We start from the raw sequence: 115,343 nt of genomic DNA on the forward strand, positions 1-115,343 counted from the left end.
TACTACATTCTCTGGTGTTTTTTGTGACGGTTGTGTAAGTTCACCTGAACGGAATGAGTCCTCCTGAATTTGAACTTGAAGTTGATCTGTTTCCTCTGCATGACCTATTCCGTATGGTGCCACAGCTGTTAAAGCTAATCCTGTTGTTAATGCTACTTTAGTTAATGTCTTTGTGTTTTTCATTTTTTCACCTCGTATAATTTTTGAAATAGAAAGCTTGTACAAAGTATACTGTCTATTTATGTCGAAAAAAAGAGAAAATACAAAATTTATGTAATATTATGCAAAATTACATATATGTGGTCGATAAAAAAATGAGCCCTTTTAGGTGCTCATCCAATTGGTTAGTTGTTAATTATCTATATTTATTCTAATCAAAGTACACTTATATCTTATTAACAACATAAAAAACCACTCTTTACTATTTTAAGAATTGTAGTTAAATACTTTAGTGAGGCAACGCATATACAAGTAAGATTTTTCAATATAATTTTGTTATTTATGTCTATAGCTGCATGGATTGTAACGTTTTGAGTCTGCTGAAGTCTTATATGAGTTTCAGGCTTTTTTATCTTGTCAAAAATATCTTTCAAAGATAAATTTGTCTCCCCATTTAAATATAGAAAAGGACATATCTATTGCATGTTATTAACTTAAGGTATGTTCTTTTAAAGCATATTATAAATATACATAGTGAGAAATGAAACAATAATTATTCAAATGAAAAATCCCCTGAATTTTTAAAGCGATTTAGGGGATTTTTTACCGATGATTCTCTATATTTCCATACCGATCACAAACTTTTTTAGGATAATGGTATGTCCAAGTTTAATAGTTTTTTGCACGAGAGCCATCTTTTTTATATTTATTTAATTATCCTACTAAGTTTTTTGTAAAATTCACCTTTTCTTTTTACATGATTAAACTGATTTGGATTAATATTAGCTTTTTGTGAGAGTGCTACAATCTCTTCTTTTGTAATTGAATCTTTAGTATTTATAGATGCTATATTTGTATATTTTCCATCTTCTGTTTTTGGGATTTCTAAAATCCCTTTATTTACAAGATCAACTACAGCCTTATGCTCTGAAGAATGTGTATCTACACCAGTAATTTTCCAATTATGCATAACTTTTGGCGTGTATACACCGTTCTTTACCTCTTTTAAATATGTAATAGCAAGGTTACGAATGGTTCCACCTGTTTCTCCGAATGCATTCTCTTGTTTAGATGACCAAGTTTGTTCAAATTTACGTCCCTCTAAAGCTCCCCCTTTTGCCTGAAGAGCCTCCATTCTATACGCATTCATTCCTAGCGTCATAACATCGCTCATTTTGATTGGTTTATTTGTACGAATAGAGCGTAAATTTGTAATTCTACTACCATATGGTTTTGTTAAGTCAATTTCGTATTTTACGCCTCCAAAGAAATCGTTCGTACTGTATTTAGACGCACGACGGTTTTTATCAAAGCTAACTGTTACATCTCCGGCACGAGATGAGTTAAAATATCCTGCTGCCCATTCCATATAGTCTTTTAAATCTTTTCCAGTTATCTTATATACTGTAATTTCTCCCAAAGCATATTGATAATTATAAGCAATATCTTTCTTCTTTATAGGACCTATATCCAAACGGGCATAATCATTATCAATTTGATGGGCTACTACATCCGCCTTACTGTAATGGAGCATGACTTCATGAAAGAAATCTGATAAAGGTGTCTCTTGAATCTGCACACTTGAAATACCCTTTATTTCATTTTCAGGAACAAGGTTTCTACCCTTTAATTGGGCGACTACAACATTTGCATCTCCTCTCGCATACTCATGAAAAGGTGTTAGTGTTTCTTCAAGTGTAGAATCAGATAATACTGTAGTTCCATCAGCATTTTTTACAGGTATAGCGGTAGCTGTTTTATCTTTTAAAACAAGCTTCCCATCTTGCTTTGTAAAAGTAAGGTCAATACGTGAAATATGCGTTCCGTATTTATCTGGTTCTGTAATAATTACGCCATTTACAACTTCTTTTTTTACAAGTTTATGCATATGAGCCGCAAAAATAGCGCTTAGTTCCGGACAAGCATTCGCGATATCTTGAACACCAGTACCTGGGATTCCATTCTCATTTTCTAGTCCCATATGCATAACCCCTACCATTACATCTACTTTACCTTCTAATTCTTTAATTGCCTTTTTTGTCTCTTCTACTGGATTTTTCACTACTAAACCATCCAAATGATCTGTCCCTTTTTCAAAATCACTAATCATTGGTGTATTCATGCCAATAATCCCGACTTTAATTCCACCTTTTTCAACAATCGTATATGCAGGAAGAAAACGCTCTCCATTTTCCTTATAAATATTTCCTGCTAACGTCTTTCCCTTATATTGCTCACTAACTTTTTTCAATGTATCTAATCCAAAGTTGAATTCATGATTTCCAAATGCCCAGGCGTCATATCCCATTGTATTCATTGCTACCATCATTGGCGATTGTGGCTTATCGTTGAATAATTCTACTGAGTTTCCTTGAATTGTATCCCCGGCATCTACTAATATGGTGTTTGGATTTTCTTGACGTACCTTCTTTATAACCGTATAAAGCTGCGTCAAACTTCCACTCATATTTGCTCCATCAAGCGCATAATCCCAAGGCATAAATCTACCATGAATATCTGCAGTACCTAACAATGTAATATTAACTTTAGATTCCTCAGCCTTAGAAATAGCTGGTTTGACTGTTACTGCTGTTACAAGAAGCATAAGAATAATAAAATTGCATACATAGTTCTTCCATTTCATTTTTTGCATAATATCAATATTTCTCCCCTTTTTGTACTGTCATAAAGTTGCTTGAACTTTAAAAATATAACTTGTTATTCAGAAAACTTCAACTGCAAAAATAAAGAGAATAAAATGCATATATCCCTTAATAGAATTATATTTTATCGTTTTCTGACAAAATACTTATTCCTCAAACGCGTGAAAGGTGCTTACCCAATGGTAGGTGTAAGAGTACTTTCAAAAATTTGGACATATAGCTCATTTCCGAAAATCATTATAACTTAAAGATATAGTGTGTAATGCTGATTACATTTTCGGATTTCATTGCCAATTTATTTCCTTCTAAATGAAAATGCTGAGATCACTTCCAAAAATAATAACCCCGCTCTTCATTTAAGACGGGGTTACACTTATACAGCAAATCGGATTCAGATTTTTTTCAAATGTTCGTTTCCTCTTCAGGAGTAAAATCTGCTAGTTTCGTATTTTTTCTGCTTATTGGTTGCTTTCAACTAAATTCATCATAATTTTAATCAGGACTTGTATTTTATCACTCGAATCCTTGATGCTATCCCAAATCGCTCAATAAATAGATAATGATTTTTACTTTTCAACTCCACAAAGCAATTTTATCTCTTTAATTTGTTCTATATGACGCTGTTCATGCAAATAGATCAGTTCTATCCACTGATCAAGAAGTAATTCTCCAAGAGCTGGATGCGTCACTGATTTTTTCGCTAATATAGATTCATCTTCTATTGTACTCAGGAAACGCATCAATTCTTTTCTAGAGTCGTTTAACAAATCAACCATTTGCTGCACTTCAAATGGTTCTATACTTGGTTCAATCATTTCTGGGGCTATAAATTTTATCGATCTATCTAATAAAATAGTGTGAATTTCTTTACGCTCATTTAAGATACTATCCATCTTTTTTAATCCCGATGAAATAACTGTTATAACTCTCTCATCTAATAAAACTAAGTGATGACAAACTTGTGCTATACTCCATTTATCCTTATCTGGTTTCCTATTAAATTGAGCATCACTTAACAAAGTAATTTCCTCAAATAATTGATTTCTAGTTTCATAAAACTTGTCATTTACAAATGTATTCATGTGAATTCTCCTTTCGCTAGAACCTACATACTTAAATTCCTACGCTAGAAATATTCTCTATGGAAAAAAGATTTTCCTTCACTATTATTCCAATCCAATCTTTTCTTTCTTTAGTAGGTTCTCTAATTCATGCTGAAATGTATGAGTTCTCTCAACATCCTTGAAGATTTCCTTGAGGTTATTATGCGCTACAGCTACATCATAATACTTTCAACGGAATCCTTTCAATATAACTACATAAAACGTTCCTAATTATCAATCTAGCATTAAATATATGTAAAAAATCACTCTATTCATTCATTTTTAATGCTTATGTATGTACATTTGTTAATTTATTAGTTATATTATGGGTATTGAATGATTACGAAAAGTTAATAAACCGCTTGTATAACACCTTATATTTTTATATCCGTGAAAACTACAAAATGTATAAAATTCCATTTGTCAAATGAATTTAATGCGGAAGGAGGTTTGTGGTTACTTCATCGGGATATAATAATCAGTTTTGAACTGATAAAAATATAGGAGGCGACATAATGTTTCGTACGATTTCAAATTTCATGAGAGTAGCTGAGATAAGAAACAAAATTCTTTTTACACTAGCGATGCTAATTGTTTTTCGAATTGGCACGTTTATTCCAGTTCCTCATACTAACGCAGAGGTATTAAAAGTACAAGATCAAGCCAACGTTTTAGGTATGCTAAACGTATTTGGCGGAGGAGCACTGCAACACTTCTCAATCTTTGCTGTAGGTATCACACCATATATTACAGCTTCTATCATTGTACAATTACTACAAATGGACGTTGTACCTAAATTTACAGAATGGGCAAAGCAAGGAGAAATGGGCCGTAAGAAATCAGCTCAATTTACTCGCTACTTTACAATCATTCTCGCATTCATACAATCCATTGGGATGTCTTATGGTTTTAATAATATAGCAGGTGGACAATTAATTACAGATCAAAGCTGGACTACATACTTATTTATTGCGACAGTTTTAACTGCTGGTACTGCATTTTTACTTTGGTTAGGTGAACAAATTACCGCTAATGGCGTTGGTAATGGAATCTCAATGATTATCTTCGCAGGACTTGTTGCGGCGATTCCGAATGTCGCTAATCAAATTTATTTGCAACAATTCCAAAACGCAGGCGATCAGTTATTTATGCACATAATAAAAATGGTTTTAATTGGACTCGTAATTTTAGCGATAGTTGTTGGTGTTATTTACATTCAACAAGCTGTTCGAAAAATACCGATTCAATATGCAAAAGCTGTTTCAGGAAACAATCAATATCAAGGAGCAAAAAATACTCATTTACCTCTTAAAGTAAATAGTGCAGGTGTAATTCCTGTTATCTTTGCTTCAGCCTTTTTAATGACGCCGCGTACAATTGCGCAGCTCTTCCCTGATTCAAGCGTATCTAAATGGATAATTGCGAATCTTGATTTTGCACATCCATTTGGAATGACACTTTATGTAGGTCTTATCGTTGCCTTCACATATTTCTACGCGTTTATTCAAGTGAATCCTGAACAAATGGCTGAGAATTTGAAAAAGCAAAACGGATATGTCCCGGGTATTCGCCCAGGTAAATCTACAGAACAGTATGTAACAAAAATTTTATACCGTTTAACATTTATCGGTGCGATTTTCTTAGGAGCAATTTCAATATTACCACTTGTATTTACAAAAATCGCTACATTACCACCATCTGCTCAAATCGGTGGTACAAGTTTACTAATCATCGTAGGTGTTGCATTAGAAACGATGAAGACGTTAGAAAGTCAACTTGTGAAGCGTCATTATAAAGGTTTTATAAAGAAAGTGAACTAATAAAAAAACACTAGATTTTAAAGATCTAGTGTTTTTTATTCTATCTGTATCTTTACTACCAAAAAAGCAGTTCCTTATTCTCACCTTCAATACATCTCTTAGCTGTTATAAAGAGTCTCATCATGATTTTATCAATAGTTAGATAATCTGGTACAAAGTCTTTTAATATAATTAATTTGTGACTAACAACTCTATTACCATCTTTTATCCCAAAGATTTTCACTTCTAAGTATTCTATTTTACCTAAAAGTAAATCTATACCTTGATATATTAGCACTTCAACCAATTCTTTAACCTCTTTGTTATCAGGGTTATATTGTGTAAGTTGTCTATTACTATCGTATAAAAAGAGATGTTGAAATTCATTAGCAATGTAGTTTGCAGACACAGATATCATATTTTTCTTTCAAAAAAACAGAGTGTCGCTCATTTAGCTCTCTATTTTAAACTAATTATATTATTGCGCATGTAAAATACCTTGCAAAACAACTTCTAATCCCCAACGGAATCGTTCTTCTCCACCAGATAACATATCTTCTTTTAGACTTACAATCATTGGATACCTTGCTGTATCTAAAGCCTCATACGAAGTACGAATTGGGTCAAGAGTGGTCCCTTTTTCTTTGCGAGCTGTTTGCTCATATGCGACCGAAGCAGCATATAACAGTAAAATATCTACTCCCCACGCCGATCCTCTTGCATTAACCCCACCTTCATGTAATTGACGCAAAATCTGTTCAGTAAGGGCTAAAGAATTTGGTCCAATTGGAATTGTCATTAAAGCTAATTCTGCCATTCCAGAAGAGTCGAATAAAATTCGAAAATATGAATGTACAAGTGCAAATAGCTCTTTTTTCCATGGTTCATTTTTCTCATCTGTTATTTCAATTTTCCCTAGACCATAATCTAATACATACGCTCTTAATTCATCAGCATTTTTTACGTATACATATAAAGAAGACGGCCCGGTATCTAATACTTTTGCAATTTTACGCATACTAAGGCCAGAAATACCTTCAGACTCTAATAGGTCATAAGCAGTCTTCACAATGATTTCCTTACTTAACGGTTCTTTTGCTGGTCGTGAACGACGACTAGTAATTGTATTCGTTTGTTCTTCCATAGTTCTCCTTTAGTAAATATATTTTTATTGTTGCTCATGAAGTTGATTCATAAGATTATACATTTTCATAGCAGCATCCTCTGAGAAACAAATCTCCAGATTATCATTTGACACTTCAGCGGATTGAGAAGAATAATCGTACATTTTTTCTTCATAACTTTCAATCGCTTTGTTCCAATCATCGTGTTTTATAAGAGACAATGCAAGCTCTGCCGCATCACGCATCGCAAGGTTCACACCTTCACCCGCAAATGGAGACATTAAATGAGCTGCATCACCAATTAAAGTAACACCAGGCGTACTTTTCCAAGTTAGTCCAACAGGTAACATATAAATTCGTCTAGGAAAAATCGCACCATCTGCACATCGAATATAATTTTTAAGTGTTTCATCCCAGTCTTCGAAATACTGTAGAAGTTGATGTTTTGCTTCTTCTAAATTTCCAAATGGAATTCCACAATTATCAAGCCATTTTTTATCTGTTCTAAAGCTTAAATATACGCGAATACTGTCATCTCCATTTAATTGCGCAAGAATTCCTTTATGCTCCGCAAGTGCAAATACTTTACCACGTCGATTGAATTTCGCCATCTGAGGATGATTTTTCGTTACATTTTTCAAATTCAATTCTACCATGCTAATTCCAGTATATTGTGGTATAGAATTTGTGACAAGTGGACGAATTCGAGAGAAGGCACCATCTGCTGCTACCACTAAATCAACAGTGTCTACGTGTCCATTTTCAAAATGCAGTTCATGTATACCATTTTCTACAGAAATGGCTTTTGTTAAGTTATAGCCCCAATGTATACATTCCGGATCAACAGAATTTAAAAGTAATTCACGTAAAGTGCCTCGATCAATTTCTGGACGATCCCCGCCATTAGGATCCGCTACTTCATCTAAATATATTTTTCCGTTCTTATCAAATAAACGAAAATCTTCTCCCTCATATCTAGCAAGTTCATTAAATTGTTCTAACAATCCTGCTTCTTTAAGCGTCTCTTGTCCGGAATCATGATGAATATCTAATGAACCTCCTTGTTGCCGAATCCATGGCGATGTTTCTCTTTCATATACGACACATTTTAAACCATGTTTCTGTAATATACGAGCTAATGTTAAACCTCCTGGTCCAGCACCTATAATTGCAATACGTTTTTCTCCTTTATTTTTTCTTTCCATCATTTATCACACCTTATATTTTATTGAATTACTTGTTTTATTTATAACATAACGTACACTGTTCGTAAAGTACATCGTTCGTTAATTACTAAGCAAATTATGTTAAACTTAATGTGTAAAAATAAAAAGCATGTTACAGGTCAGTAGTAACATGCTTTTTAAGTTAATAAAGTAATAATACTTTATTAACTTAATAGTCCAATGATTTCTTTTATATTATTTAAATTTCTTTCTTCAATAACTTCCCTTGCTTAAAATAGACGCCCAGCGTAGAACGATTTGCTAAAAATACACCAATCAAGATTAAACAAGCACCAATTCCCATTGTAGGATTTAATGGTTCTCCTAATACAAAATAACCTACAATAACAGCAATTAACGGAGATACATACAACCAAGTCGATGGAAATACTGGATTTGTTTTTGATAAAAGCCAGTAATATAAACCGTGTCCACCGATAGATCCTACAAATATAAGATATAAAATTGGCCATTGTACATTCCAAGATGTTAATACAGCTAAATTCGGCTGTTCCATTACAACAGATACAATTAATAGCAAAACTCCCCCATAAAACATTTGAATACCATTAATGAGAAATGGTGATACGTCTGGTAAATCTGAAAGTATTTCTTTTGAATGAATAGAACCAATTCCATAAAACAACTCTCCTACTAATATAACTAGGCAAGCGATACTCCATATGAATGTAAGCTCTTGATGCATTCCAGGTAACGAAATACAAAAAACGCCTATAAGTGCTATAACTAAAGCAACAAGTTGTTCTTTTTGCAATTTTGTTTTGTTTCGCCTTGATTGTAATAGCAAGATCATCATTGGGCCTGTAGCAGATAGAACTGCAGCTAATCCAGAAGAAATATATTGTTCTGCCCAGTAAAGGGTCGCGAATGTCATAAATGTTAAACAAAAACCAGCATATATAATACGTTTTGATAATAAGTAAGGCATAATATCCTTTCTCTTTAATTTAAAAATAATAATGAGAATAAGGCCCGCCAAAAAGAAACGAATTCCAGCTGAAAATAATGGTGGCGCGCCCGCTTCTATTCCAATTTTTATCGTTAAAAATGTCGTTCCAAAAATAATACATACTAAAATATAATTTAAAATGACCATTTTTCTTCCTCCTTTTTACTCTTGAAATGAGTATAGAGGATATAGTGTATAACAGTGTATCAACGTATATAACAGTTAAACAAATATGTAGTTGATTCCCTCCATGTTTTTCGCTTTAATTGAATTAAAAAGAAAAATAGGTGATTCTATGAAGATAGTACTGCGTAAAGAATCCAACATACCATATTACCAACAAATATATATGCAGATTTTTGAGAGAATTCAAAGCGGGATGCTTTCACATGGCGATTACCTCCCTTCTTTACGTTCTATGGCCGATGATTTGCAAATTAGTTTATTAACTGTTCGTAAAGCTTATAAACAGTTAGAAACGAAAGGTTATATACGAATTGAACAAGGAAAAGGTGCCTATATACATAAACGTGTGAATAAAGATTTCAAACCAATTCCGTATCAATGGCAACAAACGAAATCCATTAATGTTATGCGTTCTCAATATGTAATGAACCAACACCGTAAATATTTCGATTTTTCACAGGCGGTCCTTTATCCACGTTTATTACCAAATCCGTTTCTTTCAGATGAAATGCACAAACTACTTAATAAAGATCAAATGATACTAGCAACTTACGGACCTGTTCAAGGTGATAAAGAACTTAGAGTGGAAATAACAAACTACTTAAAAGAACACCAACAAGTAGTTACAGATCCATCTCAATTATTAATTACAAGTGGTGCCCAGCAAGGAATCGATTTAATCGCCCAAACATTATTAAAGCCTGGAGACATAGTGTTAGTAGAAAGTCCGTGTTATGGAGCGGCGCTTGATGTATTTGTTAATAAAGGAGTTCAAATTATCCCTGTTAGTCTTGATAACAACGGCATTCGCTCAGATTTAATCGATGATATTTGTCAAAGAAAGAATCCTGTTTTGTTATATGTGAATCCTACTTTTCAGAATCCAACGGGCACAGTAATGAGTAAAGAAAGAAGAATGGAACTTGTAGAACTAGCAGAGCTATATAACTTCTTCATTATTGAGGATGATTCTTTCGGAGAAATTTATTTTGAGGATTTTAAAATTCCCCCTCCAATAAAAAGCTTTGATACAAATGGTCATGTTATATATTTAAAAGGATTTAGTAAAACGTTAGCACCAGGTCTTCGCATCGCGGCACTTGCAGCTGAAGGACATATCTTTGAATGGTTATACGCTGTGAAGGCTTCTATGGATATTGGTAGCCCTTTATTAACGCAGAAAGCACTACTTCCTTTTTTACGAGCGGAACGAATGAAAAATCATTTAGAAAAATTACGTACAGCTTTACAAATTAGACGAGATTTAACAATTGGTATATTATCTCCATTAAAAGAATTAGAATTTGAAATACCTAATGGTGGATTTAACTTATGGGTTACACTCCCACAGTCAATCGATCCTTTTACATTATTACAAAAAACAAATGAAGTAGATGTTTCTTTTTTACCTGGAACAGCTTGTCTATTAAACCATGAAACTCAATATAATCATTTACGAATTAGTTATTCAATGTTAAATGATAAAGATATGTTGATTGGATTAGAAAGGTTACATGATACCATTGCTAAGTTTAAATCAATGATTTAAACTCCAAAACAACAACTAACCTATTATTCACACAATAAAAAACCAACACTTTAAAATTTTATTAAAAGTCAAGATATAAGCTGAACCTATTATTAATAGTGAATTCTTATCTAATGTCATACATTAGATTTATAAAAATTAAAAGGATAGAAGAGCTTGAATAAATTCGCCCTATCTATCCTCTTTTTAAACACAAATGACTAATCATAGCGGACTTCGCTGTCACCAGAACCCGTATTGCTCTATTGCTATGCTCAAACTTCTTTTTATTACTACTTGTTCAATAAGAGGTGTTTTCTTCCTGCATAAAATTTATTTTATAGGGGATTCATTATACTTATTAAAACAACAACATGATATAGACAAAGCCAAAGAATAAACATAATGGACTATAGAACCAAGTGTCGTATCTAGCAAACTGAGAATGTTTAATTTTTTTGAAAAATCCAACAAACTTAAAATCACCAATTGCCCTAACAATGAAAACTAAAGCACAGACAATACTTCCGATTTTAGATAAACTATTTGCTTCGAACCCCTGTAAATAACCTACTTGAACAACAATAATGACACTAGCTAATAGAATAAGAATGGCTACGAATAATGTTCCCCATATTCTCGGAGTAAAAGCAGGCTTATGTTCTCCCTCTTTTACTGGGATAACGGCAGCAGAACCCCATCGACCTCCAAAAGCCCAATAAATATGCAAAAAACTGATAAACCACAGAAGCCCCACAGCTACTACTATTAATAGTAATTTCATTTATTCGCCCCCAATTTCGTAACTTCAAAGATAACATACACTACCGTATGTTATAGTGAAAATTTTGTCCCTTCAGGTTTTATAACCATACTAGGGACATTTATTATCGAATAATCAATTATGCCTCAGCATAATTGCGTCCGGAGGCTTTACTTTTTTCAATGGATGTTTGGACACCCGCTGAAAGAAGTTAAAAGCTCAACCATTTTATCAATATCAAAATTAGGATTTGCTTCAAACCTTGTCATCCATCCTACATACGTTAAATAGGCAAGTCTCGCTCGATCAATTGATTCAGTTTCGTCTACGCCCATTTTTTGATACAATTTTGCAACACAAGAAATTCTTTGTTCTTCTATATCTACTAAACGTGTTGCCACAACAGGATCGTATTTAGCCCAAGCATAAATACCATTCTCAATTTTTTTATCTCGATTAAAACTAATCTGTAATAGCTGTTCTAAAGAGGCATCCTGTTGCTCCATACTTTGAACAATCAGCTTTGTTGCATGCACTTCCCAAAAGTCGAGCATAGAATCTAAAAGCTCTTGATGGTCACGAAAATAGTGATAGAAGCTTCCTTTGCTTATTTTTAGCAATCGAGCAAGTGCTTCAATGCGAACTTTATGTATACCTTCATTAGCTAATTGTTGTAATCCTACTTTTATCCAGTCTTCCCTCGTTAATTGCATATTATCTCTCCAATAAAATACGGTAGCGTATGTTTTACGTTAGATTACTACTATTCTCATTTTTTGTCAATTATTCATTCTGTTTAACTTTAATGTTGTTAATCGTAATATTGATCGTCATCACCCTTGATAAAATACAAGCACATACTAAATCAAATAGATTTTCTGTTTTGCCCAGTAAAATATCTTACTCTGCAAATTTCAAGAAAATTTGGATGGTCCACAGCCTAAAACCCTTGAATAAGCAGTTAGACCACTAAATTTTCCTGTATATTATTTTAAGTCATATTAGATTCACATGTATAAGGGATATATCAATGATTTTGTTGGTCAAGTATACAAACAATATAACATTCATGTAATAGAATATACTATATTACACGAAAGGAGATAGCGATATTTGGAATTAAAAAAATTTATTGATCCCCTTCCGATTCCCTCTGCAATAAAACCTATAGGAACATATAAAGGTAAGCCGTTTTATGATGTACGTATGATTGAAACGCTACACAAGTTTCATAGTGATTTACCAAAGACGAAAGTATGGGGTTATAATGGAATGGTACCTGGTCCAACGTTTGAGGTAAAAAAAGATCATCCTGTATATGTGAGATGGTCAAACGATTTACCTAAAAAACACTTCTTACCTGTTGATACAACTGTTCACGGGGCGCATGATAACCCAGAAGTACGAACTGTTGTACATTTACATGGAAGCCCAAGTGAACCAGATAGCGATGGTCATCCTGAAGCATGGTTTACGAAAAACTTTCAACAAACAGGACCTAGTTTCGTAAAAGAGATTTATCATTATACGAATCGAGAACGAGCAACCACCCTTTGGTATCATGATCATGCACTTGGGATTACTCGTTTAAATGTATATGCGGGTCTTGCAGGACTTTACTTGATTCGTGATAAAGAAGAAAAATCACTACCTCTTCCTAAGGGGAAATACGAAATACCTCTTATCGTTCAAGATAAATCCTTTAATCCGGATGGTTCCCTATTTTATCCTGCTCAACCAGAAGACCCACCACCAGGTTTACCATACCCTTCTATTGTTCCTCTATTTTTAGGAAATACAATTACAGTTAACGAGAAAGTATGGCCATTTTTAAAAGTTGAGCCCCGCAAATATAGATTTCGTTTATTAAACGCTTCTAATACTCGCACATACAAGTTCCAATTAAGTGACCTTAGCTCATTCTTTTTAATAGGAACTGATGGAGGCCTTCTTAAACGGCCGATTAAAGTACAAAGTTTAGATGTTTCACCAGCAGAGCGTATTGACATTATTATTGATTTTTCAAGGTTTGAAGGAAAAAAAGTAGTTTTACAAAATGGAATTGATTTAGATAATCCAACTGGTGAGATAATGGAGTTCCAAGTAACGAAACCATTATCCTGCCCAGATAAAAGTAAAATCCCATGCAAATTAAGTAACATTGACTTTATTCCCGTAGAAAAAGTAAAGAAAGTAAGACGATTAACATTAAATGACTCAGAGGATGAATTTGGACGTCTCATGCTTTTATTAGATAATAAAGAATGGGACGATCCAGTGACAGAAACACCTTTATTAAATTCTGTTGAAATATGGGAGTTAGTAAATTTGACCGTTGGGATTCATCCTATTCATATACATCTAGTTAATTTTCAAGTTCTTGATCGTCATGATTTGAATGGAAACTTATTAAATCCTCTCCCAGCTGATTTCGGATTAAAAGATACCGTTCTAGTAGCAGGTGAACAAACCGTCCGAATCATAATGAAGTTTGAGCCCTATTCTGGAGATTATGTATGGCACTGTCATCGTTTAGAGCATGAAGACCATGATATGATGAGACCGTTAAAAATCATACCTTCCAATCTTAATAGACACAAATTAAATTAATAGATACAGTAGCTAACACGAAAGTCCCTTCAGAATTACTGAAGGGACTTTTACATATTTGCGAAAAATACCTTTATGTACAGGAGGCGTTTTTCAGTCTACAACTATTTTTTAAGATTGCATTGCTCTAATAGCTTTTCAAACATCTCTAAAGTAACTGGCTGTGCCGTGGTAGTTAGTTGATACCCAATACGTCCGTTCGTTTCTACAGTTGCTTGTTGTAAATTCTTGATTTCATGTATACCTTTTTCTCTCAGATGCATAAATAATTGTTGTTCTGACATTTTCGCGCGTAATAAATTCTTTTTTAAAATTTCTCCGTTTTCTATAACAATAATGCTATTTCCATTTAGAAACTTTTCTACTTTTCGTGATTTCAATTCAAAAAAATGAATAATAAGTAAAATACCCGCAAAAATAAACGCAGCAAAAATAGATGGGCCTACGTTCCTACTTAATATAGGTTCTACAATAATACGTCCTATAGAAACCACAATAATAATTTCAGCTCTCGTCATTTGGCTAACAGATTTACTACCTGTCAATTTTAAAACAACAATTCCAGTGAGGATTAAAATAATGCTTTCAAAAAGTATATTCATTACAGCCCAATCCTTTAATAGTGAATGTTACTAGTATTCCCATTAAAGGATTTTTATGATATTTTAAAGTATCCATTCTCTTTACGTGCCTTATTCTTTGAGGCACCTCTCTCCCAGCTAGTAATGGTAAAGCATCAACTTACTTCATTGCTTCTACTTGTGATTCGTTACGAATCATTGCATACACAGTATGACCTTCTGAAAACATTCCAAAGTCATTACAAGAAGACATTAAGAGCGATGTCGTCATTGACTTAGATACGGACTATATTTATATCCCTAATAGATAACAATAACCTAATAAACTAAAATGGTTTAATGTAACTTACGATTCAGACAAGAATTTAATAAAATAAGTAATTGCCCAAATAGAAGTCGCGAATTGAGTGACAAAATATATTGTCCATTCGAAAGAAGTCAGTTTTCTCTCTCGTTTAATCTTCTTTAAGTATCTGTAAAATATTAATGTACTCAAAAACATAAGTAATAAAGAGAATTGTTGTAAATCATCGACTATACGTACCGCCATAGACTCCATCACCCTCCTATACAAAATATAGACTATACTTTAAGGATATCATTTTTTTGGTAATGATTCCCTATATATTTAATGAAGTTAAAAAATGTTTTATGCGATATAAGTGTAAAGATAATAAAGTTGTTTCTGTAGTGCTTAAGGAAATGACTGCACCATTTTAATGGATTACATGCTACTGAATTAAGTCTATAATTTATAGTTATAAGATGAATAATAATGAATAAGGAGAATAATTAATATATAATTTAAGAAGAACCAATGTACCTTTGAATTAAACGTGAGTTCTCTTATAGAAACTTTGAAAGTTGTTTGGGGACATTGGTTTATTAATTTTACTAGATGCGATATTATAAAATTGTGCAGTGACCTTTAGGTGATTCCGACCATTGACTGGACTGGGGCTATTGTTCATAGACCTCTAATATTGATGTGAGGCACTCCATTCAATTAGAAAGATGGCACTGCACATTAAATTAAATATAAAACAACGGATTACCTGTCAATTTCGACAGGTTTTTTTATTATTTCAAAAGGAATATTATGGATAACGTCGAATACTCCTGTTTAATAGACTATATAGAGAGAGTTTAAAATAAATATAGTGAATAGTGTGCAGTTGAAACTCTAAAAGTGTATGGAGCTAGTGAGTCTAGACTCTTTTGTTAAATCTGAGATTAAATATCTGGCGATATAATCCTAACATGCTACATTGGGCCTAAGCTCTAACAGAAACTTGGATGGTCAGATATAGTCATACTGCTTACTGTTCGGAGAGGAAATCATGGAAAATACGATTACTCCCTTTAGTTATGGGAATCATTCGGATGATAAAGGTCAAGATATTCGTAAGTTTTATCAGTTTTATGTTGGTATAGATATTGGAGCTAGCTTTCATGTAGCTTCGTGTATTAAATTTGATGCTTTTTTAGACCCTAAAGGAATTGCCTGGAAACGAACAAAAACGATGAAATTTAATTCTGATAGCGCAGGAATCGCAGAATTTTTAAAGGCTTTAAAACAAATAGAAGAACAATTTAATATCACCAGGGATGATTTCCTAATCCTTCTAGAACCTACTGGTGGACATTATTCCTATTTAGTTCAGCAAGTGTTATTGAATGAAGAATATCAACTCTTTCAAGTAGAGAATAAAGCAGTTGGTGAATTTCGTAAGAATAATTTAGGTATCTCAGAGAAATCCGATTCAATGGATGCCAAAGTAATGTCCTATATGGGATGGCATAAACAGCTCCATCCCCATATGCAGGGAGTTACTTTAATAAAACCTCAAACTGTCTTACAATCCCTATTTCGAACGGTCATGCGAGATCGATGGTATTTAAACGTTCAGTTAACTCGAAGAAAAAATCAAGTTCAACAATTATTAAAAGTAACACATCCAGACTTAAATAAAGCATTTAAAAAATTGGGTACTTCTTCGGTAATGAAATTAGTATTAGAATATCCTACGGGTCTTCACATGAAAAAATCATCGGAAGATGAACTGTATAAGGCAATTTCTAAAGCTGGAGCTAAGAATGTAGCGAAAAAGGCTGCTAAAACACTATCTGAAATTATGCCCCATACAGTAGCTGTACCTGTGGAGCATTTAGTTGGAAGGCAAAGATGGGTTATAGAAGAAGCCTTACGGCTTGAGGAAAGTATTAAACTTATTGATATGGAAATTCATAATCTCCTTTGGGGGAATTCTGAAAAAGGGATTGATTCACATCCATATACAGATTTACTCCTTTCATTCCCTTTTGTAAGTGAAAATATAGCTTGTACGTTAATCGGTGTAATAGGTGATGTAGATCGATTTAATACATATAAAGAGTTTAAGAAATACCTTGGTGTTTCAGCTGAAAATTCGCAATCTGGGACTTCTGTACGCTCGACAAAACAGACATATAGTGGTGTTCGTGATGCACGTCGAGTACTTTATCAGATGTCCATGATGATGTTAGCAAATGGAAAACGAAAACCTACGGTTTTTAAAGCATATTATGATCGTAAAGTGGAAGAAGGAATGATAAAGAAAAAGGCAATCGGTCACCTTTGTGGTAAAATTGCAAATTTAATCTATACGGTATTAAAAAGTAGCCAGAAATATGATCCTAAAATACATGCGGCGGCTTGTGGGATTGATTGGGATGAAGTATATGAATTAGAAGAAAAGCAAGGTCCTGTATTATTGAATTAATGCAGCAGACTAATTTAAGAAGACTTAAATTAGTTTTAAGGGTGGTTAATGTTATGGAACAATATTCTCTCGTTTTGTATGGAAAAGAAGAACTTAAATGGACACGACATATTCTACCTCCTCTAAAAAAAGATGAAGTCTTAATAAAAACTATTGCAGGAGCGATTAGTATTGGAGCAGAATTGCCACAGTATATGGAAAGTGATTTTACTGAAAAATCACCAAATTACCCTAAAGAAACGGGATACGAAAGCTACGGTGAAATCATAGGGATAGGAAATGAAGTGAAGTCTTTTAAAAATGGGGACAGAGTAGTAGCATTTTATGGGCATAAGGATTATGGAGTAATTAAAGCGCATAAAGCTATACCTGTTCCAAAAGGTATAAACCATTCTGATGCCTTACTAACCATTCTGTCCTGCGACTCAGCAAAAGGTGTTCTAAAACTCAGTCCAAAAGAAACTGATAAAGTATTGGTTACAGGTATGGGAACTATGGGACTTTTAACTTTTTATTTTTTAAAGGAATATATGAAAGTTCATCATATTGATGTATTAGAACCAAATGCATCAAGGGGTGAATTAGCTAAACTTTTAGGAGCAAACAATGTTTTTAATGATGAGTCTGAATGTCCAAGAAATTTCTATAAATATGGTTTAGAGTGTTCAGCACGCAATGATGCTTTTAAATTACTTCAGAAATCACTGTTGGTAAACGGTGAAATTTGTATACTATCGGACGGAAATAAAGAACAGTTTGAATTACAATCAGAGTTTTATGAGAAAGAATTAAAAATCGTAGGTTCAAGTGACGGTTGGGATTACAAAAAACACTCGGAATGGTATTTTGAGAACATAAAACGGAAAGGTTCCCAATTACATAAAATATTTGAGTTGAAAATATCGAAACAAGAACTGATTCAATGCTTTGAAGATTTAAGCAAAAGGAAAATTAACCCATTAAAAATCTTAGTAAAGTATTAGATAGAAATATCAACATGATCTTCTTCTTTAAGTAATGGGTGCTTTTCTCGAATAAGCAACATTAGTTTATTCATTTCCCCTAAGTCCATTAAAATGCCCAAAATCCCTGTTTTTGATCGAAATCAGGGATTTTGTCTATGTTTGGTGATTATAGTTTATTTCCAAAGCACTACACTACATTTAATTTTGTTCTTAGAAATACATTAATCGCCTACTCATAAATTTGATGGGCGATTATTATTTTTGTTTAATAATTGCTTTATTTCAATCACGACATTAATAATAGGTTTTGGTCTAAATGATTCTTGCAAGGAATCTCCTAATCTTGGACTTACTGATTTGGAAAAATAAAATTATTATGATCATCTCAATTACCATTATTTTGGAGAACAATGTGCTATTATATATTCGTAATCAATGAAATAATAAGAAAGAAGGGGCTGTTGTGGAAACAAAGATTATAGAAACAGAGAAGAAAATTGATTCAAAATCCCTTTTGGCTTTGGGATTATTAATTATTTCCGGGATTGTATATCAACTTTTCGCAGTGTTAGGAGATAATATACCTGAAGTATTGGGAATGATTCTTGAAGCTTTATGGAATCTTGTATTATGTGGAATTATAGGATACTATTTTTTAGGAAAAATATCATTAGAGCAATTTAAACATTTTAATATTAAGACATTACTTTGGGGTTTGCCTTTAACAATTATCGTCGGTATGGCTTCCAACTTAATATTCAGTTACATTTTTGAACCTGCAACTAAAAATTCCGTTGCTGAAGTAATAAGTATTTCTATGATTTTATTCCGTGTACCCTTTATGTTAATGGGTGAAGAGTTGATTTGCACTAATATAATTATCGCATTACAAAAATTAGGATTAAAATTTGGCACGGCATCATTAATATGTAGTTTGTTGTTCGCTTTGTGGCATATTCCAGCTTATGGTTTTGTGCCAATGCAGTTATTAATAACTATAATCCCAATTAGATTAGCACTAAATTATATATGGAAAAATTCAAAAAGTATTTGGGTAAGTTGGATTTGTCACTTTATTTTTGACTGTATTTCATTTGTACCAATGCTTTTTAAATAACCATTTTATTTTTAAAAGGACTTTATTATTTGCGTATTGTATAAAGAACAAGAGCACTCAGCTATTGAGTGCTCTAAAAACATTAATTTTGATTCAAAACATTCTCCTCAAAATATCCCCCCCAATCTGGGCGTCTTCCATCCATATCTGTAAATCCATACTCTCTTCCTAATTCCCATGAACTTAACGCTCGTCCCGTTTTTTCATGAACATTTGGATCACTTGCTAAAGCTGCTACTGCTCTTCCAACAAAGAAAGGAGTTTCTGATGCGATAAAATGAGGGTCTTGTTTAGCTCCTTCTCGCCAATTCTCCTCTGTTACACCAAATATATCTAACATCGCTTCTGAACGAAGGAATCCTGGACTAACTGCGACAGCTGTAATATTGTGTTGTTCTAAATCTTTCGCCATAGCTTCTGCTAAATGAATTGTTGAGACTTTTGCTAAACTATAGTACAAATTACCTCGATATTGATAATCGACTCCATCTGTAATTTCAATTACAAGTCCCTTTTTATTTTTCACCATTAATGGTACACCGTAATGACTTGTCATTATATGAGAATATACAGCTCATTGTTGCATAAGTAGTCCGTTATGTAAGTTGTGTTCCCAGAAAGGTTTCTCCCATTCCGTTAAAGGATCGCCGCCCCAAACATCGTTTACTAAAATATCAAGCTGTCCATTTTGTTCGTCTTGAATCTTTGTAAATAATGCTTTAATATCTCCTTCTACCGTATGATCAACACGAACTGCGATTCCTTTTCCGCCTTGCTTTGTAACAAGCTCTGCCGTTTCTTCAATCGTTTCAGTTCTTCCCATACAGGATAAATTCCCTTTTGTACTTCTTCCTGTTACATATACAGTTGCACCGGCTTCACCAAGCATCATCGCAATACCTCTTCCGGCGCCTCGTGTTGCTCCGGCCACAACCGCAACTTTACCCTGTAATGGTTTCATATCATTCTCCTTCATTTTTATCACTAAGTTTAATTATTTTTGGTATATGCTCACTATCATATTCTTTCGTATAGATTTCTCCATCAGGAGTAACAAATTGTAACGTAATTTTACCACACACGCCATTAATAATTTCAAATTCACCTTGTAGATTTGAAATAGCACGCTCTTTACTTTTAATGGAATCTTCATAAATTTTCACATTAGATATAGGTTCGTTGTTATGATCCACTATAACACCTCTCGAATACATAGCAACTGCTATACATTTGTCACTTTCTTTACTATTGATAATAATTACAAGTGATCCAATAACTATAGTAATACATACAAACAAGGCTATTATTTTTCGTTTCATAACAAACCTCCTTATACGTATTATTCTTTTTTAAATTGAAAATCTAGACGTCCCAATTGTTTTACTTCCTCAATTACTTTGCGAATACCTTCTTCAATCTTATCTTCCTTTACATTCGATACGTTTAACTTCAACAACCTTTCTTTATGAAAATCATTTAAATAATTTCTATCAATAGAATCAATACTTATTTGATTTTCACTTAATTTTTTTATAAGTATTTCCGTCACTATGTTTTTCTGCATTTCTAAACAAGTGTGTATTCCCAATGTATTTTGCTTATTATATGTAAACAAAGATGGGTTTTCATTTTGCACTTTTTCTAATGTTTCTGCTAGTTTTATTGATCTATTGTAGTACGAAGCTTTAATTTTATGTTTATGCCGATCAAACATTCCGCTCTTTATATAAATTTCTAAAGCAGCTTGAGAAATCATCGGACTATCAATATCTAATATCTTTTTATATTTATGGAAATCATTTGCGATGGATGGCGGAATGACTGCAACTCCAACTCGTAAACCTGGAAAAATAATCTTTGAGTAACTTTTCAAATATATAACATGGTTACAATTATCTTGACTGTAAAAAGGATCTACTTTTGAATCAGTCTCTAAATCTGCTAAATAGTCATCTTCCACTATAAATACATTATATTTCTTCGCAAGTTTAATAATCTTTTCTCTCTCTTTTTTAGAATACGACGTTCCAAGTGGATGGTGAAACCTTGGAGTTGTATAAAAAAATTTAATTTTTTCTGTTTTGAATACCCTCTCTAGTTCATTTAAATCTATCCCTTCATGCGTACGCTTAATTCCGATTACAGGAATGTTATTTATTTCTACATATTCAATATATAAATGGTAACTTGGTTGTTCAATTAGTATTGTGCTATGTCCATTTGGAAATGGTATAGAAGTTAATATAGCAAGTGCTTGCTGGACACCTGACGTTATAAATATGTTTTCTTCATTAGTGAAAACTTGATAGTTTGCTAATTGTTTTTGCACAACCGAAATTAAAGATGGTAACCCTTTCGGTGTTCCGTATATAAACAAATCATTCTTATATGTATCAATCGCTTTATTAATGCAATGCTGAAAATCTAAGTATGGAAAAACATCGGGATCTGGTGCTGAAGAAGCAAAATCAATCATCTCGTTATTTTCTATGTAACTCCCAGATTTCTTAACAACATAGTATCCACTTTGAGGTACAGAATAAATAATATGACGCTTTTCCAATTCATGCAGCGCTCGTATTACAGTCGCCTTATTACATTCATATTGTGTAACAAGCGACCGTATAGACGGTAATTTCTTTCCTTCTTTTATCTCACCATTTTGAATCATACTTTCTAAGTCGGTCAAAACATGTAAATATTTATACATCATTACACCTCCTATTTTTTTGTACCGGTACAGTTTGTATTTGTTCACATTGTAGCACTAGATCAGAAGGATTACTATGTACGTATACTGGCCAGTAAGAAATCAACTACTATGAGGTGGAATTATGACAAATACAACAAAAGCATATATATCAGCATTACTCTATTCATTTATTATTGGGTTTTCATTTATGTTTGTGAAACTAGCACTAACCATTACGAGTCCTCTTGATACTCTGGCTCACCGTTTTACAGTTGCCTTCATAGCAGCAACCATTCCGGTTATTTTCGGTTTTGTAAAGTTAAATATATCATTTAAAAACATACTTACACTTTTACCACTCGCAATATTTTATCCAGCATTGTTCTTTGCTTTCCAAGCATTTAGCTTAGTATATACAAGTTCATCTGAAGCTGGAATTATACAAGCAACGATCCCTATATTTACGATGATACTAGCTTCCTATTTTTTAAAAGAATATACGAATACATGGCAAAAAACATCAGTATGTATTTCTGTCATAGGTGTCATTTATATATTTGTTATGAATGGTATAGGGGCTCATGAAACGAGCTTTATCGGTGTTATTCTCATTTTATTATCGGCATTATCATCTGCTTGCTACAATGTATTAACTCGAAAAATGACAAAGAAATTCAAGCTGATGGATTTAACATACACAATGACAGCAATCGGTTTTATTAGTTTTAATTTCATCGCAATCATTGACCATATGAACAAAGGTACAATAACTGTATACTTTAAGCCATTTACGAATGGAACATTCCTTATCTCCATTTTATATTTAGGATTACTATCTTCCTTACTGACAGCATTATTATTAAACTATTCATTATCTTATATTGAAGCAGCCAAAATAAGTGTTTTTAGCAACTTATCTACACTTATTACCATTATCACAGGCGTTGTATTCTTACACGAGCAAATTGCCTACTATCATATTGTCGGTACACTTATGATTGTTCTTGGAGTAATAGGCACAAATTTTCTAGAAAAAAAAGGAATCATAGCGAAAAAGAAGAATACCTCCTTGAGTAAATAAAAAGTGAGGGGTAAATAATGCAGAACTCTAATACGATCGATATCCGTAATATACATGAGCTAGAGAACGAATTATCTACTTTATTAAGTAAACCCATTTCTTCAGGAGAAAATTTAGAAAATTGGCTGAAAATACAGTCGAAATTAATATGGGAAATCGAAGAACAATTGAGATCACACTATATTGACTTTCAATGTAATACAGATAACAAAGAAATAAAAGATACGTTTGAATATGATCAACAATATGTAAGGCCTCTTTTGAAACGTTATCAAAATTCCTTTGATAATAAATATTTAGAGTCACCATTTCGAATGCAACTTGATCCAAAAACTTATAGCTTACTAGATAAAAAAATAAAAAATGCGCAAACATTATTTTGTGAAAAGAACATTGATTTAGAAATAAAAGAAGACAAATTAGTAACCGAGTACTTCGAAATTACAGGCAGTTTGACTGCACTATGGGATGGCGAAGAAAAAACAATTACTGAACTACAGTCTTACTTACAAAATCCGAATCGTGATATACGAAAAAAAGCAAAAACGCTCATTTCTGAAAAATTTTTATCTGTTGAAAATAATTTACAACATATTTTAAATGAATTAATTGCAATCCGTCACCAAAAGGCAAAAAACATTCAATTAGATAATTATCGTGATTATATGTTTAAAAAACATGAACGTTTTGATTATACGGCTGATGATTGCTATGAACTTGCAGAATCCGTTCGTAAATACGTTGTGCCACTTATTGATAATATATTTAATGAGAAAAAAGCTGAACTTCAAGTAGATACACTTCGTCCGTGGGATCTAAAAGCAGCCGCACCAAATCAAAAAGTATTAAAACCCATTGAAGACGAGAGTGATTTAATCGAAAAAAGTTCTCATATTTTACAAAAACTAGACCCAGAATTTTCTGCATTATTGAGCCGTATGCATAAAAATGATTGCTTAGATTTAGAAAGTCGTAAAGGAAAAGCACCTGGAGGATTTTGCGAACACTTACCTGCTTCTCAATTATCTTTTATTTTTATGAATCTCAATCATACACATTATGATGTTACTACTTTCCTCCATGAAATGGGCCATAGTATTCATAATGAATGTATGAAGCAGCTAAAGCTACAAAAATATTTAGAAATCCCTTCAGAATCAGCTGAGCTAGCCAGCATGACAATGGAATTGTTTTCGATGGAGTATTGGGATACATTTTATGAGAATACAGAAGAATTTATAAAAGCAAAATTAGATTTCTTTAAAGATATTGTTAAGTATTTACCACAAATGCTTATCGTTGATCAATTCCAACATTGGATGTATGAAAATCCAAATCATACTGCTAAAGAAAGAAATGAAAAATATTTAGAATTACATAACACTTACCAATCGAATGTGGTAAATATTGAAGGTTATGAAAACTGGATAGCAACTGGCTGGTTACCTGTACTACACATATTCGAAATACCATTCTATTATATCGAATATGCAATCGCGCAACTTGGTGCATTGCAAATGTATAAACAATATAAAGAGAATCCTAAACAAACACTACAAAATTACAAAAAAGCATTATCTCTAGGTAGCTCTGAATCATTACCAGAGGTATATGAAGCAGCTGGAATTCGTTTTGATTTTTCTAGTGAGACAATAAAAGAATTAATGGCATTTGTAGAAGAGGAATTAAATTTACTTGAACAAATATAAGTAAAAAAGATGCACCTATACTTTTAGGTGCATCTTTTTTACTGTATTCTCTTCTAATTAGTTTCAATTTTCATCTCGCTTTATTAATAAGCTCTATATATTGTAGGTCCCCATATCCTATTGTTGGAAAAAGATTAAACAACCTTTTTAGTAACTCTTGTGTTGGTAAATCTTTATTTTTGGAGATATACTTTACTACTACATTATTTTCTTTTAGCATCTCTAAATATAAATCTATCGCCTGATATATTACAGGTAGTATCTCATGAGATGGCTTTTTATGATTTACTAGAACTTCATTGTAAACAGAAAAATAGTTCCCTAATTCAAGTTCAATTTGACTTACTTTAAATTCATCCTCTCTGAAGCTATTTAAGTATACTTTTCCCTTATAATCAGACTGTTCAAGGTAAGAAAGTACGGTAAGTAGATTCATTTGGCAAAACATATCCTCACCAAACCATAAAACGATACATTTATACTCTTTTTTAAAAAGATTCTCTAAAGGATGAATAACCTTTTTCATATAATTTTCTACAGTACCTTGATGTCCTTCTGCCCTTGTTTTAATAAACTCATCATCAAAAATCTGTGCAGTAGTCGCATTTACACACATAGCTTCATTAAATGGAGCGTAATCAGACTCTCCCATTAGTCTTTCACTTTTAAATTCTTCATACATAAATTGACCATTTAATATGTTTAGTACATCTTTATCAAACAGCTCACTCTTCGCATTTCGTAACTGATTAACTTCAATTTTTCTAGAAAAATTCATTCTATCCCACTCCTTTCCATCATTGATTGAGAGTTTAATAAATGATTGAACCGGTATTTTGTTAAGTTGGAATTTTCCTGGGGTTATACCAAAAACAGTTTTAAATGCTCTACTATAAGCCTCTTGCGAAGAGTAATCGTAATCAAATGCGATATCAATTATCTTTCTATCATTCGTCAAATCTTCCGTTGATAAATACAATCTTCTAAGAAGAATATATCGTCTAATACTTATCCCTGTTATTTGATGAAATTTAAACGAACAGAAGTAAGGAGAATACCCCATATAATCAGATAATTCATCTAATGAAAACTCCTTTTTTAAATTGCCCTCAATCCATTCAATCATTAGCTGTATATGTTCATTCATTTATATCCCTCCTCACTAAATATTATAAGAAGTATCCACTTCTTTCTTTTGATATTTCTTGTGGTTTATAACATTAACCACCCTCTAGAACCTTTAAATATCATATGTAATTACTCATTTCATATTTTTTCAGCTATCTTATTTTGTCATACATTTACTTAACTTTCCAATAAAGTGAAACTTTAATCAGTGGGGAGTTTGATCCTCCCCACTGATTATTATCCCATACTAATCGGACTTTTACGGGATAAATCTTTTTTAAAGGATTCTACCAAATAAAACACGAAATTTGTAAGTTAAGGAACTAGTAGTTTTGTGAGTGGAAAATTTATGTTTGGAAAGAAAGTTAAAATGAATAATATAGAAAAAGAGATACTTAAACTAATTAATAAACTATATCCATTGGATTTTATTGAAATGAAACCAATAACAAATGAAATGTATCAATGTCTCACAGCACAAGGTACTTACTTCTTTAGAATTACAAACTATAAAACATATGAAGAGCAATTAGAAGAAGTTACATATACGAACTTTTTATATCAAAAGGGCTTAGGAGTCCCTCCCATAATACCTTCTTTAAAGGGGAATTTAGTAGAGAAAATAACATTAGACAAAGAAGTTTTTGCTGTATTATATAAAGCTGCTCCTGGTATACATTTACCAAGAAACGAATGGAATTCTAATGTATTTAAAAAGCTTGGTCAACAAATTGGTAAATTACATCGTGCATCTAAAAATTTTGAAAGTATTGAACCAGTAAAACATATAAACGACTGGTATGAAAATGAAGAGTATAATTTTCTTAACTATATCCCAAAAGAAGAGACTACTATAAGAGAAATTGCATCTGACGTTTTAACTTCTATAAAGGATCTGCCAAAGTCCACTTCAAATTACGGCTTAATTCATGGGGATTTATGGTTAGAAAACATATTAGTGGACAATGATTTAAATTTAACAATGATTGATTTTCAAGACTGTGAAAAACATTTTTACATATTCGATTTAGCTGTTCCAGTCTATAGCGCGATAGAATATTCTTTCGTTGGGAATGGCAACATAGTCGACTATGAGAATTCTATTACAAAAGCAATAATCGACGGATACCAGGAGGAAAATGATCTACCTAAAGAAATGATAGAGCAGCTTCCATTGTTTATTAAATTAAAGGAGATATTCGAATATAGTTTAATGCATATGTATTGGAATAAAGAAGAGTTAACTGAGGAACAAGTACGGATAATGAACCTTTATAGAATAAAGATTGAAAAAAGCCATTCTTTAAACACAGTTGGTTTCCTATGAAGTACACCCAATTGTTACATTCAGTTTAACAATTGGGTGTACTTTTCTATAGATAAGTTTTCTTCAAAAGACAACATACAAGGAGCGAAACGATATTTAATCGTACAGTGGCACCTATTTTTCAATCCATTCAACGGATTTATCTAGCTTAATACCATCCTCGATATTACTTTCTTCCAAAGTATTTGCCCTAGCTTGAATACAAATAAAATAGAGAGGTTCACTTGAATTGTTACGCCAAATTCTTTCCCCCTTTTGTGCCACCCTTATGACAGTACCCTCTTTGATTTCAAGGATTTCATCATCAATCTTGAATTCCCCTTGTCCTTTGACGAAGATATACAGCTCTTCATTTTCTCTATGCTTATGATAAAAGGGCATCGAAATGCCTGGAGGGAAAACATTTAGTGAAACTTCCATCCCTGTACATTGTAGGTCATCTTTAAGAAATACCTTTCCAGGAGCTTTAAATGGATTTCCATTTTTATATTGAAGCAGATTCTCCCACTTTCCTACTTGAACAGCACTAAAATTTTTACCTTCCATTGTTGAATTAACAAATTGACTCATTTATATTCTCCTCTCATATTTATTTTCCATAATTTCACTTTTTATTCTCTAATAAATGAATAAATCCTCTCACAAGAAGAAACCGAATAGTCTCTTTTTTACGGTAAAAAAACGGCTCAATTAGCCATAATATTTTATTAAGAAGTTTATTAGTAAAGATTGTTTTTTTACATATTTATTTATCTCTACATTTATTTTATTTAGAATTTCTAAAAAACGAAGCAATCCAATTTTTATTAATTAATATTTATTTAAAATTGTAAATTAAGGCCTCAGCAGCTTCCATCACAATCTCACTTAAAGTTAGTTGAGCATGTGGTGTTAATGCAATATCTTCAACTGTCATGCCTGATTCGATTGCTAAACCCACTTCGGCAATTACTTCTGATGCACCATTGCCCACGATTTGAGCACCTACTATTACGCCATCTTCTCTACGCACCAAAAGCCTCAAGAACCCTTTACCTTCATTTGATACAAGTGCACGACCGTTTGCTGAAAATGGCGATTGAACCACTTTTACTTCCATGCCTTCTGCCTTTGCTCGCTCTTCTGTATAACCGACCGTTGCTAATTCAGGGTTTGTGAAGCAAACTGCTGGAATTGCCAAGTAATCAACAGATGATAGTTCACCAGAGATAGCTTCGGCAGCTACTTTTCCTTCGTAAAATGCTTTATGTGCAAGCTGTGGACCAGCAATGGTATCTCCTATAGCAAAAATATTCGGAAGGTTAGTACGGCATTGTTGATCAACTTTTAATAAACCGCGGTCAGAAAACTCAATACCGATTTTTTCAAAACCCATATTTTCAGTATTAGGACGACGGCCAACCGTTACTAATACGTAATCAGCGCCAACTTTCTTTTCTTCACCATCAATTTCGTAGGTAACAATTACACCATTTTCAACTTCTTCAACACCTTTAGCGGATGCATCTACTATTACTGTAACACCTTTGTTTATAAGGTCTTCTTTCACAATTTGAGTCATTTGTTTATCGAAGCCAGTTAAAATATCTTTACCTCCTTCAATAATTGTTACTATAGAACCGAGGGAAGCGTAAGCAGAGCCCAATTCAGTACCAATGTAACCACCACCGATTACAACCAATTTACTTGGAACTTCAGTTAAACTAAGTACACCTGTAGAGTTAATCACACGTTTTGTAAATTTAAATGTTGGAATTTCAACTGGGCGTGATCCAGTAGCTATAATTGCATTTTTAAATGTATATGTTTGAGCTGCATCTTTATTGGTTACTCGTATAGTGTTAGCATCCATGAAATAAGCTTCACCTTTTATCACTTCTACTTTATTGCTTTTTAATAACCCTTCTACACCACCTACTAATTTCTTTACAACGTTGTTTTTAAATTCTTGTACTTTTGCAAAATCAACATTTACACCAGAAGAAAAAATACCCATATCTTCTGAATGCTTTGTTTCCTCAAAGCGATGACCTACAGAAATAAGTGCCTTAGATGGAATACAGCCAACGTTAGCACATACGCCACCAAGATTCTCTCTTTCTATAATTGCCACTTGTTGCCCTAATTGTGAAGCTCTTATTGCAGCAACATATCCTCCAGGGCCAGATCCAATTACGATTGTTTCAAATTCTCTCATATCCCTTTTCACACTCCTCCAAAAATTAGAAACAGGTAGGCCGAAATCGTTCATATTCTACACATTTTTCAATTTACTATTTTGTATTAGTACCATTCTTCTCTCATCCGTTTTTTCATAGTTCCATTATGGAATTTCTATTAAGTGATCACCCCCTCAAAAAAGAAACCGAACAGTCTCTTTTTAGCAGTAAAAATTACGGCTTAGTTGGCCGTAATTTGTTTTTCCAATTCATCTAAAAGTCGTGACGATACTGTATCAATATAAACTGTATCTTGGTATAAGCGTGACAAGGCAAGTGCTCCTTCAAGAGAAGAAATCCAGATGATAGCAATCTGCTTTGCTTGAGTATCTGGTTTTAACTCTCCTTGCTCAATTCCATACGTAATAATCTTTTCAATTATTCCAAGTAATTGATTCATCGCTATCTGTGCTTGTAATGCCATGAGAGGATGGGAATCATCAGCTTCTAACGTTACGTTCATGATTGGACACCCTCCAGGAAGAGGATCATTATTAATGAGAGATGTAAAAACTGAAATAAAAGTTTTTAACTTATCCAACGTATTGGATGCTTTTTTTATCTCTTCGACATAACGCACTCCCATTTGTGAAGTTGCGTGCTGAAAGGCTTGAACAGCCAAGTCATCTTTATTTTTAAAGTGACGATAAATACCACCCTTCTCCAGCCCAGTCTCTCGCATAATATCAGAAATTGAAGAACCACTATAGCCCTTTACATTAAACAGAGCAGAGGAACGATCAAGAATCATTCTTTTTGTTAATTCACCTTTACGCATTGTGTCCTCCTAAAAGAAAACGTTTGGTCTCTTTTAAGTATATGACAAATCGAAATGAATTAGCAAGAAAAATAATGGAGAGAATCAATGAGTAAAAAAATAAATGATTCACTATTTTAATAGGGATCAAAATAAATACTTGAAAACATCTTTTATTTACAGAGGTGTACTCTCTGCCAATCTAGCTGCGCTAATAATAGGAGCCCACTGGAAAATTCCCTCTCTTAATAGACCTGTTTTTTTGCAATATATATGTAAATACATTTCAGCTAATTCCACTGAATTCTGTGAATACAATAAGTATGTCCGAAACACATCTGCACGAATATCACCTGAACTAGCATCAACCCAATCTATAATTTTCACATCACCATTACTCATAATTAAATTAAACGGATGTAAATCACCATGACATAATCTAGGTTCAAATGTGATTGAATCTAACTTTTTTAATATATTTCCCTTTTGTTTTTCATCCAGATCATGTACGGAGTTAATTTGACGATAAAGCCTTTCTTCCATCGGTTCTATTTCATCCGAGCTCACAGATATAGCATGAATTTTTTGTTGTATACTTACACAAATACTTATGAAATGCTCCGCTTTACTCAAATTATTAAGCAAAAGCTCACCAACACTTTCTCCTTCTACATATTCCATAATAATAGCTTGTCTGCCTTGTATCTCTGTAACTTCAAATACTTTAGGAACGTGTAAACCACATGAATATGCATACTTTTGTTTTCGTGCTTCGTATAGAGATTCTGTATTAGGGAGGCATTCTTTAAACAATTTCACAACTTTATTATCACAAAGATAAATTTCAGCCGTATTTCCTTTGGCTATTGGATTTCCTAGATTCAATTCATTTCTCTCCTTACAGTAAATTAGAATAACGCTTTATAGTCCTCTATAAATTCAGTGTAATTATACTGAAACCCTTCTTCATGAAAATGAAAAAAACTTACCCCTCCCTATAATTATATAGAAAGTGGTAAGTTTAATTTTCTAGGAATATCGGAATGAAACTCCGGTGTATGCAAAACAGAAAATGAATACCCTTGTTGAATAAACACTACTTCAGTATGTTTACTTTCAAATGGAACACCATTTTTCTTAAAGTTATTTTGGATTTGTTGTAAAAACGCATGATCCGGTGTTCCGAATGAAACATGTACTTTCGGTGGTAAAGCTTTCATCGCGATTGGAATCCACGGTCGCTGCCACCAGGTTGCAACGATATATGCAGTGCCACCTATAACAAAATTGAAAATATCCCCATCTTCCTTCGTTTTCATGTCTAGATTTGATTTCAACCATTCCGTAAATACAGGTACACTTTTAACCGGAAGACCAATTTCCCTTACGTATAAAATGTTTAACGGTGAATGCGGGACTAACACCTCTTCTTTAACATAACTATGTGCAATAATTTCGAGAAGATTTCCATCACCATCTTTAAAGTATAAATTGAATAGACCATTCTCCTCACCAATTGTATGACCATCTTTCCATTTCACAATGAGTAATCCAGACTCTTTAAGCCATTTTGCCGTTTCATGAAACTTTGAATATGGGATCTCAAAAGCGAAATGCGCAGGTGCAATTGGTTCATATACTTCTTGAAAACTAATTGTTGTATACGGTGTTACTTCAAATTGAATATATGATGCGGTTTCTTTTTTTATTGGAAAAGATAATATGTCTTTATAAACTTGTTTTACCCCTTCTATAGAAACCGTTTGTAGTTTTATATCTGATATATGTGTAATCACTTTACATTCCCCCTTGTTTCTTATTATTTATTCTTATTGTATTACACTTATAAATAGATAAAATCAAACCGAAGGGTGGATTTTTCATGTGAAAACTACAACTTTAGTATGAATATGTTATCTCCAATTACTTTTTATTTCCTCTATAACAACTTCTGGTTTATCCCAGTGTAATAAATGTGTAGTATCAGAGATTAATTTTACTTTCGCGCCAGTTTTTAACTTAAAAATTCCCACTGTTTTATCTCTATATTCATCCCATACCTGCGGTAGTGTAGCTCGAAGCAATATAATATTAGATGGTAACTTCTCGTAAATATCTATCGTTTCATCTTTATGCATACCTCTTATTATATTACCAGCTGTTGTACCTCTCGCATGCCAACATACTTCATTATCCATTTCAATCCCTAGGTCTTTTACAGCAATTTCTAATAATGGAGACCACCTAGTATAGGCTTCTTTTTCACTTTTGAAAAATCCATCCCAATTATTAAAAATATATTCTTCAAAATCCTTTTCGTAATACGCGATTTCCTCTTCAAGCGTTTCTTCTTGAAGCCTTTTTGTTTGATATCCTCCATCAATAAGAATGCTTCCTAGTACTTTTTCTGGATTATTTAATAAATAAAATAGTGCTACAAAACTTCCCCACGAATGTGATAAAAAATAGAAATGTTCAATTCTCAGTTCATTTATTATTTCATTTAACCAGTTTGCTAAATTCAACATCTCATAATCTTCCGTTCTTTCAAAGGGCGGTGTTTTACCCTGCCCAGGTGCATCAATGGAGATAAATCTATACTCTTCCTTTAATTCTTCTGCAATTTCTATAAAACTTAAACTCGTACTACCTAACCCATGTAAACAAAAGATAACGGGCTTTTCATTATTTCCCCACTCAGTAATATGTGCGTTTATTTTTTCGTTGTTAATATAGTAACGTTTCAAAATAATTATCCCCTATATTTCAATTTTTAGATTACCACTTAACCTATTTCTATGATTTTTAAGTTTTCCCTGCATTCTTTTCCACAAAAAAAGCTGATTTTCTTTTAAAGAAAATCAGCTTTTACGTTAAAATACACTATGATTTAACAGCAATAATCATAAACCTTTTTGAATTCGTACGAATACCTTTTTCGGAACTATTAGCGTCAATGAACTTTTGTAAAATATTAAAGTCCTCTTTTTTTCTCCAAATCTAGGAATAATAGGCGTATGTTTTAATAAGAAAATAAGATCCTCAGGAGTACTGTAATAATCAGTAACATCATATTCACGTACTTGTACGAGTTCAAATCCTGCACTAATAAGTTCACCCATATAATTATCTTTTAACGTACCATCTCTTTCACCTAAACATTGCCCTCTACCAAATGCTTCTTTAAGATTTAATTTATCATGTTCGCTAACTTGTTGTGTTAAGAAAAAAGCACCTTTTTTCATTACTTTTGCCAATTCAGGTGCTACAAACGGCGCATGACAACTTGAAGTAATATCAAAATGAGCATGCGGAAACGTTAAAAATTCCGAATCCATTTGAAGAAATTCAACATTTTGTACACCTGCTTTATTCAAATTGGAATGTGCTGTTTTGATCATTCCTTTAGAATTATCTATTCCAATCAGTAATGCAGCTGAAGATGCTATTTTTAATATATTCTCTCCTCCACCTGTGCCAACATCAAGTAGAATATCTGATGGTTTACATCTTTCTTGCACTTCGCCATAAAAGTCCCAAGTGTCACCTACAGTTTCACACTTTAGCTTACTAAAGTCCCACCCATTTAATCGTCCCACTTTATCATAAAAACTTTTATACTCTAATTCATTCATGTTATTATTTCCCCTTTGTAAAAATGCATTAACTGTTTAGATGATTCTCGAAATAGACTCATAGTTGATATTATCGTGAAAGGGCCTACGTCTTCTTTTATATCTGCTACGCATTTTTTCAGCCCCGAACAACTAGTTACTTCGAACGATACAGCATTTCATCTATATCACTTCATCTGGAAGACTGCATATATAATAACCTATAACACTATTTAATTATATATTATAAAATGTAAATTATTAAAACGATATGTTTCGACAAACCCCATTTAGTTTACATAATAATATTATAGTTTGTTTTTATCGATATATTCTAAATGTCCTCTTCCCCAACCACACATACTATCCAAAACAATACTGACTGTTTTTCCATGCTCAGTTAAGCTATATTCCACTTTAGGTGGTATTTCTTGATAAATTTCGCGTTTTATTAGTTGATCGTGCTCTAATTCACGAAGCTGCTTCGCTAATGTTCCTTGAGAAATGCCTGGGATTAATCGCTTTAATTCACCAAACCGTTTCGTTCCATCTGTTAGCAAAATAAATAAAATCAATGGCTTCCATTTACCCCCGATTATTTGTAATGTCGCTATTACTCCTTTTAATTTCGGTTCCTCTAAATTCATTTTCCTCACCCCTCCCCTCAAATCATAAATTATAATGAATAATTTTTTATATTATGTATCCATATAACAAGCGATTAGTACGAAATTCGCGACTAAGTACATATAAAGTGCGTACTTTTCAGTAGTCATTTTTTAACGAATAATAAAATTAACACAACTTATTTTAAATCTTATATTAAGGGAGATGTTTAATCATGTCTATTACTGTATTAAAAGATAAACATATCGTTATCATCGGCGGGAGTTCTGGTATTGGATTAGCAACAGCAAAACAAGCACTTGAACAAGGAGCACATGTTATTATTGCAGGGCGCTCGGAAGAAAAATTAAAGGCTGCTCGAGAAATAATAAATAACAACCATCTTCAAACTTATGTATTGGATAATCAAAATAAAGAGCAATTACAAGATTTTTTCAAGAAGGTTGGGAATTTTAATCATTTATTCACACCAGGAGCCTCTTACACACTTGGATCAATAACTGCTACAGATGATATCGCCGAAAGCAGCTTTATCGGAAAGTTTTGGCCACAATATTATGCCGTAAAATATGCAATTCCTTTTCTCTCAAACTCTGGATCTATCGTATTAATGTCCGGTGCATTTAGTCAACGGCCACTTAAAGGAGCGCCTGCTTACGGAGCTTGTAATGGTGCTATTGAAAGCTTAGGGAAAGCTTTAGCTGTTGAATTAGCTCCTATTAGAGTTAACGTTGTTTCTCCTGGAACGATACGAAGAGAGAATGAACAAAATGAGAAAAGACTAGCTGCTTATGAAGATTATAAATCTCTTTCTCTTGTACAGAGACCTGGGTATAATGATGAAATTGCACATACTGTCCTGTATTTAATGCAAAATGGTTTTACTACAGGTAATGTATTATTTCCTGATGGAGGATACACATATCATTAATTTATAACAATTCAATGCCTCCTTAGATTAACTAGTATTAAGGAGGCTATTATGGTTAATCAACGAGTCCTTTGTGCTAAATATTTCCAGATAGAAATAAAGTAAAAAAGGCATATACGATGCCTTTTTTACTTTATTGTTTATTTGTTTATCAGATAACAAACCTCTGTAACCCACTTATTAGGATCTGATTCCATCGCTGGACTAACGTGATAAATATTAAACATCGGTCCAGCTAATTCATAACCTTCCGTTTCAATCCATTTTGCTGCCGCCTCATTTACAGCTGTCATTTGTTCATAACTTCCGTTAACTGTTATTGAAGCTACATAGGATGGATCTATCTTTTTGAAATTAACATCTTTTGTATTTTCATGCTCCCCTAAAATATTTAGCTGTATTTCTACATCTACATCATTTTCTTTATATTCTTGATCATGGAATGTAGCAATACTATAACTCGGATTAGCTATACTAATATTTTTAACATTAATTTCTTGCATCAATATACTCCATAAATCCCCTTCGCAATTATACGATGGAATAACCTTTCTAACACTTGCTACATTTCTTTCTGGAATTTCTTTTAATGAAACATGATAGTTCATTTCAATAACATCCTCTCTCATCGTTTTCATTGAGTCTTCGAGGAGACGTAATTGTTTTTTGAGATCGTCTATTTCTTCCTTTACTTGAGCACTACGATTTTCAAATTGTGACTTTATTACTTCAATATTTTCACTCTCTACTAATTCTTTAATAGTGGCAATATTAAATCCCATATCTTTTAACACTTGAATTTGATTTACTTTCTTTAATTGGGCTGCTGAATAAAATCGATAACCACTTTGCTCATCGACTTTGACTGGTTGTAATAATTCCACTTTATCGTAATGTCTCAACATACGTATACTAATGGAAGAAAGTTTTGAAAAATCCCCTATTTTGAACATTAGTTCCTCCTATTTATTACAATTATTCGAAGCTCAACTTAAGCTTAAACAATGACATTGTGTGAGAGTCAACTATTTATAACAGTTTAAACAATTATTTAATGTATTATATTTATATATTTAAAAGCTCTTATGACTTATTTACCAATTCACTTTTCAACGCAATATATATTGATATTAATCCATTTACATTCAATAAAGTAACTATAATACTAATGAGCAACGCTACATCTGCAGAAAACGTTTTAATCGTCTGCCACGGTGAATTTGTACTATAAATAAGAAGTGGAATTAAAGTAATAGATAATATTAGAAATAAACTCCCTAGAAAAAGCCAGGTCATTTTTTTACAAATTTTATTACGTTTATACTTTATTATTAACATAATTGCTGTAATGAAAAGTGCGAATATTAATATTGACATAACAATTTGAACTATTGGTATATTTTTTGGTATATCAACCGGTTCTTCACCATTCAAAATATTAATAATCCCTTTTTTAAATTCTGGTAGTGATGCTTCTTCTAAAACATGATTTTTATTCGTTAAAATCACAACACCCCAGCCAGTTTCATTTAAAATGAATATTTCTGCATGTGAATCAGGAGTTGAGCCTGAATGCCAAACCATCTTTTCGTTTCCATTTATATTTGTTGTCCTCAGTCCAAAACCATAATATTTCGCTGAATCTATTTTATATAATGGAGATAAATAAAGATCCATACTATCTTTATTTAAAAATTGTGTATGCTCTTGGTGATTCAAAAACTTAATGAATTGAATCATATCTTCTAGATTTGCTGTAATATATCCATATGGTGTCCCACCATTATCATACGACACCGTACTTTTTCTTGGTATTCCAAACCATGATTGATAACCTGTTAAATAACCCTTTTTATAAGACTCTTCACTATTTGCTGCTGCACCATTCATTCTTAATGGCTGAAAAATTTGCTTCTCCATATAAGTAGAGTATGTCTCTTTTGAAACTTCCTCAATAAGTGCACCAAGAACGAGATAATTTGCATTACTATATTGATATTTTTGTCCTGGGGGAGCAGTTAATGTTACATTCGACAGTTTCATTACATTTTCTTTTATAGCCGTAGTAGTCTTTGATTGCTTATCTGATAATGCTAAACCTTCATAGGTACTCATTCCACTTGAATGTGTTAGTAGATGTTGGATTGTTATATTTGAGGCCGATTGATTATCTTTTACTTTAAACCAAGGAAGATGTTGTTGAACTGAATCCTCTAATTTTATTTTTTTATCTTCTATTAACTTGACTATAGCTAAAGCTGTTAAAGATTTACTTATTGAGCCAATCGCAAATGGGGTTTTACTAGTTACCTTTTTTTCAGACTCCCCAGTAATCCCCCATGTTTTTGTAAAGAATACATCTTTATGATGTACAATTGCAACGGAAGCTCCAGGAATGTTCTGTTCCTTTATAAATTTTTCAATATACTTATCTAATGTAACTTTAATATTTTGCTGAGCATAAACTTTTGAATGTACGATACATAATATTAATACATTACAAAGAATACAAATTTGAAATAGTTTATAGATAGTTTTCTTCATTATACTTTAGATAGCTTTCTTTTTTTATAACTTACTAGGCTAATAAATACTAATATAGAGAGCGTAAAACTAAACATTATTAATACATAGTTCCACCATTGATTCTCTGCTATACGATATAAAAGATTATAATTAAATGTATTTTTGCTATTAGTTCCGTTAAATGATTCAGTTAAAAATAGTGAAAGTGTAGTTTGTGAGATGAGGTAAGTAATAACTGCGATGAATATGCCACCTAAGATAAATGTGCTCGAATTTCCCTTTTCATTTTGAAGTTGTTTCATTTTCACTCGCAGATCAATTTCATTTATCTCCAAAAAGTCTTGAACAAATAATTGAGGCGTACCTAGATCATTTATACTATCCTCCCCATTTTCACGACATTCTTGAATATGCTCTAAAATTTGTTGTTTAATATTTTTCCTTTCTTCTAAACTTATATCGTATTGCTTTAATTCCTTAAGTACGTCAGCTAAAAATTGATTTTCTTTACCGTTTAATTCATTCCTCATTTCAGAAGGTCTCCTTTCAAACCACTTTTTAATAATGTTTGAATATCAGATTGTAATTCTAACCACTCATTAATTTTCTTCTCAAGACGTATTTTCCCGTTTTCATTAATTTCATAATAGATTCTAACTTTACCACTGTCTGTTACTTCTTGATAAGTATTTACCCACTCTTGATTTTTTAACTTAGTTAAAATAGGGTAAATACTTCCTACTCCTTTCAATTTTAAATTGTATACTTCAAGTTCTTTCATAATTTCATAACCATAACTTTTCTTTTTCGACAAAATAGATAACACACACATTTCTAAATGACCTTTAATTAAACTTGTTTTGTCCATAGGATAAATTTAACAGAAATATATACTTCATTCAAGTATATATTTCTGTTAAATTTAAAAATTCTAATAATTATACAGTCACTAAAAAGGCAGCATATTCTTTTTGTTATTATCCAAATAACCTAAATTATCATCCCAAAAAGAACATTTTTATACGTCAATAATTACATAATAAATGATAATAATTAACGATTTAAAACTAACTCTCACAGATAAATGAAAGACTAACAAAACTTAAACATAAATGCCAACCTGTAATACCTTTCAGTTTAAAATTTAAGAATAATTTATATTAGTATTATAAATAGATTTTTCTTCCTATATGGGGTAGCGTCACATCACTATCAAGCTAAGCTTATGCAAAGTCAATTTCAGGTGAGATTGTTTCTTTTTTCTAAAGGGCAAGTGTAGGTGATTGAAAGATTTGCATACGAAATAAACCCTAACGGGTTTCACTTTTTTGAATTAAGCGGCTTGATTATCAGACATGGTACAATTGTAAACGACACCTAATATATCAAAGACTGTTTTCTTCTCATATCGATGAGATTTTCTCCCGTTTTGCTGTAAGAGGTTGAACAGGCGAATTAAAATCTTTGATAGCTCTTGGGTGTCTTTCTGTATAGCTTGGAAAAGAAGAAGAAAATAATCTTTAATCATATATATGGCCTTATATTCACTCAGTTCTCGTTTCTTCTTCATAAGAAGTAATTGCCGCATTTGAAACATGGTAGAAGAACAGAGTAGAATGGCAATCAGTTGTCCATACAAATGGCATTCCAATCGTTCTCGTTTTATCTTTTTACAATGATGAATATGAAAGAATGATTTCCATGTTTTAAATAAAATCTCGATTTGCCAACGTAAAGAATACCAATCATGTACTTGTCCCATCGGGACAATATCTGTAGGGGTGTTTGTCATATATACATTGATACCACTGAGTCGTTTACTACGAGAAGAATACTTCATTCCTTTCTTTTTCTCTCGAACAGCTTGATCTTGTAGACGTTTTTTTTGTTGTTCTTCTGTAAGTCGATGAACAATCACACGAGTTGGTACTTTATCAGTCATTCCTACATAAGCGTTGGATATTTCACATGTTTGTCCTGGTTGAAGAGAGTTCATTAAGATCTCCATATCTATCTGTATATACTCTGTACCTTTCTTGATTCTTCCATCTTGAAAATAATCGGGATTGGGATTTTTTTGATAAATACGTGTATTCGACTTGATACGAGAGATATAGTAAGCCTTTTTATCTTGTATATGTTGAAGATCTTTCAAATGAAAATAACCTAAATCTCGGATACATAAATCATTCGCTGTTACAGTTGGGGCACACAGAGAACCGTAGGTTCGATCATGTTGTTTACCTGGACCTGTATGAATATGTAGGAACTGTCCACTTAATAGATCATACTCAAGTTGGATCTTTATCCCCGCCGTATGGCTGCATCCTCCTGCACCCGGATAAATGAATGCAAAGGGATCTGGAAGTTGAAATGCAGTTGAGTCTAAAATACGAATACGCTTGAAAACAGAAGTATATGGAGAAGAAATCGGCATAGACGAGACCAATTTTTGGTTTAGTAGTTCAGCTAATATGTGTTGTAAAAATTGGACGGCCGCTTTATTAAATCGTTGATTCAGTCCCTCAGGACTGATGAGCACTTCCGTTGATGCTTCCAAACAGCTAGATAACTGAGTTAAAGAAGTCGTAGCGACATTTTGGCTCACCCATACACATAAAGCGACTAAATCCTTGGCTTGATACTTACTGGTTCGTTGTACAAAACCAACATCTCTAGCAAGATCTCGTAAGATATTTGGAGATAAAAAGCTTTGAATCTCTTGAGCAAATAGTTGTAGTTCATCAGATACAGAAATAGACATACAAAAACGCCATCCTTTCCTATGATTCTACAGAAAGAATAGCGCATTTTTTCATTTTAGAGGGTATTTGTATTGTTTATTTTGATTGACCCTTAAGAACACATTGTTAGTTAGTATTTTAAAAGCTGGTTTCTAAGAGACCAGTCTTCACTATTATTTCACTCCAATTCTGCAGCCATTTCATCCATTACAAGTTTCATTAGGTATAAAAATGTTGCTTCCTATGCAAATTTCTCCCTATACTATTCTTTCGATTTTCGTAACTAATATTTTTTTCGATAATAAATATGTAAAAGGTATCGCAGTCAGTGATGCTAGGAAAGGTGAAATTATTTCATTTAAACCTACTAAGTCAACTAAAATATAAATGCCGATAGTTGTAACTGCAATATTAACAGCATATGTTAATGGGAATTGTAAAAATTTCTTTAAAGTCGGTTTTGTTTTGTAAGTAAAGTACGTATTCAGAAAAAAAGAACCTATTATGCCTATTACAGTAGCAATAATATGTGCTGATAAATAATTTAACCCTATTAATTGGCTTAATAAAAGATAGAATATGTAATAATTCAGGGTATTTGTGCATCCCACTAAAATAAAACGAAGCACTTGTTTATTAAACACTTTCAATTTAATCTTCTCCCTATCTACAATTTAATTAGTCCTTTATAAACTCAATATACTAATACACACTGAGAAATATCCAGGGCTATAATTAAAAACAAACTTTTTGATTTTCCTTTATTTTCTAGATACTATTATATACTAAATGGTTAAATTAGGTACATTCCAAATTTAATTTTCCAATATACAGGAAAAACTCTACAATAGGAGGCAGTTTCGTAGGAGGGTTTTATAAATCATTGAGAAGTTACACACAGACAGCCAACTTTTTTTATTACAAGACAGTCTAAAAATTTCGTTCTGGGGGTTGCAATAAATCTTTAGCTTGATAGCGATGGGGTAGCGTCACATGCCCATCAACCTAAGATTTTTAATTCCCCCCATAACGAAAATTTTATACATCGTTGACTGTTGATAATGATGCGTTATGTAAACCTTGCATGACTAGGTTAAATATCGGCATTTCCTCGTTTCTCCCTATATTTTGTATATTGGCATACCAAACATGTTTATATCATATATTGGTACAAGCAATCATATATAGATATATGGTACATAAAACAATAATCAAGGTAGTACAGTACCATATTGTAATGAGAGAGGAGTATGTTTTATGGAATCACGACCTACGAAGAAAGCTCGGCAGAGGAATATACCGCAGCCTATAAGAGATGATGGCGCTGGTGCGACCGATCTTGGACCCCGGGACGTCATGCGAGATATTGAAAATCCTGATATGCTAGTTCCGCCAGCCACTGATGCGGGATTGATGCCTAACTTAAAGTTCTCTTTCTCCGACACACATATGCAATTAAATCATGGCGGTTGGTCTCGGGAAGTGACAATAAAAGAACTACCAATTGCGACAACTCTTGCAGGCGTTAATATGCGTCTGACACCAGGTGGAACTGTACGAATAGTTGATTCTACTAATTTTCCTATTTCAACTAATATCGCAGCAGCATTGGTTGAAATTAAACCCGGCGGAATGAGGGAAATGCATTGGCACCCGAATAACGATGAGTGGCAATATTACCTTACAGGTATGGGTCGCATGACTGTGATGGGAAGTAATGGTAATGCTCGCACATTCAATTACCGTGCTGGTGATGTAGGATACGTACCGTTTGCTTTCGGACACTATATTGAAAACACCGGTGACGAAAGCCTTTGGTTTCTAGAGATGTTTAAGAGTGACCGCTTCGCTGATGTGTCGTTGAATCAGTGGATGGCATTAACTCCGCATGAGTTGGTTCAGGACAATTTGCATGTAGGAAGCGAGCTGATGGACGTGCTGCGAAAACAAAAATGGCCTGTCGTCAAATAGAAGATTGTGTCTTCCGTTGTTAATTATTCATTCATCTGGATTCTAAATCAGATATTCCCCCCGAGCTTCGCTTCAAAAAGTATTGATAAAAGAAAGGAAGATGAAATGTGTATCGTAAATTGACCTTCGTCATTATTCATGGTTCCTGGGCTGACGTCAGCCAATTTGATGGAGTCGCTGCCGAGCTTCACAAACTTGGCCATTCGGTTTATGTGCCTGAATATCCAGGTCACGGTGTCTTGGCAGACAATAACGTAACTCACCAGCAAATCACGAATGCAGTCATCGAATATATCGAGAAAAGAGGTTTGAAACATATCGTTTTGCTCGGACATAGCTTCGGCGGAACGATTGTCGCAACAGTAGCCCAGCAAATCCCGCATCGAATTGACCGTCTCGTGTTTTCTAACGCATTTGTTCCTCTAGACGGACAAAGCTTGTACGATCAACTTCCGCCGCCTCTTCAAGAAACATTCAAACAACTGGCCGATGCTTCAGGTAACAATACGATCATGCTTCCATTTCCACTGTTCCGCGATGCCTTCACAAACACAGCCACCTTAGAAGAAGCGACATCTATGTACCACAAAATTATACCGGAACCTGCAGGGCCTTTATTTCAAAAGCTAGATTTGAAAAAGTTCTACAATCTGCAAATTCCGAAAAGCTATCTCAATCTGACAGAAGATATCGCTCTTCCGCCCGGATCGTTTGCTTGGCATACGAATCAATCCAGTCATCTCGGTTTTTACCGATACATTGAAGGCAACGGAGACCACTTTACGACCTTCTTCAGGGAACCGAAAATGATCGCCAAGAAATTCGTGGAAGCCGGCAGACCATAAATAACAACACCGAGGGTTTGAAGCCCTCCAGACTCAACGATCAAAAAAAATCTACGTTTAATGTGGGGTTCAATCGAGATACGTGCAAATTTCGGTTGAGCCCCTTTTTTAGCTTGATGGAGGTACCCCATCGCTATCAAGCTAAGAAAAAGAAATGCCTCCTCAAATGAAAAAAAACGCCATCCTTTCCTATAATTCTACAGAAAGGATAACGTTTTTTTGCTTTACGGATAGTCTGAGGATTTAGCTTGATAGTGATATGGTGATACCCCCATTATTATTCTACCTTTAAAAATCTAAGTGAAGCTGATGGAGTACTAATTCCTCCCGAAGGAGCAGTTGTAAGCAAAACAGGTGAAGGACTTCCACTTATTAATCCTATTGAAACAATGTCCCCTGCAGCAAGATTAAGAATATTACTTTGTGTAATAAGATGTGATGCAGTATCACCTGCAGTAGTGATATTTGAAAATGAAGTTAAAAATGGAAATGCTATTCCCCCGCCATTAATTTGAACTCCAAAAACACCTGAATTCCCTGGTGCTAAATTAACTCTAGCATCAACAATGTAAATACCTGCTATATTTACTGTAATATCTCCATTTGGATTAATAGTAAAAGCACCCGCTGTATTTAGAGGTACAGGATTAGCCTTGTCCATTATAATAACTGTGCCAGCATTTATAATACCTGAAGGTTGATATGGCCCCACAATAAAAGTAAAAAATACACCATGAACTGAGAAAATTGGTCCTGTCGATCCTGTAGGTCCTGTAGGTCCTATAGGTCCTGTAAGTCCTGTTGATCCTGTAGGTCCCGTTGGTCCTGTAAGTCCTGTTGATCCTGTAGGTCCCGTTGGTCCTGTAAGTCCTGTTGATCCTGTAGGTCCCGTTGGTCCTGTAAGTCCTGTTGATCCTGTAGGTCCCGTTGGTCCTGTAAGTCCTGTTGATCCTGTAGGTCCCGTTGGTCCTGTAAGTCCTGTTGATCCTGTAGGTCCCGTTGGTCCTGTAAGTCCTGTTGATCCTGTAGGTCCCGTTGGTCCTGTAAGTCCTGTTGATCCTGTAGGTCCCGTTGGTCCTGTAAGTCCTGTTGATCCTGTAGGTCCCGTTGGTCCTGTAAGTCCTAAAAATTCAGGAAATGCACATGGAAATTGAGAACTTTTAAAAAAAGAATTACAATCATTAAATTTTTTCATATTCTCACCTACTTTTTATATCCACTCTATATTTTATGACTAAAAAACAAATACGCTTGTAGTAATACCTATAAATAGGGTCTTACCCCATCGCCATCAAGTTAAAATTTAATACTATCCCTAGAACGAAATTTCATGATAATTTGTAACAAAAAGCTCATTTTTTCATTTTGGGGTATTTCTGAATTCTTAAGTTGATGGGCATGGGGTAGCGTCAGGAAAATGCGGATTTACAACGTTAAGGAAATTCCAAATTAAAAAGCCCAACTTCTCTGCAAAACAAAATAGAGAAAGTGAGCTTTTCAGTTACTTCATTATTTTTATTTGAACTAATATAAAACTGCTAAGTTGATTTTTTAGCTCAGCTATTTATTGAATTCATTAACTGGAAGAAGTATTCAGGTTTATGAGTTTTATTTAGGTTATACCATGAATGTAATGTGTCGGGTGCAAATACATCTAATTTTTTCAGTACTTCCATCGCAAATTCCAGAGGAGCTATTCCTGATGCAGTAACTAAATTCGCATCAGATACCGCAGATCTCAACTCATAGAACTTTTCTCCTTTATAGTTAGGACATACCATTTTAGTGTATTCTAAATTATTACTTGTATGCTTTCTAGTATCTAAGTATCCCATATTCGCAAGGGCCTCAGTTGCACCACAAATTGCAGTAACAATAGTGCCAAGCTTTAAAGCTTGGCCAATTCTTTCCAAGATAGGTTGATGAATTTCTTCACTCCAAGTAGTCCCTCCTGGTAAAATCAAAAGATCTTTACTCTCAAAAGTACATTCATCAAGGGAAATATCTGGTTTTATGCTCGGTCCTCCCATAGTAGTAATCATTTCTTTATTAGCTCCTACTGTAATTACTTTTAAAGGTACTAAATCTTTTTTGAAATATCTTCCTGAGTTTAGTTCAGCAATTAAATATCCATATTCCCAGTCCGACATTGTATTAAATACATATAGAAAAACTTTTTTTGTTTGCATCCAATAACACTCCAATCACAATTGATATAGCTATTATAATATAACTTCCCTGACAGTTAACGTCAGGGAAGTTATCATACTTGATGAAATTTTATTAATTCCGACAGAACTTCAATAAGTCTTTTCTTAAGACTTATTGGCTCAATAACTTTAATAGATTTATTGTACGGTAAAAGTAAATAAGGTACATATGTATGTATCATATCTTTTTCAAGAAGAAAAACTGCTTGATTTGAAGTCCGTTCTTGTAAATAATGTCCTAAAAACCAATGTTGGCAAATATCAGCCAATACACTTTTATCCCCATTAATAACCAAAGAAATAATCCCTTCCTTATCTTCTATAGTTGGAAGAAGATTTTTTATAAAAAAGTCACGTGCTGAAAAATTTTCTGGCCGGTTAAACTTATTTTCGGTTAGCATTAGACTTTCAATTCGATCTACTCTAAAACTACGGATATCATTCCTAAGATGACAAAATCCAATCACATACCACTTATTATTCCAATAGATAATTCTGTACGGATCGACCAATCTATAATTTAATTGCTTTTCGCCACTTTTATAGTAAAGAATTTTTACTGAGTACCCGTCAGCTACGGCCTGCTCCAACTCCTTCAAAAAAGGTTCCATAGAGAGTGAACTTAATCGACTTATTACTTCTAGACTAGTTAAATGTTGGTTTATCTTTGCTTCCTGCTCTTGATTTGAGTATTTACTTAGTTTTGAAATGGCCCTATTTAGTGCTTCACCTCCATAATATCCGGCTTCTTCCGCAAAAACAGCAGCGTGAAATAGTGAAGTTTGCTCCTCAAAATCAAAAAAAAGAGGAGCCTCAATAAAATTGTTCAATAAAGTGTATCCACCGTTATGTCCTGGTTCTGAAATTATAGGTACGCCACTTGTTGAAATTGTATCAATATAACGATACACAGTCCTTATATTCATCTCTAACTTTTCTGAAATTTGTTTTGCAGTAATTTTTTTACCTGAGCGAAGCATCCATAGAATTGCTAACATATTGTCAATTTTAGGCATATAATTCCACCTCTATATGGAATTTATTTTCTATTATATATTTCTGATTTTTGGTATAACTCATCAACTGTTCCTTTCCGATAGCTTTCTATATAATGAGGCCCTAGACACATTTGTAATTTCACAAATTTGATTTACAGTCATATCTCCCTCTTTATAAAGCTTTACTGCATAATTCATTCCTGCATGATTTTTATGGTACTTCTTTAACCGACCTTTAAACTTTCCTTCTTTCTTAGCCAGTTCAATCCCTTCACGCTGCCGCATACGGATAAGATTACGTTCTAATTGGTTTACACCCGCCATAACCGTAATTAAGAATTGGCTGTAGGGATTATCTTCTGATAAATCTAGCCATGTATCTTTTAAGGATTTTAAATTTGCCTTTTTACTCCGTATGTTATCGATTAATTCAAATAAATCTTGTGTACTACGAGTAATCCGAGTTAAGTCCGTAACATAAATGATGTCACCTTCTTGTATATCCTCTAACATTTTTTGAAGTTGCTCACGATCTTTTGTTGCTCCGGAAACTTTTTCTTTAAAAATAATATCCATTCCGAGTTCGTTCAGTTGCTGAAATTGCCTTGAAGGATTCTGGCTAGTTGAACTGACACGTATATAACCGATTTTCCGCAAAATATCACCTCATTTTTGAGACAAGTCTTATGAGACGCTCTTAACTATGATTTTATCAGTCTTCTACACTTGTATCAATAGAGTACACTCTATTGATATATAATCGAACTAATTAACTGAATAATCACAAAAATGAGATGGTACTGTATGGAAATGGCGAGAGGTAGCGAATTACTTACACCGGAACAGCGACAAGCCTTTGTACAAATTTCTGAAGATGAGTGGGTGCTAGGAACCTACTACACTTTTTCCAAACGAGATTTAGAAATTATAAATAAGCGAAGGAGGAAAATTAGACGCTTTTGAGGTTTTAGGTACCCCTATATTATGTTAAAGAAACTCTTCTTCAACATAAAAACTCATTTGCAGATTATTGCAAATGAGTTTTTAATCCCTAACTGACCACTATTTTTTATTCTTCTTAATTTAATTATTTTTCTCCAGACATTCATAAACTGCCATCATTTCTCGCTTATTCAACTCACGAATTCGATTAAATATTGGAATGTCTGCAACATCCTCAGTTCGTAAGCTTTCATCCACAACATCACTAACTTTTCCAGTTAACCATGTTTGTACATCCACGCCCTCAACAATTTCTTTAAGCCCTTCATCATTAATCCCACTTGCATTACAAGTTATACATGGAATTGTTAATTTAAACACGCCATCATGTAGATTATCTTCGGTTATAACTTTTTTTCCGTTACAGAATGGGCATGGGTTGCTTTTTTTTATTTTATTAATTTGGGTAACTAATTTTTTATAACCAAATGCTTCATACACATATGTTAATTTTTTATATTTTCCATTTGTGAAATATTTATCTATGATAGTTTCTCTTGTTTCATTGATATTTTGGAAATCACAAATAGTCACCTTATTATTATTGCTGATTGATTCGATATTACCTTTAATTTCGCCCCAGAATGGTAAAACATTTTGTAACACCATTTCATAGTTTGAAAAGCTTGCTTGTTCTAATTCAAACATTTTCAGTGCGACTTGTGTTTTCCTAGGCAGTAAAGAGACATCTTCTGTCATAATCATATTGTCACCTACGATAGATTTCAATTTGATGAGTACAGGTAAATCTCCTACAATTTTTATTATTTCATTAAGCGGCTGATTGATAATTTCACGAATATCTGTATCTCCAAATTTAAGTGGTTTTTGGTGATTTAATACCGTTGTCTCACAAATTGGACATGTCATCATTTCTTTAGAAGTTTTAATATCTTCTTTAATAGCTGCTTTTGAAATAACAATATATCCGCCAATAATTGTATTAAATCCTACCCATGTTCTACGTGTCTTGCCTTTCTTATCATAAAATGACTTATCAAAATAGCCGTACCAAAATGTATGTTTTTCTTCCTCAGACATATCGTTATAGCTCTTTGACAAATCATGACCAAGCTCATTTTTAATTTCTTCAAATAGAAATTCTATTTTTTCATATTGATAAAATTTTAATACTTTCATAATTTCAGGATCGAATAGACCATCCCAAAATGGAACATTTTTATCTTGAATTGTAATTCCTTTATCAAAAACTTCAATTTGAAGACGTCCCGAACATGATGGGCAATGATTATCCTGAGAATAAAAATCGAAGCTTCTCGTATCTTTATTAGTCGGATGAGCAGATACAATATGATTGATCAATCCACCAATTTCATATAAGAAACTATATTGACTATACAAATGTCTTTCGAGATCAATAGCAACTACAGGTGCAATTGTATCAGATTCGTATTCACCGTAAATTAAACGCGCCATTGATGATAAGCTTTTTAATATGCCACCCTTATAGATGTTTTCTGCATTTTTAAAATAATCAATATGATTTTCTTCTAAGTAATTAATTCCATTTTGTTGATTCAGTGTTGAAGAAATATGTATTTGCTCAGCATTATTCACACTGCTTTTTTGACGATAATAATCCTCATGAATTAATACATCAAGATGCTTTATAGATTCAACCTGTCTTTTTCCAAAATCGACAATATAATCAGAACTTTCTAGCATGTAACTGTTATGCTCAATCATTATGATAGAGACTGATTCATCTTGTAATATCCCTCTAACACTATCTATAAATTGATTTAAAATATTTTGCGATAAACCTTTTGAGGGCTCATCAAAAATAAACAATGTATGTGGATTTCTTGTTTTTGCAAATAACTCAGAAACTAAATGAACACATTGAAACTCACCCGTTGATAATGTTTGTGTTTTTCGTTCTAATGTTAAATAGCCCAGTCCTAATTTGATTAGTAGGCTCAAGCGTTTATACGCAATATCTTCGGTTGGAATTTCATCAATAATATCCTCAATTGAGCGCTCAAAAATATCATCAATTTCTTCACTATACTTTGTCAGTTTCTTTTTAATATCTAAGAAAGTTGCTACGGTTGATCGACTTGTAATCGATTGGTTTCGATCTTGCCCTACCATAACTAATTTATCTTTGGGATATCGTTTCAAGAAATCTGTAGCTAAACACTCATTGACAAGTGTAGATTTCCCGCATCCAGACTCTCCTGTAACAGTTACAAGTCTATTTTTAGGAATCTGAAACTCAGTCATTTGGATATTTCGGCAATATAATTCATGGAATGTATAATATTCTGTTGGCATTTTGTAATTTCGTTCCGATAGTATTGGTTTTGGTCTTGGTGATTCTTTCACGATTTGTCCACCATATTTTCCGCTACCAGGTCCGAAGAACAATTGCTCATCTGTTGTATCCAGTACTGTATCTGAATGATCAATGAGCCAGATTTGATTTTTACACCCTAATTGCTTGATTTCTTCTAATATTTGTAATAATGTTTCATTATCAAGTCCAACTGAAATCTCATCAATAATAATTACAGTATTTTCACTAACTGCCATGAATTCAGCTAAGTAAAGTCGTGTTAATTCTCCACCTGACAACGTACCCATAATTCGATTTAATGTTAAATAACCAATGTTCATATTGATAATATTTTGCAATATATGTTGTTTTGCTTCACTAATATTTAATTCTTCTGCTAATGAAAGAATAGATTCAACACTTAAATCGTTAATATCCGAAATTGTATGTGATTTAGCAAATAACTCAATAGTACGTTGTTCAACTTCTTCACTATAACGTTTCCCCTTACATTTTTTACACTCAATATTTTTAGTAGTACCACGCCCTTTACAGCCAGCACACCAACCTAATTGATTATTAAATGAAAAGACTTCAGGAGAAAGATTAAATTCTTCCGCTAGTTTTTCACGAATCTCTTTAAAAACACCTGTATGAGTACCAATCGTCGAACGCGGATTGGAAGAAATTGATGATTTTCCTAAAAAAAGTACTAAAGGCATTTCCTCCATCTTAATGGCACTAAAATTAGTTTCCATAATATTAGGAAATAAATATTGATATTCAGCCTTTGGCAATAAGGAAACTAGACGCTTCTTTGATTCTTCACCAATTGTTTGACAAAGAGTTGTTTTTCCAGATCCAGATAAACCAGCAATACCAAGTGATTTATTAAATGGAATAACAGTATCAAGTTTATTTATGTTATTAGCAATTAATTGATTTACTTTCATATTAACCTCTATTCTTATTGTTTTTAAAAATCATTTTTATAAGATAATAATTATACAATAAATACCATGAATTTAATCCCTAATCTTTCAACTCATCAACCTTAACCTTATAATTATCAAACCAATATTCCCACTCATCTTTTGAAAACACCTTCTCTTCTCCTTCTAAAACGGAAGAAAAAAGATCTAAACAAATATGCCAACCAGCTATATCTTTCGGTGTATGATCAGTTAATTCCTGAATGTATTCTTTAAGAAGTAAAAGAGAACCATTTTCCTCTTTATGTATTTCAAATCGGACACGATCTTTATCCCATGTGAATTCAAGTACTGAATTTAGTTGGCACTCTAAAATATCAATATTTAAAAATGAACCATCCATCATGTCGAACTTTATAATTCCACCTGTTTTAAGATTTTCAATCTGTAAATTAGACATCCATTTTTTAAGCTTGCTGTTTTCAGTTAAAACAGACCAAACTTCCTCTATTGTATAAGAAAATTGGCGTTCAAATTTCACAATATAGCCGTCAGTTTGTTTCTCTATTTCAGCCAACATATTTATTGCCTCCTACTTGTATATAGAATGTATGTTCTTATTTTACACGAATTTATATATAAAAGAAATCTCTATGGCAATGAAATATTAATTTAATGTGTGAATGGTAATTTGAACATTGATTTATTATATATTCTCTCCATATGTTTATTACAATAGGCGTACCTCAACATTTCCACAAAAAAATTCAACATAAGAAAACGTTGATTTATTTATTTTATATAATATTTCCATTAAATATTTAAAAGCAATTTCCTTTAAGATAAATGGTGTTAATAAGAGCTAATATAGTATTTAAATCAAGTTATGTAATGTTCAAAATCACTTATTATGTATGTTTGCTTCCATGTTAAACTTAGGATTACAGCACAAATAAAAAAAGCCGCATTTGCGACTAATGAACTAATAGAACTAACACCTACTTTAGGTGAACGACTTACCTTTTAATTGCGTCAACAATTAGCGATGGAAAACCAAGTTTATCGCCTCTATTTCTAGAATCATACTTGTTCGAACGGAAAATAACACCATCGTTTGCATCCCATTCATTGTAATAAAATTGACCATTTTCATCACAATATTCAAGTAAAACTACCTCGAATCCAGCGGTTTCAAACATTTTCGTTAATGTTTTATAATTATGAACGATTTTATGGCTTGCAGCTGGGTGGTCTTTCGGGCCAGGTCCGCCTATTTGAACTATATTTTGGTAGGTTTTATCTCGGAAAAATGCATCAGGGACTCCGCACCGAATATGACCTGATGGCTTTAAAAATTTATAACAAATTTCAGCTGCTTTTACACCTTCTTCAAAAGTAAGATGTTCCCATACATGCTCAGCTAAAATAGCTGAAATGGAATTGTATTCAAATCTTTCTTCCCAAGTGGTAATGTCTAGTAAATTAAGTTCATCTTCTTGAGTTTGAACCCAACCTGGATTATTATTAAATACTCCAGCTCCGACTACTACTTTAATTTCGTCTTGCTTGATTGCCATCACTTTCACCTCATAAATATTTTAACGTATTAATATATTCTATGTTCACTATATATTTTCCTTTTTTTAACTAAAGTGCCAGTTAGCTCAATAAGATAGGTGACAATACTTCTGTTGTTTTTACTTATCCTCCCACATACAGCAAAAACGTTTATAGTGCAAAATAAAAAGCGAAAAGAATAATTCCTTCCGCTTTTTATAGCAATAAATACATTTCATATTGTGCTAAAGAATTCTTTTCAAATCCAGATTTCTTTAAAAACCCTTCCAGTAAATTGTTGTTTGGAAACCCAATTGATAAACTTGATAACTTTAACTCTTCACTTGCTACCTGTAATAATTTCGTCCCAACACCAATATTTCTATAGTCTTTGTCTATGAAAATAAAACTAATTTTTCCTTGTTCATTTACACATACAGAACCTTTTATATCACTATCAGCATATGCACCGTAAAATGTATGATTTGTTTTTTCGATATAATCAATATCATTTTGCCAATTTATATGGAAGTTTAGCCATTTCTGAATTTCAACTTTAAATGTTGGAAATTCTAATTGTTTTACTTCAATATTTTTATTACCTTTATTCATTATTTTAGTTACATCATTTAAATTATAATAAGAAAGATCATATACTTTTTCATAACCTAATTTGTTATAAAAATGAATCGCCCGATCGTTTCCTACAATAACTTCAAGAAAAAGCTGCTTACATTTATTTTGTATCGCTTCTTCTTTATGTAACTCAAATAACTTTTGACTTACACCAATGCCGCGAAACTCTGGATGAACCGCTAATGTTCCGCAGCGCATTGTTTTTATACTTTCATATACCTTAATACCACCAAGTATTACACCAACACATTTGTCACCATCTAAAGCAAGAAAGGAGTGTTCTAGCATATTCCCTTCTGGTCCAAAAAATCTTTTAATAAAATCTTCTTTTGAAACTTCCATTTTAATAATGTAATCTGAAAATCCATCCTTAAAAGCTTTATACACTAAATCTATACTTACTTCACTACATCTTTTGTATTGAATCATATAAGTATAATCCCCCGCTTTGACTTGTTATAAACTGCATTCAAATACATGAAATGAATTACCTTCACCATATCCATCTTTTATTTCATGAACAACAATTTGACTAAACCCATTAGTAATAAGTATATTTTCAAATTCTTTTAAATCATATAGTCTTATAGGAAAATCCATAATCTCTGTTTCTACTATTTTCTCATCATGAATGATTTCATATTTCAGTATAATATTCAGAAGTTTTTGCGCCTTATCATATGAAACTTTTCTATACTCAACAATTAATTCATTGTTAATTTCTTTTCTATTTGTCTCTATCCAATCTAAAATTTGTTCTATTTCACTTCCACCTTGTACAACTGTAAGAAGTAATTTTCCAGTTTCCTTTAAGTTGTTTTTCATATTTTGAAGACTATTGTCTACTAAATTATTTGGTAAAAGTGAAAATGAACCGATAGGAATCATAATAAGATCGTATTTTTTATCACTATGATATTCTTCTATTCTTCCTTGTGATACAACCGGTTTTAAGTTTAATTTTTCTGCTTTATCTTTACAAACTTTAAGCATATCTTTCGAAATATCAAACCCTTCTATATTCACACCATTTTGCATAAAGGGAATTAACATTCTACCATTTCCGCACATTGGTTCTAACACATGTATATTTTTATCTTTTGCAAAAGAAAGATAAAAATCCAATTCTTTTCCGGCTGCAATTGATTTATCACTTTCATATATCTTTGTACAAAGTTCTCCATAATACGTATGCAATTATAATTCACCTCTTAATTTGAAATGAGCGGGATATTCCCCCTCTTGTTATCTATTGTTAACTACAGTAATCTCATAAACACGTAAAAAAGTAATTAAATGCTCACACGCTCGTTCACATGCTAACATTTTAAAAACCTTTTGTTCTTCTTTCGTTTTGTCATTCGCTTGATCTGAGGCAGCTTTTAAACATAGAAATGGTTTGTTATTTACACGACATACATAAGCAAATGCTGCCACTTCTTGATCAACGGCTAAAGCACCGTATACAGTATGAAGTAAATACCTCATTTCTGAACTTCGAATACGTTGATCTCCAGATAGAAATGTACCAAAATGGACCGGGTCATACGAACGCAATTTCTTCATTCGTTTTACGAGTGATTTAGTTGTTTCAATAGGTGCTGTTCTACCATCATATAGATTAAAACTATCTTCTCCTGAACCAGCCGCTGTAACATCATGCTGCAAAGTATTAAGAGCTACAACGATGTGTCCATTTTTCACCTTATCTGATAAACTCCCGCAAATCCCTGTCATAAATAACTGGTCTGGCTGGAATTCACTTATTAATAGTTGTACACAACTAGCACAACTTACTTTACCGACACCAGTTACAACTGAAATAACTTCTAATTCATTAATAGAATGAAAATGAAATTCCCAAGCTGCTATTTTTTCTACACGCTCACTTGGATAATGTTGATGCAAATACGTAAGCTCTGGTTCCCATGCAGATACAATTGCGATCCTTTTCATTACACACTTCACTTCCTCCTATTTTCATGTAAATAAGTCATCTATACTCTCTCGTTCATATTCTGGTATCCACTCTTTATACTTCTCATATAAATCCCGTATCTTTTCTTTATTCTTCGCAATTACTTCACATCCTCTATCACCATAAATAAACATGATAATATCCTTTGTTACATTTATAAAAAATACATCTGGATATGAAATTTCTTTTTTCGCCCTAGACGTGGACGTAGGTCAGGGAAATCTTCATGATTAGCTGCTTGAATAAGCGGTTCATATTTAATATCTTCAGCAAGACATTTTAAAGAAAATTGATATGTACAATATAAGTCAGCTTCTTCATCTTCAAATAGAAAAGGTAATGTTTCTTGTCTAATATGAAACTTTAAACCGCTCTTTTTAATAAATCTATTGTATACATTTATTTTCTGCAGATTTTTTATATTTTCCTGTTTAAATCGATAAACATTTGTGATTAAAAAGACGGTATCTTCTTTTGAAAATATATCTTTAAATAGATTTTTATTATACCTATATAGTTGTGTGAAATATTCCATATTATACGTGTTACCATCTTCTTTGAATTGATATTTATCTTTCCTAAAATCAAAATGAAGATGATTTTCCCACTGAGAGTATATGTACGGTACTAACGTAACTCCTGGAAATGTTTGATTCATATATTCTTTAAATTGCATTTTCATACCCTTTCTACTCTACAATTTCTTTTAAATGCCAATATGCTTCTTCTAGCCACGGATGTATGACTTTTAATGTATCTTTTCTTTCCCACAAATATGAAATATATACAAAAGCAGCATGTTCCAAAGATTTTTCCAATCCTTTTTCACCTCAATTAAATATGACGGTGTCCCTATTTGATCCCATTCTAATTTATCAGCAATAAATAATACTAAATCCATCTTCGTTGCATGTTTATGCAACGTAGTGTGGCAACAGATAGCATTTAAAACTTCTTTATCTTCTACTTTAAATACCTCTTTTGCAATTACTCTCGATAATTTTTGATGAATAATCATTGGAAATTCTCGTTCTTCTTGTAATATTTCTATGCCAAATTCTTCAGCAACTGCAATCCGCTCCTCATTCGGAAAGATTGCACTAATATCATGTAAACACCCTGCAATCGCTGCTTTTTCTTCATCTTCATAAAATATTTTCGCAATTTTTCTCGCCTCATTTGCCACACGAATTGAATGTTTATATGTAAATTCTTTATTGTATTTTAATAGAAAAGCTTTAATATCATTTTCTATTTTTCCAGTTGGAGTAAATGAATATATATCATTATATAACATAGCAAGTCCCCCTTATAACTATCTTTCAGTATAATGTGGAGTTTAAATATCCTTCTTATTTTATATTCGTTATGAATGTTTTAATTCCTTTTAATACGATACATGAAATTTTATGTAGAAACATTACTACAAAATACATAAATGTTTGATATTATAGTAATGTTGATTAATTGTAAGGAAAGGAACTAACTATAAAATGAATAAAAACATATTAATTATTGATGATGATAAAGATATTGTAGAATTACTGGCTGTTTATTTACGAAATGAAGGCTATAACATTTATAAAGCTTATGATGGTGATGAAGCATTACAAATGATATGTACATATGAAGTTGACCTTATGCTTTTAGATATTATGATGCCAAAACGAAACGGATTGGAAGTTTGTCAAGAAGTGCGTGAAAATAATACTGTACCTATCCTTATGCTTAGTGCAAAGGCTGAAGATATGGATAAAATTTTAGGACTTATGACCGGCGCAGATGATTATATGATTAAACCGTTTAATCCACTAGAATTAGTGGCTAGAGTGAAAGCTTTATTACGAAGATCCTCTTTCCAAAATGCTACTTCCCAAAAGAATGAAGATGGTATTATTCGTATTCGTTCTGTTGAAATACATAAACATAATCATACTGTTAAAGTAAATGGAGAATATATTAAACTCACCTCTATCGAATTTGATATTTTATATTTACTAGCGAGTAATACTGGAAGAGTATTTAGCTCTGAAGAGATATTCGAACGAGTTTGGAATGAAGACGGTTATGGTTCTAATAAAACGGTAATGGTCCATATTAGTAATTTACGCGATAAACTTGAAACCGTAATGAATGGTGAAAAACTAATTCATACGGTTTGGGGAGTAGGATATAAAATTGAGAAATGAAGCATTTGATATATTAAAAGATATACCAAAGTGGAAGCTTATTTTTTGGCTTTTATTAGCTATCACTCTTACACCAATTACCGAATTAATTATATTTCGCCTCGTAACGAGTGTAATTGAGAGTTCACTTACTCTAAGCGAACTAGGAAAAGAATTCATTAGAATTTTTGGCCATGAAAAATATATTGGATTAAAAGAGTCTTTATGGATGATGATTGTATCTTATTTGTTTTTATTTTCTATTTTCTCATCCTATTTATACATTTTTTATCGTCATGAAAGAAAGGTTTACTATGAAACTTGTATAAAAAAAATGATTGAAGAGATTCGGTATATTGCAAGTGGAAACTTTAATCATAAAGTTTCCATCGTACACCATAATTATTTAGAAGAACTGGCAACTGGGGTCAATCAAATTATTGAGCAATTAAAAGTTTCGATTGATGAAGAAAGACAGGCAGAACAAGCAAAAAGCGAACTTATTACAAATGTATCACATGACTTACGAACCCCTCTTACATCTATAGTTGGATACGTAAATTTAATCCATCATGATAATTATAGAGATGAAGTAGAATTACGATACTATATTCAAGTCATTTACGATAAAGTAACCCGTCTTAATGCATTAATGAATGACTTGTTTGAATATACACGTGTTCAAAATAAAGAGTTAAGTTTATATTCTGCTCCCATTGATATTGTAGAATTGCTTGGACAATTAACTGTCCAATTTCGGATACAGCTTCAAGAAGCTAATATTGAATGTCGCCCTTCTTTCCCATCTCAAAAGCTAATGGTACTAGCTGATGGGGATAAATTAGTACGTGTGTTTGAAAATCTAATCATAAACGCTATTACTTATGGAAATGATGGAGATCATATTGATATTACCGCTTACGAAAGCAATAACATGATTACAATTGATATAACAAATTACGGACAACCTATCCCTAGTACTGATTTACCTCATATTTTTGAACGTTTTTATCGTGTTGAAAAATCACGTTCAACAAACACTGGTGGATCTGGGCTCGGATTAGCAATTGCAAAAAGTATTGTTGAATTGCATAAAGGAACAATTGAAGTATATAGCGATGATAAAAAAACAACTTTCACTGTAAAATTACTCCCTTATAAAGCTTAATACCTCATATTTATAGGTTCAATTTTTTATCATATAAGAAATTGAACCTTTTATATTCCATCAATATCCAAAATTTAATAATCCTTTATAATTCTTTAGAAATTCTTTACCTTTTCTTTCTTCCTAATTAAGCATTCCTTTTTACAATAATATTATTGATGTAATAGTAGGAGGATCGCTAATGCAATTCTTGAAAAAAATAACAGTTTTATTATTATCTTTTCTTATTACTGCACTTATCGTTTTATATTTTTATCTTTATGTAAATGGTCCAATTATTCAAGCTAAATCAGCTATTTTAATAGATACTAATTCTGGTGAGATTGTTTATAAAAAAAATGAAGAAACTCCTATACAATCAGCTACTTTATCTAAATTAATGACAGAGTATATCGCACTGGAACAACTGAATGAAGGAAAAATACAGTTAGATGAATTAGTAAAAATAAGTAACGAAGTTTTCCGAGCAGAAACGAGTCCTATACAAGTAACTTCGAAAGATAAAACGACGGTTCGTGATTTACTTCATGCATTGTTTTTGACAGGGAATAATCGTTCCGCACTTGCCCTTGCAGAACACATTGCTGGAAACGAAGATAACTTTACACTTTTAATGAATGACAAAGCAAAACAACTAAAGTTATCACAACCATCCCCGTTTCTAAATGCTACTGGAATTAATAACGATACGAATAAACAATCAACTACAACATCGATAGACGTCGCTAAACTAGCAACACAATTAGTAAAAGACTTTCCAGATGTATTGAATGTTACGAAACTAACCTCTTACCAATTTACCTTCAAAGATTCAAAAGTTTTCAATACAAATAAAATGATATATTCCCTTAATAAAAACATTAAACTCCAAGGTGTTGACGGCTTACAAACTAGTTTTTCAACTAATGGTAATTATAGTTTTGTCAGTACAGCCACACGAGGAGATACTAGACTTATTTCAGTAATATTAGACGCCGGTGATGAAAACAGTACTTTTATTGAAACAAAAAAGTTACTTCAGTACGGTTTTGATCCTTCCTCGTACTCTGCACTCCAAGCTTTTAAAGATACTGTTACATCTTGGACAATATTGTTTCAGTTTAAAAATTTAATCATACAAACGATTATGATCTTTTTCATCATTACAATCTTAATGTTTTTATATATACGTCAAAAAAAAGCCGAGGATTTTAATTAAAAATTCTCTTTAATATAAAAACCGACTTGCGTTTACACTGCAAGTCGGTTTCTAAATCTACAATCCTCTTCCAATTAAATTCGCTGAAACGGGCTGAAGATTTAATTCTCTTGCCCATATAGATATCTGACCAATATGATGAATTTCATGTACAATTACATGCCTTAAAACTTCACCGTATTTATATGATTTATCTGTCCATGAAGCTTTCAATATTTTTGATTCGAAGTCGCCAGACCATAACTGCAAAAAGTTATCTAATTCTCGTCTATATATATAAATCAGATAATGACTTGTACATATCGTTTTATACATTTAACCATTCACAATCACTTCTCTTCGATTAAGTTCCTCTATTATTTGACCAATTATTTCACTTATAGATAAAGATCCATCCAATACAATATCCGAATTCGGCTTAACAGTATGAATTGCCTCTAAATAAGCTTTTCTCGCATGTGTCATGTAATGTTTCAAATTATTATGTATTTCACTCATTGTATCTTCTTTAAAATCTCTCAAAATCCTTCTAGCCATCGCAATATCTAAAGGTGTATCGATAAATATAGTTACATCAATGAATTGTCCCACTTCTCTATTTAAGTATGCAAAAGGATAATCTACAATAATATAATCTAAACTACTATCTTGTATAGAACGCTGAATATCATTCATTAGCGGTGTAAGTACCCATTCATCGTAATTAGCTCCATCATCAATCCATTTACAAATATCAACCGGACAGTTATCAAATTTATATCTATCAAAATATAGAGCCTTTGAGTTTTTCAACTCATGAGCTAAACTTTCTGTAATGGTAGTTTTACCGCCCCCTGAAACAGCTGCAATTGAAATTATTTTTGTTTTTTTATTCACGATTCCCACCAAACCCCTTTTGTTAACATAATATAATTATAAAATACTATTATTTATTGTTCCATTCATATTCTAACATACTCATTTCCCATAAATTCCAATACGTTTCTCCTACTCTTTTTGACTCTCTTAATAAACCTTCTTTTACAAAACCTATTTTTTCGTAACAAGAAATAGCTGACTTATTAAAGTCGTAAACACCAAGAGTTACTCTATGTAGTTTTAATTCATCAAAAGCAATACAAAGTACGGCTTTCATCATATGTTTCCCTATAGAACGCCCTCTCATTTTCGTATTACCAACTAGCACTTTTCCAATTCTAGCAGACTTATTTATATTATCTATTTGTCCAAGAGAAATATGACCAATAACTGCTTTAGTCTCTTCATCCATTATTTTGAATGCCAGTGTGTTTGCACATTCTGTATATTTCTCTAATTGCTGTTCATTTAAAGGATATGTGAATGCATTTCCCGACCATTGTATTAAAAATTCTTCGGAATTAATCCAATTTATTAATTGTTTGAAATCAGTTCTTGTAAATTGTTTCAGCTTGATCACTCTCATTCTCCTTTCACACAACCTTTTATACACCTTCAAATTTATTTCTATATGAAAAATATATTCCCTTTTAAATAAAATAAAAAGCCATTCATAAGAATGGCTTAGCATCAATAAAGCATAATTAATCTTTATTTGCTACGTCAACACCGTTAAAATCAAATTCATCAGTAACAGTTGTAGCAGGTGGTAAAATTGCTTCAATTTTACAAAGAGATATAATTGCTGCAACTGAACCAGGAATAGCAGCTAGCTTAACAACATCGCAAGTTACCGAAGAAACAGTACCTATATAAGTACGTCCTTCAGTGTTAATTCGCACTGTTTTATTAATTAATTTTTTAAGCTCATCTCTAATTCCTTGTACACAAGAGCTGTCACATTTCTCATTCTTTTCCTTTTTACACTCTTCAAAAATGTCCCAACAATCATCATGCTTACACGTACATTTCTTTCTACAATTATTAAATCGAGAACCCAAAACCTCACCCCCTAATCCTTTCTACTAGTAAAGTATGTCCAATAGCTTAAAAGTGTACGAGACAAAAGCATAGAAATAAAAAAACAAACACTTGTACTAAACCTTCTTATTTATACTTTTAATAAGCCGGCTCCTTGAATGGGGACCACCTTTTCCTATTACTTCACATATACATAGGCTTTGTTCGCAGTGATATGGTGTATTTTTCCTTTACCATTGTGAAATATACATTCAGAAAAGCGTACTCCAAAATAAGATATTATTTAAAATCTTAACGTTTCCTTCAACAAGTGTTTGTTGATTAATATCATAACCAGTAGTTCTCTCAACTATCTCTTGAAAATTAGCATAGTTTGTATGAATTCTATATCTAGTAGAAAGCACTCTATCATATAAAGGTAAAATAATAGGTTAAATAAACAAGCCATTCTTTTACTAAAACATAGAATAGTATGAATCCTATTGAAGGGAGGTATAAAATAATGTCCTGGAAAAATGATTGCTGGAGTTCTAAGAAAAAGCATTGTTGTGATGACTGGTGGAAATCTAAAGAAAAGAATCATTGTGATGATGGTTGGAGTTCTAAGGAAAAGCATTGTTGTGATGAATGGTGGAAATCTAAAGAAAAGAATCATTGTGATGATGATTGGAGTTCTAAGGAAAAGCATTGTAATGATGAATGGTGGAAATCTAAAGAAAAGAATCATTGTGATGATGATTGGAGTTCTAAACGAAATAAGTGTCGTTGTAAATGTTTCTTTATTTGTTGTCATTGTAAAAGAAAAAATTGGTAATATTTTCAATATCGACTTAAAAGAGAGAACATGTCTTTTGTGACCGATAAATACTAGAATGTAATATACAAAAAGCTGACTAAGTATAGTCAGCTTTTTGTCAATGAACACGTAGAGATTTATTTTAATATAGTTCTTAGTAGAAAAGGATTATTTTATATAGATTACTATAAGCATCCATAAAGCCAAGGCACCAATGATAGCGAGCGCTATACGTGTAGATAGTACCCTTAATTCAAAGTCTGTTTTCTTGGAGGGTTCAGGATATGCAATTATGTAGATTCCCTTTAATAATGCAAGCCATGCAATAACCGTTAGGAACCCCTGCCAGTTGAATACCCATACATTATGTAGGATTACACTACCTAACCCTAGGAAAATCGATAGAAAACCATACATAATACCAAATCCTCTGTCTTCAACCACTAATTTTTTCAATTCACGTAGTACCGATGGACGTACGAAAAGTATTCCCGATACGATAACCGTTATCCATCCCCAAAACAATCCTAAAAAAGTACTAGTTTCCATTATTAGTTCACTCCCCTCAATTATTTATATTTCAGATATTCCCCCCTTTAGAACAATTCCAACATCTTTATATATAGGCTAAATTCTGCTCTTTTTTAATACAAACATGGCATATTCTATGCCCATCCTTAATCACCTCATTTCTCTACAAAATGAAATTTTTATATCATTCTTCATCATCATCTATCCGAATCAACCGAAGTCGCTTTGTACTATTGCCGCACACTTTTTCATAGCTTGGAGCTAACATGCACCAACGCCAATATAATGATTTATTCGCCTTTTCACTAACCTCTAAAATTGTCCCCTCTGTAATAAAAGGATCACCTTGATACAATGTATACTCGCTTGTCCCATGGAATCATCATTATTCCCCTCCCTATTAAAATAGCGTTTTTGTTTCAAATAATGCTCTCATTAATTTGGACGCATTTACCAGTATATTTACCAAAAAATTCATGATATCGTTAACTAGTCGAGTACGTCATTACTTGACGATTACCCTTAGGGGCCCCGCAGACAATCGGGGTTCCTTTTATTTAAATGAGGATTTTGTTTAAACTTTACAAAACTCACCTATATTAAAATATCTTCTAAAATTCCCATTAAACATTTATAATACTTTTAAGCGTTTTAAATTCTACAATCAGTAATGGAGGCATTTTAATGGGAAACATCCCAAAAGTATCATCACACCAATCAAATCCTAATATACCCTCACAGCAAGTGAACGCTAACACCAAACAAGGTAATAATAAAAAAACAAGACGCCGTATTATAACTACTTTAGCTTTTATATTACCTATAATTTTTGTCCTTCAATATTCTCTTAATAACCAGCAAGAAATGATTAAAGAGAAACAAATCACGGTTAATACGGAGCAACAAAAATTATCTTCTGTAAAGAAGGATGGTCATTCCCTTAAGAATGATGTTACAGCTTTAACAGGTAGTGAAGAAGAAATTTTAAAATTCGCAAGGAAATTGTATGGATTTTCTAAACCGAATGAAACTATATTTCAAATAACCGAATAAAATTACACTGCATTACCCAAAAGGCGATTTGAAAATAATCGCCTTTTTATGTTTAATTTCTAAAGAAATCATACTAATCTCTCTTTCTATCATATAACTATTTTATTTAATTTGTTAAAATACAACCGCTTGTCCATGTCACTTTGCTCTGTCATTACATTTACTATTAGTAATACGATTTTTAGAGGTGATAAATAATGGACGAGTTTTTATCTTTTTCTGCACTTAATCCGGGTTCTATTGGACCTACACTTCCACCTGTTCCACCCTTTCAATTCCCTACCGGTCCTACTGGACCAACCGGACCAACTGGACCAACTGGACCAACTGGACCAACTGGACCAACTGGACCAACTGGACCAACTGGACCAACTGGATTTAATCTTCCTGCTGGGCCTGCATCTATTACCTTGACTTCTAACGAAACCACAGCATGTGTATCCACTCAAGGAAATAATACTTTATTTTTTTCGGGTCAAGTATTAGTAAACGGTAGTCCTACTCCAGGAGTAGTAGTCAGTTTTTCATTTAGTAACCCTTCTCTTGCTTTCATGGTTCCTCTTGCTGTCATTACCAATGCTTCAGGTAACTTTACCGCTGTATTTCTAGCCGCTAATGGGCCTGGAACAGTAACCGTTACTGCTTCACTTCTTGATGCTCCTGGAACAATGGCAAACGTCACTATTACCATTGTGAATTGTCCGTAACGGTTTTATTTTTAAGGACTAAGCAATTTCTGATAAGATGAGCACAGATTTACAGTGCTCATCTTATCATTGGGATGTTCCTTTCAAATGAAATTTCGTAGCATCCAACGAATGGGATCTAGTTACCACTAATAGAAATGTTCAAGTAACCCCCATTCATTATCTGTTGTCCTTTTTGAAAGGACTTGTTCCGTACAACAGGTCCTATTTAATCTACACCCTACTAAAATAACGCTTTTATTAAGAACTAATGATCTTTATATTTCTTAAGCTTGTCATCACAAGTAATTTTTATAATTAGTTAAATTCTCAATATAGTTTGTGTATATAATTCCATTCAAAGATACATAATACCCACGTAACTATTTAAAAATACTTTGTTTTTATATCTAAGTTCAAAAAGGAGCTACATAACATGGATAAAAAGATTTATTAAGTCAACAACTGGATCCTGTGTCATTAGATGCGCTGAATACCCCTAGTAAGGCCCAAGAACAACTGCAAGAAACATCTCAGGAGGCACATAATTCAAACAAAAAGGACAGTACTCAAGCTTTACATGGCGAAGATTTACCAATTTCAGATGTATATAGAACAACGAACAAACAGTAAATTTAAAAGGGAAAAAATCTTAAGAACGAGTGAACTTAATTCTTTTCCCTTTTCCTATTTAAATAACACTTTTATATGAAACCCGTACACATTTTTGACACATCCACTATCACAATCTCCTGAAAATTCGTGATAATATTAATTTGTCGGATACGCCAAATTTCGACATTGAACGACAATAATATCTCCCTTATTGAATCCCTGTCCCCCAGGGATTTCTCCTTTTATTCATTACTTTTTTCTTCACTAAATTTTCATTCTTAACAAAATTCATTCACTCCATTGAATAGACAGCCACAGTATCCTATTTTGATAAAAACTAAAAACAAACAGACATACTTACCACTAATAGTAGATTTTTTAACTTCAAATTTACTTTTTCTCTCTTTTCTTTTTGTAAACATTAAAAATGAGCTCTATTTACATAGAGCTCATTCGTAATTTTATAGTTTGCTAGACTGTAGTCCTTGAATAAAGGGTACCACTTCAGGATTTACAAGTGACGATAAATCTCCTAATTCTTTTCCTAAGTAAGCAGCTTTTATGACACGTCGCATTACTTTAGAATTTCGTGTTTTTGGTAAATCTTCTACAACGTGGATGTCTTTTGGACATAAAGCTTTACCAATATGAGAGTTTACTAAACTCATTAATTCTTTCTTTAATTCTCCTGAGAATGTTACACCATCTCGTAATACAACAAAACAATGACAAACTTCTCCTTTTACATCATCCGGTACACCAACTGCCGCTGCTTCTATTACATCATTATGTTTCACAAGAATAGATTCATATTCAGCAGGCCCAATACGTTTCCCTGCAATATTTAGTGTATCGTCTGAACGTCCTGTGATGATGTATTGCTCACCGTCATAAATAACCCAGTCCCCATGGACCCATTTATTTTCAAAGCGTGACCAATATGTGTTTACATAACGTTCATCATCTTCCCAGAAACTTTTCGTCATACCTACCCAAGGTTTTTCTAAACATAATTCTCCGACTTCATCTCGAATTGGTTTACCTTGATCATCAAGTACAACCGCTGCCATTCCTGGTAAAGATGCGTTAAAACTAATCGGTGCGATCGGCTTAATTAGGACATTCCCGAAAATCCCACCTGAAATTTCAGTTCCACCTGAATAGTTACAAATTGGTACTTTACCTTTACCAACTGTATTAAATAACCACATCCATGGGTCTGGATTCCAAGGTTCTCCTGTTGATGCGAATACTTCTAAACTCTTTAACGAGTGTTTATTTACATATTCATCACCTTTTGCCATTAATGCACGGATTAATGTTGGTGAAATACCGAGATGAGTAATTTCATATTTATCGACTGTCTCCCATAAGCGGTCTGCTTCTGGAAAGTCTGGGACACCTTCGTACATAACCATTGTTGCGCCATTAATTAAAGAGCCGAATAGTAAAAATGGTCCCATCATCCAGCCCATATCAGTTACCCATAATACTCGGTCGCCTTGTTTTATATTCATTCCAAATCCTGCATCAAATGCAGATTTTAGCGGGAAACCAGCATGTGTGTGTACTGTCCCCTTCGGCTTACCAGTCGTTCCAGATGTATATATAAGCATTAATGGATCATCACTATTCATTTCTTCAGCATGTATAAATGGTTTTTCTTTTTCTAACGTACTCCATGAAAAATCATAATTATGCGGTGTAAAATCATTTCCTGCATGACGAACAATTACCACCTTTTCAACAGTTGGACAATGTTCACAAGCTTTATCTACTTCATCTTTTAATGAAACAATTTTCCCACGGCGTGAAAAGCCATCTGCGGTAATAACCATTTTTGAACCAGCTGCTTGTACACGTGTCATTACTGCATCAGCAGCAAAACCTGAGAATATTGGTGAAATAATCGCTCCAATTTTCATTACCGCTAACATAGCAACAACTGTTTCAGGAATCATTGGCATGTAAATTGTTACACGATCACCCTTTTCAATACCAGCATGTTTCAAACCGTTGGCAACACGGCTTACCCAGCTGTCAAGCTCTTCATATGTAAATGATTTCGAAGTTCCGTTTTCCCCTTCATACATAAGTGCTGCTTGTGTTTTCGTTTTATCGTCTGCAAGCCAGCGAGATAAAACAGATTCTACAACGTTACAAGTTCCCTCAGTATACCACTGTGCAAACGGTGTACCATTTTCTAAATCTAACACTTCTGTATATGGTTTCATCCACTGATAGCCAACTGCTCTCTCAGCTTCTCCCCAAAACCAAGCTGTTTCTTCAATTGACTTATTATAAAAGGCTTCGTAATCTTCATAGCCTAATGATTTCATCCAACCAAATAAACGCGTTTTTTCTTTATATTCTTCTGTTGGAAACCAAACTGCTTGTTTCATGTTTTCCCCTCCTTGACTTTTTGAGCAAGAAAGCCCTAAATAGGGCTTTTAAACTGGATATACAGGATGTTTACGATCTGTGAATACTTGATATTTACTCATATACATTTCGAATCGTCCTTTTAACTCTTCACGTAAATTATTTGGATGAACAATACCATCAATCACCATCTCAGATGCTAAACGGTAAATATCAATATCTTTCTTATACTCTTCTCGTTTTTCAGCAATAAAGCTTGCACGCTCTTCTTCTGGTAAAGCTGCAATCTTATTTGCATATACAGCATTAACCGCTGCTTCTGGACCCATTACCGCAATAGAAGCTGTTGGTAATGCTAAGCAGCAATCTGGTTCAAACGCTGGACCTGCCATTGCATATAAGCCAGCTCCATATGCTTTTCGAACGACGATAGAAATTTTCGGTACAGTTGCTTCACTCATTGCAGAGATCATTTTTGCACCGTGACGAATAATTCCGGCACGTTCTACTTTTGTACCAATCATAAATCCAGGTACATCTGCAAGGAATAATAACGGGATATGGTATGCATCGCATAAATTTATAAACTTCGCTGCTTTATCAGCTGAATCGTGGAATAAAACGCCGCCCTTCATACGCGGCTGATTTGCAATAATGCCAATTGGCTTACCATCAATACGCGCTAAACCTGTAATTAGTTCTTGAGCAAATAATTTTTTCACTTCAAAGAAAGAACCTTCATCAATAATTCTGTTAATGAGATCTTTCATATTGAAAGGAGCATTTTGATTTTCTGGAATAATTTCTTCTAACGTTTTATCGAACTGTTTCGGTTCTTGAGGTGTAATCAAAGGAGTCTTTTCTAAATAGTTACTTGGAAAATAAGAAATATATTGTCTTGCTTGCGTAATTGCATCTTCTTCTGTTTTACATAAAACATCTCCGCATCCTGATACTGAGCAATGCATACGTGCTCCGCCCATTTCTTCTAAAGTTACCTTCTCACCTATAACCATTTCAGCCATACGCGGAGACCCTAAATACATAGAAGCATTTCCTTCAACCATCATAACAACGTCACAAAATGCTGGAATATAAGCACCACCAGCCGCTGAAGGTCCAAATAATAAACAAATTTGTGGCACTTTACCAGATAATTTCACTTGGTTATAAAAGATCCTTCCTGCACCGCGGCGTCCAGGGAACATTTCAACTTGATCTGTAATACGTGCCCCAGCAGAGTCAACTAAATAAAATAACGGTACACGTAATTTCTCAGCCGTTTCTTGAATACGTAAAATCTTTTCAACTGTACGTGCTCCCCATGATCCAGCTTTTACAGTCGAATCATTTGCCATTACGCACGCAGTACGACCATGTATTTTACCAGTCGCAGTTACAACACCATCAGCTGGTAATCCAGTTTGTTCACAATTTGCAAATAATGCATCTTCCACATATTCACCATTATCGAATAAAAGAGCTAAACGATCTCGAACAAAAAGTTTCCCTTTTGCTTTGTTTTGTTCATGGTATTTCGGTGCCCCGCCTTGCTTAATTATTTCAACGCGTTCTTCAAATGAATTAGATTGTTGTTTTTGATCTAACATATTTACTCCCCCTTATACATTGGTTTGCGTTTTTCCTTGAATGCCTGTAATCCTTCTAATCTATCTTTCGTATGGATTACGCCCTCATACGCCTGTTTTTCCATTTGTAAGCCGGTATGTAAATCTACTTGAATTCCATTTGAAATTGCTTCTTTTGCTAATCGAACAGCAATTGGACCATTTTTAGCAATTCGATCTGCAATTTCAATTGCTTTCTCTTCTAGTAAATCAGCTGGTACTACGAATTCTACTAAACCATATTCTTTCGCTTCTTGCGCCGAAATACGTCTTCCTGTATAAATTAATTCTTTCGCTCTACCGACTCCAATTAATCTCGGTAAACGCTGCGTACCACCTGCTCCAGGTATAATTGCAAGAGAAGTTTCAGTAAGACCTAGACTTGCAGTGTCAGAAGCAATTCTAAAATCACAAGCTAAGCTTAATTCAGTACCTCCACCAAGTGCGATTCCATTAATAGCAGCAATAACTGGTTGTGGTAATTGTTCCACCATCTCCATAGTAGAACGAATCATACCCACAGCATGGCGAACTTGTTCTTCACTCATGTTGGCACGCTCTTTTAGATCAGCACCAGCGCAAAATGCTTTTTCGCCATCCCCTGTTAAAATAACAACGCGCGTATTTGATTCTTCGTTTATTTGAGTTAATATAGTTTGTAATTCTTCTAATAATGCCAAAGATAATGAGTTTGCTTGTCTTTCACGATTTAACGAAATCTTTACAACGTGCGGTGTAACATAGTCAACTGAAATGTTTTGTAATTGTAGCATCTTCTCACCTACTTATCGTTTTATGTTGAAGCGCTCTATACACATGACTCGGTAATTGGATATTTAACTTACTTTGAATAAACTGACTAGCTCTCAATAACTTTTCTTCATCAATATTAGTTTGGACTCCCAGCTTATGGAGCATATGCACTAAGTCATCAGTAGCAACATTACCCGATGCTCCTGGTGCATAAGGACATCCTCCGAGTCCACCACAAGAACTATCAAACGTTGTAATACCATATTCTAAAGACTTAACTACATTCGCCAGAGCCATTCCATACGTATTATGAAAATGCATTGCAAACTGCGAAGCATCATACTTCTTTAATAGATGTTCTAATACTTGTTCTACTTGTAATGGATTCGCTACACCAATCGTGTCACCGAGAGAAACTTCATAAATGCCGTATGAAAATAGTTGATTACATATTTCGTCAACTGCTGTGGCACTTATATCCCCTTCATAAGGACATCCAAATACAGTAGAAACATAGCCTCTTACCTTTTTACCTTCGAACGTTGCCTGTTTTGTTATATCTTCAATTACAGCTAATGCTTCTTTAATAGATTTATTAATATTACTTTTATTATGAGATTCACTTGCTGATAAAAAAACATTCACCTCATCTACATTTTGCAAAAAAGCTCGTTCCAAACCATTTTGATTTGGAACAAGCGCTGCATATGTAACATTTGGATCCCTTTTTAGCTCAGAAAATACATCACTTGCATCTGCTAATGCAGGAACCCATTTAGGGTGAACGAATGAGGAAACTTCAACGTACGACAATCCCGCTTCTGTAAGTAGTTGAATCCATTTTACTTTATCTTTTGTGCCAACAATCTTTTTTTCATTCTGTAAGCCATCACGTGGCCCGACTTCTTTAATGACAGCAAAATTAGGTAGTTTCAATTCGCTTCCCCCTATATCTCCCTATTCAATTTCTAGTAATACATCTCCTTCATTTACAAAATCGCCTTCTTGTACGTTAATTTTCATAACAGTTCCGGCTTCTTCTGAAACGATTGGAATTTCCATTTTCATAGATTCCAAAATGACGACATCCTGCTCTTCCTCTACTGTATCTCCTACTCCTACAACTATCTTCCAAACATTTCCTGCCATCGATGCATATACTTTCGTCATCATTTTTTCCCCCTTAATATTCATAAATCTTATTTTTTAACAAGTTGTTTCGTTACGAAACCCGTTGTATAAATACCACTTTTGAACACATCGTCTCCAAGCACTTGCAGTAGCATCGGTGTATTTGTTTTAATACCTTCAATTTTTAACTCTTCTAGAGCAATTTTTAATTTTGAAATCGCTTCTTCACGAGTTTCACCATGTGCGATTACTTTCGCAATCATTGGATCATAGAAAGGTGTAATCGTTACTTGATTCTCCAAAAAGTGATCAATACGTATATTTGTCGGTAACGTTAAATCTGTAATTTTCCCAGGTGATGGGAAGAATGTTTTCGGATCTTCTGCATAAATACGAGCCTCAATGGCATGACCACTACGTTTTACATCATCCTGTGTAAATGATAGCTTCTCACCATATGCGATAAGTAATTGTTGTTCAACTAAGTCTAACCCAGTAATTTCTTCTGTAACTGGATGTTCTACTTGTAATCTCGTATTCATTTCTAAGAAATAAAAGTTCTTTTGATCATCTACAAGAAACTCAACTGTACCTGCATTTGTATAACCAAGTGCTTTAGCAGCTTGTACAGCAACTTCTCCCATAGCCTTTCGTGTACCCTCATCTAAAAATGGTGAAGGTGCTTCTTCAATTACTTTTTGATTTCGGCGCTGCACTGAACATTCGCGTTCCCATAAATACACTGTATTACCATGTGTATCTGCTAAAAGCTGAATTTCAATATGATGTGCATCTGCTATATAGCGCTCTAAATACATTTCTCCGTTACCAAAGAAATTTTGCGCTCTTGTTTTATTACTTTCAAATGCTTTGGTGAGCGTTTGCTCAGTTTCCATCAACTGCATTCCAATGCCTCCGCCGCCCGCGGATGCCTTAAGCATTAATGGATAACCAATTTGTTTCGCAATTTCAATTGCTTCTTCAGCAGTTTCAATATTTGTAGTAATTCCTGGAACTACTGGCACATCTGCTGCTTGCATCGCTATACGTGACTCAATTTTACTTCCCATCTTAGTAATGATTTCTTCTGAAGGACCGATAAATACGATTCCTTCTTCTTTACAGCGAATCGGAAAAGATGGATTCTCTGATAATAATCCGTACCCCGGATGGATTGCTTCAGCATTTGTCTTCTTAGCTATTTCAATAATTTTTTCAAGGTTTAAATAGCTTTCTTGGACACGTGGACCGCCTACTAAGTAAGCTTCATTTGCCAATTTTACATGAAGGGCATTTTCATCAGCCTCAGAATAAATAGCAACGGTACGAATGCCAAGTTTTTGACAAGTTTTCATAATGCGAACTGCGATTTCCCCGCGATTAGCAATTAATATTTTTTGAAACATAGTGACTCCTCCTTTTTATCTACATCCTAAATGTCTTGCAATTACGAGACGTTGAATTTCAGAAGTTCCTTCACCAATTTCTAAAAGTTTTGCATCACGAATATATCGTTCAACTTCATATTCGCGCATATAGCCATATCCACCATGAATTTGTACTGCATGATTTGCTATACGACTTGCAGCTTCAGATGCAAACAACTTTGCCATAGCCGCTTCTTTACCGAAAGGTTTATCGTTATCTTTTAACCAAGCTGCTTTATGTACTAAATTACGCGCTAATTCTACTTCAGTCGCCATATCAGCCAATTTAAATTGAATCGCTTGGAAATTAGAAATCGGTTTTCCAAATTGTTGACGTTCTTTCGCATATTGCAATGCACGCTCAAATGCAGATTGTGCAATACCTACTGCTAATGCTGCAATTGAAATACGTCCTCCATCAAGTGTATATAAGAATTGTTTAAATCCTTTATTTACATCACCAAGAATATTTTCTTTCGGTACACGTACACCATCAAGTATGATTTCACAAGTATTAGAAGCACGAACACCCATCTTATCGTAAGGGCTTGAAATCGTTAATCCTTCACTAGTAGTCGGTACGATAAATGCAGAAATACGTTTTTTACCATTGTCTTCAAAACCGTTGATAGCGGTTACAATAATTGTATTTGCATACTCTGCGTTTGTAATCCAGCACTTTTCACCACTAATAACATATTCATCGCCATCTAAAATTGCTTTCGTTTGTGTGCCCCCTGCATCAGATCCAGCATTTGGCTCCGTTAATCCGAAAGCACCTAACGTTTTACCTGACGCCATTGGAACTAAAAATTTCTGTTTTTGTTCTTCTGTACCGAAATAATAAATTGGAGAAGCACCTAATGAAATTGTTGCAGCATAGCTTAAACCTGTTCCACCACAAGCACGACCAATCTCTTCAACAGCTAACGCGTACGATAACGTATCGCCACCTGAACCTCCATACTCTTCCGGGAATGGGATACCTAATAATCCTAGTTCGCCCATTTTTTGAAATGTTTCATATGGAAATTCCGCAGTTTTGTCATAATATACAGCTTTCGGTGCGATTTCCTTTTCAGCAAAATCACGTACCATTTCTTTAATCATTTGTTTTTCGCGAGTTAGAGTAAATTCCATTCCGCTACACACCCCTTATCGAATATTGAGTTTCGACAGCGTGCGAGTTTCTACTACAAACATTACTTCTTAAAAGACACGAATATTAGTTAGACAATTGCTATAATTCTGTCATAACTTAATTTTAAAACAGATTCTGTACCAATGCACAAAAAAATTCCTACATTGTTCTACAACAACATAGGAGGTTTCGTGTCGAATTATGTAATTTATTGTTTAATAATCTCTACCTTTTCCCGAATCAGAAATTTCTACCAACCCTTCAGGGTATGGTTCGAAATATGTTTGTCTTAATAAATACTTTTCATCAAATCGAATGGCCCATGTTTTTAAAATTACAAGTAAACTACTAAGTGGGATTTTCTTTTCAGAATACTTCTGTAACAGCTCTAAAAAATGATCTTTTTCTTGTTTGTTTAGCTTTGTTTTAAAATATCCGAAAATGTGCTCACATACATTTACATTCGATGTATAGCGAGGCGCGCGAATAAATAATTCATATAAAGTCTTCTCATAGTTATCAAATACGACTTCAATTGTTTCATTTTTTTGATTTGCAATAATACGCCCTAATTCTTTTTGTTTCACCTGATTATATGCCATAAATAAATACTTATAATCTGATTGAAACGCTACGAGTTCTTTTATGTTTTTAGTATGTTTAATCATTTTGTAATGCGCGATTGTAAACAATCTTGTAAAGAAATGCTCTCTAATAATAAAATTCGACAATCTACCTTCTTCTTCAATTGGAAGATGCGAAAATTTTTTTATTACTGCTCCGCCAAATAATCCAGTTCCTTTTCCTTTTACTGGCCCTTTTTCAAAACCAGAATAGATTTTCACATCACGAGTTCCGCAACTTGGCGAACGATTCTTCAAAATAAAACCGTCAACTTCAGGTAATGTTTGTAAAAATGCATTTGAAAATTCATTCATTTTTTCAGTTACATCTTCTCGTATTGACGGTTGTACAAGCCTATTCGCACCATTTTTTTCTACAATACGTATCGTTTCACGAGGAGTCCCTAAACCAATTTCTACTTCAGGACATACAGGTATAAATGTAACAAATGGCTGCAAGTTTCGAATTGTTAAATCTGGAACCATCTCTCCATTATAACGACAGGCATCAAATTCTAAACATTTACTTACAACAATTATCGGTTTAGCAAATTGTCGCATCACATTACCTCCGTGGCGTTAGTCCATACAATATAAATTGAATCGTATTTTCAATTTCCACTTCATCGTCCCATTTCTCTTCCGGCAATAATAAAAACCTCGCTAAGAGCAACCCTAATACAGCTGATAAAGTAAGACGTAATACGGAAGATGGCGGAAGTTCAATAATTTCCCCTTCTTCTTGAAACTTTGCAATCAGCTTTTTAAAATGTACAAGCAGTTCTGTTTCTATTAATTGTTGTATTTCACTTTTTAGTTCTGGCTGAAATGGTACTTCTTGAATTAATATTTTTATCATTGGAAAGTGCTTTTTAGCAAATTCAAATCTATTTTGAATTATTACTCTTAAAAGCACTTCATACGATTCATACTCTGTTTTAAATATTTCTTTTGCAAAGGCTTGTACGAAAAATGGTGCAGCGAACTTTGTTAAGGTCGGCATCACGACTGCAAACAATAAATCTTTTTTCGTTTTATAGTAGCGGAAGATTGTTCCTTCCGCTACACCAGCTCGCTTTGCAATTTCACTCGTTGAAGTTGAGGCGTACCCTTTTTCTCCAAACATATCAACAGCTGCCTCTAATATACGCATTTGACGTTCATTACGTTTATCAGTATTCGTTGCGGCAACTAATTCTCCCAGCCAATCCTTCTTCATTTATTGTGCTCCTTTTTATCATCATTATATTTTGCGATGTTTCTTTAATGCAAATACATTTCCTACTGCAAATAATAGTGAAAAAAGTAGTAATACAGTAAGATCTAATGCAATCTCTGTAAACCCTTGATTCCGAATCATTACTTGTCTCATAGCGTCAGCACCATATGTGAGTGGAAATAATTTACCTAACATTTGTAACCATGTATTCATGGATTCCATTGGAAACAACCCAGAAAAGAAGACTTGTGGCACGATAACAAGCGGTATAAATTGAATCATTTGAAATTCATTATTTGCGTATGCCGATAAAAATGTGCCTAATGTTAGTGCAGTTAAAGAAAGCATACATGTTATAAGTAGCGTTAGCCATATTGAGCCAGCTACATATAAATCTAAAATATAAACTGAAAAACTTACAATTATAATAGATTGTATAAATGCAAAGATTCCAAAACCAATAATATATCCTAAAACTATTTCCCATCTTCTCACTGGTGTGGACAATAATCTCTCTAATGTACCACTTAAACGTTCTCTTACAAAAGATACTCCGGACAATATAAATACAAAGAAAAATGTAAAGAAACCAATTAATACGGGACCAAGCCCATCGAACATCGTAATGTCTTTAGAGCCATGTAAATAATCCACTTCAGGCTTCATCATTGATACATCATTCTTCTCTGTACTCTTTTGCAATACTTGAAGTACCGCACGGTTTTTTGATGAATCACTGCCTTCTAATAGAAGATTCATTTTTCCATTTTCTAAATGAATTACTGCATCTACCTTTTGCTTTTCTAATTCCGAAATTGCTTTGTCTTTACTATATTCATAAATTGATGCTTCTTGATTTTTCATTACTTTTACTATAGGAGCAGGTACATCGACTACAGCAATATGCGGTATATAGTCTTTTTGTGTAAATACTAGCGACAATAACCAAAGTAATAACATTGGTGCCCCAAACATCATTGCTAAAGAACGCTTATCTCGAAAAAATTGACGAATGATACGGATGACTACACCATTAACTCTCATGATTCAATCACTCCTTCTAACATAAAGACATCTTCAATTCGTCCAGAAGATGTTTGTTTTTTCAATTCCTCCGGTGTGCCAATCGCAACTAAATTCCCTTCTCTAATTAGCCCTAGACGTTCGCAAAACTCAGCTTCATCCATAATGTGCGTTGTTACAATAATAGTTGTTCCTTTCTTTTTAAGGTCATAAAACTTCTCCCAAATCGATTTTCGAAGTAGAGGATCTATCCCAACTGTTGGCTCATCTAAAATTAATATTTCTGGTTCATGAAGGAGTGCTATCGCCAATGATAAACGTTTTTTCATTCCACCTGAAAAATGCTGTACTTGCTTTTTCATATGCTCTGATAATTGCACAAGTTCAAAAACTTCTACGATTCTCTCTTTCTTACGCTTACCTTTTAACCCATACATCGTTGCAATAAAATCTGCATTTTCATATGCCGATAGTTCTTCGTATAATGCATCAGCCTGAGCCATATAACCAATTCTTTTCATTTCATTTAGATTAGGCATGTTTGTATTAAAAACAATTACATCCCCTGTAGTTGACTCATTAATACCTGCAATCATTTTAATGAGTGTTGTTTTCCCTGATCCGGAAGGTCCAACCAAGCCAAAAATTTCTGCTTTTTCTACTTGCAGCGAAAGGTTATGCAAAACTTCTTTTTTCTCAAAACTTTTTGATACATCTCGTAAAATAATTGAAGGTTGCTGCACTAAAAATCCCCCTTTTCTTTAAAATGAGTGAGTACTCACTTTTATTTTACTCTCGAATTATTATATGTCAAACTTTTCAAACATATATTTTTTCTGTTATTTACTAAATCAATGAAACAGAGTCGACATTAGAATATCTTTTCTTAAAGTCGACTCTGTTTCATTGTAAATTATTCGATTTTTGTTATGTTTTTAAATTTAAATACCTTCTAATTCTAGCAACATCTAAAGAATATTCGATAACTATTTGCTGTATTGGTAATATAACCGTTTCCGGATATAAATGTGCATATTGTAACGTTTCTGCATACTTTTCCAACCGTTTTTCTAAATACTTTACAATTTGCTCAGGATGACTTACTAATAAAGACGTACTATAATAATGAATTTGCTCCTCAATCGCCGTATATTCTTCAATTTCAAATTCTTTATGCATTTGTACACCCCTTTATATTTTTAATATTACTTAATAATAACTATTTTAACTCGACTAATTTTTAAGTTTTTTGATTATTTACACTATAACAAACTCAATAGGTCAAATTTTGTTACTTTATGTAACGTTGAAAAATTTTAACAAAATTGTAATGGAAACTTGTACTCAAGAAAAACTACCTTTAAATTATTCTCCTGAACAAAAAAGCCGTACAGATTAATTTAACTGCACGACTACAATCTCAGGTCTATTAAAAATTCTTTGCGGAATGATACTATTGCCTAATCCTCTACTAACTATCATAGACGTATTTTGTTGTTCATATAAACCCGCTGTATATTTGGGCAGTATTCCTTGATTAGGAGCAACTAATCCCCCGATAAAAGGTAACCGAACTTGTCCCCCATGTGCATGACCCGATAACACTAAATCTACTTGCTCCTCAGCATACTCTTCTAGAAATTCAGGCCTATGGGATAATAATACATTATACCTATCTGGCTGCGTTTCAATTTTTGCTTTTACAATTGCATCTTTTACAATACTTCCTTCATCAATATCTCCAGTATTAAATTCCGGATCATCAATTCCTAACAAGTTTATTTCGTGTCCTCCCTTTTGTATTATTACATGTTCATTTCTTAAAACAGTGACATGCTGTTTCTTTAATTTTTTTTCTAAACTGTTATATTTTCCTGACCATTTTTCATGATTTCCTGTCACAAAATATACCGGATATTCCTTTACAAGTTCTCGTATTACTTGCATACTAATTTCTGCATCGTACGATTTACTGTCTATTAAATCACCCGTAATAGCAATAATATCTGGATTTATGCTTTTTACTTTTTGAATTAAAACGTCTTGATTATCACCAAATTTTTTATTATGTAAATCTGAAATTTGTAGTATTTTATATCCTTTAAAAGAAGAGGGAATTTTACTAGAGGTTATTTTAACCTCAGTTATACTTATTAAATTGTTTTGTAAATATAAAAAGATACTAATGCCTACTAATATACCAATAATTAATATGATTCTTTTAGTCTTCTTGTTCATATTTCCTCCTAAAATCTTGATCAGTACTACAGTTCACAATAAATATTACGTGCCCTTCGCATTCAGAATAACTGAAATTTTTTAATTGATTTATAGTATTTGTTATAGTTTTATACGCCACTTATAAAATTTTTCAATCGCATGCGTGTATGATGTCATGCTCATTTTTCAGTAATTTTATAGCAGATCACTGGAATCTCTTCATAATATTAACATTTATCTTACTTAGTTTGATAACTATATCATGATAATTCCTATAGTTTTTTATAAAAATATTGTGTACTTTTCTCGAAGTATATACGACATTTGATTACAAATATATTATTACCACTACGATTTTAATTTGTTTAAAACGTACAAAGAGAGAATTGAAACACTAAATTGCCTTATGAAAAGGTATTACTGTATTATTTGTTAGAAAATTGAAAAAACATGTGTAGATAGCTATCATTGTAAGTGCATATATAATTAACTTTAATTTTCTGACATAATTTCACATAATTCTTAAACTAGTTTTTTGCGTGCATTATGAAATAAAATATTGCCCCATGTCAGTCTTTAAAAAATTATATATCATAACTTTAAGGGAGGAAGAAAACTATGAAGATGAAAAGAAAAATCATGATGACGACAGCACTTGCAGCTACATTGGCTACAGGTGCACTACCAAGTACATCGGTGTTTGCTGCTGAAAAAGAGGCTCCTATCCAACAAGAAGAGACACAGATGAGTATTCAACCATTTGCACAAAATAATTTGGAAACAGCAGTTAAAGCTGCCTTAAATGGTCCAGAAGTTAAAAAAATTAAAGTATTTGAGCATGAATTTAATGTAAAACCAATTGAAGTAGTAAATTTAGGTGGCGGTAAAACATATGTTAAAGGACAAATTTCTCATCATTTAAGTTTTCGTCCAGATGATCAATTTTATTATGAGTTTACAGTGCAAGATGGAAAGGTAATAGATAAGCCTGTATTTAATATTGATAGAGGTGGTTGGACACCATTTGCTGCTCCACTTTTATCAATTCTTGCTGCGTATAATGGGATTCCAGTTAATCCAAATGATTTAAATGCACTTGGTCAACAGATTGGAAAAGTGATAGATGGAAGCTGGGAACATGCAGCCCAATCTATCGCAACTGTAGTTAGTTTAAGTTTTAATGAGTAGAATTTCTTAATTTTTGTTAGCCTAACAGAGTCCCATTTTTCATAAGTAACCTTGTTATAAAAAATTCTGAAACAGCTATAAATAGATTTTTACCACTCAGTCACATTATCTTGATTTGTTAACCACCTTATCATTCATTATATGTCACAAAATAGAAGTCTTTTTAAGACTTCTGTTTTGTTTGTATACAGTACAGCGGAAAGTTTGTTTTTTACCTATCTATGCTTCAATTCTTTAAGAATCCGTTTGACTATTAGATACAATTTATTACAACAAACTATTAAAATCTCAAATAACTTCCTACCCTATTTTGATTTTTTCAAACACAAAAATTCATTACTTTAAGAATGAAAACAATAGATGTAGTAAAAAATCATCTTGTTTTATTATATCTATTGTTTAAAAGTCAGGAGAGATAAAATGAACAAAATAAAAATGAGGAATTTTTTTAAAATTAGTATCCTTACTTGTTTCACACTAGCAAGTTTAAGTACACCATCTACTATTTTTGCTGATAGTCATCCAGGTTATTCCTATGAATCCAATATAGGCTATCAAAACCCAGCATGGATGTCGAAAGTAGCAGATTCAACAAAATTGAGTGAAATATCTATTCCAGGGACTCACGGTACAATGGCTTTACATGGAGCAAGTTTTCTTGATGAAAATTTGACAAGAAATCAAACTATGAGTCTACCACAACAATTAAATTCCGGAATTCGATATGTAGATATGCGTGTTAAACGTGTAAAAGATTCTTTTGCAATGTACCATGGGATTGTAAATCAAAAAGCAATGTTTGAAGATGTATTAAAAGAGGCAATTCAATTTTTAAAAGATCATCCTACAGAAACAATTTTAATGCGCTTAAAAGAAGAAACTACTCCTGAAAGTGGCTCACTATCATTCGAGGAAATACTTAATAAATACAAAGACCTTAATTCTTCCTATTTTTGGGATCCGAGTTCTGTACCAACTTCAAAAAGAAATAACCCTACTCTAGGAGACATCCGAGGGAAAATTGTAATCTTACAAAACTTTACAGCCTCTCAGCAATATGGTATTAATTACGATAGCTTAAATATACAAGATACATTTGAAATTGAAAAAGGACCAGACGGAATGTATGAAAAATGGAATGCGGTGAGAACCCACCTTCAAAATACAAATAATAATTTTAACAATGATAAAATCTATCTTAACCATTTTAGTGGCACAGGTGGTGCTGCTGCATTATTAAATAATGTTTATCCTTGGTTTGTTGCAAGTGGTAAAGAGAGCAGAAATACTGATAGTAACCCCAAGATGATTCAAAAAGCTACAACTAATGCGTGGGAAGATTTCCCTCGTGATATAAATGGTCAAGTATTTTATGGTGGAATGAATACACTTGGGACCGAACTCTTGCAACAAGGTGGAATTAAACATTCTGGTATTATCGCAGCTGATTTTCCTGGTCCAGGTTTAATTGATAGTATCATTAAATTAAACGGTATACATTCGAATGAAAAAGAAATATTAATTTCGCAAATTTCATCCGAATCTAGCCCTTTATCCGGACAACAAAATCGATCCAGTCAAAACTTTAAAATTGATAGTTTACCTGTAGGTACTAAGGAATTAAAATGGATTATTGAGCCTTCAGAAAAAGATCATCCTTCTTCTATCTCTTTCAATGTAATGATTGACGTTTCCCTAGGTACAGATTCTACTCGTTGGAAAAATATTTCACATGGATCTAGGACTGAAGCTTATACGAATGCTAAATATTATATTGCAAGCCCACTTGGTGCCACTAACAAATTTACAGTGAAAATATACGCTATTACAAATTAAAAAATAAAGAATCCCAATGGAATTCCTTTTTGATGGAATACCATTGGGGTTCTTTAATAATTTCATTTCGTATATATTGGGATGAAGAGTAAAAATTGCACCCCTGTTCCGGTATTGCACATAGAATAAGTGATAACTACCCTTTTCCACTTATCATTTATTTAAAACTGGCTTCCAAAGCGATAGTGCAAAAATCCAATTTGGATCGCCGTTCCCTTGATAACTTTGAATCGCTTCATACACTTTTCCCTCATGTACTACTTTATCACCTTTATTGTATGCTTTTCTTGCATCCCATTTTTCATAAGTAGAGTCCTCTAGTTTTGTTGCTACAGTTAAAACATCACTTCTACTAGACTCATTTCCAGCTAAATCAACCGCCGTCACTACATATTTATACGATGTATTAGTTTTTAAATCTTTATCCATAAAGGATGTATTATCCGCTGTCCCAATTTTATTCATAACCCCAGTGCTTTCTCTATATACAACATAATGATCAACACCTACATTATCTTCAGACGCACTCCACATCAAATCAACAGTTGTCGCTGTTGTACCCATACTATGTAATCCTTTTGGTTGAGTCGGAGCCTCTTTATCTGGAGTTTCATTTGTTGTCTTAACCTTTAGTTTTTCACTTTCTTTTGATATGTTTCCAGCAGCGTCTAATGCCTTTATTGTATAGGTATATTCCGTATTTGCTTTTAGTTTTTTATCAGTAAAAGTTGTACCTGGTACCGTACCAATTACTTCTCCATTACGTAACACTTGATATTCTTTTACGCCTATATTATCATTTGAGGCCTTCCATGTTAGTTCAACACTATTGGCAGAAACTTTAGACGCATTTAATCCAGTTGGTTGACTTGGAGCTACTGTATCGGGAGCTTCATTATTTACTAGATTTACATCAATTACATTATAAAACGCATTTGACGTATCTGCTACATCCCATACAGCTAAAATAACATGATAACCATTGCGATCAGTTGGTACATTAATTGTATGTGTTAAATTATTTGATGCTGCCGAACCATCATGTTTCACAGTTCCAATTGGTTCTAATTCAGCACGTGTTAATGGTTTATTAGGATCCCATCCCTTTTTGGTAATGTAATAATGCCATTTACTTGTAGAATGTGCCGCTGTGTATTTCCATGTAAATGTATTTGCTCCCCCCTTTATTGTGTTTTTGAACCAGCGATTTGATGTTTGTTGGTCAAGAATCCCTCCAAACAGTCCTCCTGCCGAAGCGATTTTCCCATCAATCGGTCCACCATCTGGGAATCCTTTAGGTGCTTCTAGACTTTGAGGTTCGTACATTACATTTCCACAATTTAAATTTAATGCTCCATAATTCTGACTACATAAAGCAGCACGACTACTCGGCTTTTCAACAAACCCATGTGCATATGCACTTTGAGGAATCATTGTAATTGCCGTCACCCCTACAGCTAAAACACAAGCACCAATTCCTTTTTTACTTTTTCTTAATCTTTCTAACTTAGATGTTAATTTCAAATTCATACTTGTCCCCCCAATATATTGTTTATGCTAATATAATAGCAATATAGGGATAAACGAACAAATCACCTACTAATATATTAATAGTTCAATAACATAAACACATTTAGTTTATTTATTAACCTGATATGGGGCTAAATTAAGCAAATTAATTCTATTTTGTAACATTATGTAGTAAAGAGTTTATAAAAAACCAATAAAGATTCACAAAAAATCCAAATATCGATTACTTAATTTTTTACAACCACACTCCACACGATAACTACATTATTAAGCAGGTTTCATGATTTATTACATTCTCTCGCCACCTGACAAAATCAGATCAAAAACATATCCCTGCATATTATCGATTAGTTCAACCACATCTGGATTTTTATCGTTGCTCAGCGACCAATTGATTGACACCATTGCGTTTGCTGTATACAACTGAGCTACAAAGTCAATCGGCACACTTACTTCAACCTGCTGCTCTTTCAAATAGGAATAGCAGGCATTATATAAAATGGATTCTAATTCTAAACGTAAATCCGCTGAGGGAACACGTACATGGAGTAAAGTTGCAATCTCTTTTTTTCGCGCTGAGATCTTATCGGTTATCATATTAATAGCTTGAGCCACATTTCCATTCTCTATTAATGCGAAACGAAATTCAATTTCTTCCTTGAACCAGCAGACATAATTTTGCACTAATTTTTCCAAAAGATCATATTTATCTGCAAAATGGCTGTAAAATGTGGACTTACTCACCATAGCATGTATGCAAATATCTTTAGTTGTAATTCGCCCAAACTCTTTTTCGTTCAAGAGGGTAATAAGTGTATTAGAAATATTTTTCTTCGTTTTATAAACGCGAACATCCTCTCCCATTAATAATCAATCTCCTTCCCAAAGTTGCTTATCAAACCATTTATATCCTTATGGTTCGATTTCGTACTTCTTACCCTTTCCTGCTTGTTGTTTCTTTAATATACTTCTCTTATCCTTACCTTGTAGTCAAATATAAGGAGGGATTTTATGTTTAAACAGTATGTAAACAACGAACAGTTCAATTTGCAAATTAACCGTTTTTTCAACGATTTTTATCAAGACGATGAGCGGGCAAATCAGGATTTGCAAGCCATCATCCCAAGACTTACAGACACGGACAGCTGGTATAACACTTGGATAGAATATGCAGCAATGCGGGAGCATCAGAAAGACTTCGATCTGGCTTCGGTTTATTATCAAGCTGCCGAGTTTTATATGGAATCATCCGATCCAAAAAAAGAAAAAGTGTACCAAAAATACCGTGAAACTTTTTATAAGGGCTTTCATGACTTTGAGTATGAAACCTACCAAATTCCTTATGAAGATTCCTATCTTCCTGCAATCAAATTCATGACACCAGGCGCATGTAATACACTACTTTTCTTTGGAGGCTACGATTCCTACATGGAGGAAATGATGAAGATGATGAACTACCTCATAGGAATCAATTATAATATTATAGTTTTTGATGGACCTGGACAAGGAACAGCACTGAAAAACGGCTTAAAATTCATCCACAACTGGGAGAAGCCCGTTTCCACAGTCATTGACTATTTCAAACTTGACCGTGTTAGTATTCTCGGAGCTTCTTGGGGCGGCTACTTGGCAATGCGTGCCGCCGCTTTTGAAAAACGAATCGACAAAGTCATCGCCTTTAATATTTTTTATAGTGGCCTTGATGCACTCAAGATGCGCATGCCGGATAATATCTGGAATAAATTGACCACGCTTCTGGCTACTAATGAGGCTGACAAAATTAATACCATGTTTAAACAAATGATGGCCACCAGCATCGACCTGAACTGGAAAGTTAAAAAAGGTATGGAAAATACAGGTGAAAAAACGCCATTTAACTTACTTAAAAACTTTGAAAAACATACGATGGCAGGAATCGGTCAGTTCATAAATCAAGAAGTATTGCTCCTGGCTGGTGAAGACGATCAGTACGTTCCAATTAACCGATTACCGCAAATCGAATCGGAGCTATGTAATGCAGCCTCCATCACTTCTGTAGTTTTCACTAAGAAAACTGGTGGTGAACAACATTGTCAGGCTGGTCATCGTCACTTAGCTTTTGATGAAATTAAAAGATTTTTGCGACATAACTTCTAGTGAATAATATCAAGCATTTTAGCACTTTCAAAATTTTTCATATACTAACACATTAGAACATGGTGACTATCGTGACACTCCTCAAAAAAACTGATATTTTGTCATAAAAGAAATCCCCCACTTATTTGTGGGGGGATTATTCTGTGCTTTACTTATAATGATATGTGTGAAGTTTTGTTTATTTACAAACCTAAAATCCCTACAATCTGACTCGCCTTTAAATTAGTAATATAATTGTACATCTCTAAGCCTTTTCTTTCAGCCTTTAGCACCTTGCCTCTCATTTTCGATAAATGTTGGGAAACAATAGATTGTGGAATTTTTAAAAGCTCCGTCAATTGTGTAACATTACATTTTTTATACTGAATTAACTCGTTTATAATTTGCAATCGAATTGGATGTGCCATTATTTTTAACATATCTACATCCTCTTCAGTTATTACACTCTTTTTCATTTCACTTTTATACATTGTCATAAGAAATTCTCCTTTTTTATCCGTGCATTTCCGCACGTCTTTTAATTAGAAGTATATTCTAAAATTATTACGGTTTAATATTCTTACTTTTTGGTATATTGAAGTTTATATTTTCGAAATAATATAATTTCAGAAACGCCTTACACACATATTGTAAAATTCCAATATGCGATTTATACGAACTTAATATACGGTTTAAATGAATCTTATATAATGAATCTCACTTCACTATGGAGACACTGTTGAAACGTTACTTCAATAACTCTGTAGGAAACTTATAAACAACTAAAAAAGGACACACCTATAGCATATGTATGCATAGGTGTGTCCTTTTCTAAGATAAATTTTAGAGTATTAACTTCTTTTTATCCCATCGTATAAGATAACTATTTAAATTTCAAAATATATAGTATAGAATAGGAACATTCGCTATATTTATGTATGAAAGGATTTTCGGAAATGGACTTGTTGCAAATCAAGAAAATGGAAAATTTAATTTGGACTATTGAACATAGTAGTGACCTCTCAAAAAGGTTTTACATAATAAAATTTTTTGATAGAGAAAATACAATTAAGCCAATTGAAACATTAGAATTTGGAAATAGAAATATCGACAAATTTGAATGGGTGTTTATTAATATATTTCCAAGGGTAGTAACAACTTATGTCCCTTCCACTGGAAGGAAACCTGATGAATCATTAATAGATACAACTAGAGAAAACAGTAAAGAATCACTTATTTTACAAGGAATACGAACCTACACCAAGTTTTGGTCATGTTAACCCCCACCCTTCTATAGCAGAAAATATAATTTTGCATAAAATGTGTTTTTTTGAGTTAAGGTGAATTCTATATGTAAATTCTTCTGAGAGTTTCATTCACATTGTATTGTTCGTTATTTGAAGAACAAGGAGTTTTTTATAATATACGATATATCAATTTTTAAAATGTATGCTTATACTTATTTTTTTAGTCATTTTATTCTCTTAAGAGCATCCACGCAAATAGATGCTCTTAAGAAAATAAAAGTAGTACGCATGAGATTGAATGAATATTAAATAAAACACTTTGGATCTGGAACTTACCTTACACTTTGTTTTATATACATAAAAGAAGAGTAGAATATCCTTTTTTATTTTTAGATTTGCCTACTAACACTTCAAACAATCTATCAGGACGTTAAGTAGTGAATAGTTCAATTTTAGGGGATTGTTTTAATCTCTACTAATTTAGCAGAAAATTCAGTTCCACATTTAACCTTTTTAAATTCTAGATGATTAAATCCTTGATTAGCGCCTCATCGGTTGAATCAAAAAGGGTATGCACTTTAATACACCTAGTCCAACAAACGTAAATATTACTCCTACCAAATCAAACAAAAAAATTTGAGTAGCCCCCTATTTATTGCACTAATTATAACTAGAGCTAGCCCTTTCCTTTTCTTTAAATTCCTACTTTAACTAGAACATACGGACGTTAAGTGATATGAATTCATTTTATAATGGGGGGATTTTTCACCTTTTCTAAACAACTTATTATATTATTTTTATCTAATAAGGCACAGAAACAAATTAAAAAACTTTAGTGCTCCTGAAAATCTCTTGAGGAAAAACGTTTTTAGGGTGAAACGTTTTTCAGGGTACTTTTATACTGACTCTTTTCCTTAAAATGTTTCTGTACCTAATATTTAAATTAACTTATGTCAAAATATTTCGCAATACAAGCGCTAAATGCTACATGGATATATAGAAAATGACACTTTTTATGAGCATACCCCATCAAATACTTATATTAAATATAGAAAGTCACCTTAATATTATTAAATTTGTTAAATTAAATAATGAAAATGGAGAATACTAACTTTATAATTGTCACAATTTAATTTATATATCTACTCTTTTATTACTCGAAAAAATCATTTGATAATTCCTTCAATATTAATTTATGAAATGCAGAGACCATCTAAAGCAACAATTTTCTTACATTAGATTGTTTTTCTATTTAATTTATTTTGTCGAAAAAAGTCGATATTTTCATATTTTTTCATTTAATTATTGTACATTTGTACATTTAGTGTTAGGATTATGCCTATTCAAATTAGATCCTATTGATTCCTCTTTAAGATTTCTTTATTTTATTTGTGAAAATTAGTTACTTTCTAGTAAATTCCCAGCAATAATACAGCAAACTACACTAATAATAATTCTAAAATTATATTTTCATCTCGTAAATTCATAAAAAGGAATTTACGTCAAACTATATTTTCTATCTGTGTATATTCATTCTTTATTCAAACATGATTAATCATAAGTTCTAACTCGTTAATCAAATTTAAATAACAATTTTGATTCTAAAATAAGTTCAAAATCAAAATAAATATATTGTTATTTCAAAATAATGTTGTAAACTATCTTTAGAATGGAAAGATTTATGTAACAGCATGTTAAGGGGTTACAGGGGGAATAAAAATGAGAAATTTTTTCGATGACAAGTATAAAAATATTGAATTAAAAAGGAGACTATTAAATATAATCAGTGAAATTAGTGAATTAAAAGGAAAATTAGCTGCTTATCAGGAACAAAATCCTGATATATTTACTAGCTTAGAAAAACCATACCACTTCATTACATAAAAAACTTTACTACTACCTATGAAGATATAAAAGTCCCAAATAAAAGATTAAAAGAACTTATTTTAGATGATATAGTACCTCAAAATATTTCGGAAGATGCTATCTTTTGTTTTTATCAAACACTTACTTTTGTACATAAGAATTCCTGTGATTTATTAATCAATCCAGAGACTATACAGGAATTACATTTTCAATTAATACATTACATTACCTCTGACAGTGCCAAATGGCGCGAAAAACCGTTTACTATTCCAGGTATTCCTGAAAACGGAATGCACTTAAATAGTTACCGCATTCTTCCACATGAGCTTATTCCACAAGTAATGGAACAATTATGTGATCAATATAACTCATTAAATTCTAGTAAGGGCCATCATTCACTTTTATTAATAGCTCGTTTTATATTTAATTTTTATTGCATAGTCCCTTTTAATCAGGGTAACGGCAGATTGGCGCTTATGTTAATGCAATTGCTATTAATTAAGAGTGGAAATACATTTGTAAAATATGTATGTCTGGATAAATACATTAAGAAAAATGAATCTGAATATTACAATTCGATTTATAAATCTTCGGTAAATTGGTACTGCGAGGAACATAATAGTAGCTTTTGGTTAAAAACGTTTTTAACTATTATATTAGAGGCGTACAAAGATCTTCATAATACAGTTCTAGATTCTATATGTAAGCATACTAAAGTGGAGAGAATTCAGGATTTTATCCTTAAACAAAAACAACCCTTTACTAAGGAGTGTATTCGTAACACATATCCAGACATAGCAGAGAGTACAATCAGTAAGGCTTTAAATTCCTTGCAATTGTTTGGCCATATTAAGCTAGTGACAAAAGGAAGAAATGCTAGTTGGATTAAAGTTTAACTATACTTGTAAAACACTTACAGTTCAAAAAAGAAAATTATAACTTTATCATTTAAATTCATGCCTTTGGACTCTTATTCATTGAATTTCACTTTAATATATTAAGCTATTATTACTAATTTAGTTATTTCTAATTCCTACAAAACGTTTTATAGGAATATTTGTCGAAAAAAGTCGCATTTTAATATTTTTTCTTTATTTTCTGGTTGTAAACGTTTCATTTTCGTGTTACCATCTTAATCAAACAATAGATGGTAATAAAAATGAAAATATTTCTTTCCCTTAGAAACATATAAACGTACGGTCATATCAAGAAAATAAGGCCAAAGGAATATTTGATATCTATCCAAATTACCAATAGGAATTTTGCTGCATTAACTTTCTGTTATTTCAGAATAAAACTTCACATTTTGTCCCTAAACAAAATTTGTTAGCGTGCAAAATTCAAATACACTAAAACACCCAAATAAATGAAATGTCCTTTTTTATTGAGCATTGAGGTATGAAAAAATAATTCTTCCTACAAAATTCAGCTGAGTAACATAAAGACATCTAAATTACTACCTTTATCGCCATCTATTGTTGACAACATATTTACCAACTATTAAAAAGAACCTATCAAGGGTTCTTTTTTATTATAATCATTCAAATTTCACTTCTATCTTGATACTTAGATTTCTACACAAATTACATCTACTTTTTTACTCTCAATTATTGAATTTATAATATAGTACTTCAATTTTAGTTATTCTTGATCTCAATCCGTTTAAATTAGTGAATAAAATTCAAACATATAAAAATAATAACTACAACTAATCGTTATATATTAAAGAGGTGTCAATTTTGTCCTTAAATGAAAAGACCCTAGAAACAAAGACAGATAAAACCATTGAAAAAATCCAAACAAGTAACTTAAAAGAACTTAAAAATACATTAGATAACATCTTTGATATTAGTGCAGATTTGATTGAACATCCTTTGCAATTAAAAACAAACACGAATATTTTACTATATTATTTTGAAGGCCTTACAGATGGTGTTGCATTAAAAGGAAATGTTGTTACACCATTATTACAAGAAGTGAATGAAGACAGCCAAATATTTAATTCTAATATTATTGCTACTCATACCAAAATAGTACATACGTGGAATGAAATTAAAGAAGGATTACTTGAGGGACAATGTGTACTGTTTATGGAAGGAGAAAAGAGGTCCCTTCTAATAAATACAAAAGGTTGGGCAGAGAGAGCGATTCAAGAACCCATTTCAGAAGTTACTATTAAAGGCTCACATGATGGGTTTATTGAGAATGCCACAAAAAACATAGGCTTAATTCGTCGATATATTCCTTCTACTGAATTGAAAATTAAAAAATTGACAATTGGAGAACGCGCCACTTCTTTAGTCTATTTAATTTACTTAGGGGATGTAGCAAACGAAGATGTGGTCCAAGAAATAGAAACTAGAATCTGTAAAATTAAAACGGATGCGGTATTGAGCATTGGAGAACTATCTAATTTTACAAAGGATCAAAATTGGACTCCTTTTCCACAGGCTTATTTAAGTGAACGCCCAGATGCCATTTCTAATCATATACTTGATGGAAAAGTAGCAGTGTTAATTGATAGATCTCCTGGTGCGATGATTGTCCCAATGAATTTAATTGGATTTTTTCAGACTCCAGATGATTATAATATACATTGGCTCATTGCATCATTTTTTCGCTTATTACGATTTGCAGGATTTATTATAGCTATTTTTTTACCCGCAATTTATATTGCTATAGTCTCTTTTCATTTTGAAATCATTCCTTTAGATCTATACACTTCTATTGCAACGTCAAGAGTTAAAGTCCCTTTCTCTCCTTTATTGGAAGCTTTTATAATGGAAATCACACTAGAAATGCTACGTGAAGCTGGTATTCGCTTACCACAACCAATTGGACAAACAATTGGAATTGTTGGAGGGATTGTAATTGGGCAGGCGGCTGTTCAAGCTGGTCTTGTGAGTAACGTTATGGTTATTATCGTATCTATTACCGCCATTGCATCATTTATTGTTTCTAATTATGATTTATCAAGTTGTATTCGGCTTATTCGTTTTCCAATGATGTTATTGGCCTATTTTTATGGGGTTGTAGGTATTGTTAGTGGATTAATGCTCTTATTTGCTCATTTTGTTTCATTAACTTCGTATGGTTCACCATACGGATTGCCAATAGCACCATTTCGTCTCCAAGAGTTAAAAGATTCTTTTGTAAGATTTCCTATTTCTATGATCACCACCCGCTCGAGTACAGGACAGCCGAAACAAAAAAAGAAAAAAGAAGGTGGTTCGCATGGGGAATCTTAAATTTCAAAACATAACTTTATTTGAATTTATTGTTTTCATCCATTCACTGCAACTTGCATCAGGTATGTTAATTATGCCAAGCCCACTTGCTACTACCGCTGGCACAGATGGCTGGATTTCTATCATTCTGGGATGGATGGTTACTTCTATAATTGGCGTATTTATTGTATTAATGTTACAAAAAAGTCCTAGCAAAAATTTCTCACAGATTTTAAAAACATACTTTGGTAAATGGCTAGGAACAATTTTTCTTCTTTTATATGCCTTTTATCTATTTTTTGCTGGTTTTAATACTTTATTAAAGGCAACTGACATTATAAAAGTGTGGATATTCCCTTCCACTCCTGCTTATCAAATCGCCATATTATTACTATTGCCTTTTATTATTTTATCATTGAGTGGGATAAGGGCTCTTACTAGTTATTCTATGCTTGTTTTCTTCTTCACTGCTTGGATGCCACTATTTCTTCTGTTTTCATTAAAGAGTAACTACAATCCTTTACACCTACTACCTATTTTTAAAGATGGCATATCCCCTATTGTAAAGGCAACAAAAGAAACAATTACTCCTTATGCTGGCTTAGAAATTGCATATTTTATTTATCCGTTCTTACAAAAAAAACAAAAAGCCATAAAAGGAATACTAATAGCGAATACTGGAACCATGTTTTTCTATCTATATGTGACTATTCTTTCTTATATATACTTTAGTCCGGAGGGGATAAAAGACGTAATTTGGCCAGTATTTCATTTGTTAAAAGGGGTTCGTTTTTCATTCATAGAACGATTAGAAATTATATATATCGCTTACTATTTGATTGTATTTTCTACTACAATATATCCGTATTTATTTTTCAGTTTTGAATCTGTGACCATTTTACTTCAAAAAAATGCTCGCAATTGGGTGCTCGTTAGTTTTATGTTTTTAATAGTCGGCTTATTTATTTTTCTAAATCCCGACGTGGATCAATATTTGTTTATATATTCTCTTATGGATATCTTAAATATCATTTTTTTTATTCTATTACCAATCTTTTTTTTCGCATACAGCATTCTTTTCACTTGGTTAACTAGGAGGAAACAACTTTGATTCGAAAATGGATATGGATTGTAACTTGTTGTGTATGTTTAATCGGTTGTAGTCAAAGAATCCCTCTTGAACAGGTTTCATTAATCCTGTTAATCGCCTTAGATAGAACTTCTAATGGAGATATAAAAGTGGGCACAAGCATACCACTCTTTCATCATAAACAGCAAAGAAGTACTATAGAGCAATGGACGCGGGCATCCACTGTATATAATGGATTCAGTAAAATAGATACGAAGTTAACGGGCTATATGACAGCCTCAAAAGCTGAAATCATTTTAATTGGGAAAAAATTGGCCCAAGAAGCAAATTGGATGCAGGAGCTTGATTCTTCTTACCGTGATCCTTACGCTACCATTAATGCTAAAGTAGTACTTGTTGATGGACCTGTAGAAGAAATTTTCACAATTAATAAGCCCGATAAACCATCACTACCATCTTACATAAGTAGTGTAATCGAATCCTCCATTCAAAATAATCAATCCGTTTCTTCCACGATTCAACAATTAATGAGAGAAAAAAATGAAGAAGGAATGACACAAGCTGTTCCAGTTATAAAAAAAACAAAGAATGAAATCGACACGGTAGGAATTGCACTTTTAGATCGACAAGGTAAATATTTAAGCCGTATCCCTAAAAAAAATGTTAAGTTCTTCAATCTTTTAAATAAGCCCAAAAATAAAGGCCGGATGATACTACACCTTGTGCTTCCACCTAAAAAATCCAGCCAAAAACCAAACACTTCTATATTAATACAGAATGCGACTAGGAAAATAGATGTTAATTTTCAAAAAGGAAAGTTTGTATTTAATTTCGATATAAACGCTAATGTAGCTATAATAGAAAAAACTAACGCACATTTAATTAAGGAGCATTATGATAATAAAAAAACATACATAATTTAGAAAATGAGGTTCAAAAAGAAATTAATAAGAAATTACAAAATATGTTGTATGAATTACAAAAGAATAAAATTGATCCTATCGGATTATCGTTATATGCTAGAGCTTTTCAATATAACGAGTGGAAAAAACTAAAAGGAGATTGGTTGCAAGCGTTAGCAGAGGCTAAAATAACTGTAAAAACACACGTCAAAATAAAAGATACTGGGACCATTAGAAATTAGATTAGCCTATTCTTTTATTTGACAGCATTTCTCAGTCGAATTTCCCTTCCTCAATAATTATGATATAAAAGACGCTAATTCAAAGAAAAATCTTTCGGTTAAATGCTAACCAATAGATTTTTCTTTTTTCTCTAACCAGTTCTTTTAAAAGGGCAACAATTTAACTACGGTAATCAAGTACAAGTTTCTAATTTAAGGAATTTAAGAACTTATAACTCTATTGCAGTAAACATGCCAGATACCATTATCAAAGCCGAAATTTCTAAGTTAAGGGGTTTCGGCTTTTTGAGTTCGTTCGAATATCTTAGTTTTAGTTTTATGTACTTTGATAGAATAGATACACATCAGCATATTTGTGCTTAATTTTATCGTTTAATGCGGCTTTAATAAATCATTTTTAGTTTATATATCCCATACTGATAGCAATTGAATTTTATTATTTATCCCCTTAGATTATTTCAAATGATTCTATTTTCTTTCCATTTGACTCTTTTGATATATTTCAAATTTCTTGATTACATGTTGTATAGGGGAGCCCTTCTTTTTTCCACGTAAGAAATCCTCCCTTTAAATTAACTACTTTCTTTATATCAGCTTTTTGTAAAATGCTAGCTGCTATAGCGGAACGTAACCCCGTTCGACATTGTAAAACTATTGGACAATTTTTCGGTACATCATCTAGCCGTTCAAGTAGATTACCTAAAGTGATATGTATTGCATCATGAAGATGTCCTTCATCCCACTCTTTTTTACTACGCACATCGATAACCTTTACACTTCCATCTTTTATTAACGGATATAATTCATTTGATGTTTTTTCCTTATAAATCTCTAAACTATGGAATCTTTGAATTACCTTTGAAGGTGCAAAAGCAATAATATTATCTAAGCCAATGGACTCAAAGTCTCTAATAACTTCCTCCACTTTAACATTTTCCGCATCTAAAATTATTAAAGTTTCTTTTTTATAATCTAATATCCCCCCACACCAAGTTGTGAAAGAATTGTTATAAGGTATGTTAATTGACTTCTCGATGTGGCCAGCAGCAAAACACTCTACATCCCTTATATCAACTATTTGCTGAACACCCCTCATCACTTCTTGAAGTTCTTCTATTATATAAATAGCAGTAATCTCTCTCTTCTTACGAGTTGGTGGACCATACTTATTTAAATGCTTCATTAATGGAAAATACTTTGGAGGCTCTGGCTGTCCCGTCAATAAATTCGATATAAAATTCTCTTCATCATTACATTGAAACGCCCAATTAAACATCTTTTCATAACCTAATGTGGAAGTTGGAATTGCTCCTAATGCTTTTCCACATGCACTTCCTGCACCATGTGATGGCCATATTTGCAAATAATCGGGGAGTATTTTTATTTTTTGTATAGAATCAAATAATTGTTTCGCTCCTATTTTTGCAGTATCTTTAATACCAACAGCAATTTCTAATAAATCGGGTCTACCTATATCTCCTACAAATATAAAATCACCTGTGAATATTCCTATCGGTTTATCATTCATATAATTATTTTGACTTGTATCGGTTACTAAAAAGGAAATACTTTCGGGCGTATGCCCTGGGGTATGAATGACATTGAATTTTATATGACCAACCTTAAACTCTGTTCCCTCTCTAACCAAATTGTATCGGCCCTCGTTAAGATTTTGATATTTCCAATCACTATCTCCTTCATCTGATACATATAAATTTGTATTAAAAAGAAGGGAAAGTTCTCTAGACCCAGATAGAAAATCTGCATGAATATGAGTCTCAGCCGCAGCAATTACTTCCATTCCCTCTTTCTTAGCAAATTCTATATATTGTTCTATATAGCGGCTGGGATCAATAACAATTGCTACGCCTTCCTTCTGACAACCAACTAAATAGGAAGCATGAGCTAATTTTTCATCATAAAAATATTTTAAAAGCATAGCTATTCCCTCCAAATGCTTATTTCAAATTACTTCTCGGTTGTTACAACAACTCTCTATCTTTCCTTATAGAATCCCTTTCAACATTAAATTCCAATACATATAGGGCAACATATACCTTTTAAGTAAAAACATACTATACCGTTCTTTCGCTTGATTAAACGGAAACGTTTCTTGAGGCTCATGTTCATAGTTAAATTCAGCGAGTATAAGACTTTTATATCCTGTAACAATCGGACAGGATGTATACCCATCATAATTAGCCTGCAAGTCTCTTCCATTAAGTACGTCCAAAATATTTTGTTTTAAGACAGGTATTTGTTTTCGAATTGCCGCTCCAGTTTTAGATGTAGGTAAATTGGTACAATCTCCAAGTCCAAAAATATTCTTATATTTTACATGCTGCAAAGTATAAGGACTTATATCTACCCACCCCTGATGATCACTTATCTCACTTTCTTTAATAAAGTTAGATGGCCCCATTGGTGGAACAACATGTATCATACTATATGGTACTGTTTCTCGTTTCAGTGTTTGCGTATCTTCAAAAATTGCTTCTCTCTTTTCAGCGATAATTTCTACTAAGTTTTTATTATAGTTCGTTATAATTTGCTTTCTTTCTAGTACTTGTTCTAATGTTTCAGCATAACGCGGTACCTGAAATATGTTAGCATTCGCAGAATAAAACATTACTTCACTTCTGTTTCTTACACCGTTATTACAAAAATACTCTTCTGCTAAATACATAATTTTTTGTGGAGCACCACCACATTTAATAGGAGTATTGGGGTGGGTAAAAATCGCATTCCCTCCTTTGAATTTTTTGATTTCTCTCCAAGTAGAATCAACATATGTATAAGAATAATTGCTACAAACCCCATTGGTCCCAATAGACTCCTTTAAGCCTTTAATACCGTCCCAATTTATTTGTATACCGGCTGCTACAATAAGAATTTCATATTCAAGCAGCATTCCATCATCTAAAAGTATCTTATTTTGATTTGGAAACAACTTAACAACACTTTTAGGAATCCACGTTGCTCCTTTTGGAATAAGTGATTCTTGATCACGCATCGTACATTCCTTTGAAACAATTCCTCCCCCAACTAAACTCCATAGTGGTTGGAAGTAATGTTTTTTAGATGAATCGATAATAGCTATACTTTCTTTCAATAGGGATACATTTCGTAACAAATGTGCAGTAGAAGATAGTCCTGCAGTCCCAGCGCCAATCACAATAATTTTATAATTATCTCTGGTCTTCATTATCCTCTTCCTATCTGAATTTAATTTTTAAGTTAACTAATTATTAGCCTTATTTCATCGTAGTAACAATATTATAAGATAAAAATACTATTATTTTACCTTATTAAAACGAATATTCTGTTAACTTTATCCGTCGACATTACTATATGCGTAAATCCCTTATGTTACTTCTTTAATTTGTTTCAAACTCTACAAACTTTACATTTCTCAATATTAGCCTGTATCCTATCTCACTTTAATGATATTACACTTCTATAGATAATGAAATGCAAGTTTCTTTGGTATGGTTTGTCCATCCTCCTTTTCAGGAGATAGACAAAAACAATCTTATTCCAATAGCTATATTACCTATTCTTTTTTGAATCTTTGTTATAAATATCTATACATGCATTTGAGAACGTCTTTGTTGTTTTTCCAGTCCCTCAATAATGTGAGAATTGCTATTACCATATTTCCCGTAGCCTTTGATTTATAGGGAGCTGAAAATAGTACATACCAACCCGACTGGAATATTGAACACCTCATAACAGGAGATACTTTCTACTTAACTCAACGTTTTGGTAGAGCGCATTTTGGTACCAAAATGAAGATTTTCAAGGTTCACCCTGACGGCACTTTACAACGCTTTATTACAATTGAACCAGAATTTATTACTACGCCTAAAGGGTTAGAAATTTGGAGAACACCAATTACAAATGTATATACTAAAGGGACATATATTGCAGTAATTAAGTATAACGGAGAATTTACCTACTCAAATCATTTTCAAATTAATTAACTCTTTCCTACTCAGTAGCTAGAATTGATTAATTAGGTAGCTATGAAGAATTAAGATCTTAACCAGCTTCAATTGGATTTTAACTTTTTTAATATAAACACATTTTACTTTTAATAGAAGTAAGTTAACTATTATATCCACCTACTCTTCGTATGCAATATTGCATACGAAGGGCCTTAAATATTTTGGTATACTATGCATGTGGATTTTTCATCCAAAATTCCACTCAAACGCATATTTATGTATATGCCGACCCTAATTGCTAAAAGTGAGAAGAATGTTATTCATTCTTCTCACTTTTTTTATTTAAAATGTGTGCTTGTACTTAGGTCTTTAGATATTTTACATTTTGAATCTTAATACTAATCCACGTATGTGAATTTCCTTATAAAAATAAACTCCAAAATAGAATTAATCTTCCAAATTCCACCTATGGAGTCAGTTGCTTTCTAAAAAACATTCCAGCGTTTTTATCGATTGATTTTAGAATAGTTAAATAATAATACCATGTACAAGCTCTGCATAAATTATTCATTTTCTTTTATATAATATAATACCTACCTTTTTACTTCTAATAAATCATTAAACATTGGATTATATTTCACTTTTATATAAATAAAGGCCAAATAGCCGTTCATAATGAACGACTATTTAGCATCTTACTAATAATTTGAATGTTCTTCATGTTAATCTATTTTGTGTAAACCCGTTGAAGTAACTTGATAGGTTCTTTTCTTACCTATATATTCCTGTTTACTATTCTCAAGGTTAATAAGTGTAGCCCGTGTCTTTTCCTTTACTGCTTCCCCTTCTAGATGGGTAAACTCGATATAATCTCCCACTTTGACTGGCACAGTTTGTCTTTCAGCAGTTTGCTGTCTATTTCCCACTATTTCCTTATTGTACACAACACTACCGGATGAATTCTGTACTTTGATACTTGCATACGTATTATTAAAATAAGAATGTGGTACGCCTGCTTCTAAATTCACCTGCATTTTCTCTGTTACCCTATTATAATTTACTTTTGCAATTTCTCTATCACTATATCCTTTTAAAGACCAACCAAATTGATTTCCGTCTAAAACCGTTGTTTCTGGCATTTTTTCTACTTTCTTCAGACCTTCTTTTGTAACTTCGTACATTGCTTTTTTTCCAAAGCTTTCTTGTTTACTATTATCTACATTTGTGAAAGTAGCTCTATACACACCTTCTAGATGTGTTAACTCAATATAATCTCCTACTTTAACTGGAACTTTTTGCGATTCAGCATTTTGTTGCTTGTTTCCATAAATGTCTTTATTGTATACTACTTTTCCTGATGCATTTTGTACTTTAATACTCGCATACGTTTCATTAAAATAATGATGTGGTATGCCTGCTTTTAAGTCAATTTGCATTTCTTCTGTCGACTTATTGAAATTGATTTTAGCAAATTCGAAATCACTAATCCCTTTTAGTGACCATGCAAATTGGCTTCCTTCTAAAATATTATTTTCATTAGGCACATCTGGTTTAATTGGATTAGAATCCGTACCCTTCCAAATCTCTGCTGTTAAAATTGGATATCCTAATGCAGCCACTTTTTGAATGGTATCGTTATTTGGACGCAATCCCCACTTCTCAAAGAAAGGTATCAAATTTTGTTTGGCTACTTTTGATGCCGAAATCATAAATAATTGTTTTTTATTTTCATCAGTTTGTGGAAGTTCACTTGAAGACATGTCTCTATACAATTGATGCAATTTAGGATAGAAGTCCTCTCCATATGCTAACTGTAGTTGCCAAAGCATAACAAGCTTAACAAAAACATCACTAACTTCGTCATAATTTTTATTAGGTTGTTCTAAGTATTGAAATGCCTTAGTATAAGCGCCCTCCTGTTGCAATCTAAAAGATTGATTAGATGTAAATGCTTTTTCTACAGAAAGGCTGTAAATATTATTTTGTACTTCTGTCATATTATAAAACTTCCAAGGTGATTGCTGTCTCAAATGCCCTGCCTCATGCCAAGGACCCCAGCCATCTTTTATAAATTTATTAATATCTAACACGTATTGGATTGCATCTCCTACATATGCGGTTCGATAAGAAGTTGCATACATATAATAATCGGGAGAATGATTTTCTTCTACGTAATGAATATAATGTTTATCTACTTGTTCCTCGGATAAACCAGCTACTTTGTCTTGAATTCGAGTAGCTTCATCCATCTTTTTTAAGAGTTGTACAGGATCTGTATTAGAACCTAACAAATATTTCTTAACACGTGCAGGGCTGGCCGTAATTAATACACGTTCTCCTTTTAACTCCACTGCATGTGCATTGGGATATTGGTCCAGCATGTTTATTAAATCTTGTTTCGTATGCTTTCCTAGTTCAAAAAAAGGAGTAGTCGTTCCACCTGTTGTGACTGTTGTTCGAATGGTACCACCTTGTTGTTTATTATAAAAATAAACCATCCCCCCATTTGGAGATTGGATTGTGTTTATACCAGGTTTTAATGTAAATGATTTTATTTTAGAATCTTCTCTCCAAGAAGCATCATACGAATACGTTCCAATGTATGCTTGAATATTTTGATTTCCTTCTACATTAATCGTTATTTGTTCATTTGGCTTTGCATATAAACCAGTGGGTTCATATGGACTAAATGCCATACTTTTTCTTTCCTGTTGTTTTAGTACCTCAACATCCCCTTTTCCTGGGGCTGTATATGTTCTATTTTCTAATTTAACTGACTTTTCTTCTTGCAGTGATGTTGATAATTTTTTTTGCTGCTGCATTTCCTCTGCAAAGACATCCGGTGAAGAAATCATTCCAGTCGCAAGCATAGTTACTGTAGCAGTAGCTGCAAGTATTTTTCTAGTTTTATATTTTGAATTATTCCCCATATTATCTCCCTCATTTTTCCTTAGTGCATGTAAGGATTATTATTTTATTTATTATGTTTTTACACCGAAAATCATTTACGCTATTTATGTTGTATCTAATACTCTATTTTTTCTCATAATAATCTCCTTTTCTTTATTTCTAATTGTTTATAAATGTTATTTGATGACACATAAAATAACAACTTTGCGATAAACTCATCAATAATAACCTATTATGTTTTGATTTAGTATTGTTAACTTCCATCTAATTGTATAAAAGTATTCAATTAGGAAAATAAGAATATAAAGCTCACTAATCATAGATTAGGTTTTGCGGAAAAATTCATAAAAATCATTCACCTTAAAAATTCAAACTTGTATAACTACTTTCTACATATAGGATGGAATTATAAAAATATTTCAATAAAATAAAAGACAGAGGCCTGATGATACCTCCGTCTTTTCAATTTATAAAGAACAAAAAATCATTTTATAACTGTATAAATGCCCTTGCAACAAATACTGTATTCCGCTATTTTTTTGAAGAAACAGGATCCATTTTTAATGTTTTTATCCCTTCTTTTAATGTAAACGCATCCGCTCTCAATGTTTTCCAACTATCTTTCGCTGCATTCAAATTAGGTTTTAGGAATTTGAATTTATTTTGATCCGCTTTTTGGGATGCTTTATCAATATGACTAAGCACTCCCGAATATTGAGAATCTAAATCATGCCATTGTGCAGACATATAGGTAAGTGCATTAATAGCCGATCCAATCGCATTGTGCATTTCATTAATATTATTATACGCAACACCAACTACACGATTTAATGTTACTTTATAATCTATAGTCTGACGTAATTGTGCTAACAACGGCTCTAACGTACCTAAATTATTTCTTGCTACCCCTATCATTACACCACCAGCAATCCACGTAGGAATTGAGGGAATTGATACAGTTATTATTCCATCTGATTCTACTTGTTTAAAATGTCTTACTTGCTCTAAAACTTCATTTAGGCGCTTTTCATCTTCATCAATTCCAGATGCTTGGTTTTTCAGAATCGAATGCAAAATATCTTTATGACCTGCAAATGCTCGGACATCTTCTCCAATACTATCTCTTAACTTAGCTAGTTCTTGTATTAAATTCTGTGTATATGCTTGATTTTGTTTAATCTCACCTTGTAAATCTGTCATGCCTTCTTTTAATGTTTCTGCATCCCCTTCATTAATCGCTTCTACTAATGCGTCATAATAATTGTCGAATTTAGTATCATACTCTACAATCCCCGTCAGTGTATCTAAAAGTTGTTTTTTTATGTGGGAATCCCATTTCGTAGCATGCTCTCTTGCATTCTTTTGATCTTGTAGAATTTGACTAGGTAGATTTGTATATCCTTTAATGTCAATTCCTTCAAAGTTAACATCTGGGTTTTTAATTAACAAATAAGAGTAATCATTCATGGATTTTGCAAATACCCCAGCATCTTGCAAAGCTTTTTTCATCTTTTCGCTGTTTACAGAAAGAGATATATCTTCGGTACTAGTTTGTTCCATTTTACTTTCACTTGCGAAGGCTGCCACTGGAGAAACTACAGTAGTTGTTGTCAGAGTTAAAAACGTCGATACAGCAAGTAGTTTATAAGGAAAGTTTTTATTCATTTTAATTCCTCCTATACATATATATTGATTTTCAATTTGTTTTTTCTTGTTTAAAAGCAATGTCTTTTGAAATGAATTCTGCATCCTTATGAATATCATTCCAACTTTGTTTTGCAGCCTTTAAATCATCAGGTATTAAAGAAAGTTTATGTTCTTGCATTTGGTCGATATTATCATATAGATCTTTATAATTCGCTCCCATCGTATTCCATTGTTGCTGAATACTTGTTAGAGACATAATTGCTTGATCAACTGTTTGATACAAATATGTTAAAGTGTCTTTTGTATTAGTAAGTGAAATAACTGCTTGGTTAGCTAAATCAGCTTTCATACTTAATTCTCCAATTTTATTCGAAATTTCATTATAGGAGTTCATATGATTAGATGCCTCAACACCAGCTGCTGTTCCTAAACCGATACCAGCTGCCCCTAGAGCTGTTAGACCACCAACAACAGCTGGTGTCGCTGTGCCACCGGTCACAACAATTACTACCGCTCCTGCAATCGTTCCAATAACTAAAATAGCTGCTCCTAATCCACCACCAATTGACCAGGCTAATACATTATCAAAATGTGCTTTCTGCGTAGAACGTAAATTCTCAATTTCGGCCTGAAGTTGTGGGACTAGTGCTTGTTTTCCCGCTAATATAGCCGTTAATCCCCCTTGTCCATCTGGACCTCCAACATTATTTTTAAAATCTACAGTATTTGTATACAACTTTGTTTTGAAAGCTTCTAACATCTTAATAATTTCCGTAACTTCATTTGAATTTGTATGAATTGTACCGATTAAATCCCCTATTCCTTCTTTGAGGCCCGCCTTATCTTTCTTTTTTACAGTATCTACTAGTGTGTCGTAATAATTTTGAAATTGTTCATCATAATTTACAATATTACGTGCTGTCTTTTGAATGTTTGGCTTCGCTGTATCTAGCCAGTAATTTGCATTGATTCGTGACAGTTCCTGATTCAGGTGAATGTTTTTGATTAATTCTCCCCCTCCTGAACCTAAATCAATGTTGGATAAATTTACATTCGGTTGCTTAATCATTGTTTTTGCGTACAAATCCATTACAAGAATATGAGAGCCTGTTTCAGCCAACACTTTCTTTAACCCTTCAGGTCCTAACGCATAATTTTCTATTTTCTGTTCTTGTGCTGTCTGTTCTTGTGCAAGTGCGTGAATAGTACTACCATTCGTAGCAGTTATAACCGTTGCTAAAGTGGCCAAAGTTATGACCTTAAATGGAAATTTCATTATTTGATTCTCCTCCTTATTTTCAATTGAGTTATTATCTTTTTATTAAACCTAAATTCTTAATATTAAAATTTATAAACTTGTTCTTCGAGTTGATTTGTTACATTTTTTAGTCGTCTTAATGTATCTTTTTGAGACTGAGTGTTACTAGTATCAACTTCAGTCAATAATTTTGTAATACTATTATTTATTAGATTAAAATCCTCTTTATAACGTTTCATTAGCTCAATTTCTCCATCTACTTGATTAGCAAATGTATGCAAATCATTTTGCATGAAAAGAATCATTGATTTTTGTAAATCTGCTACTGTTAATTTAGTTGTTAAGTCATATAATTTCTGATTTTGTTTCTCTAAATCATTTAAATATACTCTTTGCTCTGCTGTTAGTTTATTAATTTCGGCAAAGGTACTATATGTTTTTTTAATTTTTTCAGGATCAATCACTTTCATAAGATCATACTCTTTCGTTTTTGTAACTGCAGCTGCAGCAATTTCACCTTTTTTACTTTTCTCTATCGCTTCACGTGCTTCTTTTTTGGCAGCTTCAATTTCTATAGCTGATTTTCCCTTTTCTGTTGCTTCCTGCTCTGCTTTCTTCTCTGCTTCTACAATAGTATTATTTATTTCTTTTCCTTTGTTATACGCTACTACCGCTGTTTGAGCAGCCGGTTCAATGATATCTTTTGATAGGCTATAAATTTCTTGGAATACCTTTAGCCCTTGTTCATTTAAAGCTCCTGGTAATAATGCTATTTGCTCTAAATCATTTTGAATTGATTTTTTTGTATTTAGCATTTCATTTTTTAACTTGTCTATTTTTCCTGTTCCCTCTGAACTAAGTACACTCTGTGCTTTTACCACATCTGTATCAAGATTTTTCAGTTTCTTATCTACCTGTAGTTTAAGATCTGTTAACTCATTAATCTGACGTTGCACGTTTTCTTTGTTTGTTATAGTCATATCTTGAAGAACTTCCAGTCTATCTATAAGCCCTTCTTTATCTTCCTTATTATCTACAAATCCTTTTAATGTTGGATAATAGCTATTAAATTTGGTTGCAAATCCTTTACTTTTTGAATTTAGTAGAATTAATTTTGGATATAGTTCTGATGACCACTCTTTCATATCTTGTTTAATTAGAAATTGAGTTGTATTTAAAGATGGAACTTCTTCAAGTTGCACATTCGGACTTGCTAAGGCTCCATCTATAAAGGTTTGTGTTAATTTGGAGTGTGCACCTATTTTTCGTAATGCTGAGGAAATATCTATATTTTCTTGTTTCGTTTCTGCCTGAACGATTGGCATTGCGAGAGTATTGATAGGAATAGTCGCTCCAGTAACGATTGATGTTATTAAAAATCCTGTCATAATTTTATTCTTCATTCCGTACACCTCTTCACTATTGTTTTTTACAGTTTTAATCGTAAATGTTGTACAACCTAACGTTAGGATTTCTTCACATAGACTTGAGGATAGAGATTTTTTCAAAAAAGTAATTACATCTCGTTTTTTATTTATTTTTGATAGAATATAAGGACCTTACTTCCCCCTCATTTTAAACACTATGTTTTTCATAAGTAAACCAGAAAATCGCTTTGATTAAATTTGATTTTTCAGATATTTATTATTCAAATTATAAAATATTATATTTAAAAAAGTTAAATCCAAATTTCATTTCATAAAGTGAAATAATTATACTATGATAATTAAACCTAAAAATCCTTTTATTCCCCAAATCCTATATGAATCCCTCATCCAAAAATGATTTTACTATAATTTAATAGTGATTGACGCATATGTGTCTTTTATATGGATATGTAAAATTACATATCCATATAGGAGTAACTAGCATACATACGCCAAAATATTATTATCGTATATATAATAATCATGTTACTACGAACACCACAGGAGAAAACTCCCCTCATGCACTTTAGAGGATAAATTATCCATGAAATAATAATTTTTGCTTATATACTTACTATTATTATAGGAATACAAAAAAGCGATTCTTTTCACAGTAAAAAGAATCGCTTTCTAGGTTCCTATTTTCAATTACATTACATAAAGAATTGAGAAATTATCATTTAAGAGCATTAACTATAACTTCAGCAGCCTCTGCAATTAGTTGATTATCATAGGTAGCCTCTTTCTCATCTTTACTAGATAAAATTGCGATGATAATGGGTGCTCTATTCGGCGGCCAAACGATAGCAATATCATTTCGTGTCCCATAACTTCCAGCTCCTGATTTATCTCCAACTACCCAGTCAGTTGGTACGCCTGCACGAATAAGTTTGTCTCCTGTAGCATTTCCTTTCATCCACTCTGTAAGAATTTTACGTTTATGAGCTGGAAGTGCATTTCCGACCGTAAAAGCCTTAAGATTGGTAGCAATTGCTTTTGCTGTACTAGTGTCACGAATGTCTCCTGGAATAGCCTCGTTTAACTCTGTCTCAAAGCGATCAGCCATAGTAACCCGATCACCCATCTGTCTAAGCGCTTTTTCATATCCCTTAGGTCCGCCTATTTTATTAAATAAAATGTTCCCTGCAGTATTATCACTGGAACGAACAGCGGCCTCAGCAATTTGTCCTAATGTCATTCCGGTATCTACATGTTTCTCTGTAACGGGTGAATATTCCACCAAGTCGTCTTCCGTATAAGTGATAACTTCATTTAATTTCTCAGTTGAGTTTTGCTGTAGCAATACTCCTGCCGCTAATGCCTTGTAGGTTGATGCAAAGGCAAATCTTTCGTTAGGTCGATAAGCAATTGTTCGATTTGTACCAGTATCAATAGCATACACACCTAATCGAGCATCAAATTTTTTCTCAAGTTGAGAGAATTCTTTATACGTCGCATGATTTTTATGTTTAACTGGTCCGGTCTTTTCTTTCGCTTCAACTTGCAATGCCCCTCCTGTAAAAGCTTCTAGGCTTGTAAGACTTAAACCTAATATACCAACACATAAACCTATTTTTAACATCCTCTTGTTTTTCAAAATCATCATTCCTTTCAAATTTTCAATACTGAAAACAAGTAGTAAATTCAATACACTGTATCCTATTTGAACACCTGTTTTTATACGTACACATAATAGACCATCTAAGAAACAAGTTTGTTCCATAAAGTGAAACTTTAATCAGTGGGGGTTTTGTTCATTCCCCACTGATTATTAGCCCTCACCAATCGGGCTTTTACGGGCAGCCCGACTCCCGCCTAACTTCTTTGCTCCAGCTGAATTTTGAGGTGGGAGTTTTACTACCCGGCAAATAGCGGGATAAATTTAAAACCTTTTTAACTAGTAGCCAAGATATTAACAAAAGTAAGAGATAGCAACTATGATAGCCGCTATCTCTTATTTCAAATTTTCCTTTTTCTTTAACTTATAAAGGCTTTTATATAAACAGGGTCTCTTCCCCTGAGAAAAGTGCACAAATTTTACTAATTTTGATTCGAACTATCTGTACTAGCAGCTTCACCATGTATACGTTGCTTTTTTAAATCAAAGTATACATCTAAAATTTCCTTTCCAATTATAGAATTAATTCCATTTTTATCATCATGAAGCCATGGGACTACTACAGAAAATGCTACTTCTGGATTATCATATGGAGCATATCCAACTAATGTTAAGTTGTAACATTCCATACGTTCTCCTTTTGCATTTCTACCAATTGGATCATCTCCACCATATACAGTTTGAGCTGTCCCTGTCTTTCCTGCTGGTTTATATGGCGCATTTTTGAAATACTTCACGCCAGTTCCATCACCTTCTTGGAATACCCATCTAAAACCTTCTTTTATCCGATCAATATGTTCTTTCTTCATATCAACTCGATTTAATACGACAGGCTCTATAGAGCGTATAACTTTACCGACCTCTTCTTCTTTTATTGATTGCTCTCGTATTTCTTGTACAATTTGGGGTTGCATTCTATATCCACCATTTGCAATAGTTGAAATATATTGTGCCAATTGCAATGGCGTATACGTATCATACTGACCGATAGAAAAATCTAATAAAAAACCAGGTTGACTATCTACTTTTCTCGTTTGTCCAATTATTTCATTCGGTAAATCAATACCTGTTGGGACGCCTAAACCAAATTGCTTAAAATAATAGCGCATTGTATCAAATGCTTCTTGTTTAATATCCAACGAACCATTTGGTACGTAATTAACTCCCGCAATTTTTAAAGCTGTCTGGAACATGTATACATTCGAAGATACTTGTAAAGCTCGTAAATCATTAATATTACCAAATCCGGATACATTCCACGATTTCTTGGCTTGTGTACCTTTAAATTTCATCGGTGCATCATAAAATTGATCTCCTGGATGTATTGCCCCTGTCTCATATCCAGTTAATAAAGTAGCACCTTTTACAGCTGACCCTAGCTCATACGAAGTTGTCATGTTACCTAATGCCAAATCCTCAATCTCTATTTTCCCTTCTTTTTCTACAATCTTTTTGCCTGCCATAGATAAAATCTGTCCGTTATTCGGATTTGTCATGACGACAAACGCTCGGTCCAACAATGGCTCTGAACTCTTAAAAGCTCTCAAATTTTTCTCTATACTTTCTTCCACTTTCTTTTGTAATTCCATATCAATCGTTAATGTTAAGCTACTACCACTTTTTCCTTTAGAGATTATTTCTGTGTTTATAATGTTTCCTGATTTATCAGTAATGTTTTTCACTTCTTCTTTTGTGCCGTGTAATACATCTTCATATCGTTGTTCAATATAACTTTTTCCTACACGATCATTACGGTTATATCCACGTACCAAATAAGAATCTAAGTTTTCTTTCGGTAATCCTTCTTCACTACTTGTAATATTACCTAACACGGAACGAAATAAATTACCATTTACATAATTACGTTCCCAATCAACTGTTGTATCTACTCCTGGAAACTCCGCAAGGTTTTCACTTATCCGCGCATATTCTTGATCTGTCACATCTTTTTTAATAATTTGTGGTGTCAGTTGATAACCTGAACTCATTTTACTTTTAATAGCTAACACCTTTAAATCTTGTGCTGTTAATTCTGCCAATTCTACTTCTGTGACGCGACTTCGTCTTAAGTCTTGAATTTTTTTGTCTAGTTCTTTTCCCTCTATTCCCTTTTCTTTAAAATTTCCTATGTCTTTTTTAGTAATCTTTGATTCCGCACGTTTCGTATTCAATTGCATCCAAAAATCTTTTTTATCGATATCGGTTAATTTATTTATATCTTGCTCAGGCATTTCAAGTACCTTCGCCAAGTCTTTTGCTGTTTTTAAAATATCTTCACTCGTAATCCCCTTCACCCTTGTATACGTAATTGCGCGAAGAGATTTATTATTAACGACCGTTTTCCCTTCTCGATCTAGAATCTGTCCACGTGGAACTGGTATACTAGTTGTTTCATTTTGACTGTTTTCCACTTGGTTCTTATAAGCCTCTCCCTCAACGATTTGTACTTTTCCTAGCTGCATAATAATAGCTGAGAATAGTACAAATATGCAAAGGAACATTATATTCAATCGAATAGATATATATGTCTTCTGTTTCTTTACTTTTTGTTCTTTCATAAATCCTCCATATAATTCTTCAGGAAATCCTCACTAATACTTAGTAAATAAATATACTAAAAGCGTTCCCTATATATTAGAAACCACTATTCAGTTATAATAGTGTCTTATCTTTTTTGTTAAATCCTTGTAAACATCCATTCCTTTTGGTTTAGCCGCGTAATTGATAAATCTCCCTTCCTGTTTTTTCTCTATTTTTTTGTCGCCTGCATTAGAAATGCTAAACTGTATAATGACTCATATTAAACTTACACATAGACTTGCTATTAACATGTACTTTTTTCATACTGATTGTTCCTTTCTTCATGCTGTAATACTTAATAGACAACCTAAGTAATAAAGTTGTTCCACATTTACAAAAAAAAATTAACTATAAGATGGAATAGGCTACATAAGGGAGGGTTATATGTTACATACAAAAAGATGGAGATTACTTGCGGTTCTTTCTATTGTAGGTTTGATTTTACTAATTTTATTAAAAATCAACTTCATTTCAATTACTATCGCAACTTCTTCAGCTGAAAGAGGAAAAATTTTTGATCAAAATGGTGTAATACTAGCTACAAATAAGAAAGTTAAGTCTCTATATTGCACTTCTAATGATGAAAAGCTATCGAATAAAGATACATCAAACACATTAGCTTTTTTCAATCAATTTTCAAACGAGTTTCAACATGACATTTCTGCAGAGGACATAAAATTACAATTACAACAATCTTGTAAAAAGCAGACTATGAATGATATACCGTTTTACTCTGACATAAATGAGAGTGAACTTACATTCATAAACAAGAACAAACCCAATAATGTAATAATCAAAGATGAATTGATTCGATATTATCCTAAACACGAAATTGGTTCACAGCTAATTGGGTATGTAGAAAATGACCTTAATTCTAAGTACGGACCTGTTGGAAAAAGTGGGATTGAGCTTCAATATGAAAATGATTTAAAAGGAAAACCCGGAAAAACTCTGATTTTTAAAATGAATAATAAAAAGTTCTTATGGAACATTCAAAAAGTACAAAAAGGAAAAGATGTCCGGCTAGCTTTAGACTCTAAATTGCAGCAAAAAACAGAGGAAGCATTAAGATCTCAAATTAAGAAAATACCTGATGCTAATGCTGGTTATGTTGTAGTAACCGATGTAAAAACTGGCGCAATTTTAACTATGGCCAACTCGGCAGTTTTTAATCCAAATATATTACATACACATGTATCATCTAAAAATGAAAACATTAAATCACTTTCGCAAAATAAAGCAATTCAAAAATTAAAGTATGGTGAATCTTATGTAAATATGGCCTCTACTATAAAGCCACTTACTATTTTAATTGGATTAAACGAAAAGCTTTTTCAACCTGAAGATACTTATTTAGATAAGGGTAGTTTTCAGTATGATAATCAAAATAACATTACGAATGCACCTGGAACGCCAACAGGTGAGATTACACCGAGGCAGGCTATCATTAATTCATCTAACACATTTATGACAGCAAAAGTAGCTCTGCCCTTATTCAACCGAAATAATGGGAAAATAGAAAAAGTGGCACATATATGGACAGATTATTTAATGCAATTCGGCCTTCGTTCTAAAACTGGGATTGATTTACCCTTTGAAGAAGACGGACAATATGAATTCCATCCATCTGATAAGTTTGAAAATGGAATCTCCGCTTTATTAAATGCCTCTTGGGGAGGAAATGAAGTGCATACTCCTCTTCAACTCGCTCAATATGCAGCAACTTTGGCAAGTAAAGGTGATAAATATAAACCTCAAATCGTAAGTGCTATTATTGGTCAGGACGGTAAGGAAACAAAAAAGTTTAAACCAATCTTAGAAAGTTCAAATCGTTATCCTATGAAATTTTGGAGTGTCGTGCAAGGTGGGATGAGTCAAAATATACAGGAGATTAAAAACTTGCCCTTTGATGTCGCGGGTAAAACAGGGATAACTGGCTCTCCGAACGAGCAAGAAAGAATGATAAATCATTCTCTTTTCATTGCATATGCTCCTACCGAAGATCCAAAAATTGCTATTTCTGTCGTTATTCCTGGTAGTAATTCGGAAAAAAACATTGCTGCTCTCGTTACATCAGAAATTTTAAAGTCTTGGAATACACTTCAAAAGGAGGATAAAGATAAAGAGGAAGGTTCATTAAAGTGAACCTTCCTCTTTTACCATATAGATTCTATATTCGTTATTTCCCATTTACCTTCATCATTCTTTTCGAACATGAAAGAATATTTAATATCAGTTAAAACATACTTTTTTGTACATATCCAGTAGTATTACCGTTAATAGTCGATATTTTTATATATCCATCATTTTGCACTTTTTCCGGGATCCAAGCTTTTACCATTTCATTAGATACTTCATATAAAACTTGTGATTCTCGTTTTGGTTCAGCTAAAATTTTCGTTTTATTTCCAGTAACAGTTACATATATAAAATGTTCTTGCTTTGATTGATTACTTTCTGTCGATCCACTTGGCACTTTGTAGACTTTCTTCGTATCATTCACAAATTCTCCCCCCATTGTAAGAGCAACTTGCAACTCATGAAAAATATCTTCATCAAACTTCAATTCATCCTTCTTATAAGTCTTCCCTTTAAATAGAACTTCATCATTTAACACTCTATACAGGTCATTTTCATTTTTTGAATTTGTACTTCGATATAAATCATTCATAAATTGTTTTAATGATGGATCTTGAGCAGACTCATCTTTTGTTTTCGGCTTAATTTGAGTACTACTTTGTACCGGTGATTTATTATCATCAAGCCAAGGTTGTTGGACAATAAAAAATAACATTGTACAAACAAAAACAACTACAATAGGCAATACTTTTTTACGAAATGGTCTCTTGTGTGTTACAGAATCTACTTCACTATTTTGGTATATCGATTGTTTTATTTTATAAATAAATTCCTCTTCATCTTTACGATGCTCCATCGGGCCGTTTTTTAATTTCCTATACCAGTCAGGGTTTTTTTTACTGTTCATCATTTCTACCCTCCCCTATTAGTTTTGAAACCTTACTTCTCGCTCGGCTTAATCTAGATTTGACTGTTCCAATTGATACACCTAATGTTTCAGCCATTTCTTCATAAGATAATTCATATTTCGCGTCCAATATTAGTATTTCGCGGTGTTTTTTAGGTAGTTTTAATACAACATCCCACACATCATTCATTTCCTCTTGATTAAAAAATTCTTGTTCTGCCGATGGAGATTGCTTATCGTCACTAAAAAATCCCACTAAAGATATCCTTTTAAAATAAGAGGATTTCAAATAGTTTATTGCCGTATTTCTTGTAATTTTTAATATCCACGTTTTAATAGATGACTCCTTTCGAAACGAATTCCAATGTTTAAAAACCTTAATAAATACATCTTGTGTGATGTCATCTGATAAGTGTGGATCTTTCGTAATAATAAATGAATAATTCCATACATCTTGCCAATAGTCTTTTATAACATAGTCAAGCTCATCATGATTACATTTTTCAATAAACTTCTGTTCCATTTCCACACCTCAAACTTATTTGAATAAACATAAATCTGCCCTCACTTTTAATATGGTTTCAATATATAGACATGATACAAGTTTCATTTGTTCCATTGTTTATCTTTTTTTCGACAGATGATATTTCTAAAAAAATGTAATAAAAAAGACCAGGATAAATTCTTAAAATCATCCTGGTTTTTCTGTATTAAATATATTTTCATTATTTTTTTATACTAGAAACCGCATCTAATACATCCACTTGACTCCCCATAGTTTTAGTGAGTTTTTTCCATTCAGTTTCTGCTTGTACAGCCGTAACATCATCTGTGTTATATGGTCTATCTTCACCATACGATTTATTGAAATGAAGGATTTCCATTGATGTTTCATTTACAGGGATTTGATTGAAAGTAGTATTGTCAACAATTACAATCAGCTCCTCATAATCTGAATTACGATAGTGACCAAACCAAGTATCGCTAGCATACTGGACTTCTATTTTCTTTTCATTAATTGTTAATTCCTTAATTTTTTTATTTTTCTTACTAGCCAATAATATAGCTTTACCTTTTGGAGCTGAAGGTAATGACTTTATTGGATCTGAACTCCATACTTCATTATCATTATCTGATTCTCTCAACACACCTATCTCAACCATCTTCTCTGCAGTTTTTCGTTCCATAATTAATAGTTGTTTACCGTCAGTTTCTGCTTTTTTCACTTTATATAAAGTGTTGGTCTTAATTTCACTTTTATGTTGACTTACTATTTCTTTTAATGATTGTTCTTCCCCAATCAATAAAGCGGCATTCCTTGGTTCTTCTTTCTTTCCAAAAGAACAAGCCCCTAACATAGAAATTGATACAACTCCTGCCATACACACTTTCATTACTTTTTTCATTTCTTTTTCTCCTCTTTGCTTGTTTTATCAATACGTTACATGATTTTTTTATATAACCGTTGTAAATAACGCCAACGGACAGTGAAAAAGTACACACTTTGAATGGATATAAAGGCTAGTATAATTAAAATGGACATCTTTAAAACAGAGAAGTCAATTAGCTGTTGCAAGGCTATAAAAGCGACACCACTATGAATAATCGCTATAATTAAAGGCAAGAAGAACATTAACGTAAGCTGACGCGTTACGATTTTCTTTAGCTCTCTTCTACTTAGACCGACCTTCGCAATCATTTCATATTGTTGTTGTTCCCTTTCTAAATCTGCATATAGTCGGAAATATAAAAGACTGGCTGCGAACGTAAAGAATACGATCCCTACTAATACACTGACAATAAGTAAAATACCGTTCTCTTGTTTCGAAGAAATCCATTCGGAATACAATGCTTTAAAATAATGATGTGCTTGCACCGAATTATTATTACCCATTGTTGCTTCTAATTTTTTTGTAACCACTCTTGATTTCTCCCAATTTTCCACTACAAATCCATATTGACTTTTCATTACGTAAGAATCATCTTCCGTCTTTCTATTTGGGATTTTATCGTACAAAGAATCCGAAACAACAATAATAGCTCCAATTGTATTTGGGAGAACTATATATGGGACCGCCTTCTTGACCTGAAGAGACATCTCCAAGTTTTCCTGTACTACATCTATTTTCTCAGGTATATCCTTTCCTCTTGCATACTTTTCTTTTTGCGAAACTATTGATGGTACTATGATTGTTTGTTGATCATTGTCTAACTTTTCCATTTCATATCCGAAGATTTTTGCAAACTTGTTATACTCTGATACTTTGATTAGCACTAAATTATTTTCCGTGAATTTTGGATTCGTAACCGCTACCTGATAAGAGAAATTTGAGCGAGTAAGTTGTTTTTTCATTTCTGTAATGTGCTCTTCTTCTTGTGCATTTTCTCCTAACGAAGTATAGGTAAATGCAAATGGATTGATCATCTCCGTTAATCCCTTATTTCCCATTGCTAAACATGTACCAATTCCTGTGAAAGCCACAGCGGAAACAATCGCTAGCATAAAGAACATAGTTGCATTATCCTTCATACGATAAGCCAATTCAGATATAGTAAGTAGGTTCGTTTTATTAAAAAATACAGTGTCTTTTTTCTTTAAGACACGTATTACATACACGCTCAACTGTGAAAATAGAAAATATGTCCCTATCACTACAAAAACTACTCCTCCAAGTAAGTAAGGCATAATGAAGTTTCTTTCTAGTACGAAATAGAACACACATCCAT

At 32.8% G+C, this 115,343-nt stretch carries 94 protein-coding genes and 12 pseudogenes (1 of these 106 running past the window's edge); 30 read left to right on the top strand and 76 right to left on the bottom strand.

Annotated features, from left to right (window positions below):
* The 3 genes and pseudogenes from JFU20_RS02390 to JFU20_RS02400 form a co-directional block, all read right to left on the bottom strand.
* Positions 1-183: pseudogene (locus JFU20_RS02390) on the bottom strand (M4 family metallopeptidase); the annotation flags it as partial.
* A 682-nt stretch (positions 184-865) separates the two neighbouring features.
* Entirely contained in the window at positions 866-2,812 is a 1,947-nt protein-coding gene (locus tag JFU20_RS02395) for a bifunctional metallophosphatase/5'-nucleotidase (protein WP_002013303.1), read from the bottom strand.
* 576 nt (positions 2,813-3,388) lie between these two features.
* Complete coding sequence (locus JFU20_RS02400) at positions 3,389-3,904, bottom strand: DinB family protein (protein WP_001091627.1); 516 nt, start codon at positions 3,902-3,904, stop codon at positions 3,389-3,391.
* Positions 3,905-4,440: 536 nt separating this feature from the next.
* Here JFU20_RS02400 and secY point away from each other — a divergent pair.
* On the top strand, positions 4,441-5,745 hold the full coding sequence (secY, locus tag JFU20_RS02405) for a preprotein translocase subunit SecY (RefSeq protein ID WP_002069884.1): 1,305 nt from the start codon (positions 4,441-4,443) through the stop codon (positions 5,743-5,745).
* A 55-nt stretch (positions 5,746-5,800) separates the two neighbouring features.
* Here the strand turns inward: secY and JFU20_RS02410 are convergent, their stop codons facing one another.
* From JFU20_RS02410 to JFU20_RS02425, 4 genes are all read right to left on the bottom strand, one after another.
* On the bottom strand, positions 5,801-6,142 hold the full coding sequence (locus JFU20_RS02410) for an NUDIX hydrolase (protein WP_002165724.1): 342 nt from the start codon (positions 6,140-6,142) through the stop codon (positions 5,801-5,803).
* Between the two features lie 60 nt (positions 6,143-6,202).
* On the bottom strand, positions 6,203-6,868 hold the full coding sequence (locus JFU20_RS02415) for a TetR/AcrR family transcriptional regulator (protein ID WP_201038291.1): 666 nt from the start codon (positions 6,866-6,868) through the stop codon (positions 6,203-6,205).
* Between the two features lie 24 nt (positions 6,869-6,892).
* Positions 6,893-8,056, bottom strand: coding sequence for an FAD-dependent oxidoreductase (locus JFU20_RS02420; protein WP_002013306.1), 1,164 nt, complete (start codon positions 8,054-8,056; stop codon positions 6,893-6,895).
* Between the two features lie 217 nt (positions 8,057-8,273).
* Positions 8,274-9,191: a DMT family transporter gene (locus tag JFU20_RS02425; protein WP_201038292.1), complete on the bottom strand. Its 918-nt coding sequence runs from the start codon at positions 9,189-9,191 to the stop codon at positions 8,274-8,276.
* Positions 9,192-9,339: 148 nt separating this feature from the next.
* On the opposite strand from JFU20_RS02425, the gene pdxR reads away from it, so the two are divergent.
* Positions 9,340-10,779, top strand: a complete 1,440-nt coding sequence (pdxR, locus tag JFU20_RS02430; protein ID WP_201038293.1) for a MocR-like pyridoxine biosynthesis transcription factor PdxR — start codon at positions 9,340-9,342, stop codon at positions 10,777-10,779.
* 340 nt (positions 10,780-11,119) lie between these two features.
* Here pdxR and JFU20_RS02435 read toward each other — a convergent pair whose 3' ends face one another.
* Positions 11,120-11,542 carry a DUF3995 domain-containing protein gene (locus tag JFU20_RS02435; RefSeq protein ID WP_002136501.1) on the bottom strand — a complete coding sequence of 141 codons (423 nt, stop codon included), beginning with the start codon at positions 11,540-11,542 and terminating at the stop codon, positions 11,120-11,122.
* A gap of 158 nt (positions 11,543-11,700) precedes the next feature.
* Complete coding sequence (locus JFU20_RS02440; RefSeq protein ID WP_002085377.1) at positions 11,701-12,234, bottom strand: TetR/AcrR family transcriptional regulator; 534 nt, start codon at positions 12,232-12,234, stop codon at positions 11,701-11,703.
* A gap of 400 nt (positions 12,235-12,634) precedes the next feature.
* Between JFU20_RS02440 and JFU20_RS02445 the strand changes: the two genes are divergently transcribed.
* The gene (locus tag JFU20_RS02445; RefSeq protein WP_201038294.1) at positions 12,635-14,131 is read left to right on the top strand and encodes a multicopper oxidase family protein; all 1,497 of its coding nucleotides are present in this window, start codon (positions 12,635-12,637) and stop codon (positions 14,129-14,131) included.
* A 104-nt stretch (positions 14,132-14,235) separates the two neighbouring features.
* Here JFU20_RS02445 and JFU20_RS02450 read toward each other — a convergent pair whose 3' ends face one another.
* The 3 genes and pseudogenes from JFU20_RS02450 to JFU20_RS02460 form a co-directional block, all read right to left on the bottom strand.
* The gene (locus tag JFU20_RS02450) at positions 14,236-14,733 is read right to left on the bottom strand and encodes a DUF421 domain-containing protein (RefSeq protein ID WP_002165726.1); all 498 of its coding nucleotides are present in this window, start codon (positions 14,731-14,733) and stop codon (positions 14,236-14,238) included.
* Positions 14,717-14,965: pseudogene (locus tag JFU20_RS02455) on the bottom strand (hypothetical protein). Before JFU20_RS02455 ends, JFU20_RS02450 begins: the two are co-directional and overlap by 17 nt.
* 93 nt (positions 14,966-15,058) lie before the next feature.
* On the bottom strand, positions 15,059-15,262 hold the full coding sequence (locus JFU20_RS02460; RefSeq protein WP_002165728.1) for a hypothetical protein: 204 nt from the start codon (positions 15,260-15,262) through the stop codon (positions 15,059-15,061).
* 790 nt (positions 15,263-16,052) lie between these two features.
* Here JFU20_RS02460 and JFU20_RS02465 point away from each other — a divergent pair.
* The 3 genes from JFU20_RS02465 (at position 16,053) to JFU20_RS02475 (ending at position 19,556) form a co-directional block, all read left to right on the top strand.
* Positions 16,053-17,474 carry an IS110 family transposase gene (locus JFU20_RS02465; RefSeq protein ID WP_201038295.1) on the top strand — a complete coding sequence of 474 codons (1,422 nt, stop codon included), beginning with the start codon at positions 16,053-16,055 and terminating at the stop codon, positions 17,472-17,474.
* Positions 17,475-17,527: 53 nt separating this feature from the next.
* Positions 17,528-18,457, top strand: a complete 930-nt coding sequence (locus tag JFU20_RS02470) for an alcohol dehydrogenase catalytic domain-containing protein (RefSeq protein WP_201038296.1) — start codon at positions 17,528-17,530, stop codon at positions 18,455-18,457.
* Between the two features lie 445 nt (positions 18,458-18,902).
* Complete coding sequence (locus JFU20_RS02475) at positions 18,903-19,556, top strand: CPBP family intramembrane glutamic endopeptidase (protein ID WP_002013319.1); 654 nt, start codon at positions 18,903-18,905, stop codon at positions 19,554-19,556.
* A gap of 82 nt (positions 19,557-19,638) precedes the next feature.
* Here JFU20_RS02475 and JFU20_RS02480 read toward each other — a convergent pair.
* The 3 genes and pseudogenes from JFU20_RS02480 to JFU20_RS02490 form a co-directional block, all read right to left on the bottom strand.
* Positions 19,639-20,517, bottom strand: a pseudogene (locus JFU20_RS02480) (SDR family oxidoreductase).
* Position 20,518: 1 nt separating this feature from the next.
* Complete coding sequence (locus tag JFU20_RS02485; RefSeq protein WP_033715800.1) at positions 20,519-20,875, bottom strand: serine/threonine protein kinase; 357 nt, start codon at positions 20,873-20,875, stop codon at positions 20,519-20,521.
* 20 nt (positions 20,876-20,895) lie between these two features.
* Positions 20,896-22,266 (bottom strand): aminotransferase-like domain-containing protein, encoded by a 1,371-nt coding sequence (locus JFU20_RS02490; protein WP_033715801.1) that lies wholly within the window; start codon positions 22,264-22,266, stop codon positions 20,896-20,898.
* Between the two features lie 124 nt (positions 22,267-22,390).
* Between JFU20_RS02490 and JFU20_RS02495 the strand changes: the two genes are divergently transcribed.
* Positions 22,391-23,329, top strand: coding sequence for a DMT family transporter (locus JFU20_RS02495; RefSeq protein WP_201038297.1), 939 nt, complete (start codon positions 22,391-22,393; stop codon positions 23,327-23,329).
* Between the two features lie 17 nt (positions 23,330-23,346).
* On the top strand, positions 23,347-25,038 hold the full coding sequence (locus JFU20_RS02500; protein WP_002013330.1) for a M3 family oligoendopeptidase: 1,692 nt from the start codon (positions 23,347-23,349) through the stop codon (positions 25,036-25,038).
* Positions 25,039-25,108: 70 nt separating this feature from the next.
* Here JFU20_RS02500 and JFU20_RS02505 read toward each other — a convergent pair whose 3' ends face one another.
* Positions 25,109-26,185, bottom strand: coding sequence for a helix-turn-helix domain-containing protein (locus JFU20_RS02505; RefSeq protein WP_201038298.1), 1,077 nt, complete (start codon positions 26,183-26,185; stop codon positions 25,109-25,111).
* Positions 26,186-26,515: 330 nt separating this feature from the next.
* Here JFU20_RS02505 and JFU20_RS02510 point away from each other — a divergent pair, with 330 nt between their 5' ends.
* Positions 26,516-27,493 carry a phosphotransferase enzyme family protein gene (locus JFU20_RS02510; protein ID WP_002013333.1) on the top strand — a complete coding sequence of 326 codons (978 nt, stop codon included), beginning with the start codon at positions 26,516-26,518 and terminating at the stop codon, positions 27,491-27,493.
* 114 nt (positions 27,494-27,607) lie between these two features.
* Here JFU20_RS02510 and JFU20_RS02515 read toward each other — a convergent pair whose 3' ends face one another.
* The 8 genes and pseudogenes from JFU20_RS02515 to JFU20_RS02550 form a co-directional block, all read right to left on the bottom strand.
* Positions 27,608-28,063, bottom strand: coding sequence for a cupin domain-containing protein (locus tag JFU20_RS02515; RefSeq protein ID WP_033715802.1), 456 nt, complete (start codon positions 28,061-28,063; stop codon positions 27,608-27,610).
* A gap of 247 nt (positions 28,064-28,310) precedes the next feature.
* Complete coding sequence (gene lpdA, locus JFU20_RS02520) at positions 28,311-29,690, bottom strand: dihydrolipoyl dehydrogenase (RefSeq protein WP_033715803.1); 1,380 nt, start codon at positions 29,688-29,690, stop codon at positions 28,311-28,313.
* A gap of 203 nt (positions 29,691-29,893) precedes the next feature.
* A complete protein-coding gene (locus JFU20_RS02525; RefSeq protein WP_002013336.1) occupies positions 29,894-30,490 on the bottom strand; it encodes a TetR/AcrR family transcriptional regulator in 597 nt (198 codons plus the stop codon).
* Between the two features lie 156 nt (positions 30,491-30,646).
* Positions 30,647-31,354 carry a phosphotransferase family protein gene (locus JFU20_RS02530; protein WP_002013338.1) on the bottom strand — a complete coding sequence of 236 codons (708 nt, stop codon included), beginning with the start codon at positions 31,352-31,354 and terminating at the stop codon, positions 30,647-30,649.
* 116 nt (positions 31,355-31,470) lie between these two features.
* Positions 31,471-32,265 carry a VOC family protein gene (locus tag JFU20_RS02535; RefSeq protein WP_002013339.1) on the bottom strand — a complete coding sequence of 265 codons (795 nt, stop codon included), beginning with the start codon at positions 32,263-32,265 and terminating at the stop codon, positions 31,471-31,473.
* Between the two features lie 117 nt (positions 32,266-32,382).
* The gene (locus JFU20_RS02540) at positions 32,383-33,216 is read right to left on the bottom strand and encodes an alpha/beta hydrolase (protein WP_201038299.1); all 834 of its coding nucleotides are present in this window, start codon (positions 33,214-33,216) and stop codon (positions 32,383-32,385) included.
* Between the two features lie 136 nt (positions 33,217-33,352).
* A pseudogene (locus tag JFU20_RS02545) lies at positions 33,353-34,104 on the bottom strand (class I SAM-dependent methyltransferase).
* Between the two features lie 287 nt (positions 34,105-34,391).
* Positions 34,392-34,730 (bottom strand): winged helix-turn-helix transcriptional regulator, encoded by a 339-nt coding sequence (locus tag JFU20_RS02550; protein ID WP_002013343.1) that lies wholly within the window; start codon positions 34,728-34,730, stop codon positions 34,392-34,394.
* A gap of 194 nt (positions 34,731-34,924) precedes the next feature.
* Between JFU20_RS02550 and JFU20_RS02555 the strand changes: the two genes are divergently transcribed.
* Entirely contained in the window at positions 34,925-35,641 is a 717-nt protein-coding gene (locus JFU20_RS02555) for an SDR family oxidoreductase (RefSeq protein ID WP_002013344.1), read from the top strand.
* A gap of 140 nt (positions 35,642-35,781) precedes the next feature.
* Here the strand turns inward: JFU20_RS02555 and JFU20_RS02560 are convergent, their stop codons facing one another.
* The 6 genes from JFU20_RS02560 to JFU20_RS02585 all read right to left on the bottom strand — a co-directional run bounded on the left by JFU20_RS02560 (position 35,782) and on the right by JFU20_RS02585 (position 41,561).
* Entirely contained in the window at positions 35,782-36,594 is an 813-nt protein-coding gene (locus JFU20_RS02560; protein ID WP_201038300.1) for a MerR family transcriptional regulator, read from the bottom strand.
* A 130-nt stretch (positions 36,595-36,724) separates the two neighbouring features.
* Complete coding sequence (locus JFU20_RS02565; RefSeq protein WP_002016554.1) at positions 36,725-38,185, bottom strand: serine hydrolase domain-containing protein; 1,461 nt, start codon at positions 38,183-38,185, stop codon at positions 36,725-36,727.
* Positions 38,185-38,697 carry a DUF1129 domain-containing protein gene (locus tag JFU20_RS02570; RefSeq protein ID WP_201038301.1) on the bottom strand — a complete coding sequence of 171 codons (513 nt, stop codon included), beginning with the start codon at positions 38,695-38,697 and terminating at the stop codon, positions 38,185-38,187. The genes JFU20_RS02565 and JFU20_RS02570 overlap by 1 nt, the downstream gene beginning before the upstream one ends.
* Positions 38,694-39,035, bottom strand: a complete 342-nt coding sequence (locus JFU20_RS02575) for a PadR family transcriptional regulator (RefSeq protein ID WP_002016557.1) — start codon at positions 39,033-39,035, stop codon at positions 38,694-38,696. Before JFU20_RS02575 ends, JFU20_RS02570 begins: the two co-directional genes overlap by 4 nt.
* A 465-nt stretch (positions 39,036-39,500) precedes the next feature.
* A complete protein-coding gene (locus JFU20_RS02580) occupies positions 39,501-40,931 on the bottom strand; it encodes an IS4 family transposase (RefSeq protein ID WP_098478520.1) in 1,431 nt (476 codons plus the stop codon).
* Between the two features lie 237 nt (positions 40,932-41,168).
* A complete protein-coding gene (locus JFU20_RS02585; protein WP_088039022.1) occupies positions 41,169-41,561 on the bottom strand; it encodes a GtrA family protein in 393 nt (130 codons plus the stop codon).
* 607 nt (positions 41,562-42,168) lie between these two features.
* Between JFU20_RS02585 and JFU20_RS30665 the strand changes: the two genes are divergently transcribed.
* Positions 42,169-42,882: a cupin domain-containing protein gene (locus JFU20_RS30665; protein WP_002016558.1), complete on the top strand. Its 714-nt coding sequence runs from the start codon at positions 42,169-42,171 to the stop codon at positions 42,880-42,882.
* Positions 42,883-42,989: 107 nt separating this feature from the next.
* Positions 42,990-43,727 carry an alpha/beta hydrolase gene (locus tag JFU20_RS02595; RefSeq protein ID WP_002016559.1) on the top strand — a complete coding sequence of 246 codons (738 nt, stop codon included), beginning with the start codon at positions 42,990-42,992 and terminating at the stop codon, positions 43,725-43,727.
* Positions 43,728-44,004: 277 nt separating this feature from the next.
* Here the strand turns inward: JFU20_RS02595 and JFU20_RS30840 are convergent, their stop codons facing one another.
* From JFU20_RS30840 to JFU20_RS02615, 4 genes are all read right to left on the bottom strand, one after another.
* The gene (locus JFU20_RS30840; RefSeq protein ID WP_242488142.1) at positions 44,005-44,922 is read right to left on the bottom strand and encodes a collagen-like protein; all 918 of its coding nucleotides are present in this window, start codon (positions 44,920-44,922) and stop codon (positions 44,005-44,007) included.
* Between the two features lie 361 nt (positions 44,923-45,283).
* Positions 45,284-45,916 (bottom strand): type 1 glutamine amidotransferase family protein, encoded by a 633-nt coding sequence (locus JFU20_RS02605; RefSeq protein WP_002016561.1) that lies wholly within the window; start codon positions 45,914-45,916, stop codon positions 45,284-45,286.
* Between the two features lie 74 nt (positions 45,917-45,990).
* Positions 45,991-46,953: a helix-turn-helix transcriptional regulator gene (locus JFU20_RS02610; RefSeq protein WP_002016562.1), complete on the bottom strand. Its 963-nt coding sequence runs from the start codon at positions 46,951-46,953 to the stop codon at positions 45,991-45,993.
* 63 nt (positions 46,954-47,016) lie between these two features.
* A complete protein-coding gene (locus JFU20_RS02615) occupies positions 47,017-47,592 on the bottom strand; it encodes a recombinase family protein (protein WP_033716041.1) in 576 nt (191 codons plus the stop codon).
* A gap of 147 nt (positions 47,593-47,739) precedes the next feature.
* On the opposite strand from JFU20_RS02615, the pseudogene JFU20_RS02620 reads away from it, so the two are divergent.
* A pseudogene (locus tag JFU20_RS02620) lies at positions 47,740-47,892 on the top strand (DUF4158 domain-containing protein); the annotation flags it as partial.
* A gap of 126 nt (positions 47,893-48,018) precedes the next feature.
* Here JFU20_RS02620 and JFU20_RS02625 read toward each other — a convergent pair.
* From JFU20_RS02625 to yqeK, 8 genes and pseudogenes are all read right to left on the bottom strand, one after another.
* Positions 48,019-51,189: an ATP-binding cassette domain-containing protein gene (locus JFU20_RS02625; protein WP_201038302.1), complete on the bottom strand. Its 3,171-nt coding sequence runs from the start codon at positions 51,187-51,189 to the stop codon at positions 48,019-48,021.
* A 79-nt stretch (positions 51,190-51,268) separates the two neighbouring features.
* Complete coding sequence (locus tag JFU20_RS02630; RefSeq protein ID WP_002016566.1) at positions 51,269-51,748, bottom strand: SRPBCC family protein; 480 nt, start codon at positions 51,746-51,748, stop codon at positions 51,269-51,271.
* A gap of 436 nt (positions 51,749-52,184) precedes the next feature.
* Positions 52,185-52,748: a class I SAM-dependent methyltransferase gene (locus JFU20_RS02635; RefSeq protein WP_033716042.1), complete on the bottom strand. Its 564-nt coding sequence runs from the start codon at positions 52,746-52,748 to the stop codon at positions 52,185-52,187.
* Between the two features lie 193 nt (positions 52,749-52,941).
* On the bottom strand, positions 52,942-53,790 hold the full coding sequence (locus tag JFU20_RS02640) for a GNAT family N-acetyltransferase (protein ID WP_201038303.1): 849 nt from the start codon (positions 53,788-53,790) through the stop codon (positions 52,942-52,944).
* Positions 53,791-53,817: 27 nt separating this feature from the next.
* Positions 53,818-54,558, bottom strand: coding sequence for a class I SAM-dependent methyltransferase (locus JFU20_RS02645; RefSeq protein WP_002016570.1), 741 nt, complete (start codon positions 54,556-54,558; stop codon positions 53,818-53,820).
* Positions 54,559-54,606: 48 nt separating this feature from the next.
* On the bottom strand, positions 54,607-55,317 hold the full coding sequence (gene mtnN, locus JFU20_RS02650; protein ID WP_002016571.1) for a 5'-methylthioadenosine/S-adenosylhomocysteine nucleosidase: 711 nt from the start codon (positions 55,315-55,317) through the stop codon (positions 54,607-54,609).
* Between the two features lie 24 nt (positions 55,318-55,341).
* A pseudogene (locus JFU20_RS02655) lies at positions 55,342-56,015 on the bottom strand (DUF3885 domain-containing protein).
* A 13-nt stretch (positions 56,016-56,028) separates the two neighbouring features.
* Positions 56,029-56,636, bottom strand: a pseudogene (yqeK, locus tag JFU20_RS02660) (bis(5'-nucleosyl)-tetraphosphatase (symmetrical) YqeK).
* Between the two features lie 196 nt (positions 56,637-56,832).
* Between yqeK and JFU20_RS02665 the strand changes: the two are divergent.
* The 3 genes from JFU20_RS02665 to JFU20_RS02675 all read left to right on the top strand — a co-directional run bounded on the left by JFU20_RS02665 (position 56,833) and on the right by JFU20_RS02675 (position 59,873).
* Positions 56,833-57,528 carry a response regulator transcription factor gene (locus JFU20_RS02665; protein WP_002016575.1) on the top strand — a complete coding sequence of 232 codons (696 nt, stop codon included), beginning with the start codon at positions 56,833-56,835 and terminating at the stop codon, positions 57,526-57,528.
* The gene (locus JFU20_RS02670) at positions 57,518-58,675 is read left to right on the top strand and encodes a sensor histidine kinase (protein WP_002085430.1); all 1,158 of its coding nucleotides are present in this window, start codon (positions 57,518-57,520) and stop codon (positions 58,673-58,675) included. The genes JFU20_RS02665 and JFU20_RS02670 overlap by 11 nt, the downstream gene beginning before the upstream one ends.
* A 181-nt stretch (positions 58,676-58,856) precedes the next feature.
* Positions 58,857-59,873, top strand: coding sequence for a D-alanyl-D-alanine carboxypeptidase family protein (locus JFU20_RS02675; RefSeq protein WP_201038304.1), 1,017 nt, complete (start codon positions 58,857-58,859; stop codon positions 59,871-59,873).
* 57 nt (positions 59,874-59,930) lie between these two features.
* Here JFU20_RS02675 and JFU20_RS02680 read toward each other — a convergent pair.
* The 4 genes and pseudogenes from JFU20_RS02680 to JFU20_RS02695 all read right to left on the bottom strand — a co-directional run.
* A pseudogene (locus tag JFU20_RS02680) lies at positions 59,931-60,149 on the bottom strand (DinB family protein); the annotation flags it as partial.
* Positions 60,150-60,188: 39 nt separating this feature from the next.
* Positions 60,189-60,749 carry a nucleoside/nucleotide kinase family protein gene (locus JFU20_RS02685; protein ID WP_033716234.1) on the bottom strand — a complete coding sequence of 187 codons (561 nt, stop codon included), beginning with the start codon at positions 60,747-60,749 and terminating at the stop codon, positions 60,189-60,191.
* Positions 60,750-60,798: 49 nt separating this feature from the next.
* Positions 60,799-61,311: a GNAT family N-acetyltransferase gene (locus tag JFU20_RS02690; protein WP_002165757.1), complete on the bottom strand. Its 513-nt coding sequence runs from the start codon at positions 61,309-61,311 to the stop codon at positions 60,799-60,801.
* 124 nt (positions 61,312-61,435) lie between these two features.
* Positions 61,436-61,792: a hypothetical protein gene (locus JFU20_RS02695; protein ID WP_002032241.1), complete on the bottom strand. Its 357-nt coding sequence runs from the start codon at positions 61,790-61,792 to the stop codon at positions 61,436-61,438.
* Positions 61,793-62,287: 495 nt separating this feature from the next.
* Here JFU20_RS02695 and JFU20_RS02700 point away from each other — a divergent pair, with 495 nt between their 5' ends.
* Positions 62,288-62,629: a hypothetical protein gene (locus JFU20_RS02700; protein WP_307838384.1), complete on the top strand. Its 342-nt coding sequence runs from the start codon at positions 62,288-62,290 to the stop codon at positions 62,627-62,629.
* A 107-nt stretch (positions 62,630-62,736) separates the two neighbouring features.
* Here JFU20_RS02700 and JFU20_RS02705 read toward each other — a convergent pair whose 3' ends face one another.
* Together JFU20_RS02705 and JFU20_RS02710 are read right to left on the bottom strand one after the other, a co-directional pair.
* Positions 62,737-63,117, bottom strand: a complete 381-nt coding sequence (locus JFU20_RS02705) for a hypothetical protein (protein WP_002127497.1) — start codon at positions 63,115-63,117, stop codon at positions 62,737-62,739.
* Between the two features lie 166 nt (positions 63,118-63,283).
* A complete protein-coding gene (locus tag JFU20_RS02710; RefSeq protein WP_002016588.1) occupies positions 63,284-63,454 on the bottom strand; it encodes a hypothetical protein in 171 nt (56 codons plus the stop codon).
* Positions 63,455-63,783: 329 nt separating this feature from the next.
* Here JFU20_RS02710 and JFU20_RS02715 point away from each other — a divergent pair, with 329 nt between their 5' ends.
* Both JFU20_RS02715 and JFU20_RS30520 read left to right on the top strand, forming a co-directional pair.
* Positions 63,784-64,152, top strand: a complete 369-nt coding sequence (locus JFU20_RS02715; RefSeq protein ID WP_002165759.1) for an FtsB family cell division protein — start codon at positions 63,784-63,786, stop codon at positions 64,150-64,152.
* Positions 64,153-64,349: 197 nt separating this feature from the next.
* Positions 64,350-64,859: an exosporium leader peptide-containing protein gene (locus JFU20_RS30520; protein ID WP_201038305.1), complete on the top strand. Its 510-nt coding sequence runs from the start codon at positions 64,350-64,352 to the stop codon at positions 64,857-64,859.
* A 1,055-nt stretch (positions 64,860-65,914) separates the two neighbouring features.
* Here JFU20_RS30520 and JFU20_RS02725 read toward each other — a convergent pair.
* The 13 genes from JFU20_RS02725 to JFU20_RS02785 form a co-directional block, all read right to left on the bottom strand.
* The gene (locus JFU20_RS02725) at positions 65,915-67,855 is read right to left on the bottom strand and encodes an AMP-binding protein (protein WP_002017015.1); all 1,941 of its coding nucleotides are present in this window, start codon (positions 67,853-67,855) and stop codon (positions 65,915-65,917) included.
* A gap of 48 nt (positions 67,856-67,903) precedes the next feature.
* Positions 67,904-69,445 carry an acyl-CoA carboxylase subunit beta gene (locus JFU20_RS02730; RefSeq protein ID WP_201038306.1) on the bottom strand — a complete coding sequence of 514 codons (1,542 nt, stop codon included), beginning with the start codon at positions 69,443-69,445 and terminating at the stop codon, positions 67,904-67,906.
* A 2-nt stretch (positions 69,446-69,447) separates the two neighbouring features.
* Positions 69,448-70,236, bottom strand: a complete 789-nt coding sequence (locus JFU20_RS02735; RefSeq protein ID WP_002017012.1) for an enoyl-CoA hydratase — start codon at positions 70,234-70,236, stop codon at positions 69,448-69,450.
* A gap of 4 nt (positions 70,237-70,240) precedes the next feature.
* Complete coding sequence (gene mvaB / locus JFU20_RS02740; RefSeq protein WP_002017011.1) at positions 70,241-71,152, bottom strand: hydroxymethylglutaryl-CoA lyase; 912 nt, start codon at positions 71,150-71,152, stop codon at positions 70,241-70,243.
* A gap of 21 nt (positions 71,153-71,173) precedes the next feature.
* Entirely contained in the window at positions 71,174-71,389 is a 216-nt protein-coding gene (locus tag JFU20_RS02745) for an acetyl-CoA carboxylase biotin carboxyl carrier protein subunit (RefSeq protein WP_001985297.1), read from the bottom strand.
* Positions 71,390-71,415: 26 nt separating this feature from the next.
* Positions 71,416-72,753: an acetyl-CoA carboxylase biotin carboxylase subunit gene (locus JFU20_RS02750; protein ID WP_002017008.1), complete on the bottom strand. Its 1,338-nt coding sequence runs from the start codon at positions 72,751-72,753 to the stop codon at positions 71,416-71,418.
* A 15-nt stretch (positions 72,754-72,768) separates the two neighbouring features.
* Positions 72,769-73,914, bottom strand: coding sequence for an acyl-CoA dehydrogenase (locus JFU20_RS02755; protein ID WP_201038307.1), 1,146 nt, complete (start codon positions 73,912-73,914; stop codon positions 72,769-72,771).
* Positions 73,915-74,130: 216 nt separating this feature from the next.
* Entirely contained in the window at positions 74,131-75,099 is a 969-nt protein-coding gene (locus tag JFU20_RS02760; protein WP_002017006.1) for a YbgA family protein, read from the bottom strand.
* A 4-nt stretch (positions 75,100-75,103) separates the two neighbouring features.
* Positions 75,104-75,757, bottom strand: coding sequence for a TetR/AcrR family transcriptional regulator (locus tag JFU20_RS02765; protein WP_201038308.1), 654 nt, complete (start codon positions 75,755-75,757; stop codon positions 75,104-75,106).
* 24 nt (positions 75,758-75,781) lie between these two features.
* A complete protein-coding gene (locus tag JFU20_RS02770) occupies positions 75,782-76,801 on the bottom strand; it encodes an ABC transporter permease (protein WP_002085449.1) in 1,020 nt (339 codons plus the stop codon).
* The gene (locus JFU20_RS02775) at positions 76,798-77,523 is read right to left on the bottom strand and encodes an ABC transporter ATP-binding protein (protein WP_002017003.1); all 726 of its coding nucleotides are present in this window, start codon (positions 77,521-77,523) and stop codon (positions 76,798-76,800) included. Before JFU20_RS02775 ends, JFU20_RS02770 begins: the two co-directional genes overlap by 4 nt.
* A 184-nt stretch (positions 77,524-77,707) precedes the next feature.
* Positions 77,708-77,959 carry a hypothetical protein gene (locus JFU20_RS02780; RefSeq protein WP_002017002.1) on the bottom strand — a complete coding sequence of 84 codons (252 nt, stop codon included), beginning with the start codon at positions 77,957-77,959 and terminating at the stop codon, positions 77,708-77,710.
* Positions 77,960-78,175: 216 nt separating this feature from the next.
* The gene (locus tag JFU20_RS02785) at positions 78,176-79,018 is read right to left on the bottom strand and encodes a metallophosphoesterase (protein WP_201038309.1); all 843 of its coding nucleotides are present in this window, start codon (positions 79,016-79,018) and stop codon (positions 78,176-78,178) included.
* A gap of 600 nt (positions 79,019-79,618) precedes the next feature.
* On the opposite strand from JFU20_RS02785, the gene JFU20_RS02790 reads away from it, so the two are divergent.
* A complete protein-coding gene (locus JFU20_RS02790) occupies positions 79,619-80,188 on the top strand; it encodes a hypothetical protein (RefSeq protein ID WP_002016999.1) in 570 nt (189 codons plus the stop codon).
* A 420-nt stretch (positions 80,189-80,608) separates the two neighbouring features.
* Entirely contained in the window at positions 80,609-82,024 is a 1,416-nt protein-coding gene (locus JFU20_RS02795; protein WP_002016998.1) for a phosphatidylinositol-specific phospholipase C, read from the top strand.
* A 153-nt stretch (positions 82,025-82,177) separates the two neighbouring features.
* Here JFU20_RS02795 and JFU20_RS02800 read toward each other — a convergent pair whose 3' ends face one another.
* Positions 82,178-83,554 carry a lytic polysaccharide monooxygenase gene (locus JFU20_RS02800; protein ID WP_002016996.1) on the bottom strand — a complete coding sequence of 459 codons (1,377 nt, stop codon included), beginning with the start codon at positions 83,552-83,554 and terminating at the stop codon, positions 82,178-82,180.
* Positions 83,555-83,842: 288 nt separating this feature from the next.
* Positions 83,843-84,418: a TetR/AcrR family transcriptional regulator gene (locus tag JFU20_RS02805; RefSeq protein WP_002016995.1), complete on the bottom strand. Its 576-nt coding sequence runs from the start codon at positions 84,416-84,418 to the stop codon at positions 83,843-83,845.
* Positions 84,419-84,565: 147 nt separating this feature from the next.
* On the opposite strand from JFU20_RS02805, the gene JFU20_RS02810 reads away from it, so the two are divergent.
* On the top strand, positions 84,566-85,690 hold the full coding sequence (locus tag JFU20_RS02810) for an alpha/beta hydrolase (RefSeq protein ID WP_201038310.1): 1,125 nt from the start codon (positions 84,566-84,568) through the stop codon (positions 85,688-85,690).
* A gap of 182 nt (positions 85,691-85,872) precedes the next feature.
* Here the strand turns inward: JFU20_RS02810 and JFU20_RS02815 are convergent, their stop codons facing one another.
* Complete coding sequence (locus tag JFU20_RS02815) at positions 85,873-86,166, bottom strand: ArsR/SmtB family transcription factor (RefSeq protein WP_002016993.1); 294 nt, start codon at positions 86,164-86,166, stop codon at positions 85,873-85,875.
* A gap of 459 nt (positions 86,167-86,625) precedes the next feature.
* On the opposite strand from JFU20_RS02815, the gene JFU20_RS02820 reads away from it, so the two are divergent.
* The 5 genes and pseudogenes from JFU20_RS02820 (at position 86,626) to JFU20_RS02840 (ending at position 94,243) form a co-directional block, all read left to right on the top strand.
* Positions 86,626-86,949 carry a hypothetical protein gene (locus JFU20_RS02820; protein ID WP_002127477.1) on the top strand — a complete coding sequence of 108 codons (324 nt, stop codon included), beginning with the start codon at positions 86,626-86,628 and terminating at the stop codon, positions 86,947-86,949.
* Positions 86,950-88,635: 1,686 nt separating this feature from the next.
* A pseudogene (locus JFU20_RS02825) lies at positions 88,636-89,678 on the top strand (Fic family protein).
* An 843-nt stretch (positions 89,679-90,521) separates the two neighbouring features.
* Positions 90,522-92,030 carry a spore germination protein gene (locus tag JFU20_RS02830; RefSeq protein ID WP_002165763.1) on the top strand — a complete coding sequence of 503 codons (1,509 nt, stop codon included), beginning with the start codon at positions 90,522-90,524 and terminating at the stop codon, positions 92,028-92,030.
* On the top strand, positions 92,017-93,120 hold the full coding sequence (locus tag JFU20_RS02835; protein WP_002127474.1) for a GerAB/ArcD/ProY family transporter: 1,104 nt from the start codon (positions 92,017-92,019) through the stop codon (positions 93,118-93,120). The genes JFU20_RS02830 and JFU20_RS02835 overlap by 14 nt, the downstream gene beginning before the upstream one ends.
* A pseudogene (locus tag JFU20_RS02840) lies at positions 93,117-94,243 on the top strand (Ger(x)C family spore germination protein). The gene JFU20_RS02835 and the pseudogene JFU20_RS02840 overlap by 4 nt, the downstream one beginning before the upstream one ends.
* A gap of 502 nt (positions 94,244-94,745) precedes the next feature.
* Here the strand turns inward: JFU20_RS02840 and JFU20_RS02845 are convergent.
* Both JFU20_RS02845 and JFU20_RS02850 read right to left on the bottom strand, forming a co-directional pair.
* Positions 94,746-96,182, bottom strand: a complete 1,437-nt coding sequence (locus JFU20_RS02845) for an MBL fold metallo-hydrolase (RefSeq protein ID WP_201038311.1) — start codon at positions 96,180-96,182, stop codon at positions 94,746-94,748.
* A gap of 66 nt (positions 96,183-96,248) precedes the next feature.
* Positions 96,249-97,448 (bottom strand): NAD(P)/FAD-dependent oxidoreductase, encoded by a 1,200-nt coding sequence (locus tag JFU20_RS02850; protein ID WP_201038312.1) that lies wholly within the window; start codon positions 97,446-97,448, stop codon positions 96,249-96,251.
* 523 nt (positions 97,449-97,971) lie between these two features.
* Between JFU20_RS02850 and JFU20_RS30075 the strand changes: the two genes are divergently transcribed.
* Positions 97,972-98,226 carry a DUF5065 family protein gene (locus JFU20_RS30075; protein WP_079999010.1) on the top strand — a complete coding sequence of 85 codons (255 nt, stop codon included), beginning with the start codon at positions 97,972-97,974 and terminating at the stop codon, positions 98,224-98,226.
* Positions 98,227-98,912: 686 nt separating this feature from the next.
* Here JFU20_RS30075 and JFU20_RS02860 read toward each other — a convergent pair.
* The 4 genes from JFU20_RS02860 to hblC all read right to left on the bottom strand — a co-directional run bounded on the left by JFU20_RS02860 (position 98,913) and on the right by hblC (position 105,408).
* Entirely contained in the window at positions 98,913-101,120 is a 2,208-nt protein-coding gene (locus tag JFU20_RS02860) for a M60 family metallopeptidase (protein ID WP_201038313.1), read from the bottom strand.
* A 511-nt stretch (positions 101,121-101,631) separates the two neighbouring features.
* The gene (gene hblA / locus JFU20_RS02865; RefSeq protein ID WP_201038314.1) at positions 101,632-102,765 is read right to left on the bottom strand and encodes a hemolysin BL binding component B; all 1,134 of its coding nucleotides are present in this window, start codon (positions 102,763-102,765) and stop codon (positions 101,632-101,634) included.
* 31 nt (positions 102,766-102,796) lie between these two features.
* Positions 102,797-104,026, bottom strand: coding sequence for a hemolysin BL lytic component L1 (hblD, locus tag JFU20_RS02870; protein WP_157381583.1), 1,230 nt, complete (start codon positions 104,024-104,026; stop codon positions 102,797-102,799).
* Between the two features lie 62 nt (positions 104,027-104,088).
* Complete coding sequence (gene hblC / locus JFU20_RS02875; RefSeq protein WP_201038315.1) at positions 104,089-105,408, bottom strand: hemolysin BL lytic component L2; 1,320 nt, start codon at positions 105,406-105,408, stop codon at positions 104,089-104,091.
* Positions 105,409-106,011: 603 nt separating this feature from the next.
* Between hblC and JFU20_RS30080 the strand changes: the two are divergent.
* A pseudogene (locus tag JFU20_RS30080) lies at positions 106,012-106,101 on the top strand (undecaprenyl-diphosphatase); the annotation flags it as partial.
* A 7-nt stretch (positions 106,102-106,108) separates the two neighbouring features.
* Here the strand turns inward: JFU20_RS30080 and bla are convergent.
* Positions 106,109-107,035, bottom strand: a complete 927-nt coding sequence (bla, locus tag JFU20_RS02880) for a class A beta-lactamase Bla1 (RefSeq protein WP_374222322.1) — start codon at positions 107,033-107,035, stop codon at positions 106,109-106,111.
* 437 nt (positions 107,036-107,472) lie between these two features.
* Entirely contained in the window at positions 107,473-109,608 is a 2,136-nt protein-coding gene (locus JFU20_RS02885; RefSeq protein ID WP_201038316.1) for a peptidoglycan D,D-transpeptidase FtsI family protein, read from the bottom strand.
* Positions 109,609-110,014: 406 nt separating this feature from the next.
* Between JFU20_RS02885 and JFU20_RS02890 the strand changes: the two genes are divergently transcribed.
* The gene (locus tag JFU20_RS02890) at positions 110,015-111,775 is read left to right on the top strand and encodes a peptidoglycan D,D-transpeptidase FtsI family protein (RefSeq protein ID WP_002016759.1); all 1,761 of its coding nucleotides are present in this window, start codon (positions 110,015-110,017) and stop codon (positions 111,773-111,775) included.
* Positions 111,776-111,786: 11 nt separating this feature from the next.
* On the opposite strand, the pseudogene JFU20_RS02895 reads toward JFU20_RS02890, so the two are convergent.
* From JFU20_RS02895 to JFU20_RS02910, 4 genes and pseudogenes are all read right to left on the bottom strand, one after another.
* Positions 111,787-112,616 (bottom strand): annotated as a pseudogene (locus JFU20_RS02895) (SH3 domain-containing protein).
* Positions 112,606-113,139 (bottom strand): RNA polymerase sigma factor, encoded by a 534-nt coding sequence (locus tag JFU20_RS02900; RefSeq protein WP_033716138.1) that lies wholly within the window; start codon positions 113,137-113,139, stop codon positions 112,606-112,608. Before JFU20_RS02900 ends, JFU20_RS02895 begins: the two are co-directional and overlap by 11 nt.
* A gap of 202 nt (positions 113,140-113,341) precedes the next feature.
* A complete protein-coding gene (locus tag JFU20_RS02905; RefSeq protein ID WP_201038317.1) occupies positions 113,342-114,022 on the bottom strand; it encodes a lipoprotein BA_5634 family protein in 681 nt (226 codons plus the stop codon).
* 35 nt (positions 114,023-114,057) lie between these two features.
* Positions 114,058-115,343: the 3' portion of an FtsX-like permease family protein gene (locus JFU20_RS02910; RefSeq protein WP_002165775.1), read on the bottom strand. 652 nt of this gene lie beyond the right edge of the window; the window shows 1,286 of its 1,938 coding nt (coding positions 653-1,938); the start codon falls outside the window, past its right edge; it ends in the stop codon at positions 114,058-114,060.

The organism is Bacillus sp. TH30, from assembly GCF_016650875.1.
GTDB classification, from domain to species: domain Bacteria; phylum Bacillota; class Bacilli; order Bacillales; family Bacillaceae_G; genus Bacillus_A; species Bacillus_A mycoides.

Excerpts from the sequence above, each read along its gene's own strand:
- JFU20_RS02395 (WP_002013303.1), bottom strand. The coding sequence starts at position 2,812 with ATGCAAAAAATGAAATGGAAGAACTATGTATGCAATTTTATTATTCTT.
- JFU20_RS02400 (WP_001091627.1), bottom strand. The coding sequence starts at position 3,904 with ATGAATACATTTGTAAATGACAAGTTTTATGAAACTAGAAATCAATTA.
- secY (WP_002069884.1), top strand. The coding sequence starts at position 4,441 with ATGTTTCGTACGATTTCAAATTTCATGAGAGTAGCTGAGATAAGAAAC.
- JFU20_RS02410 (WP_002165724.1), bottom strand. The coding sequence starts at position 6,142 with ATGATATCTGTGTCTGCAAACTACATTGCTAATGAATTTCAACATCTC.
- JFU20_RS02415 (WP_201038291.1), bottom strand. The coding sequence starts at position 6,868 with ATGGAAGAACAAACGAATACAATTACTAGTCGTCGTTCACGACCAGCA.
- JFU20_RS02420 (WP_002013306.1), bottom strand. The coding sequence starts at position 8,056 with ATGATGGAAAGAAAAAATAAAGGAGAAAAACGTATTGCAATTATAGGT.
- JFU20_RS02425 (WP_201038292.1), bottom strand. The coding sequence starts at position 9,191 with ATGGTCATTTTAAATTATATTTTAGTATGTATTATTTTTGGAACGACA.
- pdxR (WP_201038293.1), top strand. The coding sequence starts at position 9,340 with ATGAAGATAGTACTGCGTAAAGAATCCAACATACCATATTACCAACAA.
- JFU20_RS02435 (WP_002136501.1), bottom strand. The coding sequence starts at position 11,542 with ATGAAATTACTATTAATAGTAGTAGCTGTGGGGCTTCTGTGGTTTATC.
- JFU20_RS02440 (WP_002085377.1), bottom strand. The coding sequence starts at position 12,234 with ATGCAATTAACGAGGGAAGACTGGATAAAAGTAGGATTACAACAATTA.
- JFU20_RS02450 (WP_002165726.1), bottom strand. The coding sequence starts at position 14,733 with ATGAATATACTTTTTGAAAGCATTATTTTAATCCTCACTGGAATTGTT.
- JFU20_RS02460 (WP_002165728.1), bottom strand. The coding sequence starts at position 15,262 with ATGGCGGTACGTATAGTCGATGATTTACAACAATTCTCTTTATTACTT.
- JFU20_RS02465 (WP_201038295.1), top strand. The coding sequence starts at position 16,053 with ATGGAAAATACGATTACTCCCTTTAGTTATGGGAATCATTCGGATGAT.
- JFU20_RS02470 (WP_201038296.1), top strand. The coding sequence starts at position 17,528 with ATGGAACAATATTCTCTCGTTTTGTATGGAAAAGAAGAACTTAAATGG.
- JFU20_RS02485 (WP_033715800.1), bottom strand. The coding sequence starts at position 20,875 with ATGAAACGAAAAATAATAGCCTTGTTTGTATGTATTACTATAGTTATT.
- JFU20_RS02490 (WP_033715801.1), bottom strand. The coding sequence starts at position 22,266 with ATGTATAAATATTTACATGTTTTGACCGACTTAGAAAGTATGATTCAA.
- JFU20_RS02495 (WP_201038297.1), top strand. The coding sequence starts at position 22,391 with ATGACAAATACAACAAAAGCATATATATCAGCATTACTCTATTCATTT.
- JFU20_RS02500 (WP_002013330.1), top strand. The coding sequence starts at position 23,347 with ATGCAGAACTCTAATACGATCGATATCCGTAATATACATGAGCTAGAG.
- JFU20_RS02505 (WP_201038298.1), bottom strand. The coding sequence starts at position 26,185 with ATGAATGAACATATACAGCTAATGATTGAATGGATTGAGGGCAATTTA.
- JFU20_RS02510 (WP_002013333.1), top strand. The coding sequence starts at position 26,516 with ATGTTTGGAAAGAAAGTTAAAATGAATAATATAGAAAAAGAGATACTT.
- JFU20_RS02515 (WP_033715802.1), bottom strand. The coding sequence starts at position 28,063 with ATGAGTCAATTTGTTAATTCAACAATGGAAGGTAAAAATTTTAGTGCT.
- lpdA (WP_033715803.1), bottom strand. The coding sequence starts at position 29,690 with ATGAGAGAATTTGAAACAATCGTAATTGGATCTGGCCCTGGAGGATAT.
- JFU20_RS02525 (WP_002013336.1), bottom strand. The coding sequence starts at position 30,490 with ATGCGTAAAGGTGAATTAACAAAAAGAATGATTCTTGATCGTTCCTCT.
- JFU20_RS02550 (WP_002013343.1), bottom strand. The coding sequence starts at position 34,730 with ATGAATTTAGAGGAACCGAAATTAAAAGGAGTAATAGCGACATTACAA.
- JFU20_RS02555 (WP_002013344.1), top strand. The coding sequence starts at position 34,925 with ATGTCTATTACTGTATTAAAAGATAAACATATCGTTATCATCGGCGGG.
- JFU20_RS02560 (WP_201038300.1), bottom strand. The coding sequence starts at position 36,594 with ATGTTCAAAATAGGGGATTTTTCAAAACTTTCTTCCATTAGTATACGT.
- JFU20_RS02565 (WP_002016554.1), bottom strand. The coding sequence starts at position 38,185 with ATGAAGAAAACTATCTATAAACTATTTCAAATTTGTATTCTTTGTAAT.
- JFU20_RS02570 (WP_201038301.1), bottom strand. The coding sequence starts at position 38,697 with ATGAGGAATGAATTAAACGGTAAAGAAAATCAATTTTTAGCTGACGTA.
- JFU20_RS02575 (WP_002016557.1), bottom strand. The coding sequence starts at position 39,035 with ATGGACAAAACAAGTTTAATTAAAGGTCATTTAGAAATGTGTGTGTTA.
- JFU20_RS02580 (WP_098478520.1), bottom strand. The coding sequence starts at position 40,931 with ATGTCTATTTCTGTATCTGATGAACTACAACTATTTGCTCAAGAGATT.
- JFU20_RS30665 (WP_002016558.1), top strand. The coding sequence starts at position 42,169 with ATGGAATCACGACCTACGAAGAAAGCTCGGCAGAGGAATATACCGCAG.
- JFU20_RS30840 (WP_242488142.1), bottom strand. The coding sequence starts at position 44,922 with ATGAAAAAATTTAATGATTGTAATTCTTTTTTTAAAAGTTCTCAATTT.
- JFU20_RS02605 (WP_002016561.1), bottom strand. The coding sequence starts at position 45,916 with ATGCAAACAAAAAAAGTTTTTCTATATGTATTTAATACAATGTCGGAC.
- JFU20_RS02610 (WP_002016562.1), bottom strand. The coding sequence starts at position 46,953 with ATGCCTAAAATTGACAATATGTTAGCAATTCTATGGATGCTTCGCTCA.
- JFU20_RS02625 (WP_201038302.1), bottom strand. The coding sequence starts at position 51,189 with ATGAAAGTAAATCAATTAATTGCTAATAACATAAATAAACTTGATACT.
- JFU20_RS02630 (WP_002016566.1), bottom strand. The coding sequence starts at position 51,748 with ATGTTGGCTGAAATAGAGAAACAAACTGACGGCTATATTGTGAAATTT.
- JFU20_RS02640 (WP_201038303.1), bottom strand. The coding sequence starts at position 53,790 with ATGATTCAATACAAAAGATGTAGTGAAGTAAGTATAGATTTAGTGTAT.
- mtnN (WP_002016571.1), bottom strand. The coding sequence starts at position 55,317 with ATGAAAAGGATCGCAATTGTATCTGCATGGGAACCAGAGCTTACGTAT.
- JFU20_RS02665 (WP_002016575.1), top strand. The coding sequence starts at position 56,833 with ATGAATAAAAACATATTAATTATTGATGATGATAAAGATATTGTAGAA.
- JFU20_RS02675 (WP_201038304.1), top strand. The coding sequence starts at position 58,857 with ATGCAATTCTTGAAAAAAATAACAGTTTTATTATTATCTTTTCTTATT.
- JFU20_RS02700 (WP_307838384.1), top strand. The coding sequence starts at position 62,288 with ATGATTGCTGGAGTTCTAAGAAAAAGCATTGTTGTGATGACTGGTGGA.
- JFU20_RS02705 (WP_002127497.1), bottom strand. The coding sequence starts at position 63,117 with ATGGAAACTAGTACTTTTTTAGGATTGTTTTGGGGATGGATAACGGTT.
- JFU20_RS02715 (WP_002165759.1), top strand. The coding sequence starts at position 63,784 with ATGGGAAACATCCCAAAAGTATCATCACACCAATCAAATCCTAATATA.
- JFU20_RS30520 (WP_201038305.1), top strand. The coding sequence starts at position 64,350 with ATGGACGAGTTTTTATCTTTTTCTGCACTTAATCCGGGTTCTATTGGA.
- JFU20_RS02725 (WP_002017015.1), bottom strand. The coding sequence starts at position 67,855 with ATGAAACAAGCAGTTTGGTTTCCAACAGAAGAATATAAAGAAAAAACG.
- JFU20_RS02730 (WP_201038306.1), bottom strand. The coding sequence starts at position 69,445 with ATGTTAGATCAAAAACAACAATCTAATTCATTTGAAGAACGCGTTGAA.
- JFU20_RS02735 (WP_002017012.1), bottom strand. The coding sequence starts at position 70,236 with ATGCTACAATTACAAAACATTTCAGTTGACTATGTTACACCGCACGTT.
- JFU20_RS02745 (WP_001985297.1), bottom strand. The coding sequence starts at position 71,389 with ATGATGACGAAAGTATATGCATCGATGGCAGGAAATGTTTGGAAGATA.
- JFU20_RS02750 (WP_002017008.1), bottom strand. The coding sequence starts at position 72,753 with ATGTTTCAAAAAATATTAATTGCTAATCGCGGGGAAATCGCAGTTCGC.
- JFU20_RS02755 (WP_201038307.1), bottom strand. The coding sequence starts at position 73,914 with ATGGAATTTACTCTAACTCGCGAAAAACAAATGATTAAAGAAATGGTA.
- JFU20_RS02760 (WP_002017006.1), bottom strand. The coding sequence starts at position 75,099 with ATGCGACAATTTGCTAAACCGATAATTGTTGTAAGTAAATGTTTAGAA.
- JFU20_RS02765 (WP_201038308.1), bottom strand. The coding sequence starts at position 75,757 with ATGAAGAAGGATTGGCTGGGAGAATTAGTTGCCGCAACGAATACTGAT.
- JFU20_RS02770 (WP_002085449.1), bottom strand. The coding sequence starts at position 76,801 with ATGAGAGTTAATGGTGTAGTCATCCGTATCATTCGTCAATTTTTTCGA.
- JFU20_RS02780 (WP_002017002.1), bottom strand. The coding sequence starts at position 77,959 with ATGCATAAAGAATTTGAAATTGAAGAATATACGGCGATTGAGGAGCAA.
- JFU20_RS02785 (WP_201038309.1), bottom strand. The coding sequence starts at position 79,018 with ATGAACAAGAAGACTAAAAGAATCATATTAATTATTGGTATATTAGTA.
- JFU20_RS02790 (WP_002016999.1), top strand. The coding sequence starts at position 79,619 with ATGAAGATGAAAAGAAAAATCATGATGACGACAGCACTTGCAGCTACA.
- JFU20_RS02795 (WP_002016998.1), top strand. The coding sequence starts at position 80,609 with ATGAACAAAATAAAAATGAGGAATTTTTTTAAAATTAGTATCCTTACT.
- JFU20_RS02800 (WP_002016996.1), bottom strand. The coding sequence starts at position 83,554 with ATGAATTTGAAATTAACATCTAAGTTAGAAAGATTAAGAAAAAGTAAA.
- JFU20_RS02805 (WP_002016995.1), bottom strand. The coding sequence starts at position 84,418 with ATGGGAGAGGATGTTCGCGTTTATAAAACGAAGAAAAATATTTCTAAT.
- JFU20_RS02810 (WP_201038310.1), top strand. The coding sequence starts at position 84,566 with ATGTTTAAACAGTATGTAAACAACGAACAGTTCAATTTGCAAATTAAC.
- JFU20_RS02815 (WP_002016993.1), bottom strand. The coding sequence starts at position 86,166 with ATGACAATGTATAAAAGTGAAATGAAAAAGAGTGTAATAACTGAAGAG.
- JFU20_RS02820 (WP_002127477.1), top strand. The coding sequence starts at position 86,626 with ATGGACTTGTTGCAAATCAAGAAAATGGAAAATTTAATTTGGACTATT.
- JFU20_RS02835 (WP_002127474.1), top strand. The coding sequence starts at position 92,017 with ATGGGGAATCTTAAATTTCAAAACATAACTTTATTTGAATTTATTGTT.
- JFU20_RS02845 (WP_201038311.1), bottom strand. The coding sequence starts at position 96,182 with ATGCTTTTAAAATATTTTTATGATGAAAAATTAGCTCATGCTTCCTAT.
- JFU20_RS02850 (WP_201038312.1), bottom strand. The coding sequence starts at position 97,448 with ATGAAGACCAGAGATAATTATAAAATTATTGTGATTGGCGCTGGGACT.
- JFU20_RS02860 (WP_201038313.1), bottom strand. The coding sequence starts at position 101,120 with ATGGGGAATAATTCAAAATATAAAACTAGAAAAATACTTGCAGCTACT.
- hblA (WP_201038314.1), bottom strand. The coding sequence starts at position 102,765 with ATGAATAAAAACTTTCCTTATAAACTACTTGCTGTATCGACGTTTTTA.
- hblC (WP_201038315.1), bottom strand. The coding sequence starts at position 105,408 with ATGAAGAATAAAATTATGACAGGATTTTTAATAACATCAATCGTTACT.
- bla (WP_374222322.1), bottom strand. The coding sequence starts at position 107,035 with ATGATTTTGAAAAACAAGAGGATGTTAAAAATAGGTTTATGTGTTGGT.
- JFU20_RS02885 (WP_201038316.1), bottom strand. The coding sequence starts at position 109,608 with ATGAAAGAACAAAAAGTAAAGAAACAGAAGACATATATATCTATTCGA.
- JFU20_RS02890 (WP_002016759.1), top strand. The coding sequence starts at position 110,015 with ATGTTACATACAAAAAGATGGAGATTACTTGCGGTTCTTTCTATTGTA.
- JFU20_RS02900 (WP_033716138.1), bottom strand. The coding sequence starts at position 113,139 with ATGGAACAGAAGTTTATTGAAAAATGTAATCATGATGAGCTTGACTAT.
- JFU20_RS02905 (WP_201038317.1), bottom strand. The coding sequence starts at position 114,022 with ATGAAAAAAGTAATGAAAGTGTGTATGGCAGGAGTTGTATCAATTTCT.